This window comes from Luteolibacter flavescens, from assembly GCF_025950085.1.
GTDB classification, from domain to species: domain Bacteria; phylum Verrucomicrobiota; class Verrucomicrobiia; order Verrucomicrobiales; family Akkermansiaceae; genus Haloferula; species Haloferula flavescens.
Genome location: NZ_JAPDDS010000003.1, coordinates 55784 through 171126, shown reverse-complemented (window position 1 = coordinate 171126; position 115343 = coordinate 55784). Strand labels below are relative to the sequence as shown.

Here is a 115343-nt window from a genome sequence, read left to right as displayed (position 1 = left end):
AGATGGCACGACCGCGAAGATCATCTCTTCCACGAGTTCCACCTACGCCTTCAATGCGGCTGTCTCCGGATACGCGAAGAGCGGTTCGAAGGCATTCCGCCTGACCTTCCCCACGCGCTATGATCCTCTGATCAATGGCGTCCCGCGGCAGCTCTTCCGCGTGGATCGCGAGATCCTCCCGGGCAATGGTGCCACGCTGAATTTCCACTATCGCCGCGGCCTCATGACCCCGGCGTCGAAGCTTGCGGTCGAGAGCTCCACGGATGGCGGCCTCACCTGGGTGAGCCTGCTGAGCATCTCCGGCGCAGGCAGCAGCGGGGACTCTGCTTTCCAGTCGTCCTCCGTGCCACTGGCTCACGTCGGCGTGCCGACCATGGTGCGCTTCCGCTACTATCTCTCGGACTCGACGGCCGCGCTCTACGCGCATGAGGACTATCCGAGCCATCCCACGGGCATCTTCATTGATGACATCTCTGTGAGCGGATCCGATTGGCTGGAGTCATCGGGCTCGGTGAAGTCGTCCGGTCTCCAGTCCTTCACCTTCAGCTCCGCGACGGCGGGCACCACGCTCAGCTCCGGCCAGACCTGGTGGCTGCGGGCACGTGCCCATCTCGGCGGCAGGGCATTCCCGTGGGGAGCGGCGAAAGTGGTCAGCCCACGTGGCGTCCTCGAGCTGAGCGGCACAAGTGCGCCGCCCCTCAGCGGTGCGAACTACGACTTCATCCCCGATCCGCAGGCCACCTCCTACCTTCTGGAAGTGTCGGCGCCGGGTGGCGGCGTCTGGACCGAGGGCGCGGAGACTTCTCCCGTGCCGCATGTCTCCTCCCAGATTTCCACGGCTTACTCGCTCTACAGCGATCTCGCCGGCTATCGGAAAAGCGGTGCCCGCTCCTTCCGGCTCGGGATGGCCACGACGACCGATACGGAAGAGCTTTTCACCATCGAGCGGGACACGATCCCGACCTCTGCCAGCACCCTTGAATTTTGGACCCGCCGTGGTCCGATGGCGAAGACCAACCTGCTCCATGCCGAAGTCTCGACCAACGGAGGGGACACCTGGACCTCGCTCTGGAGCCTTCCAGGCACGACGAAGGCCGACTCGGCGGTGACCAAGCAGAGCGTTTCCCTGTCCGCGTATGCGGGCAAGACGGTGAAGGTCCGCTTCGCCCTCCGGAACTCCAGCGGCAGCAACCTCAAGTGGAATGCCAAGACGTCCGGTGTCTGGATCGATGACATCACCGTGACGTCGCCGTCTCCCGTGCTGTGGTCAAAGGAAACGTCCGTGTCTCCGGGTGCCACCACGGTCAGCCTGAGCGAGTTTTCCGCAGGCCATCCGCTGGTCATCGGGCAGATCCTCCATCTGCGGGTTCGCTCGATGAATGGAGCGACTGCCGGAGCGTGGGGGCCGAGCTTCGTGGTCACGCCCACCTCCAGCTCGGCAGCCCTCACCGGCTTCGCCGCCTATCAGGTCTATGAATATCCTTCGGTGACGCTTTCCTTCGAGGGCGATGCCGATGGAGACGGCATGCCGGATGGACTGGAGTACGCCTTCTCCACCGATCCCACCCAGCCGACGGTTTCCGCCGACGAAGTGACCGTGAATGCCGCGCGCTTCGAGATCTCGCGGGATCTGCCCGTGGAGCGCCCGGACGTGGACTATCGCGCCCAATGGTCGGACGATCTCAAGAACTGGTCCGAGGCCGGGGTCGAGATCCGCATCGAAGGCGGGAAGATCATCGCCAGCGCCCCGCGTGTGGGATCCTCGCGCATGATGCGCTGGCTGATCCTCGAGAAGCAGTGAACTCCGGGCGGGCCGGTGTCCCGACCTATCTTTGGCACTTCGGGCACCAGTAGGTCGAGCGCTGGCCCATCACCGCATGGTTGATCGCCGTGCCGCACACGCGGCACGGCTCACCCTTCCGCTCGTAGACGAAGAGCGACTGCCGGAAGTAGCCGGGCTCACCGTCCGAGTTCAGGAAGTCCCGCAAGGTCGTGCCGCCTTGCTCGATGGAGTCCGTGAGCACCTGCCGGATCGCCTCCACGAGCTTGGCCAGTTTCGGTCTCGTGATCTTCGCCGCCTCGGTGGCGGGGCGGATGCCCGCGCGGAAGAGCGCCTCACTGGCGTAGATGTTTCCCACGCCGACCACCACCTTTGGGTCCATGATTGCCAGCTTGATGGCGATCTTCCGACCCGCGCAGGCCTTCGCGAGATGGGCCGCGGTGAAACCGGCGTCGAGCGGTTCCGGCCCCAGGCCTTTCAAGAGAGGGTGCGCCTGTGGATCTCCCGATGGCAGGTGCAGGAAGATCCCGAAGCGCCGCGGATCGTGGAAGCGGAGCTGCTTCCCGGAGCCAAGGGTCAGCGCGACATGGTCGTGCTTCTTGAAATCGGCGGACGGATCGGCGAGGCGGAGGCTGCCGGACATGCCGAGGTGGATCAGCAGGTAGCCACCGCTTTCCATGGTCAGGATGAGATACTTCGCCCGCCGAGTGACGCCGGTGAATCGCTCGCCTGCGATCGAGTCGAGCGTTTCGGACACCGGTTGCCGCAGTCCTCGGTGACGAACGATCACCTCCGTCACCGCTTGTCCGACGAGGTGAGGCTCGATCCCGCGGCGGGTGGTTTCGACTTCGGGCAGCTCAGGCATGCGCCCCATTCTAGCCGCGGAGCAGCGGCGTCCATGGCAAAAGTCGCGCTGCTGTCTTGAAATCCTCCGCGCACTCTCATAGATGCGGGTCTCATGGACCGAGAAGCTTTCGCCCTCCCCGATGGCAGACTGTTTTCCGCATGGGATCTCCGCTTCGGGGACTGGCAGCGGCGTCGGGAGAGCCGGCCATCGTTCGTCCACCTGCCCGATGGCAGTGTCCGCTCCGGCGCGGTGAGCTACACCACGGAGTGGGCGTCGATCCGCTTCTGCGTCTCGGGTGGTAGCCTGGAGACGGGCGCGACCGGACAGCTTTCCTCGGGGGACGACCTTTTCTATCAGGTCACCGTGGTGAGCATCGAGTGGCAGGAGGACCACCTCCGCGTGACCGGCACGGCGATGAGGAATTTTGATTTCTCCGTGCCGCAGTGAGCGCCTAGCTTCCGCGCACCATGATCGCGCCGGAGCACTACGGATCGGAGTCCATGAAATACGTCCTCTTTGGCGAGGACGGGACGAGCACGGAGGAAAAGCTCGCCGGATACACCGGTGTGGTGCCGTGGAGCTACCTGCGTCCGCATTGTGAGAATGGCGTGCTCTTCTACGTGGATGCCTCGCTGGATCTCACCGTGGTAGGGGCAGCGATCTCCCGCAACGAATCCGCCCGCGTGGACGCCTGGCTGAAGTCCGGTGATCTGGTGAAGATGAGCGAGGTCCACGCGTCGCAGTGGGAGAAGGACTCGCCGGAATTCGAGGCGCTGGTCGTCTCGCCCTTCGTGCTCTGCCGACCGGTCTGAGCGAGCGCTACGGCCCCTTCACGAGGAACACGATCTCGCCCTTCGGCGGATGCACCTGGAAGTGCGCGAGCAATTCCGCCGCGGTGCCGCGATGGTAGGTCTCGAATTTCTTCGTCAGTTCGCGGGCCACGCAGCACGGGGCCTGCGGGTGCTTTTCCGCCAGCAGCTCCAGCGTGGAAAGCAGGCGGTGGGGTGATTCGAAGAAGATGCTGGAGCCCTCGGTTTCCAGTGACTCCTCCAGCACGGAGAGACGCTTGCCCTTCTTGATCGGCAGGAAGCCGAGGAAGCGGAAGGCGTGAACGGGGAAGCCCGAGCCGACCAGCGCTGTCAGCACCGCGGACGGTCCGGGCAGCACCTCGAAAGGGATGCCCTGCTCGATGCAGGCCTGCACCACGCGGTAGCCGGGATCGGACACGGCGGGCATTCCTGCGTCCGTCACCACCGCAACCGTCTCGCCGCCGCGGACCGCATCCAGCAACTCCGGCAGGCGTCGTACTTCATTGTGGTCGTGCAGCGAGACCAGCGGCTTGCCGGTGATGCCGAGCTTCGAAAGCAGGGGCGACGAGTGCCTCGTGTCCTCGCAGGCGATGCGGCTGGCTTCCTTCAGCACCTCGATCGCGCGCAGCGTGATATCGCCGAGATTTCCGATGGGGGTGGGGACGAGGACGAAGCGGCCGGGAGTGCTCATGCGTGGGATTACCGGAGAAAAGGGAGAGCGGGTGATGGCACTACTGCTTCTTGAAGCCAAGGATTTCTCCCATGTCCGGATCGCCGAGGGTGAAGATAACGCCATCCACCGCGGACGAGCCGGTGAAGGTCGGCGACTCGAACAACTTGCGGCCATCCGCGAAGCTGAAGTCGATCCCATAGACGGTCTGCGAATCATCCCCGCCGGACGAAACGGTGCCGGAGGCGACGATGGACCAGCGGCCCTCGAAATCCTTCGGGCCCTTGTAGCTGTAGGTGAAGTCGTCCGCGCGGCTGAAGTCCGGGAAGCGGACGAACTTCGCCGATCCATCGTGCCGCAGGATGATGCGAGAAGTCGCCGCGTAGTCCTTGATCTCGGCACTCAGCCCCGTTTTCACGGTGTCCACCAGCGCCTCGGTCAAGACGTAGGTGCCCGCCGCTTCTTCCACGGTCGGCTGGCGTTTCGAGAAACGGTGCGCGTGGGGATTATACTGGCAGGCTGCCAGCAGCAAGGAAGCGCTGGCGAGGCACGGGGCGGTCCAGCGGTTCATGATTTTAGATGGAGGAAGGGCTGGCGGCAGGATGCCGCGGCCACGGTTAGAAGCCGTTCGACAGGCGCGAGACCATGGCCTCGCTGGCGCGCTCGAGCGCGTCAGGCAGGGCATTGGTGCGGGAAGTCTGCAGATTCGAGTCCACGAAGAAGCGGCTCGTGCCGGTGGAACTGCCGGAGGCCAGCACCTTCGTGCGGTCACGCGCGTCGGTGAGCTTCCAGTTCAGGATGACCGTATTCTGGAGTTCTTCCGGGCGCAGGGTGTCCAGGCGGGTGCTGCGCAGCGGCGTGTAGTCGATGCGATGGACCGTTCCTTCCAGCACGGCATCGGCCTTCCCGTCGGAGGTGATGGTGTAGGTGCCGTCGAGGACGATGGCATCGGCCGCCGAGCTGGTGGCCAGCGCCTCCGCCCGCGGGTGCAGGGTATCGTTGTGGAACATCGGGATGCTGATGTTCTTCACGTCGCGGAGGATGGCCGGCTTGGCACCGCCGAGCTGGTAGCCGGCGCAGGAGCTGAAGGCCAGGGTGGCGAGAAGGAGGAGCGGGCGCATGGCGGGAGAGGCGTTAGTTTCCGAGCGCGGCCAGACGTGCCTTCGCCTTGTCGTGGAGATCGCCGGACTTCGTCTTGCGGATCACTTCCTCGTAGTAGAAGCGTGCCGAGCCGGTGTCGCCCTTCCGCTCGTAGAACTGGGCGACATTGAACGACTGCTGGATGTCCTGCCCACCGAGGTTCGAGACAAGCTGGCGGGCCTCGCCATTCTTCGAGTGGCCGGGATACTGGCGTAGGTAGTCTTGGAAGGCCTCGCGGGCCCGCTCCATGTTTGCCTGGTCCTGGTTGCCGCGGCGGGCTTCATCCATGAGGACCTTGCCGATGCTGAACTGAGCCTCGGGAGCCTCCTTGCTGTCGGGGAATTCCAGCACCACCTCGCGGTAAGCCGTGATCGCCTTGGCCGCGCCGGAGGAGTTGCCGCGGCTTTCCCACACCTGGCCAATGGTGAACTGTGCCTTCGATGCCTGCGGCGAGCGCGGCGCATTCTGGCGCACCTTGGAGAGCATCTCGGTGATCTTGTCGTCGGAGATGCTGGACTTCAGGCCGAGGAAGCTGGTCTTCACCTGGCCATCAGCCGCCGATTGGGCCATGCTGGCCTGGCGGTTGAGCGCCTTCTCGTAGAGATTGCTGGAGTTGTAGCGGCTGATGAATTCCTGATAGGCGTCGAAGGCTTCGCGGATCTTGCCTTCCTGCTCCAGCAGTTCGCCTTGGCGGAAACGCGCATCCGGGGCCTTTTCGGCGATGGGCATCGAGTCGGCGAGCTCGTCGTAGATCTTGATCGCCTTGGCGCGCTTGCCGGCATTCTCGGCAGCCTGCGCCTGACCGAACTTGGCCTCGGCCAGCTTATGGTGCGCGGACGTGCTGCCGACCAGCGGCGGGAGATCGGCATTGTCGCCACAGGAGGCGAGCAAGGCGGCGAGGGCGGGCAGAGCGAGGCGAGAAATTCGCATGGCAGGGAAACTAGAAAGATGGGGCAGGGGGCGGAAAGCGAAATTCACGCGGTATTCAGGAGCCGCTGAGCTCCGCCGAGCGTCGTGCAGCGGTGGTCACCGCCTCGATGAATGCGGCCCGGACGCCGTGTTTTTCCAACTCGGCGATGCCTGCGATGGTGGTGCCGCCGGGTGAGGTCACCTGATCCTTCAGCTCTCCGGGGTGGAGGCCGGTATCGAGCACCATCGTGGCCGCACCGAGCACGGTTTGGGCGGCCAGCTTCAGGGCCTCCGCGCGCGGCAGGCCGGCGCGCACGGCACCGTCCGCCATGGCCTCGATGACGATGTAGATGAATGCCGGGCCGCTCCCGGACAGGCCGGTGACGGCGTCCATCAGCACTTCCGGCAGCTCCACGGCGAGGCCCACGGAGCCAAGCAACGATTTCGCCACTTCCGCATCCTCCAAGGTCGCCGCCCGACCGCTGCAAAAGGCTGCGGCACCCTTTCCGACCAGCGCGGGGGTATTTGGCATGCAGCGGATCACCCGCACTCCGGCAGGGACCCGGGCCTCCAGCCAATCCGTGGTGAGGCCCGCCGCGACGGAAATCAGCAGCGCATCGCCCTCGGGCAGCGCGGACAGGGCGGACCCGGCCTGATTCGGCTTCGTGCAGAGCAGATAAACGTCGGCATTCAGCCCCGGGATCGAGTCGGCGACGGTAGCCCCGGTCGCGGCGGCGAAGATATTCGCGGCCTCCGGGTAGGCGTCACAGCCGCTCACGTTTTCCGGATCGATGGCCCCGGAGCGGATCGCTCCCTCCACCAAGGCACTGCCCATTTTCCCGCAGCCGATGACGCCGAGTTTCATGCGGCGGGAAGTTAGGCGCAGGTTTTGCGTGGCGCGAGCGCCATTTCGGGCATGGATATGGGCTGCCGCTCTGGTAGATCTGGAATATCTGCCCGGTGATGACAGTCCGGCGTCCTGCCTGACTCCGGGGCGCTCATGATTTTCCTTGAGGCGTTTTCCTCGCGGCACATCGTCGGCGCATGCGTTATCTGCTGCTGGCTCTTGCGTTTTCGGTCGGGCTTCCCGCTGTGGCGGAGGAGAAGGCTGCCCCTGTCGGGCAGGTTGATGCCGTTCCTGAAGCAGATGCGGTGATCTCCGGGCGGCTGAAGGGCCTGCCCGTGCCAACCCCCCCGCCCATCCCGAAGGGAATCGTGATGGCGGTGACCTCGGCCGATCCGGAGGCGCAGAAGCACGTTCTGGCCGGCCTTACCAATATCCACGGCGGCTGGGACTTCGAGGCCTACCGCCATTTCTGTGCCGCGCTGGCACTGGATCCCGATTGCCTGATGGCGCACTGGGGCGTGGCGGTGGCGCTGATCAATGCCGAGCCGGATCTGGTGGATGAGCGCAATGCCGCCCTCAAGCGCATGATCGCGCTGGTGAAGGCGGACGTCGGCACCGATCTGGAGCAGGCCTACGCCTATTCCATCGCCGTTTTTTACGAAAGGGGTGCTGCTGCGGCGGCGGAGACCATCCGCAAGGCGTCCGTGAAATTTCCCAATGACCTGCAGCTCAAGCTGCTCACGGCCGCATTCGGCCGCTCCGGCTACGATGAGATGGGGAAGGCGAATCCGGATCAGGAGAAGGCGGAGTCTTTGCTCGATGAGCTGTTGACCAGCTTTCCGGACCACCCGCTCATCCTCCACGCCTACCTCACGATCCGCGCCGAGGCACCGGACCTGCGCGGGGATCTGGCGCGGGCCGAGCGGCTCTGCCAATTGGCACCGGACTATGCGCCCTTCCTTCACCTGCTGGGTCACTATCAACTGCGGAATGGCAATGCGACCCAGGCGGCCGATGCTTTCGCCCGATCAGCAAAGCTCTATCAGGAATGGATGGAGGAGACGAAGCTGGGCCGCGTGGATTGCCCCGGCTGGGTGAAGGCCGAGTGCTATCGCGCCGCCGCCCTCGCCGCAAAGGGCGACTATGCGAATGCCCTCGCCACCGCGAAGGCAGTCGCCGCCATCGAGGTGAAGCCCGAGCGTGCAGGCAGCGAAGGCGGCCAGCTCGTGATGTGGGAGGGACGCACGCTGGAGGCCCGCCTGCTGATGCGCCGCGGGCTGAAGGGCGACGCCGCGCTGGCGCTGAAGACGCTGCCGGACCCGGCAAAGCAGAAGCCTTACGAAAAGGTCAGCCACGCCGTGTGGTTTTACCAGGGGCTCGCCATCGTCCTCGAAGCCCGCAAGTCGCTGGAGGAGGGCAAGATTAACGATGCCCGCCAGATCGTCGACGCGCTGACCCTCCATGGCGAGCGGATGGGCCAGACGCGCCAGTCCGCCAGTGTGGCGGGCGAGCGTTCCACCTGGTCGCGCGGCTACAATGCGCTGGAGATCGCAGCCAGTGAGATGCGCGGGGCATTGGCAATGGCCGGGCCGAAGGACGGCATTGTGTCCGCCTTCAACTGGTATCGCGCCGCCCTCGACCGCCAGACCTCGGCCTCGATGCTGATGCCGCCGATCGCGCTGCTGCCGATGGAGACGCGCCTGGCCGAGTACTACATCGCGCGGAATGAGCCGAAGGCCGCCATCGACATCCTCATCGAGGCCCAGGCGAAATACACGCACGACGTGGAAATCCTCGGCCGCCTCCAGAAGGCCCTCGAAAAAGCGGGGGAGAAGGAGCAGGCGAAGCTCATCAAGGAGCAGATCGAAAAGGTGAAGTCGGAGTGACGGCACGGGGCGTGATCACCCCGCCGTAAATCCTGCTTCCCGACATCTCACCCGGGCGATCCAGATCAGGTATCCCAGCGATACCAGCATGCCCACCCCGTAGCAGGTGAGCTGGATCGTCTGCGTGATCATCAGGGGCAGGGTGAATTCCGGATAGACGATCTCCGGATACAGGGGCCGCCCCGACTTCCACACCCACGCCCCGGTCGCGAGCCCCGCGGCCTCGGTCACCAGCAGCAGCCAGGGCACCACCTTGAGCAGCCGTTTCGGCGCCACCTTTGGCCTGCTGCCCGCCCTCGCGACGAAAAGCGCGACGAGGCCCAGTCCCAATCCCGGACCCACCGAGGCGCGGAATGCCCACGCGGCCGCGAGCAGCGTGAGATCCGTGATTCCCCACAGTGGCGCATGATAGACCGTGAAGTGCTCCGGTGCGATCCGGATCAGATACTGGTCATGCAGCAGGCAGTAGAGGAAGACCTGCAACCAGATGCCGACGACGATGGCATAGGTGACGGAGCGCTTTTCTCGGAGCAGGGGCATAAGGATGGGGATGGTGTGCGCAGTTGCTCTGCGATGAATGCCGGAAGCGCTTCCTTTCTCGCCAAGTCGCCCGGGCTTTGCCAGATCATCCGCAGACGATGTCGCGCGTGCTCGTGATCTTTGCTCATCCAGCCTTCGAGCGGTCGAGGGTGAATCGCGCATTGATCGCCGCGGCGCGCTCGGTGAAGGGCGTGACGGTGCATGATCTCTACGAGACGTATCCGGATTTCCTGATCGAGGTGCGCGAGGAGCAACGGCTTCTGGAAAGCCACGATACCATCGTGCTGCAGCATCCCTTCTTCTGGTATAGCAGTCCGGCGCTGGTGAAGGAGTGGCTGGATCTGGTGCTCTCCTACCGCTGGGCATATGGCGAGGGCGGCACCGCCTTGCGCGGGAAGATCCTCGCGCACGCGATCAGTGCCGGTGGCCCGGAGGCGGCGTATTGCCGCGAGGGGGCAAATCACTTTTCGGTCCGCGAGCTTCTTGCGCCCTTCGAGCAGACCGCGCGGCTGTGCGGCATGGGCTATGCCGAGGCCTTCGCCGTCCACGGCGCGCATCATCTGGATGCCGCAGCGCTTGCCGCCGAGTCACTCCGCTACCAGGCATGGCTCGGCAGCCTGCGCGATGGCGACGGTGCGGCACCGCTCTGGCTTTTTCCTCCCTGACATCCATCCATGGCCTTCGAAAGCGCCTTCGCCCAAGCCTTCCTCTACCTCGCCGCGGCGCTGGTCGCCATCCTTGTCGGGAAGCGCCTCGGGCTTGGCGCGGTCCTCGGCTATCTCATCGCGGGTGCCTTGATCGGCCCGTGGGGCTTCGGCTGGATCGGCCGGGAAGGGGAGCAGGTCACGCACTTCGCGGAATTCGGCGTGGTGATGATGCTCTTCCTCGTCGGCCTGGAATTGCAGCCGGTGCATCTCTGGAAAATGCGGCGCGAGATCTTCGGCCTCGGATCGCTGCAAGTCGTCGTATCGGCGCTCGCCATCGCGGGAGTGGTGCTCCTGCTCGGCCCGGGGTGGAAGACGGCGCTCGGCATCGGACTCATCCTTGCGATGTCCAGCACGGCGATCGTGCTGCAGTGCCTCTCCGAGAAGAACCTGCTGCGCACCGAGGCGGGGCAGAATTCCTTCGCGGTGCTTCTTTTCCAGGACCTCGCCGTCATCCCCATCATGGCGGTGCTGCCGCTGCTCGCGGTAGGTCAGGCGGTGACCGGCCATGGCGACCACGGCGGGCATGGCAGTGCCGCGTGGATGGAGCATTGGCCGGCGTGGGCCCAGGCGCTCGCCACCATTGCCGCGGTGGTCATCGTCGTCGCCATCGCCCGCCTCGCGGTGAGGCCGATCTTCCGGGCCATCGCCGCCACGGGACAGCGCGAGGCCTTCACTGCGGCGGCACTGCTGCTGGTCATCGGCATCGCGCTGCTGATGACAAAGGTCGGTCTCTCCTCCGCGCTCGGGGCCTTCGTGGCCGGTGTGGTGCTGGCGAACAGCGAATACCGCCATGAGCTGGAAAGCGACTTGGAGCCCTTCAAGGGCTTGCTGTTAGGCCTCTTCTTCCTCGGGGTCGGGACGGGCATCGACTTCGGACACATCGGTTCGCACTGGGGTGTGGTCTTCGGTGGCGCGCTGGCTTTGCTCGTGGTGAAGGGCGGCGTGATCTTCGCGCTGGCCCGCCTGAATGGATCGAATTGCGCCAGCTCGCTGGTCTTTTCCTCGGCACTCGCGGCGGGTGGTGAGTTCGCCTTCGTGCTCATCGCGCTGGCGGCGAATGCGGGTGTCTTCCCGCTGGAAATCTCGCGCACGCTGGTCGCGGTCGTCGCGCTCACCATGGCGGCGACACCGCTGCTCATCCTCGCCGCACATCGCTTCACCGCGCGCAGCGTCGCGGCGGATGCGGACGAGCGGGAGAGCGACGTGCATGATCAGGGCGCACCGGTGATCATCTGCGGCTTCGGCCGCTTCGGCCACGCCATCGGCAGGCTGCTCCAGACGCAGGGGATCGAGAGCACGGTGCTGGACAACGACTCCGACCAGGTGGAGACGCTGCGGGCGCTCGGCATGCCGGTCTTCTATGGCGATGCCTCGCGTCCCGACCTGCTCTCCACGGCCGGAGCCGCGCGGGCAAGGGTGCTGGTCGTGGCCCTACGCGATGCCGATGTGACCATGAAGATCGTCTCGGCGGCGCGGCAGCACTACCCCCACCTGCGGATCTTCCTGCGCGCCTACAGCCGCAGCTCGGCGTATCAATTCCTCGATGCCGGGGAGCAGGGGATCTACCGCGACACGCTCGACTCCTCGCTGCGCATGGGCACCGACGTCCTCTGCGCGCTGGGCAAGCCTGCCCATGCCGCGCACCGCGCCGCGAAGCGCTACCGCAAGGCTGACGAGGCATTCGTCCGCGAGGTCGCCGCGCATCGTCATGAGCATGACAATTTCGTCAGCGCCGCCCGCGATGCCCGAGTCATCTTCGACGAGGTGATGCGGGCGGATCTCCAGGAGCACCATCCCTCCGAGGATGCCTGGTCACCGCCCGTCCCCGCGCCGGAGAAGGAAGCGAATTGATCGCGGCCGCCCCGCTCACTTCTGCCAGATCGACTTGAGCGGATAGACCGAGATGCTGTGGATCGTGGCGGGTCCACCTTCCGCAGTCACGGAGAGGCCGTCCACATTTGGCAGCACGAAGTTCGTCGAGGAAATCTCGCCGTCATTCACGAAGGCTTCCAGCGATCCGCGGTCCAGCAGGATCTCGATGTTCTTCACCGTGCCGATGGCTTCGCCGCGCGTTTCGCCGACCTGGATCGACTTCCCGGAGATCACCAGGGGCACGCCGCGCAGCAGGAATTTCAGGCGCGAGCCTTCCGGCAGATCCACTTCCGCCTTGATCCGGAACAAATCCCCGGAAGCTGCCAGCTCCTTCGTTTCGCCGCTCGCGAGCTTCACGTCCTTCGCTGTCTTTTCGGAAGCGTGGAGCTTCTCGATCTCGCGGATCGGCTTGCGGAAGACACGCAGGCCGACGGGGGTGTCGTGCAGCGTCAGTTCGCACGGGAAGCTGATTTGCTGGTTGAAGGGCATGCCGGGGAAATTGCTGCCGCGCATCCACGCGGTCTGAATGCGCCGGCCGTCGCTGCGCTCCATGTTGTTCCAGCTCTGCGTGGCGTAGAAGGTATGGTCGTGGATGTCGGCGGCGATCCTGTCGGATTCGGGAGTGAATTTCACGCCGTCGAAGCTGCCGATGGAATACTTGCCGTCCGCCTGCACCAGCACCCACTTCTTCTTGGAGGGGCTGCCCTCGACCGCGAGTTCGAAGAAGTCAGGGCACTCGTAGCTGTGGTCGATCGGGTTCTTCTCGTCCTTCCATTCCAGCAGGTTCTTCGAGGTGAAGACGTGATACTTCCCGTTGCCGTAGAGGAACATCACCCAGTGCTTGCCCGGCTCGTACCAGAAGACCTTCGGGTCGCGCTCGGGGAAGACCAGCACGGGATCCTTGTCGCGGATGGTCCAGGTGCGGCCCTTGTCGAGGCTGTAGGAGATGCACTGGCTGCGGTTGTCCACCGTGGACCAGAAGGCGATCATGGGCGGGTTCTTCGGTTCGTTGGAAAGGCCCGACGTGTTGTCGTGGTCGATCACGCATGAGCCGGATTGCACGCCCTCGTCGAGTTCCGTCGCCCAGAAGGCGGGCTCGAGTTCCTCCCAGTGGATCAGGTCCTTGCTCACGGCGTGAAGCCAGCACTTGTGCCAACGCTGGGCGAAGAGGTGATACTCGCCGTCATGATAGACCAGGCCGTTGAGGTCATTGATCCAGCCCTCCTGGCGCATGCCGGGATTCAGCCGGTCCATCGTCCACTGGCGCGCGGTGAAGTGGAACTGCGGGCGAAGGGCCTCCTGATAGAGCGGCTCGGTCGCCACGGGATAGGCGGCCGGTGCGTCCGTCAGCGAGAGTCCGGCGACATTGATGTGCCCCCATTGGCCGCTCGCCTGATCGACGATCTCGATGCGTGCCTCCTTTCCACGGAATGCCGAGACGTCCCAGCTCGCGGGCGTGAGGCGGTCGTGGTTCCTGCCGGTCGCGCTGCGGACGATCTTCCCGTCCACGATCAGGTTCATGCAGCAGTGCTTCTCATAGTCGCCGCCGCAGATGGAGAAGGCGATGAAATTCCGGTCGATGGTGAATGCAGGCGAGCTGAGGAAGCCGCGCGGGCCATCGCCATCGATCTCGCTGGTCGCCACGGGACCGTCCGGCGCATTGCGGATCTCCAACGTCTCGATCAGGTCGCCTGTCGCAGGGCTTTTCTCAAAGGCCGTGCCGGACTTCTTCCAGTCGGTGAATCCGGCGATGCCGGCCGCGTGGCCGGAAAGGGTGAGGAGCGGGGCGAGGAAATAGCGGGCTTTCATGAGTTTCGATGGGGCGGGGATTTGGTTTCTGTTAGAGCGATTCGATCGTGATCTGGCTGGCCGGTGCCTCCAGCGCGAGCTCCATGCCGTAGTGCATGCCTTCCACAAACGGCAGCAGGAGCTCGAGTACATCAGGTTGTTGGAAATGCGTCGGCTTCGTGTCGGGATGCGGGTAGTAGATGAAGCCCGCGAGCGGCGGTGCGTCAGGCCGCACGAGCCGGACGTCGAAGAAGGAGAAGTCCTCCGCGGGCTCGGTCGGATGCCACTTCACATCGCGGAAGGTGTGGCGGGCTATCCCCGTGCGATAGCGGTGGGGCGCGATGCTGATATTGATGGTGCCGGGATGATAGTCCGCGAGATCGATGCCGAGCTCTCGGAAAAAAGGTGCCTGCATCCGCAGCGTGCCACCCGGGAAGCGAGGGTTGCCATTGAGGCCGGAGGCCACGCGGTGACCTTGGATCACCTGTGCCGTGAATGTCTGCCAGTCGTCCATGATTCAGTTCGATTTGATCTTCCGGCTCATGTCCTCCAGCGAGACGCGCTTCGTTTCCGGGAAGAAGAATCCGACCACGATGATCTGGAGAATCATCATCGCCGCGAAGAAGGCAAAGGGCAGGCCTGCACCCGCTTGTCCCACGTCCTTTGCGACCAGCGGGAAGGTCCACGAGATGAGCATGGCCATGAACCAATGCGTGAAGCTGCCGAGCGTCTGCCCCTTGCTCCGCACCTCGGTGGGAAAGATCTCGCTGATGAAGACCCAGATGACCGCACCCTGGCCGAAGGCATGGCAGACGACGAAGCCGCCGAAGAGCCAGACAAGCCATTCGCGGTGCGCGGTGCCGCTGAAGATCCACGCGACGAGTGCCAGGCTGATGCCACACCCGATGGTGCCCCACATCAGCAGCGGCTTGCGCCCGACCTTGTCGATGATCGCCATGCCGAAGAGCGTCGCGGCGAAATTCATCGCGCCTAGCATCACCGACTGCATCGCGCTGGAGTCCTTGCTGTAGCCCGCCATCGCGAAGATCGTGTCGGCGTAGTACCAGAGCGCATTGATGCCGCCGAGCTGGTTGAACATCGCCACAGCCACGGCGAGAAAGATGGGCTTCGCGAACCCGCCGCCGAAGAGCGGTGCCGAGCCGACCTTGCCATCGGCATGCACGGACTGGCGGATCGAGCCGAGTTCACTGGGCACGTCCTGCACGCCGATTTTCTCCAGGACGTCGGCGGCTTCCTGCGTCTCGCCTTTCATCACCAGCCAGCGCGGGCTGCGCGGGATGAAGAACAGCATCACGAGGAAGAGCAGTGAGGGAAGGGCCTGCACGCCGAGCTTCCATCGCCACTCGGTCGCGCCGAGATCGAGCGACCCGATGAGGTAGTTTGTCAGGTAGGCGACCAGGACGCCGAGCACGATATTCACCTGGAAGCAGGCGACCAAGCGACCGCGCCACGATGCCGGTGCGATCTCCGCCAGATACATCGGGCACAGCACCGAGGTCGCGCCGACGGCGATGCCCCCCAGGATGCGGGCGAGGACGATGAGCCACAGGCCCGATGCGAAGGCGCAACCGATGGCGCACAGCAGGTAGAAGGCGGCGGCGATCTTCAGGCAATCACGGCGTCCGTAGAGGTCACCGGGCTTCGCCGCGGCGAGCGAGCCGATGGCGGCACCGATCAATGCCGACGCGGTCATGAAGCCCTGCTCGTTTGGCGAGAGATCGAAGACGGCCTTCAATTGATCCTGGCATCCCGAGATCACGGCGGTGTCGAAGCCGAAGAGCAGACCGCCCAGCGCGCCGACGAGCGTGGCCCCGAGCAGGGCGGGGGTGAGCTTCGCCGGTGGTCCGGCGTCCTGGGCAGGTGATGCTGCGGATACGTTCATGGGTTGAGTGACACCCTCCCGGATTTCACCGGGGAAGGTAGCAGTTGATTTGACAGCCCGGCGAAAAGCTGACAGGTCTGATTCAAAGGCGGCTAGGTCCGCCTCCCGTGCAATGGACAGCTCTCCCAAGCATCAGGTGATCTCCCGCGAGCTCACCACGGAAATCCTCGCCGGCAAATTCCGGCCCGGCACCCGCCTCCCCAGCGAGACCCAACTGGTGAAGCGCTTCGGCGTTTCGAGGCCTACCATCAGCCACGCGCTGCGTGCCCTGCAGGACGAGGGGCTGATCGAGCGTCGCCCGGGATCCGGTACTTATGTCTCCGCCGGAAAGGAGGGCCATTCGGCCAAGCGGCTCGGTGGATTGCAGATCGGGATGATCGTGCCGAACCTGAGGCAGACGGAGATCTTCGAGTCGATCTGCGGCGAACTTGCCAGCTTGGCGCGGGTGCATGACTTCGGTTTCTGGTGGGGCGCGAAGGCTTCGCCGGTCAGCGAGGCGAAGATGACCGTGCAGGAGGCGGAGGACCTGTGCGACCGTTTCATCGAGCAGGAAGTGGCGGGTGTCTTCTTTGTCCCCTTCGAGCATCAGGCAGACCGCGAGGCGTCGAATCGCCGCATCGCCTCGAAGCTCCGCCAGGCGGGTATCCCGGTGGTGCTGCTCGACCGCGATCTCGGTGCCTTCCCCGCGCGCAGTCCTTTCGACCTCATCGGCGTGGACAATTTCTCCGGGGGCTATCAGCTCGCCGAGCACCTGATCAAGCTCGGGCTGCGGAGGCTGGCGTATGTGGTGAAGCCACTGACCGCATCGACCGTCGAGGCCCGCATCGCTGGCGCGCGGATCGCCATGCAAACGCATGGCCTCGAGGTGCCGCGGAAATTCGTCCACGCGGGTGACCCGGGCGACCTGAAATTCGTCCGCTCCATCACGCAGGGTCGCCAGTACGATGCACTGCTCTGCACCAGCGATCACATCGCGGCGCTGCTGCTACAGTCGCTGAATCGTCTCGGCATGAAAGTCCCGGACGACCTGCGGGTGGTCGGCTTCGATGACGTGCGCTTCGCGAACCTGCTAACGGTGCCACTCACCACGATGGAGCAGCCGTGCCGGGACATCGCGGTCACGGCTTTCCATGCGTTGCGGGATCGGCTGGCGGATCCCACGCTGCCGCCGCGGACGGTGATGCTCACGCCGCGGCTGGTGGTGCGGGAGAGCTGCGGGGCCTACCTGCACCCGCCGGTGAAGTGAGGCGTGTGGCAACCTAGCGCCAAAAATTGGCAAGCGACCGGGAACAAAACGCGCGGGCCGTGCTACGATGTCCGCCACTTCATCATGATCTCCCGCGTCCTTTCCCTGCCGATCCGCGCCGCCATCGTCGCCGTATCATTCCTTTCCTCCGGCATTTCCCACGCGGATGATGCCGCTGCGAAAAACACCAAGTGCCCGATGATGACGGAGGACGACGTGGAGGAAGACAGCCTGGTGGACTTCAAGGGCACGCCAGTCGCCCTCTGCTGCGGCAAGTGCGAGCGCCTCTGGAAAGCCGACGAGAAGGCCGCTGCCTACTATGTGAAGGTGGCCACCGAGCTTGGCCTGCTCCCGCAATTCAAGGGCAAGGAAAAGGAACTCGGCCTCGACACCATCGAGCTGCTGCCACAGCGCTACTGCGCGATCCACACGAAGTCCCTCGTCTCGCCCTCCAGCCCGTTCGTCGAGTATCAGGGCCAGAAGGTGTATTTCTTCAACGACAAGGCGAAGGCGACCTGGGAAAAGGATCCGGAGAAGGCTGCGAAGAAAGCCATCGACGCCGGTGTGCTGCCGCAGCTCAAGAAGGAGGCCTGATTTTTCCAAAAGCGATCCCGGCTGATCCATGAAAAGATCCCTTCGCTCAGGCATCATCGCCTGCCTCGTGCTTGCGTCCTCGGCCCTCGCTCACTCCGTGTGGGTGGAGCCGGGGCCGGATGGGGCGCTGGTCGTTCGCTTCGGCGAATTGGACGGTGAGGTGGAGAAGTCACCGGGTCACCTCGACGCGCTCGAGATTCCTGCCGCCGTCATCCTGCCCGTGGGCGAGGAGGCGAAGCTGCTGGAATCGCAAAAGAAGGCGGATCACTACACGCTGGGAGGCACGAAGCCGGACCAGACGCTGGTGATGGAGACGGCCTTCCCGGTGATGTCCTTCGGTGGCGGAGCTCCGCGTCGTCCGATTTTCTACAGTCGCTGGCTGCCGGAGGGCGGGGACAAGGTCGCCGGTCAACCCTCGCTGACGCTGGATATCGTGCCGACCGGCAAGCCCGGCGAGGCGCGCGTCTATTTCCGCGGCAAGCCGCTGCCGGACACGAAGGCGCGCCTGAATGCGCCGGATGGCAGCCACACGCCGCTCAAGACCGACGCCGAAGGCATCGTGAAATTCACCACGAATGATACCGGTCGCTGGGTGCTCACCGTTCCCGGCTACAGCGAGGAAGTCCCCGGCTTTGCCAATGGCCAGCCTTACTCCGTAGCGAGTCACAATGCCTCGCTGACGTGGGTGGTGGCAAAGCCTTGATCGGCGCTCGTGAAAGTGGCCGCGGCATCGTGTCGTCGGCCTGCCATGGGGGCTGACTCCATGACGGAGGAAAGGTGTAGCGAGATCAGCCCGCGCGCCAGTCGGACGGGCGGACGCCTTTCTCGGCGACGAAGGCTTTCGTGAAATGGCTCAGGCTATTGTAGCCGACCTCGAATGCAGCTTCGGTGACATTGCTGCTGCCGTCGCGGAGCAGGGTGGCGGCGCGGTCGATGCGGATTTCGCGGAGCTTCTGGCTGAGCGTCTTGCCGCTGTGTTGCTTGAAAAGTCGGCTCAGGTAGTGGGGTGCGCAGCCGACGTGTTTCGCCACGGCGAGCAGGTCGAGGTCATCGCGGAAGTTCTCGCGCAGCCACAGGGTTGCCGCATCGATGCGCTGGCGCAGCGGATCGGTCGAGGGATTGCTGTCCTTCGGTGCGCTGCCGAAGAGGCTGAAGCACTCCAGCATCTTGCCGCGGAACCACGCAGGACGCAGCGCGCGCGGGACCGGTGGCTGGAGGAGTGACTCACAGAGATCGCGCTCCGCGAGGGTCATCGAGCGCAAGTAAGCGGCATTCGATGCGCTGGGCAGGGAGGGTTCGCGGAAGACCGGATGCATGGCCACACTGGCATCGCCGAAGTTCGCCATCAGCCATGCTTGGTTCGCTGACAGGATGACGAAGCGGTGGCGGCCATCTCCCGCCAGGCGGCTGGCGTGGATCATCTCGTCCGCCGAGGTCCGAAGCAGGGAGACGGTTCCGGGTACGATGCCGAGGCGGGCTTGGCGGCCGAGGATGACGCCGTGGCCATTGAGATTCAGCACCAAATGCCCCATTCCCGGCTTCAGCAGGCTGCTCCAGTCGGCTGCTTGGACGACTTCGGCGTCCACGCCCTTGATCTCCACGCCGGGTGCTTCGTGAAGGAGAATGGGGTGGAAAATGGCGGCCATCAGTCGGGAAACGCGGCCAACTCAAATCAATTGCGAATGAGTCTCAAGAAGAAGGTTTCGATTTGGCGATTAATCGACCCATCTTGGCGTTAAATTGCTTTTAAACGCCTTCAAGAGCAATTTTCCGCCAGCAAATAGCAAAATGCCGTGAGCACGGAGAGGGGGGAGGGGACGAAGGTCTGCGCGTTCTTCAGCCGACTCGACATGCAAATTTGCCGCCCAGCCTGTAACCTCCATCGCCCTTCTCTTCTCGCGATCTCATCGCTTGCCATCCTTTTGACCGGGGCGACTGCACAAGCGGCCGTCCTGCTCGGAAGCTTCAATCTCGGTGGAACCCAGCAGGTGACCACGACGTGGAACGACCTTTCGGGAGCCAACTTCAGCCTGACGCCGACCTCGGGGGATGGCACGATTGCTCACTCAAACACGGCGTTCCAGGGAAGCTTCGGCTTCTACAGCCTGGCGGCGAACGGTTACAGCGTCACCGGCACCCAGTCAGCGAGCTTCGATATCGAGAGCGTGCTGTGGCAGATCGAAGCCTCGCCCAATCCGGATCTCGCGTGGCCTTATAATGATGGCCCGACGCTGACGGTGATGACCTCTGCCGGCAGCCAGATCCTGCAGCCGGTCGCCTTCAGTTCCGGGTTTTCGGAGGGACGTTACAACTACGGTGCCGAGCCGATCACCTACACGGCCTTCGCGTGGCAGTGGAACCTCTCCTCGATCGACGACACCATCACCTCGATCACGCTGAACGCTCCCATCTCGATCCACACCTCGGTCTCCGCTTCGCAGATCGATGTCGCGAACGCGTTCACCCAGGTGATCCCCGAGCCTTCCTCGCTGCTCCTCGCATTCGCAGCGGTTCCTTTCTTCGCACGCCGTCGCCGCGCCTCCGTCTAAATTCCCCACTTATCCACTCATGAAATCATTGTCATCCCTGCTTGCGGTGCTGCTGATCAGCGGCTCCGCCTTCGCCGCCGACGCGACGTTTGAAAAAGACCGCAAGGCCATCCTCTCGATGGCTGGCGACTTCAAGGTCGGCTTCCACTTCCAGGAAACCTTCTCCATGCACGAAGGCTACAAGGCCGAGGAGAAGGCCTATACCGAAGACGCCTTCGAGACCGTCAAGGTCGTCGAGGATAGCGGCAAGCGCATCGTGCTCCAGCACATCCTTCAGGTCGGCCCGATGGTCGTGAAGCACTGGGCGCAGATCTGGACCTACGAGGACACCGAGATCCTCGAATTCCAAGGCGGTCGCGTGTGGACCACCAAGAAGCTCACCGCCGATGAAGCGAAGGGCAAGTGGAGCCAGCGCGTCACCCAGGTGGACGACTCCCCGCGCTATGAGGGCTTCGCCGCATGGGTCCACAATGCAGGTGGCACCAGCGAGTGGACCGCCGCCGCCAACCGCCCGAAGCCACGCCGCGAGGAAAAGCGCGGTGACTACGACCTGCTGCTGGTGATGAACCGCCACACCATCACGCCGGAAGGCTGGTTCCACGAGCAGGACAACACCAAGTGGGTGAAGCGCGAGGACGCCTCCTACCCGCTCGTCCGCGAGGTCGGCTTCAATCCCTACATCCGCGTGAAGGACCACGACTTCGCCAAGTCGAATGATTACTGGACCAAGACCGAGTCCTTCTGGAAGGACGTCCGCAACGTGTGGGACGAGCTTTCCCCGGCACAGGGCAGCATCAAGGTGCTGACCAAGGCGGACGAAGGTCGTCTCCAGGACCTCGTCTCCGAGATGGTGGACGAAGCCGAAGAAGGCAAGAGCCCGACCGTGGACAAGATCCGCGAGACCCTGAAGCCCTTCGTCGTCGCGCAATAAGCGCACGCCCCTTGCCATCGTCATCGTGTCCCGATCCATTGTTTTCCAGGTAACGTTCGCCATCGGTATGGCGCTGCAATCGGCCCCGGCGGCGGATCCTGAGGAGGTATCCGCCGCCGGAGACGACGGCTCCGTGGTCCATGACCTCGGTGAGCTGATCGTCGTCGGCACCCGCACCGAACAACGATGGATCGATGCATCGGGCACGACCCTGCGAGCCGATTCCGAGGACCTGCTGCGCACCGGCAGCCAGGATCTCTCCGGCTTCGCGAAGTATGACCCGACGGTGTCCTTGCCCTTCGACTTTTCGAGTGGCGACGGTGCCTTTGGCTACGGCCAATCCGGCTATGGCAGTATCAATATCCGTGGTGCGGAAGGTAACCGCATCGCGATCGAGCTCGATGGCATCCGCCAGCCGCCCCAGTACGTGTCCACGTCATTCGACATGGGCAGCGGGGACGGCGCGGGTGGCATTGGCCGGGATTACTTCGATCCGGCAATGTTTGATCTGGTGGAAGTGTTGAAGGGCGGTGCCAGCGCCCTCTACGGCAGCGATGCCCTCGGCGGCGTCGTCGCCTTCAGCACACCCGATCCGGAGACCATGCTCACCGGCCGCAATGCCGGTGGCCTGGTGCGCCTCCAGTATTTCTCCGCGAACGAAAGCATCGCCGGCCAGGTGGGCGGTGCGGTGAAAGCGGGCAATACTTCCGTAATGCTGCTTTATGCAGGTCGCCACGGTGAAGAGACTGCGAACAACGGCGTGGAGCCGCCGAATCCCGCGGACTTCACTTCGAACTCCGCCTTGCTGAAGGCCGAGCACGTGCAGGGCGATCACACCTTCCGTCTTGCCCTTGAGCTTTTCGAACGCGAGGCATTCACCGATGTCCGCAGCGCGGCCACCTCCGACTTCCCGGTCTTCGACCGATACGTTTTGAACAACCAGCTTCTCGATCGCCAGCGTGCGAGCTTGAAGTGGCAGTGGACTCCGCAGTCCGAATCCGCATGGGTCGATCAGCTCGATTCGCATGCCTATTGGCAGCATGCCGGCACCGTCAGCGAGAATGACTCGGCTTCAAGCCCGCTGGTGATCGGCGGGATGCCTATCCCGGGAACGGATCGGACCCGGCAGCAACGCATCAGCTTTGATACCGACATCCTGGGATTCTCGTCCGTCGCCCGGAAGGAATTCGGCAGCGGTCGCGTGATTCACGCGGGAATGGCGGGACTGGATTTCTCCATTGAGTCCGGAGCCAATCGTTTCACGCGCCTCGACTCCGGAGCGCCGCAGGATGTGAACCGCACGTCCTTCGCCCCGACGGATACCACCCGCACGGGATTCTTCCTGCAGGATGAGATCAAGGTGGACGAGAAGTGGTTCATCACTCCGGGGCTCAGAATGGATTGGCAGGAGATCACCCCGGATCCCGACCAAGCCTATCTCGATCGTCTCGCCTCGCTCGGCCGCTTTGGCCAGGAGCCGCCGACCGATTACGACAATTTCTCCGTTTCGCCCCGTCTGAATCTCGCGTGGAAGCCTACCGAGACGATGCAGTGGTACGGCACCTATGCGCACGGTGTGCGGAACCCATCCGCGGAAGAGCTCTCCATGATCTTCGACCACCCTCCCTCGGGTGGTAATCCCGCCGGCTCGCTGACCGTTCCGAATACCTCACTGCAGGAGGAGCAGAGCGATGCCTTCGAGCTCGGCTTCAAATCCGAAGGGGACGCGGGACGCTTCCAAGCTTCGGTCTTCTACACCCGGTATCGCGACTTCATCGAGAACGGTGTCCCGACTGGTGAGCTGGACGACGAGGGACGCGACATCGTTACCACGATGAATCGCGGTGAGGCCGAGATCTACGGCTTCGAACTCGGTGGTATGCTGGAAGCCGGTCATTTCCATGATCGCCTCCGCGGTTGGCAGATCGGGATGAGCACCGGCAAGTCGATCGGCAACAACTTGACCGACGATGTCCCGCTGAACTCCGTCGAGCCATGGAAGACCGCAGGCTTCTTCGGCTATGAAGATCCGGAAGGACGCTTCGGAGCCCGCCTCTCCGGCATCTACAGCGCCGCGGTGACACGCGTGGACGACACCACGAACCAAGGGACATTTTTCCGTCCTCCGTCGTGGTTCACGCTGGACCTTGCCGCGTGGTGGGAGCCGTCCGAGACCGTGGCGATCCACGCCGGATTCAACAACATCCTCGATGAGAAATATTGGTCCTGGGGCTCGGTCAGGCGCGGCAATGGCCACCTCGGTGGCAGTGCCACCACCGACCGATCCACGGCTCCGGGCAGGAACTTCAGCCTATCCGTCACCAAGACCTTCTAACAAAACGTGATGAGAACCGCTTTTTTGATGCTGGCCTGCACTCTCGCGGCCACCGCTGAAACCGTGACGCTGAACTCGACGAAGGCCAGTGACATCTACTCCTACTCCGACAAGCCGACGTCGACGACTGCCACCTTGGGCATCAATTCGAGCGGTCCGGGATCTCCCCACTCACAGCGCACGTTGATCGAGTTCAACCTCACCGGGCTCTCGATTCCTGCCGCGGAGATCGGCTCGGCGAAGCTCCGGCTTTTCGTCATTCCGCCGAATCCAGCTTACGGTGACTTCGTGCCGGGGAATGCCGAGGTGTTCCGCCAGACGGCTGCGTGGACGTGGACCTTGCAGAATCCCAGCTTGCGCTGGAACGATTTCAAAGCGGGCGAGTCCTATGGCTTGCTGGCGGTGCCTGCCGGGTCCGAGGGCTTCTGGCGGGAGATCGATGTCACGCCTCTGGTGGTTTCGTGGGCTTCCGGAGCGCATCCGAATTACGGCTTTGCGCTTCAATCTGAGAGCGAGACGAAGTCCTTCAATGTGAGCTTCGCTTCGACGATTGTTAACGGCTACGCCCCACAGCTCGCCATCACCCGGGCGGTGGCTCCTGCTGTTCCGCCGGTGCTGACTATTGCCACCTCCGGAGCGTCCTCAATGGTTCTCCATTGGCCAGTGGCAGGTAGCACCGGCTGGGTGCTTCAGACCTCGGAGACACTAGCGGGCCCATGGACCGCGGTGACCGGTGCCACCCAGAGCGCAGGAACGTGGCAGGTGACCACACCCCGGAATTCATCCGGCCGCGGCTTCTTCCGCTTGTCGAAGCCGTAAGGCGGATCGATCCCTGATTCTCACTGGCCGCAGCCCGGGCAACATCCCGGCGCTGCGGCCTTTTCGTATCCGCTGTGTGGGCGCAAAAAAGCCGCACTTGCGACCGGAGTCGCGAGTGCGGCTGGATGAGATGCTCGCAAGCCTTTCAGCTTACTTGCGACGGCGGCGGATCACCAGCAGCGCGGCACCGAGGGCACCGAGGACTGCGGAGCCCGGCTCCGGGACCACCTGGATGGCGTCGAGCGAAACGTGCTCGGCTCCGCCGGTGATCTTGAACTGGAAAGAGTTGCCGTTCACCAGATTGGCGTCGGTCCAATACCAGTGATAGATCTGGAAATCATTCGTGCCTTCCAGGGACGTACCCTTGAGGACCTTCACGTCAGCGGCCACACCGTCCAGCAGCACGTTGAAGTAGTTGGCCGCATCCGCGACGCCGGTGGACGGCGGGGTGAACTTGAGCACGATGCCGATGAGAGGGATCGTCGTGTTGGCCGTGCCGCTGACCGTGAGGTCGAACGGGGTGCCCATGGCGTAGATGCGGTCACCGCTGCCGGTGATCATGCCGCCGTTCATTGCTTCGCCGAGCGTAGCGGTGATTTGGCCGGTCGAGCTGTCTGGCGTGTCCGCCGTGAAATTCGGTGCAGCAGGGGGACCCGGGACATACGGGAAGGTATCCCAGGTGGTGGCGAAGGTGCCACCAGGGAGACCGATGGTGGTGGCGAGGGCACTGCCCGTCATCGCGGACAGGGTGAGCGCCACCAAGGGGGCAAACGTGCGTTTCTTCATGCGGCGCGGAGCGTGAATGGCCGCGTGTCATCGTGCTAACGGCCCCTTGCGTAATCTTGGCGCACGATTGCCAAGCTCAGTTTGAAGCTGCTCCCGACGCTGCGAGCACGAGATCGTCCGCGGTGTAGGCGGTCTTGTCCGGGCCGGCGGATCGTAATTCGATTTGCTTCCAGCCTTCCGGATGAACGATCACCGGCGAGCCCCAGCGGTCGATGATCAAGCCGTCGCCCGAGAAGATGGGGTTGCCATCGCGCACGAAGACCTCGCGGTTCGGGTTTTCCCCGCGCAGGGCGGCGGCGAGGTCGGCATTGCCGCCGATGGGGAAGCGGCTGGCATCCTTTACCACGGAGAAGTAGCCGCTCGTGACGCGATGGATCTTTCGCAGGTCATCGATGGGTGGCGTGGCCGGGTCGGCGTATCCTTCAAGGATCTTTTCGGCTGCGGTGGGTTCCTGCGAAGCTTCCGGTGGCTTGGGCTGAGTCGTCGTCTGCGCTGTCTCAGGCTGAGAGGCGAGTGGCTCTTTTCTGACAAAGAACATCCACGCGATCACAGCAATGACGATGCCTGCGGCGAGCAGGAGTGGCATCCGGCCCGGTCTCACGCGAGGAAGCCGACGGGATTTGAACTACTACGTGGATCGTAGAAGTTGCCGATGTTCGGCAGCACCATGTCCATGTCGCCCGCGGTGACGCCGAACCAGCGGAGCAGCTCGCAGAAATATTCGTCTGCCGAGAGCTTCGGGAAGATGCGCCCGCCGCGCCCGATATCGTCCGCACCCTCGATGACGAGCGAGGGGAAGCTGCCGCGGACCTGTCCGCCCGCCACCGGGCCGCCCATCACGATCTGGTTGCTCGACCACGCGTGGTCGGTGCCCTGGCCATTCGAGCGCAGCGTGCGGCCAAAGTCCGAGGCGGTGAAGGTGATCACGTCATTCGCCAGGCCCAGCGTCTCCAGGCAGTACTGGAAGGCGTAGAGCGCGCCATCGAGCACCGCGAGCATGCTGCCGTGGTTTTGCAGAAGCTCCGCATGATGGTCCCAGCCGCCGAAGTCGATGAACATCGTCTGCCGCATCAGCTTGAGCTGCTGGCGGATGGCGATGGTCTTCACCGCGGCGCGGAATTGCGAGGAAATCCAATGGTTCGGGAAGGGTGCGTTTGCCACCACCGTGTTCACGTTCTGCCCATTCAAGGTGCCGGGGCTCGAGAAGTTCTGCTGGAACTCCTGGCCGCGCGCCATCGAGTTCGCGGTGATGCGGCCGTGCGTGCGGTGAAAGAGATTTGAGTAGTGCTCCTCTAGCGGGCCGGAGACCGTTTGCTCGATGATCTGCTTCTTCGCCTTGAGCACGGCTGAGTCGCCGGTCGATCCACTGAAGGCCAGCGCACCGCCGCCGGTGATGACGAATTGCCCCTCGCTCTGGCCGATCTGGAAGGCGGAGTTGCCCGCCACCGAGTAGTTCATCGGCATGTAGAAGCCGCCGGTCTGCTCGGTATTGTAGGTCGAGTGGATCACGTCCGCGGCGCGGCCTCCCCAGCCGGACAGCACCTGCATGCCCTGCGGCACGGAGGTCTGCCACTGCTCGATCTGGTCACGGTGGGAAAAGAGCGCCTTCGGGATGGAGACGCTGCCATTCAGATAGGCTGCCTTGTTCGGGATGGGCTCGATCAGCGAGCCGACATTTGCCAGCATGCTCACACGCTTCTTTCCCGCCATCACGCCGGTGCCGGTGCCGTTAAACATTTCCGCCAGCCGCGTGCAGGATGGATGAAGGCCGAAGTTCGTCCCGTTCAGCGTGCGAAGCTGGGCCTCGGGGATCGCGAGGTTCGAGCGTGCTGCGGCATACTCGCCGTAGCCCGCACCGCGCGGAATGAGCAGGTTGAAGGTGTCGCATCCGCCCGACATGAAGACGCAGACGAGCGTCTTCCGCTGTGTGCCAAAGCCGCCCTGCGCGGCGGCATGGTTTGCCATCGTCAGGTTCAGCAGCGTCGAGAGCACCGAAGTCGAGCCGATCGCGGCACAACTGGCTTCTCCGAGAAATTTGCGGCGGTTCATGGCGGATGTCAGCGTTGGATCGATCCTTCCGGGCAGGTCATGGCGGTCCACACCGCGAGGGCGACTCGTTCCTTCGGCGCGATATTCGGCTGGGAAATCGCGGTGAGCAGCGCGGCGCGCGTGCGTGCCGTCATGCTGCCGGAGCAGACGAGGAGATTCACGTGATCCACCAGCGCGGCAGGATTCTCGGCCAGCAGCAGGGTGGCCGAGTAGTCGAGCGGATACCACCATTCGTAGGAGGAGCGGAAGCCGCGGCGGAGATACTCCCACATCAGGTTCGGGTAGGAGATGGACGAGTAGGTGTCCACGATCTGGAAGCCCGGGCTCAAGAGGCCCGCATTCCGGATCTCGCCCGGTGCCTGATAGACGGGCGTGTAGAAATTGAACACGCTCGGCGAGTTCATCGGCTCCTGTTTACTGTAGCCGTAGTAGGTGTCCGTCCAGTTCCACCAGACGAAGTCGGGATGGGTGTCGGCCAGCTTGAAGAGCCTGCCGAGGTGCATCGTCTTCACGACCGGTTCGCGCACCTTGCCAAAGCCGGGCGAGAGCGGCTGCTCGCGTGCCTCGGGATCGAGCAGGATGGCCTTCACCACGGCGCCGAGATTGCCGCGCTTGCCGCTGCCGTCGTTCACGAAGACGTCCTGCACGCGCCGGATGTAGGCGGGGGTGGGATTGTCAGTGACGAGGAACTGGATGAGCTGCCGCGAGACGAAGGGCGGGGTGTTCGGATGGCGGAAGAGCGAGTCCACGGCATCGCGCACGTCTTGCAGGCCATTGCCCTCGGTCACCTCGCGAGGCGGCACCACGAAGCCGTGGAGCAGCTTCTTCGAGTCGAAGTCATGGCGGTCCGCATGCATCACCATCGGCTTTGTGAAATGGTCGTCCGCCCAGCCGCCGCCACCCCATCCGTAGGGCGAGTCGTAGTAGAGGCCGGTGAAGACGCGGGCGAATTCCGTGATGTGGCCGTTGTCGTAGGTCGGGATCGGCTCGCCCTGGGAGTCGAGCTTGCGGCTGCCATCGGCATTGAGCTCCCACAGGCCGATGGTGAAGAGCTGCATCAGCTCGCGCGCGAAATTCTCATCCGGGTAGCGAGGGATGCTAGGGTCGGCCTTCTGGTTGCCCGCGTGGCTCAGGTAGGCACCCATCGCCGGGTGCATCGCGATCTCTAACAGGAGATCGCCGTAGTCGCCCAGCGCGTGGCGGAGCAGCGTGTCGTAGTAATTGGTGATGGCCTCGGGCTTCTCCTCCAGATTCGCATCGCGGCGCGAGACCACGAGGATCTGCGAGAGGGCGAAGGCGACGCGCTGCCTGAGCTGGTCCTCGCCCGCGATCGCCGCGCGGGCGAAGGGTGTGGTGGCGTTGTTGCCGAAGAGGAACTTGTCGAGTTCGTTGTAGTTGTAGGTGTGGTCGATGTGCGCGCCGGCGGCGTCACGCTTCACCTCGCGGATGTAGGGCGTGTGGTAGGTGGCGGGCAGCGCGAGCTGTTCCTCGATCCAGCCCGCGTAGCCGAGTAGCCGGACCTTCGTGATGTCGTCCGGCGTGGGGCCGAAGGTGGATTGCATCAGAAAGCGCGAGGCATTGACGGGCGACGGCGTGGCGGGAGCGCTCGACCCCGGCATCCTGCCTGTCGGCGAGGCTCCCTGAATTTTGTCGAGAAGTGCGAGTGCATCCCCGGAAAGCGTCTGGCCATTCGCGCGGACGAGTGGCTGCGAGAGCGAGTTGGTGGAGCTGCTCGATGATCCCAGCACCATCGCCTCCACCCAGTCTTCCACACCGTCGCCATCGGAATCCTTCGGTGTGATGGATGCGCGGTAGTAATTCCTATCCGCAGGCAAGGAAGCTGCCGGGATGGTCAACTGACGCCGCCCTCCCACGATGGCGGACGCGGGCAAGCCGGTAGCGCTCTGCCATCCGGCCAATGTCGGGCTGCTCTCAATGTCGTAGGCCTTCAATGGCAAGTCGGTCCACGACAGCACGAGGTCATCGCCATCGCGCCACGATCTCATGTCGAGCTTCGACGATGGATCGTCGGGGTCGGTGCCCGCTTCGCTCTCCTCCAGATTGGTCATGCCGTCGCCGTCGTCATCGGCATGTGGATGGCGCGTGCCGCCGCCGGACCAGAGCACCCATGCATCGGAGAGCCCGTCGCCATCGAGGTCGGCGATGTTGCCGGTGAAATTGAACCAAGCGGGCTTGCTCGCCGCGGAGAGAGGATCGGTGCCGTGCAGCAGTTCCACCGAGTCTGATGCGCCGTCGCCATCGCTGTCGGCGTTGTGCGGATTCGTGCCGACGAGATATTCCTTGAGGTTGCTCAGGCCGTCGTTGTCCGCGTCCTGCGCGGCATCGGCGGCGCTGTTGATGTTGAAGGAATGGGTTGCTTCCCATGCGTCCGGCATCCCGTCGTTGTCGGTATCGGCGATGCCGAGCGGCGTCGGGCTGATGTAGGTTTTCACGCCCGTTTCCGACACGATATTGACCCTCGCGGTCTTCCCTGCCGAATTCGACCACACCGTGGTGCCGCTGAGAATGGTCGGCTCCATGGCCTGCGCGCCGGACCACGTCTGGGTGGCGATCGGCACGGGGCTGGCTGGATTTGTGAGATCCGCGATCAGGAAATTCAGCGTCCAGGCATTCACTGCCGGATCCGGCCGGGTGGCGGTGAATTGCATGCGCAGCGGCTTCGTGTCGTCCATCGTGCCGACGCCGCTGAAGCCGAAGTCCCGCGAACGGTCGGCAGGTGGATTGGCCCAATCACTGCCCCAGAAGCCCGCGTCTGCCTTCGATGGATTGTCCGGGATCTCCGCTACTCGGAAGAGGCCCTCGATGCAGCGGAAGCGATACGTCACGCGGCCATCCCGATAGCGCAGGCCGATGCCGACGGACTTGTTGGAACTGCCCTGATGCACCTGGGCCACCGCTTCGCAGAGCATGGTGTCGCTGCCATCCAGCGCGCCGAGCATCGACTGCGGGTGATTCCAGATCACCCGGAGATTGTCGATGCGCCACGTCCAGGTGCGGGTGTCGGCATTCCAAGTCGGCGCAGGCGCTGGCACGCTGCTGGCCGACATCGGGTCCGATCCCGCGGCCCGTTCGTCGGCATCATCGTAGCCGTCGTTGTCGCTGTCCGCATCGTCGGGCAGGGAAGGGAAGGGTGAGCCGTTCACCTCGTCGCCATCGAGCAAGCCGTCGCCATCGCGGTCGGGATTGAGAGGGGCGGCATCGGCTCCGTCAGGGATGCCGTCGCGGTCGCTGTCCGGGTGATGCAGGTCGGTGCCGGTGGCGAGTTCCGCCGCATTCGAGAGTCCGTCTCCGTCCGCATCCGCGGTGGCATCGGGCACGGCGGGGTTCAGCCGGTGCTCCACCTCGATGGCGTCCTTGATTCCGTCGCCATCGGTGTCCGTCCCGGTGTCGATGATCTGGATGCCGTGGATGCCGGCGTAGGATCCATAGTTGTTCGTCACCACGGCGCCACCGTTGCCCGGGGCGGGCGGGAGGGGGGGCAGCGAGGTCAGCGTGATGGTCTGGTTCGCTCCTCCGAGATTCCGGTAGCGGACGTAGTTCCCGGACTGGGGCGTGGTGGTCGAGGTGACTTCCTTGAATCCGCGAAAAGGTGGCTCCGATGCCGAGATCAGGTAGCGGCTGCTCGCCGCATCACCCTGGCGCGAGACCACCGCGCGCGAGCCGGGATAGATGTATCCCGCGTACACGAGCAGGTCGTAGGTCGCATACGGGATGCCGGTCAGCGTCACGGATGCGGGCGTGTTGATCACCGTGGTGGCGACGTTGTTCGAGTTGATCGTGCCGGTCCGCTGGGTGCGCAGCATTCCGGAGAAAAGCCGCTCGTCGCTGACGCCCTTGTGAAGCCCCGGATTGGCGAAGTGGTAGCTCCAGTTCGCCGCGACCGCCGTTGCCTGACCGCGGTGGTTCTTCAATCCGGTCTGGCTTCCCGTCAAAACGATGCCGTCCGATTGCCACTGGCTCAGCGGCGGCGAGGCATTCCAGTGGGGAAAGCGGAAGTAGCCCGCGGGATCGCCGGATGGCAGCACGGCGGCTTGATGGGACTCGGCGATGAATTGCAGGCCGATCGCCCCGGGGAAATCGAAGGGCTTGGACGCCACCGAGTTTGGATTGGTGCCCTGCTCGATCTCGATGTTGTCCGGGTAGCCATCGCCATCGGTGTCGGCGAGCAGCGGACTCGTGGTCGTTTCGTCGCCGTCGGGAATCCCGTCGCCATCGGTGTCGCGGAGCAGGGGATTCGTGCCGAGCGCGATCTCGGCGGAGTCGGAGATCCCGTCGTTGTCGGTGTCCGCGTTGGTGGGATTCGTTCCGGCGATGAATTCTTGGAGCGTGGTCCGTCCGTCGCCATCGGGATCGGCCGCGGCGTCGGTCGGGTCGCTGTCGCTGAGGCCAAAGGCCTCCTCATACCAGAGCGGCAGCCCGTCACTGTCCGCATCCGCCATCCCGGTCAGATCGTGATCGAGCTGCAAGTAGTCAAAGCTGATGGTCCCGCCCGTGATACCGCCGGTGCGCTCGATCTGGATGACATTCGCTCCCGCGACGGCATTCACCGATGAGGCAGGAAAAGTCACTTCCAGGGTGCGGTTCCACGTGATCGCCGGGTAGCTGCCGACCGGGCGGCCATTCATCGTGATAGCGATGTCATGCGTGCCAAATCCAACCGCCGAGGAGCCGCCCCACAGCAGGTCCACCGTCAGCTTCAGCCGCGACGATGACGATGCCTGGGCCGCGGTGAGCGGGAAGTGGATGCGGGTGCGCGGGTCATTCGACACCACCCCGCGCTGGAGATTTGTCAGCGGCTCGCCCGCCACCTCGCCGAATCCGGGGTAGGTGCCGGGGCGGTAGTAGTCGTCATCGCGCGCGGTCGGCGAGCCGGGGGCCGCATTCGAGTTCCAAGTCGGACTGCCGAATTCATTCGGGTTCCCATTGTTCTCGCCGAGTCGCCAGATCGCCTGGAAGGCGGGAGTCGTCGCTGCTCCTGCGGTCTGGCCGAGTGCCAGGAGGACCGGAAGTGCGGGCAGGCGTAAGGAGAACCGCGACATGATCGCGCGAATCCTTCACAAATCCGGATCAATTGCAAACCTGCGATTTCGTGACGTCCGGAACCATTGCGGTGCCTTGGATTCCGGTCGTCGCTCACCCAAGGGTCAGCGTCACCGGGCAGTGATCCGAGCCGGTGACGTGCGGCATGATGGCGGCGTCCTTCACGCTGCCGAGGATGCCCTGGGTCACGCCGAAGTAGTCGATGCGCCACCCCACGTTGTTCGCGCGGGCACCGCCGCGGAAGCTCCACCACGAGTAGGCTCCCGCCTTGTCCGGGTAGAAATGGCGGAAAGTGTCGTGGAATCCGCTGCCGAGCAGCTTCGTGAAGCCCGCCCGCTCCTCGTCGCTGAAGCCGGCGCTCTTCCGGTTTTCCCTGGGCCGCGCGAGGTCGATCTCGTTGTGCGCGACATTCAGGTCGCCGCAGAAAATCACCGGCTTCCCGGAGGTCTCCAGCGCCAGCAGGTAGAGGCGGAAGGCCTCGTCCCAGAGCATGCGGTAGGGCAGGCGGCGCAGCTCATCCTGTGAATTCGGCGTGTAAACATTCACCAGGTGGAAGTCGGGATACTCCAGCGTGAGCACCCGGCCCTCGCGGTCGTGGTCCTCGATGCCCATGCCGTGCTTCACGGAAATCGGCTGCTCGCGGGTGAAGACCGCCACGCCGGAGTAGCCGGGCTTTTCCGCGGAATTCCAGTAGGCGTGGTAGCCGCCGAACTCCAGCGGCAGCGCCACCTGTGTCTCGCGGGCCTTGGTCTCCTGGAGGCAGAGGATCTCCGGGCGCTCGGTGGCGACGAATTCGGGCAGGCCCTTTCCGAGGGTGGCGCGGATACCGTTGACGTTCCAGGAAACGAGTTTCACGTGGCCAGCAAGCCGGAAGCCGCCCGGGGAGGCAACCCCGGAAACACCTTGAAATTGATTGGCCAAGCCGCCCGGACGCGTTAGGGTCCGCGCCCCGAGCGGGACGATATGGCTGTCGAAGGACTAGAATTGGCAAAGGCGTGCGCGAAAGCCGCGGACGATATCCAAGCGGACAAGATCCGCGTGTGGGACCTCCGCGGTCTGTCGAATCTGACCGACTACATGGTCGTCTGTTCCGGCACCTCGATGCCCCACTTGCGCGCCGTCCTCCGTGACGTCCGCGGCACCGTGGAGGAGATCCATGGCGCGAAACCGGCAAATGCCGAGGGCAACGCGGACACCAAGTGGGTCGTCTTGGATTACATCGACGTGATGGTCCACGTGATGCACGAGGAACTGCGCGAATACTACGGACTGGAAGACCTCTGGGCGGACGCCAAGGAGATCGACTGGAAGTGAAGTGACTCCCGGCCGGGGTGAATGCCACCTTCGGCCTTGCCTCCGGGCAGATCCCGTTTTCTGTCTCGGTGCGTGCGCATCGAGATCCTGACGACCGGTACGGAGTTGCTCCTGGGGAAAGTCCTGAACACCCACGGCAAGTGGTTCGGCGAGGAGCTTTTCAAGCTGGGCATGCGCATCCAGCGCCTGACCACGGTGCCGGATGGCGATGCTATCACCGACGCTCTCCGCGAATGCGTTTCCCGCGCCGACGCGGTCATCGTCACCGGTGGCCTCGGCCCCACGAGCGATGACCTGACGCGCGAGGCGACGTCCGAGGTGCTGGGCATCGAGCTCATCGAGGACGAGGCGGCGATCCGTTCGCTGGAGGCCTTTTTCGCCGCGCGGAACAAGGTGATGGCGGACTCGAACCGCAAGCAGGCACAGGTGCCCGTGGGCGCGGATGTGCTGCCAAATCCCAATGGCACCGCCCCGGGGCTCTACATCCCACCCCGGCTGAATGGCGCGGCGAATTGTGCGGTCTTCCTTTTGCCCGGGCCGCCCCGGGAGCTCTATCCGATGTTCCGCACCGAGGTCGCGCCGCGCTTGATCGGCCTGGCAGGTCTCTCGATGCCGCCCGGGCTTCTCGAAATGAAGATCGCGGGGGTGGGGGAGAGCGACCTGCAGCAGGAGATCGATGCAGAGCTGGCCGTCATCCCCGGGCTGGAGGTCGGCTACTGCGCGCGCGTCGGCGAGGTGGACTTGCGCTTGATCGGGGAGCCTCCGGCGATTGCCGCGGGCCGCGCGATCGCGATGGCGAAGTTCGCGAGAAACATCTTTTCCGAAGACGGCTCGTCGCTGGAGGCCACGGTCGTGCGGCAGGCCATCGAGCGCCGTCTGAAGCTGGCCACGGCGGAGAGCTGCACCGGCGGTCTGGTGGCGAACCGGCTCACGGACGTCCCCGGCAGCAGCGCTGTTTTCACCCATGGCTTCGTCACCTATGCGAATGAGGCGAAGCGCGATGTGCTGGGGGTTCCGCAGGAGCTTCTGGATGTCCACGGTGCGGTGAGCGAGCCTGTCGCGAAGGCGATGGCCGAGGGTGCCCTGCGGGTGAGCGGTGCGGACATCGCGGTCGCCGTCACGGGAATCGCAGGGCCGGATGGCGGCACCCCGGAGAAGCCGGTCGGCACCGTTTTCCTCGCTTGGGCCGCGAAGGGCCGCGAGACGCTGTGTGTCCGCCAGATCCATCCGCGGAATCGCAAGGACTTCAAGCTGGCGGTCAGCCAGGCGGCCCTCGACGGCATCCGCCGGGTGGCCGGTGGTGCTGCGGGTGACTCCAATCCGTGAGCGGATTTATCCTTCCGGGAAAGCGATCTGCCGCTAGATTCCCGGTTGCCATGTCCGAGTCGTCGCCGCCTCCCATCCCCCGCAAGAAGTCCTGTCTCGTCCCCGTGCTGATCGGCATCATCGCCGTCTTGCTCGTGGGCATCGGTCTGGTCTGGTGGACGAATCGCCCGATCAAGCCGGTGCAGCTCAGCGCCGAGGAGAAGGCGGTGGTGCAGCAAAAGGTGGAGGCGATCCAGCAGGTGGAAGGACCCGCCGAGCCGACCTACGAGAAAGGTAAGAAGGAGATCGTGCTCACCGAGCGCGAGCTGAATGGGCTGCTCAACGAGCACACCACGCTCGGCGAGAAGCTGAAGCTGGAGCTCGCCACCGACGCCGTCCACGCGCGCTACGAGGCCGACCTCGATCCCGACATGCCGGTGGTCGGGGGCAAGAAACTCAAGGCCCGCGCCCGCTTCATCGTGAAGACCACCGAAGGCATCCCCAGCCTCGTCCTCGACGACTTCACCCTCTGGGGCGTCTCCCTGCCAAATGACTGGCTCGGTCAGCTCAAGGGCAAGGACATCCTCGGCGAAATCCTCGGTGCGAAAGGCGGCAAGGTCGCCGGGATCGAGGAGATGAAGGTTTCCTCCGGCGAACTGACGATCAAGTTGAAGGAGTAGTAGTCCGGCACGAAGTGTCCGTGGGGAATGCAGGAAGGAAACGAAAAACGGCGGACTGGAAAGCCCGCCGTTTTGTTAGAAGGTGAGTTCTGCGGCAAGATGCCGCAGCCACTATTTCAGCGCTCGTCGATCGGCGTGATCGCCAGCGGGCCCTGCTCGCCGGTGTAGAGGGTCAGCGGGCGATAGAGGCGGTTGTCGCGGAGCTGTTCCAGCACCTGCGCGGTCCAGCCGGAGGCACGGGCGATGGCGAAGATGGGGGTGAAGAGATCCGTCGGGATGCCCAGCGAGTAGTAAACGGTGGCCGAGTAGAAATCGACGTTCGCATTGAGACCCTTGCGCTCGCGCATGATCTCGGCAATGCGCTCGGACATCTGGATCCACTTCGGCTCGCCGAGTTCCTCGGTGAGCTGCACGGCCAGCTTGCGGAGGTGCGGTGCACGGGGGTCGAGCACCTTGTAGACGCGGTGGCCGATGCCCATGATCTTCTCCTTGCGGGTGAGCTTGTCTTCCACCCAGTCGTCCACCTTCGAGAGCTCGCCGATGCCCTGGAGCATGTGGATCACGCCTTCATTCGCACCGCCGTGGAGCGGGCCCTTCAGCGTGCCGATGGCCGAGGTGATGGCGGAGTACATGTCCGACAGCGTGGCGACGGTGACGCGGGCGGAGAAGGTGGACGCATTCATGCCGTGGTCGGCATGAAGGGTCAGCGCGACGTCCAGCGTGCGGGTGGCGACGTCCGTCGGCGTCTCACCGGTGATGAGGTAGAGGAAGTGTCCGGCTTCGCTGAGGTCGGTGCGGATGGCCGGCAGCTCAAGGCCCTGGCGGAAGCGGTGGAAGGCGGCGACGATGATCGGAATCTTCGCACAAATCGAAAGCGCGATGGCCGCGTCCTTCTCAAGGTCCGGCGTGCCGATGGTCGCGCGCTTGTCATACAGGCCGAGCATGGAGACCGCCGTGCGGGTCACATCCATCGGGTTCGCGTCCTTGGGCGCGGCCTTCAGGAAGTCGATCAGGCCGTCCGGCAGGCTGCGCTCGGCGCGCAGGCTGGCCTCCACTTCCGCGAGCTGGGCGCGGGTCGGAAGCGCACCGCGATGAAGCAGGTAAACGACTTCTTCGTAGGAGCAGTTTTCGACCAGATCTTCGATGCTGTAACCGAGGTAGCTCAGGCGGCCTTCGGCGCCCTCCACGTTGCTGAGAGCGGATTCATTGGCGATGACTCCTTCGAGGCCTTTGGCGTAGTCGGTCATGGAAAATCAGGGGTTACGGGTGCGGAATTTGTACGGAAGAAAGCGGTTTGGTTGGGGGGCTGGCAAGGGGAGAATCCACGCTGAGGCAGAATGGCCTGAAGTATCAATGATTCCGGAAGGTTTGCGGGTTGCGGAACTGGTGGATTTCCGGATGCTCGGGCCGTGCCGGAGACCGCCCGACTGTTCATCGAAAGCAGCACCGCCAGAGCTTCGCTTGCCCTGCTGAGGGGCGCGGATATCGTGTTTCAGGAGACTTTCACCGGGGACCGTAGCCACAATGCCCTGCTCTTCGATCCCTTGGAGCGGGCGCTTGCCTGTTTGAATCAGGGTGAAGCCCTCGCCGAGATCGTCATCGGCACCGGCCCCGGCAGCTACAGCGGCACCCGTGTGGGGATCGCCGCGGGCCAGGGTGTGGCCTTGGTCCACGGCTGCCCGGCCATCGGGCTCAGTTCGCTGCTCGCGGTGCCATCCGCGCGGGCGGGGGCGCTGGCCGTCGGGGATGCCCGGCGCGGCAGCGCATGGCGGGCGGGCTACGGCCAGGAGCCGGTGCTCTGCGACGTGGACACCTTGGCCAATGAGATTCGCGGGGTGCTGGGTGCCGGGCTGCCAGTGTATTCCCTGGAGTCCGTGGCAAAGGTCGGCCTGCCCGAGGATCTGGCCTCGCAGGTGACCACCGAGCAACCGACCGCCGCGCAACTCGCGAAGGCGTGGCTCGCTCTTCCCGCGGAAGATCGCGCGAGACTGGCCGCCCAGCCCGTGCAGCCGGCCTACCTGCGCCCGCCGCACGTCACGGAGGCAAAGGGCGGGCACCCGCTGCTACGCCGATAGCCGCTTCCACGCCGTTACCATCGAGGCCGTCCACTGGAACTTCCTCGCGGTCTCGCGGATCAGGAATGGCTCGTCAGCCACCGAGATCAGCTCGAAGGCACCGCCGAGCCTTTCCCGCAGCCAATCCAGCGTGCTGCCCTGCGGCCAATTTTCCGGCGGAGTGTATTCGCCGAGCCAGGTGCACGGCGTCGCGATGACCAATTCGCCCCCCGGGCGCACCAGCGCGGGCAGGCGTTCCAGAAGACGGTCCGGCTCGGTCAGACGGCAGAGCAGGTTGGCCGCATGCACCCGGTCGAAGCTTCCGAGATCCGCCCGCAGGTCCATCGCGTCGCCGGTCTCAAAGCTCACCTCGTTTGCTGGCAGTCCGTCCGGCAGTTTGGCGATGAGCTGGGTCCGCTGATGCCCCTCGTCGAGCCTTTGGTAGGATAGGGGGGCATCGATCATCGCCGCGGCTGCACGGATGAAATTCTGCGAGAAATCGATTCCCACCGTTAGGGCTGAACTACGGGACAGCTCATAGGTCGAGCGGCCCACCGCGCAGCCCAGGTCCAGCGTGCTTTCCACGCTACCGGGGGAGAAATGGCGCGTCGTCCGCACGGCGAAGTCCAGCGCCTCCCGCATTCCGTCCGGAGCCGATGCGGGGAGGATATCCTCCGCGCTGCCGTAGTGGAAAAGCAGGTATTCCCCGAGCAAACGCTCGGTTTCGTAGGGATTCGGATTTGTGCTCAAGTGACCGGGGCGTGATGGAGGCGTGGGCAATCCATCGCCTCTCCCCGGGATTAGCCAAGTGATAAAGCGGGAATGCAGCGGCTAGCGGCTTTCCACCGGTCGCGTGAAGACCCAGCCGCGCGCCGCGAGGAAGGTCCCGCAGGCGACCGCCAGCAGGACGATGGCGAGCGCCACCCGGTAGTCGAGCGGCGTGAATGCCAGCAGGCCGGCGTAGAGCACTTCATTCATGGCAAAGCCGGCCAGAGAGACGCCGAGCATTCGCCCATACTCCCGCGATCCGCCGCGCCTGCGGAAGGTCCATCCACGATGACCGTAGTAGCTCACGTGGAATGCCGCAGCGAATCCCGCGACATTTGCCACCAGCGGGAGTATCCCGGCGGGAACGAGTGCGGACACCACCACGAGATGCACCGCCGAGGCGGCCACTCCCACGCAGCCGAAGCGGACCAACTGACCCGGCAGGCTCATGATCCGTGTCCGGTGTCGCTGCCGAATCCATGGCGCTCCGCCACGACGTAGTTCGGCCGGCCCTTCACCTCGGTGAAGATGCGCGCGACATACTCGCCGAGGATGCCGATCGACAGGAGTTGCACGCCGCCGAGGAATGAGACCGCCACGGCCAGCGTCGCCCAGCCCGGGACATCCGTGCCACGCAGCAGCGTGCGGGTGATGATGAATCCGGCGTAAAGCAGCGAGCACCCTGAGATCAGCGCGCCCATCGCCACCCACAGCCGCAGCGGGAAGGCGGAGAAGGATGTGAGCCCGGTCATGGCCAGGTCGAAGAGACGGGAGAAGTTGAACTTTGACGTGCCCGCGTGTCTCTCGCCGTAGGTGAAGGGCACGGCCTTCGAGCGGAAGCCGACCCAGTGGTAGAGGCCCTTCATGAAGCGGCTGCGCTCCGGCATTTCCTTCAGCGCCGTGACCACGCGGCGGTCCAGCAGCCGGAAGTCGCCCGCGTCCGCGGGGATGTCCACGGACGACCAGCGGCTGAGCAACCGGTAGAAGCTGCGGCTGAGAAAGCGCCGCACCGGCGGGTCGGTATCGCGATTCGTCCGCAGGCCATAGACCATGTCGTAGCCTTGCTGCCACTGGCGGATGAATTCGTCGATGACGTGGAAGGGTTGCTGGAAGTCCGCATCGATGATCACCACCACCTCGCCGGATGCCTCCTCCAGCCCGGCGCTGATGGCGGCTTCCTTTCCAAAGTTCCGCGACAGGGAAAGCAGGCGGATCGGCAGGCCACCGGATGCCGCGATGACTTCCAGCCCGGTGCCATCCCGGCTGCCGTCGTCCACCACGATGACATCGTAGCGCGAGGTGAGGCCCGCGAGGTGATCGCAGAGGCCGTTGAGGAATCCCGCGATGCCCTCGGCTTCGTTGAAGGCGGGGACGATGCAGGTGATGGAGGGTCGCACGGTGCCGGTGGCGGGTGCGGCGGGGACCGGGAAAGCGATGGTCTTCATGTCAGTGACGTCAGTTGCCGATGGGCGAGGTTCGGGATGGATCGATGCCGGCCATGTCCGGCAGGTCGGTGCGTTCGACGTAGAGGGATGGTCCGGGGCCCCATGAGGCCACGGGCACGAGCCGTCGCCGGACCCGTGGTGGCACGAGCGGCATCCAGTAGGACGGCAGGGCGACGAAGGTACGCCCGGGGGTATCGAGGTGCTTCGCGATGTTCTCGGCCGAGGTGGTGTGGTCGATCCCGCCCTCGGTGTAGAATTCCGCGGAGTATTTACGAGGTCCGTAGTAGATCAGCCGGTCGCCGGGCTCGCGTTCCTTTTCAAAGCGGCGGATTAGCGTCCGCTCGGATCGCTTCGGCGAGAACTCCGGGAAGAAGATCGACATCACCATCACCGTTCCCACGATGGCGAGGGTGATGCTTGCCGAGACCGGGGCGAATGGCGGGGTGTCCTCCTCTTTCGCTACCGCGTTTCTCCTCTGCGCATGCATTCCGGCCAGCAGGATCGCCAGCGCGGGCAAGGCGGGCAGCGGATAGGTTGCGATGATGTTCCGCGCGGGCGTGAAGAAGGCGACCGGCCAGATCATCCACAGCAGCCAGTAGAGGCCGCGGCCATTGTGGGCCATCGCCCACCGGCGGGATGCGCGCCAGCCGGCGGGCCTGGCACGGAGCAGCCCGAGGCACCACGGGAAGGCTCCGAGAAGCAGGAATATCCAGATGGTGCCTGGCATCACCGGATGGGCATTTCCATAGAGATCCCCCTGCCAGCCGCGCACCGTGAAGCGCATCCAGTGTTCGCCGATCAGGAAGTAGTTCAGGAATCCCGGGGTCTTTTGCTCCGCGGCGACATACCACGGCAGGGCCAGCGCGAGCATCAGGATCGTGCCGGTGACCCATGGCAGGGCTTCCCGCGTTGCCCGCCATCGACCTGTTAGAACGATCCACCCCACGATAGGTGGCAGCGCGATCACCAACACCAGCGGCCCTTTCGCCAATAGCCCGATGGCCAGCCCCACGAAGACGCCATAGCCGCGCCACCTTGGTCCGCCGCGCGTCGCACTGCGGAAGCAGACCATCGTCAGCGTCGTTCCCATCAGCAGCGCGAGGTCCGTCATGACCGCTGCGGAGCAGTAGAAGAAGAGCGGCATGCCGGTGAGGACTGCGGCCGCGGTCCAGCCCGCTCCCTTGCCAAACTCCCGCCGCGCTGCATCCGCCACCAGCGCCAGCACTCCGAGCGCCCCGATGAAGATGAAGATCCGCGAGCCGAATTCATTCACGCCGAAAAGCTCGATGCCCAGCGCCGACATCCACGTGGAAAGCGGCGGCTTGGCCCAGAAGGGCACGCCGTAGTCGAACTGTGGTGTGATCCAGTCGCCGGTCTCCACCATCTTGCGGGCGATCTCCGCATAGCGCGCCTCGGAGGGATCGGTGTGAGGGGCGACGATCAGCAGGACAAAACGGCAGGCGAGCAACACCGCCAGCAGCACGGGCGGTGAGAACAATCTACGGGCAAACGCGGGCATCTGCCCGTGGTGGTAGCAGTCCCATCATGAGAATCCGGTGAGAGCCGCGAGATTCCCTTTCACTCCATCGCGCGCGGGAGCACGAGGGTGAAGCGGATCCAGTCGCTCCCTGCGTCGGCGACCAGCATGCCGCCCATGGCATGCGCGGCATCCCGGCTGAGCGTGAGCCCGATGCCGAGGTGGGAGGCAGCGTCGTGTCTTGATGATTCCTCGCGGAAAAGCGGCTCGAACAAGCGCTCGGGCTCGTCCTTCAAGTCGCACGAGGGATTGGTCATGGAGACCTCTACCCCGCGTGTGGTGAGATTCGCCGATAGCAGGATCACGCCGCCGCTCGCGTAGGAGACCGCGTTGTCGAGGAGGTTGTTGAAGATGATCTTCACCAGTGCGGGATCTGCCGTGGCGAGCAGGGGCGCATTGTTGATGTCGTCTTTCAGTTCCAGTTTCCGCTCGCGGATTCTTTCGATGAATGTTGCGGCACGTTCACGCAGCAGCTTGGCCAGGTCCACGGTTTCACGGGATGCAGGCGCGGCCGGTTGGCCGATGCGGGCGAGTGCCGAGAGGCGCTTCACGAGTTCGCTGAGTTCGGCAGCAGTGGTCTGGCATGTCACCAGATGGGCGGCGTAGGCGGCTGCGTCGCGTGGCTGGGAGAGTGCCAGATCCGTGGTGGCCCGCAGCCCGGCGATGGGCGTGCGAAGCTCGTGCGCGGCGTGACGGATGAAGTCCCGCTCGCGTCGTCGGATGGCGGCCACGCGTTCCAGCAGGAGATTGAAATGAGTGGCCAGCCCGGTGAGTTCCGAGGGTAGTGCCTCTGGCAGTTCGAGCGCTTCATCGAGCTGATGCTCGGCCCGTTCCTGCACCTGAGAGGCAAGCTGGTGGATCGGCAGCAGCGACGAGCGGATCGCCCGCTCGATCAGCACGAAGCCCAGCCCTAGGGTCAGCAGGCATCCCGCGCCGAGGATCCAGCGGAGCCTGCCCAGCGACCGGTGGACGGATTCCGCATCGCGGGCCACGACCAGGATCTGTGGAAGCGTTTGCGGATCGATGATATTCCCTCGCTCGGCCATCGCCTGCTTCTCATCATCCAGAACGAAGGGATAGATCCTCAGCCCGATCGCCCGGGCGTGGTGGCCGTCGGACAATTGGATGCCGCGCAGCAGCGGTGCTCCGTCCACCCCGCTGAACCTGGGCAGGTCCCTGCGACGCAGCGCCGGCGAGCGGGTGGTGGTTCCGTTCGTTTCGTCCCAGAATTGGAAAAGCGCACCCTCGATCAAGGACTGGTTGGTGCCCAGCCCCTCCTGCCATTCGTAGGTGATCGCCTCGTCTTCAAGTTCGACCTGGTTCGCGAGGATGGATGCGGTCTCGCGGATCGAGTCGTCGAGTTCGCTGTAGAGGCTTTCCCTCACCAGCAGATAGACCCCGGCGGCGAGGACGGCGGAGAGCACGCCGATACCGAGGCCGCAGCGGATCAGAAGCGCTCGCCGGATGGACGGGGAAGTCATGGTGGGGGCGATTCGATCACGTAACCTTGGCCTCGTCGCGTCTGGATGAGGTCCGGCAGATCACCTGCATTGAGCTTCTTCCTCAGGTAGCCGACATAGACGTCCACCGCATTGCTGCTGCCGCCGCTGCCGTCCTCGAAGACATGCTCCCAGATGTCCGCGCGCGCGACGACTTCCCCATGCCGATAGGCGAGGTATTCCAGGAGGCGATACTCAAGCGCGGTTAGTTCCACCGCGCGATCTGCCCGCTTCACGGCACGTCGTGCGGGGTCGATCTCCAGATCGCCGATCGTGATCAGCGGGGATTTCCTGCCAAAGCTCCGGCGCAGCAGCGCACGCGTCCTCGCCAATGCCTCGGCAAGTGCGAAGGGCTTTACCAGATAGTCGTCGGCACCGGCGTCGAGCGCTTCCAGGCGATCCTCCAAGCCATCGCGAGCGCTGATGACGAGGATGTGGATGGGATTCGCCTGCGCACGCAGCCGCCGGAGGATGGTCATGCCGTCCACGCCGGGCAGCATCAGGTCCAGGATCACCAGGTCATACTCGCTGCCCTCGGCGGCCCACAGGCCCTCCTCGCCCTTCGCCTCGCTGTCCACGAGGTAGCCTGCCTCGCGGAGGAACTGGCAAAGTCCCTCGCGCAGGGCGGGGTGATCCTCGATGACTAACAGGCGCATGCAATCGTCATGAAAGCAGGTGGCGGGGCCTCCGGGCAATGGCGGATTTTCTCATGAATCTCTCATGGTCGGTCTGATAGGCCACAGGCGGGTGGGACTTCTTCCACGATAAAAATCCGCCAACTGAACCTCTCTCATCAATTTCTAATGATCCTGCTGCTAGCTTGGGGGCGGAACAGTGAATGTCCCTGAAGATGGCGGATTGAAAGCACCCGCCATCGGTCAGCGACCGGCATCCTCCCCGGGGGGGGAGGATGCCCCCTCCTTTTCCTTTCCCCGGTCCACGAGCTGGCGCAGCAGCTCGGTTTGGATCGTCTGGATCTCCAGCAAGCGTTCGCCGTGGTGGTGCAGCAGGTGATCCAGTTTTTCGTGCAGGTGGCGGATCTCCAGTTCGGCCTTCAGATTGATCTGGTAGTCCTGCTCGGCACGCTTGCGGTCGCGGGCCTCGCCGCGGTTTTGGCTCATCATGATCACCGGCGCTTGGAAGGCGGCGAGGCAGGAGAGCAGCAGATTCAGCAGGATGAAGGGGTAGGGGTCCGGCTGCTTGGTCGTGAGGATGACCACGTTTAGCAGGATCCATCCGAAGATGAACGTCGCGAAGATGATGATGAATTTCCAACTGCCGCCGAAGCTCGCGATGCGGTCCGCGAGCCTGTCGCCAAAGCTCCGCGTGGACAGCTCCTCGGTATCGTCCGGGTGCTCCGAGATCACCTCGTGCTCGCGGATGCTTTCGATGACATTTCGCTCGAGGTCGGTGATCTCGCCGATCTCCTCGCTCAGTGCTTCTTCAACAAATGCGGCTTTCAGCTCCGGCAGGATGTCCCGCGAGATGCATTCATCATCGGAGAGTTCGGGATGCTTTTTCCGGATGAAGGCAAGCAGCGACGGACGGAGGGACGCACACGGGATGCAGTCGCTGGCGGCCACCGTCTTTCCGGAGATGGCACAGGTGCGGTTGTCGCTGGGATCGGTCATGGGAGAGGGTGAGGGTCAGCTTTTCGAGAGGGTCTTGCGGATGCCTCCGCCGATGAGCGCCGTGGCGTCCAGCAGGGCGGGCGGCAGCGACCACGCGCTCGGCACCGCGATATAGCGCGGCTGCCATTCCGGGTCGAACTTGTCCTTGAAGGCGCGCAGGCCTTGGAAGTTGTAGAAGCTCTCCCCGCGATGGAAGATCCGCGCTGCCAGCCGGTGCCACAGCGGCGCGAGCGCGTGTGTGGAGAGGCCGGAGAGGGGAGCCATGCCAAGATTGAACCACGCATATCCCTGCTCGCGGCCCCACAGCATCAGCTCGATGAAGACGGCCTCCATCACGCCGTGGCCCTCCGGCAGCGAGCGCATGAGATCGACGGAGAGCTCGCTCTTGTCCACGGTCTCCCAGAGATTCGTGAAAGCGATCACCTTGCCCGCGGCATCGCGCACCACCGCGCAGGAGAAGCGCTTCATGTAGTCATCGTCGAAGCGTCCGAGCGAGAAGCCCTTCTCGCCCGCCTTGTGCTCGCCAAGCCATGCATCGGAGACCGCTCGCAGCGTGCCGAGTTCTGCGGCGACCTTTTCCACGGGCCAGATCTCGAAGGTGAGGCCGTCGCGCTGGAAGCGCCCGCGTGCCTTGCGGAGCTTCTTGGCATCGCCGCCTTCCATCGTGAATCCGGCGAGCGGCACGCGCGCTTCTTCGCCGAGCTTGAAGAGCTTGAAGCCCATGTCAACGAGCCGCGGCATCTCCGCCACGGAGACCTGGTAGAAGACCGGCCGACGCCCCTCGTCCTGCGCCTGCTCGACGAAGCGCCACAGCAGGTCGTCCGCCTCCTCGGTATCGCCGATGGGGTCGCCCATGACGATGCGGCTGCGGCCCTGGTCCGCATGCATCAGGCCGCTGCGTCCATCGGTGGAGACGGAGAATTCCTTGTCGCCGAGGAAGGCGAGCGCCGCATAGGTGTGGCTGCTCTCGTGGACGAGGCGCTCGATCACCTGCGGATCGGTGCGGACCAGTTCGCGTGGTCTTCCCGGTCGCAGCGCCTGAGCGAGCGCGATGAGAATGAAGACGCAGCCTGCACCTACCGCTGCACGCATGAAGCGCGGGACATCGCCATCCAGCGTGAAGTCCCACCACAGCCCGCGCTCGTAGGGGACATGGCGCGCGGAAAAGAATCCCAGCCACAGCGCCACTCCCGCCAGCGACAGCAGCATGAGCCACCAGCCAAAGGTGAAGCGCTGCGTCCACAGCGGTGCATGCCGATGGAAGTAGCCGCGGAAGGGCAGCAGGAATCCAAGCATCACCGAGAGCACCACCGCCTCCTCCCAGTCGAAACCCTTCACCAGTGAGAACGGAATCGCTGCGGCCATCAGCACGACGGTCAGCCACCACGCCGCCTGCACCCGCCTCTGGAGTCCGCGGGCCAGCAGGATGAGCAGGGCGCCAGCGAGGCTGGACATGAAGTGCGAGCCTTCCACGAAGGGCAGCGGCACCCAGTCCGCCATGCCGTCGCGGCGCGCCGGTTCCATCGGCGTGTTTGCCGAAAGCAGCAGCATGAAGCCACCGCCGAGCGCGAGCAGCGAGGCGAGCCGCGGCGCGACCATGCTCCAGCCGCGCATCACCAGCGTGCCGCCTTTTTTCAGCACGGTCCTCCTCAGCCGCATCTCGCGGATGCCGAGCAGCAGGATCGCGGAGAAGAATGGCAGCAGATAGTAGAGGATGCGGTACGTCACCAGCGCTCCGGCCAGCACCGGTGCGGCGATGGCAGTGCCGACCGCCTTCGTGATGGTCAGCTCCAGCACACCCACACCGCCCGGCACGTGGGTGAATGCAGCCACCGCTTGGGCGATCACGACCACCGCGACGAAGGACGCCGCATCGATCGGCATGCCATCGGGGAAGAGCGCCCACATCGCGAGGCCCGCCCCCAGCCAGTCGATGATCGAGACTGCCAACGTGAGCAGTGCGAGGGCAGGTGAGGGCCATCCCTTCCGCCAGAGCTTCCCGACGAAGATGCCAATGAGCGGCACGATCATCAGCACGATGCCGATGCCCCTGGCCGCTCCCGTCGGCAGCCACTCCACCGGCGGCGCTGCGAAGGTCAGCAGCGCGCCGCACAGGAAGAGATGCCCGGCCCATCCGGCCAGTCCGCCGAACATCATGATCTTCCCCACCTCCGGCACGCTCAGGCCCTGCGACGCGGCGAAGCGCATGCGGATGCTGCCACCCCCGAGGACTGTGCCCCCGGCATTCATGCTGAAGGCACTCGAGATGAATGCCACTGCCAGATCCCGCCACGGCCTTCGCAGCGGGTGGCCCAGCCAGCGCTCCGCGAGCAGCGAGAGGGCCGCATTCGCAGCGTAGCTGAGCACGGTGAATCCCAGCGCCATGGCCAGATGACTCGGGCCGATGCGTGCCAGCGCATCATCCAGATCCGAGAGGTGAAAGCCTGACCACTCCTTGTGCAGTCCATAGAGCGCCCACGCGCAGAGCAGCACCCATAGCATCGCGCCGATCCGCGCCAGGCGTGCGCGCCAGAGCGGTGGCGGTGCGGCTTCGATCTCGTCCGGCTCGGGAGTTAGCGTCGGGTCTCGAGGGTCCATGCGATGGCTTCGTCCAGCTTGGCTTGGAATTCCGGTCCGGCGCCACCCATGTCGTGCGGCTTGCCGGGCAGGTCAAAGATACGGTGCGGCACGGAGATGGTCTTGATCCAGTCCGTGTCATCCATCGGGTCGAGCCCGGCGGCGATTTGCGCCACGGCCACGCCGGAGAGCTTCTTCGCCATGTCCTCAAGCGCGAAGGTATCCGGGCCGGTGGGTGTCGCGCCCAGCAGGTCTCCCGTGGTGATGCCGTAGCGCGCGCGCGTGCCGGGCGCGGCGAGCAGCAGGCCCACCAGATGCTCCGGGCGGTCCGGCGCCGTGGCTGCTGCCAGCGATTGCTCCGCGCCGGTGGACCATCCGCCATACCAGATGGGCACGTCCTTGGCGGCATGCGTGCGCTTCTTCACCGCATCCACCGCGGCCAGATATCCGGCGGCGAGCTCAGTCTGCCCGTAGGTGCGGGTGTCGGCAAATTTCCGGCAGTCCCAGCCACCGACCGCATAGCCCTGCGCCATCAGGTGCTTCGCCGTATTCTCTTCCCAGTAAGACCATCCGCCATCGCCCGTGCCGAGGATGACGATGCCCTTCGGCCTCTCCTCGCCCGTGAAACACGGCACGTCGAATGGTCCGCCGGCCAGCTCCAGCCGCAGCATCTCGCCGCTCGCAGGGACATTGCGCGGCAGCAGCAGGTGCAGGATGAATTTCACCAGCAAGGCGACGACGATGGCCAGCAGCAGCCACATCACCCGCCGCCAGATCGACTTTCGCTTTCCGCTCATGAAAGGAGGCTCAAAGGATGGTCCACACGAACAACCCGCAGGCGACGGCGAGCAGAGTCAAACCTAGCAGAAAAACCCCGTCTGCCAAGGACTCGACCCGGTGCATCCGCCGCAAATGTCGGGACCGCAGCACCGCGTAGCTGAGGAAGCACGCCAGTAGGAAGACCAGCGCTGCGATCGCGATGAGGTCGTCCACCGCCGTCTCAAGCTGGCCCGGCCGGGGCAGCGAGCGAACCACGCTGATGATGGTGAGGCAGAGCCCGACCATGACCGAGGAGGTGGTGAAGATATGGGCGGCGATGTCCCGGTCCTTGCGCCTGTCGCTTTCCTGCGAACGATCTTCGGTCATGGTTTCAGACGGAGCCCGGTGATTAAGCGATGCCTGATGCCGGATTTTTCCACCGATGACAAGAACACACGATTTCCGGTCCGGCCACAATTCGCATGACAGACCCGCGACGCACGCTCACACCTAGCCCGTGTCCTCGCTTCTCCGCCGCACCGGGCCCTTTGCCCATCGGAATGCGCGGCTCTATGTGCTCTTCACCGTGCTCTACAATGCACGGGCCTACTACCCGGTGCTGGCGGTCTTTTTCACCGACCTCGGGCTGACGCTGGAGCGCTTTGTCCTGCTGAATCTGGTGTGGGCGCTGGCGATCTTCGTCTTGGAGGTGCCGTCCGGTGCGCTGGCCGATACGCTGGGGCGCAAGAAACTGGTGGTCTTCGCCTCGATGCTGATGGTCGTGGAGATGGCCATCCTGCTGCTGGCTCCGAAGGACGGTGGCACGCTGCTCTTCGCGCTCTGCATCCTGAATCGCCTGCTCTCCGGCACCTCGGAGGCGGCAGCCAGCGGCGCGGACGAGGCGCTTGCTTACGACTCGCTGCCGGAGGAGGGGAGGGAAAGCGCCTGGGACGAGGTGATGGGAGCGGCAATGCGTTGGCGGGCCGTCGGCCTCCTCCTCGCCATGGCACTCGGCGGCCTGCTCTACGATCCCTCGTGGCTGGCGAAGATCGGCATCGTGATCCCTCTCGATATCGCCCACCGGCTTCCCGTCGCCGTGGTCTTTTGCCAGGCGCTCGCATGCGTGGTGATCGCGCTGCGGATGGAGGAGACACCCCACCACGCGATCGGCACCGCCGCGGCTCGATGCGCCTCCGCCTTCCGCCTGACATTGCGCACGGCGAAGATGGCATTCACCACCCGCTCCATCGCGGTCATCATCTTCGGTGGCCTGCTCATCGATTCCGTGGCGCGGAATTTCGCGACGGTGAACAGCGAGTATCTGCGGCTGATCTCCATCCCCGAGTGGGCATTCGGCCTGATCGGCGCGGCCACCGGCATGCTGAGTTTCTTCGTCCCGGAGATCGCGCGAAAGTTGAATGCCCGCTTCTCGCCGCTCGGCGTGCTCGGCATTGCAGGGGCCCTGGCGGTCGTGGCGCTGGGTCTGCTGGCCCCGGCTTGGCCGTGGTTCGGCGTCCTTCCCTCGATGCTCCTGATGACCTTGTTAGGCCTCGTCGGCTTTACCGTCAGCCGCCATCTGCATGCCTCGGCGACATCTTCCCAGCGGGCAACGCTGCTCAGCGTCCGTGGGCTGGCATTCAATCTCGGCTACGGCAGCGTCTCGCTCGGGTTCTCCATCCTGCTGGCCCGCATGAAGGAAACGCACGGTGACGATGCCTTCCGCGCGGCCTTGCTGTGGCAGATGCCGGCGGTGGCTGTGATGATCGCCCTCTTCTTCGCGTGGGCGTGGCGCGGCCGCCTAGGACTTGCTGGTCGGAATCATCCGGATCACTAGCCCTGCTGCGACCCCGGCGGCGATCACCAGCCAGAAGCCGGGCATAGTCATTACCTCGCTCGGCGGATTGATCCCGAAAACTGCCACCAGCGTAGCCAGAGGGAAGAAGAAGGCGGCCAGCCGGTTCAGCTTCCTCGCCTCAAGCGCCGCAGCGTGGGCAAAGCGGGACTGCTCCTCGGTATTCTCCGCCAGCGCGAATTCCATGCCGTCCTTCGCGTCGGAGGCGACCAGGTCGATGGCCCGCTCTAGGTCCACCGCACGGTCGCGGAAGTTGATCAGTCGTCGCTCGTCCTGTCGCGCCTCGCGGGCCTCCTGCATCACCGCCAGCAGGTTCCGCGTGGCGCGCAGCAGGGGATTCACCTTCTTCATGATGTCGAAGAATTGCCGCGGGCTCTTCGCGGCCTCCACGGCCTCGTCGAGCGCGTGAATATTCTTCCGGTAGCTTTCCATGTGAGCGTCCAGCGCGGCGAGGCCGCCACCCTCAGGCGAGCTCTTCCACTCGCCGCTCGGCTGGCCCCAGATCAGGACCGGCTTTCGCACCTCATCGTCCTCCGGCTGCGGAGGTTGGTGGAGGATGAAGAGCAGATGGCCGTCCTCGTCCATCAGGCGCTGGCGGCCGGCGGCGTCACCCAGACGCTTGCGAATCGATTCAGGGAGGTCCCAGGACTTGGGAATGAATGCGGGCTTCTTTGGTTCCACGTGTCCCTGTCTAACGGGTCCGCTTTCATCCGGCAAGCGCTTGCCCCGTGGGAGAATCGGCCCCGTTTCCCATCGCCGCGACCGGTCCGGCCTGCTTGCATCTCATCCTCGCGGCAAAGTGGCCCCGGCATCCTGCCCGGAGCAGGACACCTCGCTCATCGCTTCAGCCGTTCCAATGCCCGCGTCTTTCCGGGGCTTTCGGCCAGTCCCCCCACCCACTGACGTGCAGCAGCGGGATCAATGCAGTCCCAAGTCGCTGCTGCATTGGAAATCGCCGCCTCACGAAGTTCTCCCTGTGGCAGGTCCTCGACCCGTGCCACCGCAGTCAGCGGATCCTCGTGGGTCCATATCTGGAGCCCGATCTGGAATGCCGCGTCGCGGTTTGCTTCCTTTGGCAGGGCCTCCGCCCAGGCAAGCGCTGCCCGAGGGTCAACTTGCACCCATCTTTCAACAAAGGATAGTGCCCAGGCCCGACGTAGTGCCAGCGGTTGCCGGTCTATCCATTGTCCCGCGGCCTCTCCGTATAGGATCGGTCCCATTTCGAAGTGGCTTGGGGGACCGCTAGGAATCACTCCGAGTTGTTGCATCGGAGCTTCCAGGCTTTCCAGGGCTTCGGGCCATTTTTCCGGATCGGATGGGAATCTTCCCATGATCGAACTCATCGCCAACCCCCGGGCCGCTTCATTTCCGTTGGCTGCGATCAGATTGACGGTCTCTTCACTATTGGTTCTGAGCTCGTCGAAAAGCTGTGACCGTTGGTGATAGTCGTTCTTGTCATAGGTCGCGGGATTCCACGTGTGAGGATCGGGAGGAGATGTCTGCCTTCCGGGAGTTGTCGGTTCGTCATCCTCGTTGCGCTCCCAGCGGGCCTTTGCCTTCTCGCGCAAGTAGTCGCTGGCGAGACAATCCAACAAATCAGCTCCGAAACGGACCTCGGTCCATTGGCCATCATCGAAGAATGGATCATCCGACTCTTGCTCAGGAGGAGCACCGGATTTCCTCACCCGAAAAGTCTCGCCGAAAAGTTCATTGAGATATCGCTCCTGCCACTGTGCGGATTTCGAGCGTAGTACCTCTGCCACCAGCTTTGGTCGGGAGAGGTAGATGACCGGCAGGGCCTTTGCAAGGCAGTCATCCGCCAGGTAGCTGGACTTCGTGCGCAGGTAGGCGATGGCCCGATCCGGGTCACGGCGGGCCCATGCTTCGGTCACCATCACGGCGTAGTTTGATGGCGCGACTGGATTGGTGAGCAGGAAGTCCATCGCTCCCGCGGGATTCATCGTGACCAGGCGGACAATGTCCTCCTCGTTGAATTGGCATTCATGTCCCGTCGCCAGAAGCTCGGCCAAAGATGCTGTGCTCTTGTGGAGTGTCATCCGTTCCTGCTCGTCCAGCAGTTGCTCGGATAGATCCCGCTTCCGCTGCTCCCGTCCGGTGGTCTCCACCGCATTCGATGCGACAGCCGCGCTGTCGGACGGCTCTGGCCCATCCGGCAGGGACCAACCCGCGGCAAAGCCCGCCATGGCGATCATGGGGAGAAGGAGGCGCTTCATCGGGCTTCCGGGAATTCAAGATCGATGCGATCCAGCCAAAGTTGGCGTTCTGTATCGGACAGGCCTGCGGCGTCTTCCACCTGCTGGCGCAATTCTTCCGCAGTTGCGGGATCGTGTGCGGCGCGCAGGTCCATGGTGAGCTTTTCGATCATGGAACCGAACCTGGCTTTCCGCGAATTTTCGTCGGTGATGAACAGTGCCCACGCCCCCGACGACAGGGGATCACTGTCTTCAAGCAGTGTCAGCACCGATGAAATCGCGGAATCACGGGCGTCGCCGCTTGGAAGGGCGCTGATCACCAGTGCTGTCCTTTCGGGAGCCTCTTTGAAGGACTGCCGTACCACGCTTTTCCATGCCTCAAGGGGGGCCGCATCGTCGTCCTTGAGGTATTCCAGAGCCTCGAGGGGATTGTGATCCGCCCAAGTGGCATAAGCCCGGGACACTCCTACATCCGCGGTGGTCGCCTCGCGTGCGAATGCGATGGCAGAGAGTGGATCAGATTCGGCGAGATCCTCGGCATGCAGGGCGACCAACGCACTCCGGACGGTGCCGGGTTGCAGGCTTTCGATGAGTGCGGGAACTTCTTGCCTCATGGCATCGACCTGCACCAGATCCAGGATATCCCCGATGTCTCCTCCTGTTCCTGTGCTTCGCTTTTCCGCAAGCCAGAGCACCGCGTCTCGATAGTCCCGTGCAGCCCACGTGGCGAAGGCCGAGGATCCCACGTAATGGAAATCCTTTGCAGGTATCTTCTCCATCAGTCGGATGGCCTCATCCTTGTCGGTATATATGAGGCTCTCCAAAAGATTGCTTCTCACGTTGCCCGGTGATTCGAGCCCGCGCATGCTGGTGAGGTGAAATCCGTATTGAAATGCGCGCACCGTGTTCCCGGTCGCCAGCTCCGGCTGGGTTTCAATCTTTGGTAGCGACACCCTCCGGAGGCCTTGGATCGATGGATCCAAGGTGTCGAGCAGAGACCATGCTTTGTCGAAGTCGGTGTCAGCCACCAAGCTTGCGATCTTTCCGATGGCTTCCGCTCTCAGCCCGTCGTCAGGTATAACTCGGCTCGCTTCGCTGGCGGCGAATTCGGGATCCTTGTAGGCGATCTGTTCAAGCATCCTTTGGATTGCTTCCATTCGCCTGTTCCCGGCAGGAAAGTTTCCGGCCACGAAATCCATCAAGGCCGGACTGTAGTCATCGTAGTAGGTGAAGGATGCGAGCTCGCCCAGCAGATCTGCGGGATGCTCCTGTCTGCCCAGCCACTCCGTCGCGGCGGCGGGATCGTTCTTCCAACGTCCCAATAGGAGAGCTCCCTCGGCGTACCGTAAGTCCAGGCGATCCACCCAGAAGCTTGCGAACTCGGGGTCCCGGCTCGCGAGGTCAGCGATGCGAACTCGCTCCAATTGGGAAGCGATGGTGGACAAATCCAGCAATGACGCATCTCCCGCGGATGCTTCATCAAGCAGGCGGAAGGCTGTGAGCACGTCTTTCTCCACAGCACCGCGGAATAGCGCCAGGAGGTCGTCCGGCGATAGTGGTCCAAGGGATTCCCTGGCATTTCCGGGATCGAGTTTCGCCCATTCCTCCAGGGCGATCCCGCGCAGGTCACTTCGTCCAGCGGCGAAGGCCCATGCGGCACGCGGGGCCTTCTCAAACCAGCAGGAAAAGAGGCCGATCCACGCCCTGTCATCCAGATCCGGCACGTTGAGCAGACTGGCAGCGATTTCCTCCAGTCGCTCGCTGCTCGCAGTCGGAAGATTATCCGCAAGCCAGATTCGTGTCGCGAGGTCGTCCAAGCCACGCGGCATGGGAGCGATGACCGGTGCCGCCCCCTCAGTAACACCCAGGGATCTATCATCCGGCAGGGATTTCACCCCGCGAATTGCCCGGCCTGCGAACATCGCAAGGAGAAAGCAGGCGGAGAATACGAGAGGACGGGGGAGCATGACGTGACAAATCCGAGATGTCAGAATCCAGAGTGATGAACAAGACGGCTTCCGTGCGCCCGGTATTCAAAGGGAATTCCGGAGTGGTGGCTCAGGTATCTTTCTCCACCCGGCCCCGCTCCCGGCAGGATGTCGGTAGGCACTTTCGGCTGCCTACTCGAAGTAGGTGTCTTCGTGTCGGTAGGGTGGGGCGCAGCAGCAGAGGAAGCGCAGGCGCTCGGTGGCGGTGATCTGGTGCCAGGCACCGGCGGGGATGAGGATGGCATCGCCGGGGCCGACTTCGCGGGTCTCGCCGTCGATTTCCATGGTGCCGTGGCCCTCCAGCAGGAAGTAGAATTCCTCACTTTCGCGATGCCAGTGACGCTGGGTCGAGCCGCCTGCGGGAATGGTCGCTTCGGCGAGGCTCTGGTTTTTCACCGGGGCATTCGCCGAGTCGAGAATGCTGCGGATGGTCGAGCCGTCCTTCGTAGTGAACGGCGGTTGCTGGTCGAGCGCGCGGATTTCCATGCGGCAATCCCAGCTTCAATCGCCGAGGAAGACGAACTCTTCCGCCATCTTGTTCAGCGAAAGCCGCGCGTGGGGCAAGACTTCGGAGAGTTCGCCGAGCATCCGCCGGGGCGCGTCCTGCGGAGCGCTGCGGTTGTCCGCTGCATCCCGATAGGCCCGGCGGGCGAAGTCTTCGTAAAAGGGCACTCCCGGCGCGCCCCGGCGTTGGCAGCGGCGCGTGATGAAGCCGGGGAAAAGCCCGGTGAGAACCAGAAACTGATTCCCGGCCTCAAGCTGCAGGTGAAATCGCATGCGGCCCTGTGCCGACTCCAGGATCGCGACGAAGTCCGCGGCGTGGGTGAGCCCGGTGGGCAGGCTGCGTAGGGGATCGCCCGTGTCGCTGGCCAGCCTCTGGACCATCACCCCGGCCACGTAGTCCGCCATGCCCGGGTCGGTGATGCCTGCCTCCAGGAAGGAGTGGCGGACCAGCACGTAGAAATAAAACCCGGGGGAAACGCCCAGCGCCGCGGTCGAGTCGATCAGCGCACGGAGGACTTCCTTCAGGTCCAGCATCTCCCGCAGCGCCTCCGGATCCTCCCATAGCATCCAGAGATGCTGTCGCTCTCCGCCGGGGGAAAGGACGCTGCTGAGGAAGGTAAAATCCGACAGGGTGAACCGGTCGCGGCAGGAAGGAATCCACGAGTTCATTTCACCCTGACGCGTAGCAAAAGCGGGGCCGAAGTGGAGAATAAAAGTTAAGCGATCTTAAGTAAATTTAAATAAATCATTGATTTTTATTGAATTGTGGCATTTCGGTAAGTGTCAGATTGGGCTTGCGGCACGGTTTTCCAGTCCCTAAACCCCGCGGCCTCGCGTTCAGCGCGAGGTAAACACCGACACGAAACCATGACCCGGAACCTAAAGTCCGTGGCCCTGGCCATCGCCGGAGCCCTAATGCTACCGTCCTGCACCACGCAGGCTACCGCGTCGAACCAGCCCTCTGGTGCGACGGAGTGGAAAGTCTCGTCCGTCCAGCACGGCAAGGCTTCCTGGTATGGTGTCCGCTGCAATGGCGGCACCCGCACCGCGAGCGGAGAGCGTCTCAGCGACCATGCTGCGACCGCCGCTCACAAGACCCTGCCCATGGGAACGAAGGTCCGCGTGACCAATCTTTCCAACGGCAAGTCCGAGGTGGTGCGTATCAACGACCGTGGGCCCTATACCAAGGGTCGCGTGATCGACGTCACAGAAGGAGTCGCCCAGCGGCTTGGCTTTCGCGCACGAGGCATCGTGCCGGTGAAAGTCGAGGTGCTGAAGGTGTCGGACAACTGACCGTTCCGACACGCCCTTCCTCGCCCTTTATCAATCCGCCCTCTTCCGGACATCCGGAGGGGGGCCTTTTTTTTGCCGGTTGGCAGATCTGGCAGCCGGAGGTCGCGGTGGAAAGAGATAGGTGGTGGAGAGGCGATCCCCCCTTGAAGCAATCAATCCAATCCCCCGCTGGAGGGACCTCATGAGAGATCGCGCAGCCAGCGGGAGATTGGATTGGATAGCGGGCTGGGAAGCCCAAGTTCTCCCCCCAGAGAACGCCTACGTATTGGCAGGCAGCGTGCCAAATGAATCGGCGGTGTTGTAACTCGCTTTTGTTGAGTTGATTGAAATTTTCAGGTGGATTCGGGAAGCTGGATCAGATTGCTTCACGGTGCAATAATTTCAGAACCGGAAGAAATCATTTCATAAGTAATCCATGTATATCAGGATGCTTGTTGCCGTGATAATTGGAAAATAACGAAGCGTCAGAACGCACGGAATTACAGGCGTCTTCAGTCGCAGGTTGCGATGGCTGCGGGGCTCTACCCCTCACCGCCGGGGGGGCCTCCGGAGAGACCTTCCACCCGACGGTTTGGTATGTTGCATAGCGGAGCCTTCCGACTCCAGTTCTCCCCCCAGAGAACAAGAGTCATATGGCATCCGCCATGCCAATCATACTGACATTACATCATTGCCTCATGTTCAATGAAATGGGCAAGTTGCCGCGAATTCGCAACGCGGCGGGTTGATCAAAAAGAATGTATGATTTTCAACTTCCGCTGAAAATCATGCAGCGGAGATCCGCTGCCCGTCCATGGATCACTTCAGTCCGTGGCGCTCCAGCAGGTTGTAAACGGTGCGCTCGGAAACGCCCAGCTCCCGGGCGGTCTTCGCCTTGTTGCCGCCGGTCCGGCGGTAGGCTTCGAGGAAGGTTTCGCGCTCCAGTTCGTGGAGGGTGCGCACCTTGGCACCGCCGCCGCTGGCAGGGCCTTCGCGACGGCTTTCCAGCAGCGGGACGAGGTCCTGCTCGCCGAGCTCATCGCGATCCGTGAAGGCGGTGGCGCGCTCGAGCACGTTCTCGAGCTGGCGGATATTACCCGGCCAGTCGAAGGCGGCGAGGGCAGCGCTGGCCCCGGAGGTCAGCGTCCAGCCGTCATTGCCGCGCCGCGCCGCGATCCGGCCCAGGATGGCCGCAGTCAGGCCGGGAAGGTCGTCCTTGCGCTCCCGCAGCGGCGGGATGGGGAGCTCGATGATATTGAGCCGGTAATAGAGGTCCTCCCGGAAGCTGCCATCGGCGACCTTGGCGTGGAGGTCCACGTTCGTGGCGGCGATCACCCGGGCATTGGTCCTCAGGATCTTGTTTCCACCCACGCGGAAGAATTCCCGGTCCTGCAGCACATTCAGCAGCTTCGGCTGGAGTTCCGCGGGCAGGTCGCCGATCTCGTCGAGGAAGATGGTGCCCTTCGATGCCTGCTCGAAGCGGCCTGCACGGCTGGCAGTGGCACCGGTGAAGGAGCCCTTCTCATGGCCGAAAAGCTCCGACTCCAGCAGTTCCCGCGGCAGGGCGGGGCAGCTCACCGGGATGAATTCCTCCGCGGCGCGCGGGCTCAGGCGGTGGATCTCTTTGGCGAAGTAGGTCTTGCCGGTGCCGCTCTCGCCGGTCAGCAGGATCGTGGTGTCCAGCGATGCGGCCTTCTCCAGCCGGCGGAGCAGCTCGCGCACGCGCTGATTCGCGCTGCGTAGGCCATCGGCTGCCGCGGGCTTGAGGGTGCTTCCCGCCGAGGTCGGAGCGGGCTCGGACCGGTCGAGGCGGATCTGCCGAAGCAGGTCGAAAAGTCGCTTCAGCTCGAAGGGTTTCGTGAGGTAATCGGCCGCTCCGGCTCGCAATGCCCTTACTGCCGTTTCGGCATCGTTGAGCCCGGTGAGCATGATCACCGGCAAGTTCGATTTCGCCTGGCGCAGCCGTTCCAAGGTCTGGAGTCCGTCGATGTCCGGGAGTCCGTGATCGAGCACCACCGCCTCGATGGAGTCGTCCAGCCCGTCAAGCGCTGCCATGCCGCTGCCGGCCGTCCTTGGCCTCCAGCCGTGATCCTTCGCGGCGATCACCAGCAGGCGCTGGATCGTCTCGTCGTCATCGACAATCAATAGATTGGGTTGCTCTTCTAAGCTGGGCGGCATCGAGTCGGGTAAGTTGGGTGAGCTTTCGGAGATGTCCAGAGCCTGTATGACAAAGCGCCGGATGGGTAGTAATAGGTGAAGAAACGTTGCAAATCGCTACGCGTCGGAGACGACACGTTTTAGCACTTTTAGTAAAGTTTCAGCGCTGCAGGGCTTGGGAAGAAAATGTCGGACACAATCGCTGGCTTCGCGGGCGCGGGCGTCATGGGCGGTCACGCCGCTGGAGGCGATGATTTTGACCTCCGGATCGAGGGCTGCAAGCGCCCGGATGACCGATGCGCCGTCCATGCCGGGCATCATCATGTCCGTGATGACGGCGGAGATCTCCGCGCCGTGCTCGCGATACAAATCCACCGCCTCACTGCCACCGGCCGCGAGTAGGACCTGATAGCCGAAGGACTCCAGGGTGCGGCCGGTGATGCTGCGGACGAATTCCTCATCGTCCGCGATCAGGATGGTCTCGCCGTGGCCACGGGGCAGGGGGCTGTCGCTCTGGTCGAGCGCGGATTCCCCGGTGCCGGGCAGTCCGGGCAGGAAGACGTCGAAGCGAGCCCCGCGCCCGGGAGGGCTGGCGGCGCGGATGAAGCCACCATGGCTCTTGATGATGGCCAGCGACGTGGGCAGGCCGAGTCCGGTGCCCTTGCCGAATTCCTTGGTGGTGAAAAACGGCTCGAAGATCTTCTCCAGATGCTGTGTCGGGATACCGGAACCCGAGTCTTCCACGCTAATCCGGACGTAGGGGCCGGGCTTCACCCCCGGTTCGGAGGCCGCCCCCTTGGGGTCGAGATCCATATTCTCCGCACTGATGCAGATGGACCCGCCCCGCGGCATCGCGTCGCGGGCGTTCACGCAGAGATTGATCAGCACCTGGTGGAGCTGGGTGGGGTCGCCCTGAAGTGTCCACACATTGCGCGGCACGCGGATGTCGAGCGTGATGTCCTTCGGAAAGGTATCGCGGACGATGTTCTCCACATCGCTCACGAGGCGGCGCGCGTGGACTTCCAGTCGTCGGCCCTCCATCCCGCGGGCAAAGGACAGCACCTGCCGCACCATGTCCGCCCCGCGCCGTGCGCTTCCCGCCAGTGTGGCGAGCAGCTCCCGCCCGCGGTCCGAGGTCACCTCGGAATTCAGCAGCTCGATCGACATGCTGATCGGCGCGAGCACGTTGTTCAGGTCATGGGCGATGCCGCCGGCGAGCGTGCCGATGCTTTCCAGCCGCTGCGCGCGGAGGAACTGCTGCTGGAGCTGGCGGTGCTCGGTGATGTCCGTGTTGATCGTGAGGATATTCCGCGGTTTACCGTTCTCGTCGTAGAGCAGCGTCCAGCGGCCTTCCACGGTGAGTTGGCGACCATCCCGGGCGAAGTGCTGGAGTTCGCCCAGCCATTCACCAGTCTCGATGACGGTTTGGCAGGCAGCGCGGAAATCCTTCGTGTCCCGGTAGAGCAGCGTTTCCACCGAGCTCCCGATGACTTCTTCCGCGGTCCAGCCGTAGAGCCGCTCGGCGCTCTTGTTCCAGTAGCTGATGCGGTGGTCGAGGTTTCGCACCAGGATGGCATCGCGTGCCCGGTCGAGCAGCGATGCCTGATCGCGGATGCGGGCGTCGGCCATCTGCCGGTCGAGTTCCGCCGAGGCCCGCGCGGCGAAGATCTGTAGCGTCGATTGCACCAGCCCTGTCTCTTCCAGCGGCTTGTCAAAGATGACCACCATGATGCCCGCCACCGACCCATCGCGATGGAGCAGAGGGATGCCCGCATAGGCGTGGATGCCGTGGACGACCAGGAAATGGTCGTCGGGAAAGGTCTCTTGCACCCCGCGCTCGAAGATACACATCCGGCCCTCGCGGACATTCGCACACGGCGTCCCGAGGAGGCTGTAGGTGACGTTTTCCTCCCGCTTTCCACCCATCACCAGGGACAGGGTGGTGACGGATAGTTCTTCCGGGTTGAGCCGGGCGATGTGACCGCCATGGGCACCCAGCGCCTCGATCATGTTCGACGTCAGCAGGTCGAAGAACTCGGTGCCCGTGCCGGAGGAAACCGCTTGGGCCACCTTCAGAACCACGTCTTCCGTACGGCGCATCTCCTGACGGGAGCGCAGCGTGCTGATGCCGAATGCGAGGTCGTCCGCCAACTGGCGCAGCAGGGAGATCTCGTCGCTCGCCGCCTGCTGGATCTCCGAGGAATAGAGCGCGAGCAGGCCGAAGACCCGGTCCCCATCGCGCAGCGGCAGGCAGATGACGCTGCGGTAGCCGCGGGCGTGCGCCTCATCCAGCCAGTGGAAGAAAGCGCTCTCCATGGCGATGTCGCGGCATACCACGGTCTCGCCGGTACGGATGGTGCGCCCGGCCGGTCCCTTGCCGGTGGGGCAGTCCTCGCTCCAGGAGAGCCGGATGGTATCGAGGTAGCCCTCCTCCGCGCCGGCCCTCGCCATCGGCTCGATGGTCCGGTCCGCGTCGTCGCGCGCGTAGCCGACCCACGCCATGCGGTAGCCGCCGGTATTCACGGCGAGGCGGCAGATTTCCTCCAGCAGGTGCTGCTCGTCGGTCGCGCGGGTCACCGCCTCATTGCTGGCGCTCAGCATGTGGAGGGCACGGTTGAGGCGTGCCAGATCCTGCTCCCACTGCTTCCGCGAGGTCAGGTCGGTCATGCCGCCCACCATGCGGATCGCGCGACCGGTCTCGTCCCGGATCACGAATCCCCGGTCGAGCACGTAGGCATAGCTGCCGTCGGCACATTGGAAACGATACTCGTCCGACCAATGGTCCCCGCCCTGGGTGATGGTGTGGCGGAGGCCCGGGAGCACGCGCCGTGCATCCGCGGGATGAATGCGGTGATACCAGGACTCGGCGGACGGTTCGACCTCGCTGCGCTTGAAGCCGAACATCGTCTCGAAGCCCTCGTTCCACCAGATCTCGTTGGTCGAGAAATCCCAGTCCCACACCGCATCATTGGTCGCGCGCGCCACCACCTCGAAGCGCTTGCGCGTCTCCCGCACGGAGTCTTCCGCCCGCTGACGCTCGGAGCCCTCCAAGGTCAGCGACACGATATTCGCGACGGCGGCGGCGAAGGTCTTTTCATCACCGGTCCATGTCCGGGGCGGTCCCACATGCTCGCTGCTGAGGATGCCGTCAATGCCGCCCACCAGATGGATCGGGGCGCCGAGCACGGAGGTGATGCCCAGCGGATCAAGATAGCTTTCCGCGAAGTCACAAGTCCTCGGATCGCTCTGCGCCTGGTCCGCGGCGATCACGTCCGCCTCCTCCATCGCCTGGAAGTAGGCGGGGCAGGTCTCTGCCGTCAGCAGCATGCCGCTGATGTGTCGGTGGGCATCCTGGTCGTAGAGATCGACACAGTGAATGGCCGAGCGGTCGGCATTGTATCGCCAGATGCCGACCCTCGACACGCCCAGCGCCCGTGCATGGGTCTCGGTGATGCGTTGGAAAGCGCTCTCGTCGCTGTCGGCTGTCTCTGGCGAGAGGTCGGTCAGCGTGATCAGGGCATTGCGCTGGCGGACGTAGCGTTCCTCTGTGATTCGCGCTTCTTCCTCCGCCCGCTTTCGCTCGGTGGCGTCGCGCATCACTCCCACCTGATAGGCGGCGCGGCCATTGGCTCCGGCCACGGGCACGATGTCTACTTCCAGCCAGAGCTCGTCACCGTTCTTCTTGTAGTTGAGCAATTCCGCACGGACCGGTTCGCAGCGCTTCAGCGCCAGGCGGATGCGGTCGAGTTCGGAACGCGGGCTTTTCGGCCCCTGGAGAAACCGCGGCGACCGCCCGATCGCCTCCTCGCGGGAGTAGCCCGTGATGCGGGTGAAGGCGTCGTTGACGAAGAGGATGCGCGGCCCCGGCTCATCCACCTCGCCGGCATTCGTGATGATGACCAGATCGTTGATCCGGGCGACGCAGGCTTCCAGCAGCCGCAGTTGTTCGCGCGGCTGCCGCTGGGCGGTCACGTCGCGGAAATAGACCGCCAGCCCGCCATCCGCAGGGAGCACGCGGATCTCGAACCATTGGCCGAGCGGAGGGTGAAAGAACTCATCCAGCACGCCCGGCTTTCCGTGCTCCATCACACTGCGGTAGGTGTGCTCCACCGCGGTGCCGCAGACGCTCGGGAAGGTTTCCCAGATCACCCGGTCGAGAATCTCTCCGCGGCTCTTCCTCAGCATCGATTCCGCCGCCTGGTTCACATAGGTGAATCGCCAGTCGCGGTTCAGGGTAAAAAAGGCCTCCGGGATCGTTTCCAAGGTCCCGGTCAGGTCCATCCCGCCGCCGCCGACTCGGGGCGGGCGCGCGGTGGATTTCGAATGAGCGTTCTTCTCCGGTGCGCGGCCGCGTTCGATCACCAGCCCCACCAGCTTCGCGGCGGATTCCGCTTGGGCGAGATCCTCCGCCTGAGGCATGAGATGATCCCGGCGATGATAAGCCATGCTCCCCAGCCATGCGCCATCCGCCGAGATGACCGGCACAGACCAGCATGACTTCAGCCCGTGGCTGATCGCCTGTTCGCGAGCGACGGGCCAGGTAGTGGTGGGGTTGGCTTCACTCAGCACCGGTTCGCCACAGGCCAGCCAATTGCCCAGCGAATCGACCCCGTCTTTGACCGGCAAACGCCGTACCGCGCTGATGAAATCTGCGGGAAGCCGTAGTGCCGCCGCCAAGGTCAGGTGGGTGCCTTCATCATTCGCCAGGAAGATGGAGCAAAGGGTTCCCTCGTCCGACATCTCCTCGATCCAGCGCGAGATGTGCTCCAGCACGCTTTCCACCGGCAAGCCGGAGAGGATCAGTTTCAGCGCTTCCGCTTGACCGGCCCAAAACGCCTCCAGCCAAGGACGCGGTGTGCGCTTTGGAAGCTGCTCGATCGGAAGTTGGCTCATGATTCACGGGACGCTCTCTGGGGGAAGTTCCCGCCGGGTTTCCCCGGGCATTTTCATGAATGTCGATCTGTCCGTGGCCGCCGGTCTTTTTTGCGCGAACCGGCGAATCACTTGGGATCGGGGCGGGAATGCCACGCTCGCCGACAAGTTGCAAGGCCTCCACTGAAATGTGTGGAACTAAAGGAAGTAAACACGTCCTAAATTCTCCCGGAGGGCTCAGAATGCACTTCCGGAAGCGCGGGATCGGCTCACCCGTTCGGGGTTTCCAACGGCCCCATTTCAGGAGTCGATCAGGTCGAAATGGCCAGCCAGCACGAGATCCAGACGTCCGGTGCGGAAGCCCCGTCGGCGGTCGCGCACGAGCGGGGTCGGGCGCTCCTGATAACGGCGAACGACTTCCGTGCTTCGGGCCGCTTCAAGCGCATGTGCCGCCAGCGTCGCGATGGGCGCGGAAAGCATGGAGGCCGGTTCAGGCGGCTGCGCGGTGGTGGTGATTTCCACGCGCGCAGTTTCTCCGAGCCCGCCTTCTTCCCCGACATGCAGGCCGCACTCGGCCTCCAGGATGCGGAGCGCTGCAAAGCCCTCGATGCTCCATGCCCGGCTCCATCCGGCCAGCTTCAGCGTCTCCACCTGCATGCCGCGAGCCTCGGCCCACTGGTCGATCATCCCGGCCAGCACCTTGGCAAATGCGAGCGACTTCGGGCTGTCGTCCACGGGGCGCAGGGCGACCCACGCGGCGGAGGGCTTGCCTTCGGTCGCATCCGGCCATGCCTGCTCCAGCAGGTGGATGCGCAGCGCCATCTTGGAAATCAGCGCGCGCAGCGGGACGGGGGCGGGCAGGTTTGACGATACCCGCTGCAGGGTCTTCCTCGCCGCGGCCACGGCGGACTCGATGCGGTCGATGTACTCGGCCTCGCCCAGGACGGCGAAGCGCCCGGCGCTCGTCCAGAAGCCATCCGCCGACATCGCCTCGAAGATCGCGGCGCGACGCTCGTGAAAGGCATCCAGCTCGATCAGGCTGGCGAGGTCGGTGAGGCGGAGCATCAGGGACTGGATCTCCTCGCGATTGCCAGCCGGACTGAGGACCAGCCTCCGTGGCGAAAGGGGCGGCAGCTCTTCCTCCGTGACCGGTATTTCCTCGGCAGGGCTGTCCGACGCGAGGTCCCAGCGCAGCCGGCCGTCCTTTTCATAGATGAAGACGAGGTCTTCGCCTCCCGCGAACTCTCCGCGCACGATGGCCTCCGCAAGCGGGCCCAGCAGGTGCCGGTCGATCGCCCGGTGCAGCGGTCTCGCGCCGAGGGTGGGGGAGAAGCCCTGCTCCAGCAGGAACTCGGTCGCGCTGGTATCGAAGTCGATCACCCACGGGCGCAGGCGCAGGCCGCGACGCGAGGTGGCGCGTTTGAGCTGTGCGGACAGGATCGCTCGCATCGTCTCCCGAGACAGCGGACGGAAGCACAGCACGCGGTCGATGCGGTTGACGAATTCCGGGCGGAAAGCCTGCGCGACCGCTTTCTCGATCTCATCCGGGCGGAAATCGTCGTTCGCTCCCGCGCCGAAGCCGAGCGGCACGCCTTGCGCGACCTTGGCACCGAGATTCGACGTGAGGATGATGATGGCGTGGCGGAAGTCGGCGGTATTGCCCGCCGAGTCGGTCAGCCGCCCGTCATCGAAGACCTGGAGGAAGAGGTCCCATGCGGAGATGTCCGCCTTTTCGAATTCATCGAGCAGTACCACCGAGAACGGCTGCTGGCGGATCTGGCTGGCGAGCGAATTCTGCGGGCCGGTGAGCCGCTGGTGATTGCCGCTCTGGAGCTCGCTCATGTCGATCCGCAGCATGCGGTCCGGCGCTCCGAAGAGATACTGCGCCAGCGTCTTCGCCAGCTCCGTCTTGCCCGTGCCGGTGGGGCCCGCGAAGAGGAAGACACCTTGTGGTCGCGTTGGGTCGGTGAGGCCCGCCTTCATCATCGCGAGGCGCGAGACGAGAGTATCCACCGCCTCGGGCTGACCCATCACGCCGCGCGAGAAAAGCTCGCGGACCTTTTCGAGGTCGAGCGGACGCGCGTCATCGAGCATCTCGATCGGCATGCCAGTGGTCGCGGCAATGCTCTCCAACAGAAGCTCGCGATCCAGCACGCGGACTCCACCGCCGGTCTCGGCTGCTTGATGCAGCGCCGCTTTCAGCAGCAGGAAAAGACGGCCGGGCAATGCGGGGCCGGGGAAAAACTGGGCCGCGAGCTGGGATGCTTCCTGGAGTTGGATGCGATCCGTCTTCAGCGTGGTTCCGCGCTGGCCGGTGTGCTTGGCCACCCACTCGGCGGCGAGGTCGAGCGACTCCTTTTCGCCCGGTGGCTGGAGGCGGACGAGCGACATCGCGGTCGGCAGGCGCGGGGCCTCTCCCGCCAGCTTGTCGAGCACGCCGGGGCGGATCTCGCTCAGCACGCGGATCTTCCCTGCGAGCAGTCGAGGCAGCACCAGATCGAAGACGCCGGTCTCGCTGTTCCGGGTGCGGCCCGCGGGGATGAGCTCGCCCATCGACGGCACCAGCCAGACGAATTTCTCACTCTCCAGAATGCGCAGCATGCCGCGGACGCGCTTCTCCAGATCCCCGAGATAGCACTGGCCGGAGACGAGGTCCGGGCCGGATGCCTCGAAGACGGTGAAGCCTGCTTCCTGCAAGCGACGCGCCGCGAGCCGGAGCAACGCGGACTTTCCGCTGCCCTTCTCGCCGACCAGCAGCGGGCAGCGAATGGCAGCGCCGTCCTCGCCCAGCAGCATTTCCGCGAGGCGCGTGGCGTTCTTCTCAAGCTCCGGTGTAGCGACCAGCGGGCTGCCATCGTCGAAGGTATCGCCCACGGGATCGAGCACGCGTGCGAAGTCCGCGAGGAAGCCACGCGATGCCGAGTTGTCCGAGGTGGTATGGTTCATCTCGTCCCGTAGCGGATTCACGAGATCGTCGGCGATGCGTCGGAAGATATCTTCGAGGTTGCTCTTGTCGCTGCCGTCGAGCTTCGGCATTGGCGAGCCAAAGGACGGGCTCTCCCCGGCATCGCGGCGCAGTGTGAGGAAGCCGCCGAAGTGACCGGCTTCCTCCGCGTCATCCCATTTCCAGAGGTTCGCGCGGAGCACCTTCATCGCCACCGGCACCACCGGGCCGCGTGCAGTGTGATGGAGCAGTGCGAAGGCATGCTCGCGATCCGTGCCGTCCTCGGTATCGATGCGGCCGGTGATCACCTGCTCGAAGGCGGCGTGCTCGCGATCGTCCTTGTCCGCCAGGATCTCCAGCGCGAGCACGGCGACGAGGCTGCTGCCGCGTCGTGCGTAGCCGAGCAGGTCCGCCTCCGGTATGTCCCGGGCCGTGGCTTCCTCAATGGCCTCGCGCAGGGTCTCCGATGCGCGGAATGAATCGAGGGTAGGGGACTTGTTCCAGGCGTCGTCGAGGTCCGAGGCGAGATCGTGGAAGCTCTTCACTTCCTTCTCGGTCTCCTCGGCGGGGGCTTCCGGCTTCTCCTCCGGCGCTGGAGCGGGAGGCTCCGGCTTCGCGGGAGATGGCATGCTGGCACGACCTGCACGCCATGCGAGGACGGCGGCAGCAAACACGGCGGCCAGGCTGACCGTAACGGTGAGAAACAAATCCATGAGGGGGCCGCGGACTCTAGCAGCACTCCCGGCCCGCGCCGCAAGCCGTGAATGCCTGCCGTCAATAGGCGACGGCGGGGCGCGTGACCTTCACTCGGAAGAATCGCCTCGAAGGCGCTGCGGGGATGGTCTCGTTGTACATCACCGTGAACGTCTTCACCTGATCCGGGAATGTCCCGGTGGAGCTGTGCTCTACGAAGAAGAGCGGGCTACCCGAGCCGAGCGTGGTCCAGTTGATCGCGTTCGTGGAAGTCTGCACGCTGTAGATCAGGTTCTTCGTGCTCTGGATGCCACCCGTGCCATTCACGAATGCGGACCCGATGGTGGGGATGCGGAACTTGAACTTGTTCTCCGAGAGCGGTAGCCCGGGTGCGGCAGGGCCGGGTGGCAGGACGTCGATGCCTGCTTTCGTCGAGTTGAAGGCGAAGTCGAGCAGGTCCGCGCGGCCATTGCCGTCCGAATCGAAATTCTCGTCCGGGTAGGCGATGAAGCCCTGCGAGCTATTGTTGCGGTAGAGCAGGTAGGGAGTGTCGCTGGGATCGAAGTGAAGCCCGCGCACTTCGGCGGAGCCGGTCGTGCCCGTCACCGGGTGGAGGACATCGAATACCTTCTGCGGATCGGTCGATGGCTTCAGGTAGTGGATCTTCTTGCCGAGGCCATCGAGCCACACCACCCGCTGTTTGTTGTCCGGGCCGGGCTTGCAGATGATGCTCGTGGGCAGTGCGAGGCCGATCGTCTGGATGGGATCGGGGTCATTCACCTGCCTCATGTTCCAGGCACTCTGCTGGCCATTGGAGAGGAAGTAATACACCCGGTCAGCACCGCCGAGGCGGTTGCCTGCGATCGGCTCGGCGATGTTGTTGCCGAGGTTCGCGGGATTGGAGAAGCGGGGGAGAGTCCCGGTGATGCTGATGCTCAGACGGAGCAGGGAGACCACGGTGCCTGTCTTCATCGAGGCGTAGACGGTCGCCGATGTCGGCGAGGACGGCAGGATCACCGTGTTTCTGATGAAGGGGCTCGTCGTCGTGCTCAGGTCCAGGTTCGTCTTGATCCAGCTACCGGATGTCGTGCGGCGTGCGTAGCGGATGGTCTCAGTCGAGGTTCCCGACCTGCCAATGTAGATCACGTGGAGGTTTCCATCCGGATCCAAGGCGGCGCTGAGTCCGGTGGACGTGACCGGCACCGTGCTGTCGATGAGCTCGGAAGCCGTGGCGGCTCCGGAGGCATTGAGGAAGGTCATTCGCAGCGCGTTGTTGTGCGCGGCGATGAGGAACATGCCGTTCAGGAAAGGCACGGAGATGCCTTGCTTGTTCAAGCTCGGCGTTGCTGTGGCTGGCTCGGCCGTCCAGACCGGCGGGCCGCCGGTGAGGAGGCGGCGGTTCACGTTGTTCCCCGTGCCGGTGGCCTTCACCAGCACCCGCGGGGTCTTCGCGATGTCGGGGAAGAAGTACCAGTTGTTGTCGCCGGCCGAAGCGACGGGCAACTGCGAGACCCGCCAGTCGTCCAGATCCGCATGGGCAACTGCCGAGAAAAGGACCGGGAGGACCAGTAAACGGAAAAATGGCGAACTCACGCGGCACGGCCTCGCAGGAAGACCGCCCGCGTGCAAGACCGCAGACCGGAATTTGCTAACTGTCACGCAACTGCTAAGGTTGTGCGTGACGCGGGCTGGTGCCGATCGCGTGCAGGCTTGCGGCAGGATGCCGCGGCCACGGGCTCAGCGGTCCACTCGCGCGGAGCCGCCGCCGACGAGCTTCTTCACTTCATCCACGGTGGCCATGGTGGTGTCGCCGGGGGTGGTCATGGCGAGGGCACCGTGGGCGGCACCATACTCGACCGCCAGCTTGGCGTCATTGAACTCCATGAAGCCGTAGGCGAGGCCGGAGGCGAAGGAGTCGCCGCCGCCGACGCGGTCGTAAATCTCGAGCTTCGGACGGTGCGTAGCCTCGTGGAATTCGCCTGCGTGCCAGCAGACAGCGCCCCAGTCGTTGATGGTGGCGCTGTGGACGTCGCGCAGCGTGGTGGCGACCACCTGGAAGTTCGGGAAATCCTTCACCGCCCGCTCGATCATGTTCTTGAAGTTGTCCACCTCGATGCCGGTGATGTGCTCGCTCACGCCTTCCACCTCGAAGCCGAGGGAGGCCGTGAAGTCTTCCTCGTTGCCGATCATCACATCGACATACTTGGCGATCTCGCGGTTCACTTCCTGCGCCTTCGCCTGGCCGCCGATCGACTTCCAGAGGGAGGGGCGGTAGTTGAGGTCATAGGCGACGATGGTGCCGTATTCCTTCGCCTTCTTGCAGGCCTCGATGGTGAGTTCGGCGGTGGTTTCGGAGAGCGCGGCGAAGATGCCACCGGTGTGGAACCAGCGGGCTCCGTGCTTGCCGAAAACGTCGTCCCAATCGACATCGCCCGGCTTCATCTGGCTGGCGGCGGTGATGCCGCGGTCCGGAGTGCCCTTTGCTCCGCGGATGCCAAAGCCACGCTCGGTGAAATTCAGGCCGTTGCGGATGGTGCGGCCGATGCCGTCGAAGGGCTTCCACTGGACGAAGCGGGTATCCACGCCGCCCTGCAGGATGAAGTCCTCGATCAGGCGGCCCACATCGTTCTCCGCGAAGGCGGTGACCACCGCGGCACGCTTGCCGAAGCAGCGGCGCAGACCGCGGGCGACATTGTATTCGCCGCCGCCTTCCCAAGCGGTGAACTGGCGCGTGGTGCGGACCCGGCCGTCGCCGGGATCGAGGCGGAGCATGATTTCACCCAGCGAGATGATATCGAACTGGCAGGAGGCAGCGGTGCGAAGGGTCAGGGACATGGCTTTGAAAGGGATGGATGGGATTTTTGGAAAGCGATGCTTGGTACGTCTGCGTTAATCGGGCTGTCAGATTTCAACCGCAGATGAACGGGATAGACGCAGATGAGTAGCCGGATTTGAGGCAGGCAGATGGATGGAGCTGGAAGAAGCAGATCAGGATGGCCTTCAGGATGACGTGGGCATTCTCATCCCATCCATCCTATCCATCCCGGTCCGGAAATCATTCAACGGAAGGAATCACGCCGTTCGCGCAAGCGATCGGGCCGGTGCCGGAGAGGAAGTTCAGCAGGTTGTCGAGCGCCATGCCGGCTTGGCGTGGCACGCTTTCGAAGGTGCGCGAGCCGATGTGCGAGGTGACGATCGCCTTCGGGTGCGAAAGCAGCGGGTGATCGGCTGGCGGGGGCTCCACCTCCATCACGTCGGTGCCGTAGCCGGCGAGTCGTCCGGAATCGAGGGCCTCGATGATCGCATCGGAGTCGGCGAGTTCGCCGCGGCCGGTGTTCACGATGTAGGAGCCTTCCTTCATGAGGGCTAGGCGCTCGCGGTTGATCAGGTGGTGGGTGTCCTTCGTCAGCTTCGTGTGCGGGCTGATGATGTCCACGGCGGCGAAAAGCGACTCCACGGTATCGTGGCGGATCACGCCGTATTGGGCAGCGATATCTTCCGGCCAGAAATTCCCGAAGCCATGGATCTCCATGTCGAAGCCGTGGGCGCGGCGGGCCACTTCCTGGCCGATGCGGCCCATGCCGATGAGGCCGATGCGCTTGCGCCACAACTCGTGGCCGGTCAGGCGCAGCCAGTTGCCCTGGCGGGTGGCATTCACGGTCTCCACGAGGTGCTTCTGCATGGCGAGCAGCAGACAAAAGGTGTGCTCGGCCACGGTCGTGTGATTCACACCGGGAGTGAAAAGCACGGGGATGCCGAGCTCCTTCGTCGCGGCGATGTCGATCTTGTCGAGGCCGATGCCGTATTTCGAGATCACGCGCAGGCGCGGCAGGCTCTTGTCGATCACCGCGCGGGTGATGGCATCGTCACCGCAGAGGAAGGCGTCGAATTCACCGGCCAGCTCCAGCATCCGGGCCTCGCTCAGCGGGCCCCGCTCGCGGACGATTTCGAAGCCTTGGCCCTCCAGTTGGGCATGATGGGGTCCGGGAGTATCCTGGAAGCTGCAGGTGGTCAGAAGTACACGGGTCGGCATGGCGGTCGTGGAGGGTTCTGGCTGGCTTCAATCTGTCATACAAGTCGGAATTCAGGCATCGCTGCGAAAGGAATCCCGCCGTTTTGAAGAGCCGCCATGTGAAAATCGCGTGAAGTGGTCACCAACGCTTGGCAGGTGCTATATCAGGTGAAAGATTCCGCCTTGTAGATCGTTCCTCCATTCGCTCAACTTTTCCCAGATGACGGCGCTAACTCCTCCCCGCCTGATGATCGCTGCTGCAGCGGTCTCATTGTTCATGCCCTCCTGCCGGGAATCCCGTCAGGCGCAGGCAAATTCCGAATGGTGGGGGCTCGAGACGAAGCGTATCGAACTCGTTCATCAGGTGAAGGTTCTCGAGATGCGTCTTGAGAAGCTGGAGACAGCTCGTCTTGAAGAAAAGGAACTGACGGACCTGCACGCACAGACCGAGAAGCATCGCGCCGATCTTCTGGTGATCGCCGATCAATTGCGTCAGGATCTGGCGGATCAGGAAGACAGCATGGCCGAGCTGAGAAGCGAGTGGGTGAAGAAGACCCGCTTGGCTGCTGTGGGGCGCACGCTCGATTCGCTCGCCGGGTCCAATGGCAAGATTTTCAACGAGGTGGTCATCACGCGGGTGACGGACGTGGGTGTGGAATTCCGCCACTCCACCGGCACTGCCCGCCTGTCCGCCGATCAACTGAGCCCGACCAACCGGGACGCGTTTGCCCTGGACACCGCGGTGGCTCGGGAGGCGATCCAGGAAGAATCCGAGATCGCTTCTGCCTACGATGCCTGGGTGGAGCAGGGAGTGGCAGCCAGTGAAAAGCGCGAGGCTGCCCGCCAGGAAGTGCTGCTGGCCGAGCGCCAGGAGCAGCGTCAGATCGCCGCCTCGAATGCCGCCGCTGCGGCCAGCCGGTCGAGCGCGCGGAATTCCGGTTCCACATCGGCATTGCGCGAAGAGGCCAGACCCTTCAGCAATGGCCGCTCCATCTGGTATCCCTACTACCGCGGCTACCGGAGCTACCGCACCCGCTACTACTACGTGCCCACACGGACCTACTGCGCGCCAGCGCCCTACCGTGCGCCAGCGACGCCTTCATTCCGGTCGGTTTCGCGGAATTGGACTTACACCCCGCAGCGCTGACCGGCGCTCCCGGACGAGCCAGTGATCGCTGTCATCACCCCCCCTTTACCTCCTCATGAAATCGAGATTGTTTCAGATGTCCCGCCCGCTCGTCGTGCTTGGATGTGCATTGTTTTTGGGCTCCTGCGGCGAAGATCCGGAATTGGTCCGCAAGCGTGACGAGCAGCGCGCGGAAATCACCAAGCTGGATGGCGAGCTTTCCCTGCTCCGCGAGCGTCTCGGCAACTTGCCACCGGACCAGACCAAGGACCTTGAAAAGCTGAAAGCGGAGTCCGCGGCCAATGTGGAGGAAATCGCCCGCCTTGAAGCGGAGGTCGAGGGGCTTGAGGATGAGAAGGCGAAGCTTGAAAAGGACTTCGCCGCCTACCAGCGCAAGTACGCCGTCCGCTGAATCCAAAGGAGATATCTCCCATGTCATTTTCAGATCTACTTTCCAGCAGTCGAGGTCCCGGCGTGATCGGGACCTTCATTGCGTTGATCGTCCTAGGCGGTTTCGCGTTGCTCTATTTCCTCGTGTTCGACGAGAGCATGCAGGGTGGCAAGCCCCTCATCTCCTCGGTGATCCGCGAGCAGGAATCGATCATCACCAGCCGCAAGGGCGAGATCGAGTCCTTCCGGAAGAAGGAAGAAGATGCAGGCACCCGTGCTGACATCGCCCGCGAGGTGAAGACCGCAGAGCGGAAGGTCGAGAACGAGGGAAGTATCAAGACCGAGCTCGCCCAGAAGATCGAGGCGACGAAGGCCGAACTCGTGGCCATCGACGAGAAGTGGGAAGCCTACAAGGATCAGTACCGCGCGCAGGTCTGGCCGGAAGCCCAAGGCAAGGAACTCAAGGAATTCAAGACCGTCTCCGGCAGGGTCTATGAAGATGTGAAGGTGCTCGGAGTCGATCACACCGGCATGCGCCTCATGGCTCACTCCGGCCCCGTCACCGTGCCTGCCGAGGAGCTTCCGGATGACCTCCGGGATCTCTATCAGCTCAGCGACGAGAAGAAGAAGGCCATCCTCCTCGCGGCGAGCCAAGGCACCGCGGTGCACGAGGACAATGTCGAGGTCGCCAAGCTGCAACAGCGCATCGGCGAACTGAACACCGCGATCCGCGAAAAGAGCGATGCGAGGAAAGGTGCGGAGGACCGTCTGAAGATGGCTGTCGATGCCGGCCCGCGGTTCCAGATCGAGATCTCCAATCAGGAAGGAAAGATCAACGCCGAGAGGAGAAAGGCTGTCAGCCGTGCTCCCCAGATGGAGCAGCAGCTCAAGCAGATGAGGAAGAAGGCGGAGGATACCCGCAATTCCATCCCCAAGCTGCAGGCCGATATCCGCAAGTTTGACGAGGACATCGCGAAACTGAATGCCGAGGTGAAAACCGCGACCCAAGACATTCAAAAGGTCCGCGACGCCGCGAAAGAAAAGGCCGCTCCGGCCAATCCCTGACAGGATGTCATTCTTCACTTCTGAATCAGGCACCCCGGTTCTCATCGGGGGCCTCTTTGCCCTCATCGCTGTCGGGGTCGGCGGCGGTGCCCTGCTTCAGGGGCGCTTCAAGGCGACCAGCAGTCGCGCCGAGGTCTCGAAGGACGTGGCCATGGAAGAAAAGGCCAAGGAGAGCACCCTGAACCAAATCGCGATTCTCCGCCAAGACTGGGAAAAGGGCCAAGGCCTCATTGCCACCCACAACGAGTGGAAGCAGGTTGGCGAGTCCCTGCGAAAGGCCAGGCCGAAGGCGGAGGCACTCGCGAGACAGCGGCAGGGTCTGGCAGACGATGTCGTCCGCCTCCGCGCCGAGTTTGAGGACTACCGGGGCAGGTATTGCCGACAGATCCGCGGGGCGGCCGCTGGCGAAAAGCTCGCCGAGCTATCGACCCGCCAGGGGAAGATCTTCCGAGATGTCACGATCCGCCGCGTCACCGAGGCCGGGCTGGAGATCACCCATGCCGACGGACTGGCCAGCCTCGCGGCTAGCGAGCTGGCGGACTCGTGGCGGGAACGGTTCCAGTGGTGACCCCGTTCCCGCTTGATCGGGGTCGTCAGGCGAGCACCAGACGCGAGTCGCTCGCGAGCTTGGCAGTCAGCGTGTCCCAGCCACCGGCGCGCTGGAGATTGAAAACGTAGAGGTAAAGCGTCACGAGCTTCGGGTCGTGGGCAGCCACGAGGGTGTCCACGGCTCCGTCGAGCTTGGCCGCGTCGAGTTCGGCAGGGAGGTCACCGGTCACGGAGCCCTTGCCGTCATGCTCGATGCCCATGGCGTCGCAGAATTGGGCCAGCAGATCCTGGTTTCCGGCCATGAACCATGCCTGGAGCAGGTGCTCGCCGATGGTGTCGGACTGCTTGCTGCGCAGGGTCTTCAGGATCCAGGCATACTGCTCGGGCAGCGGCTTCTTCTGGACGAAGACGAGGCGGAGTTTCTTGCTCTGGGCGAGCGTGGCCACAGCGGACTTGTAGATGTTCCGGTCGTGTTCGCGGAACCAGTCGAGCATCTGGGTGGCGAGGGCGGGATCGGCGGCGGTGAAGAGTTCGTATGCTTTCACGATGGGAAAATCGGCTGGCACGGACTCCATGCGATGCCGCTGGAAATGCCAAACACGGATTTGCGCAAAATCCTCATTCCAAGAGCAGTAAGAATCCCCACTTGCCCGGGCGCGGGCCGCGCGCCCTAGTGTCATCAATCATGTCTGCCCATCATCCCGAACTCTGGAAAACGCTGCGCTGGATCGCCTTGCTGGCGACCGTGGTCGTCCTCGCGTGGTTCGGCATCCGGACCTTCGAGCGAGGGGTAGGGGGCACCGTGTCGGGACTGGAGAAGGTACTCGGTGCGATCACGAATTCCGACACCCGGGTGGTCGAGGGCAGGGCCGAGATCGTCTCGCAGTCCGAGATCACCGAGCTCGCGCTGGTGGAGCTGAAGATGAGCGCCACCCGCAGCTTTGAGAACGAGACCTTCATCCTGAAGTATTTCTCCGGTGGGAAGAAGCGCCTCATCGTGCGCGGCGAGTATCGAGTGACTGCCGGCTACAAGCTGCAGCCCGGTGTTTCGCTCAGGATGGACGGGAATACGCCAGTGGCCCAGTTCCCCGCGCCGCAGATCCTCTCGGTGGAGCTGATCGACTTCCAGCCGCTGAATGAAGAGAGCGGCTGGTGGAACAGCATCACGCCCGACGACCGTGCGCAGCTCCTCCGCGACCTGCGCCTCCAGATGCGCTCCGAGGCGCAACGGAGCGGGGTGCTGGAGATTGTGGAGAGCACGATGCGCACGCGGCTGAAGGATCTGCTGGGCACCGGTGATGTGAAGGTCGAGCGGGCGGAGAAGAAGTAGCTCCCCGCTGGACCGGAGGGGTGGGGGTAGCCCTCCGGAAACCCGCTTGGGCCTTGTCAGTCCGTGGCTGCGCGGCTTTGCTTCGCCCCGTGCGATGGCTTGATAAGATTGAACGGCGCTTTGACTGGCTTCATTTTCCGGGGCTGTTCAAGTATCTGACGTTTCTCGGCGTCATCGCTTACGCGTGCCAATGGACGCGCCCGGACTTCGCCGCGATGCTGGATTTCGACCGCGCGAAGATTCTTTCCGGTGAGGTGTGGCGGGTGTTCACGTTCCTTTTCGCTCCGATGGGCATGCAGAGGTTCACACCCATTGGCGTGCTGTTCCTGTTCTTCGCGGTCCGGATTTCCTTCCTGATCAGCGATTCGTTGGAGGAAGCCTGGGGTTCCACCAGGCTGACCTTGTATATCCTGACTGCATGGGTCGGGCTGGCGGTCTCCCAGTTCATCTTTGATCCCGGTTTGTTGGCGAGCGGGAGCATGCTCTACATCTCGCTCTTCCTCGCGTTCGCGACCTTGTTTCCCCGGGTGGAGTTCGCGCTCTTTTTCCTGATTCCGGTCCAGGTGCGGATACTTGGTTGGATCACCGGCATCCTGATGCTCCTCAATGTCTTCAGGGATCCTTCCAACCTTGCCATCACCGTGCCGACCCTGCTGCCGTACCTCCTCTGGGTGCTTCCGGACGTCATCCATGGCCGCAAGTCGCTCGTGAAGGCCGCCGAGCGCCGCCGGAAATTCCAAGTGGCGAGCCGCGTGGATTCGCAGGCATTCCACCGCTGTGAGACCTGCGGTCGCACTGAGCGGGATTCAGGCGATCTGGAATTCTACACGCTCCCGGACGGGAAGGAATACTGCAGCGAGCACCTGCCGCCGCAGCCCTGAGTTTGTTTTTTCCCGTGCAATTGGCCCGGGCCTCGTTTCCCTTGCCCGCACATGGCTCTCGACTCCCTCACGATCCGCGCTGAGTTCCCGATCCTCGCCCAGGAGGTGAATGGCCGCCCGCTGGTCTATCTGGACAATGCGGCCACCTCCCAGAAGCCGCGCGCGGTGCTGGAGGCCTCGCGCCGCTACTACGAGGAGATCAATGCCAATATCCATCGCGGCACCCACCATCTGGCCCGCGCCGCGACCTCCGCGCACGAGGCGGCCCGCGAGACCGTGGCCCGCCACCTGAATGCCGCCGAGGCTGCCGAGGTGATCTTCACCGCAGGCACGACGGACGGGATCAATCTGGTCGCCTCCATCCTGACGCTGTCGCCCGGCGACGAGGTGTTGATTTCCACCCTTGAGCACCACTCGAATATCGTCCCATGGCAGATGCTCTGCGAGCGCAGCGGCGCGACGCTGAAGGTGATCCCGTGCCATGACGACGGCACGCTCGACCAAGAGTCCTTTCGCGGGTTGCTCACCGAGCGGACGAAGATGACGGCTTTCAACTGGATCTCGAATGCCTTTGGCACGGTGAATCCGGTCCTCGAGATGATCGCGGCCGCGAAGGCTGCGGGATCGCTGGTGCTGATCGATGCCGCCCAGTCCACGCCGCATCTGGCAATGGACGTGCAGGCGCTCGGAGCCGACTTCGTCGCGATTTCCGGTCACAAGGTCTATGCTCCCACCGGCATCGGCGTGCTGTGGGGGAAGCGCGAGGTGCTGGATGCCCTGCCGCCGTGGCGCGGTGGTGGCGAGATGATCAAGGAAGTCACCTTCGCGAAGACGACCTACAATGACCTGCCGTTCAAATACGAGGCCGGTACGCCGAATATCGAGGGCGCGATCTCTCTGGCAGCGGCGCTAGACTTCGTCCACGGCATCGGGTTCGACGCCATCGCGGAGCACGAGGGCAAGCTGATCCGTGCCGCTGCGGACGGGCTGTCGAGCCTGCCCGGCGCGAAGCTCTACGGCCCTGACGATCGGGCGGGCGCGCTTTCCTTCGCGCTCGAGGGCGTGCATCACTACGACCTCGGCACGCTGATCGACCAGATGGGCGTGGCGGTCCGCACCGGGCATCATTGCTGCCAGCCGCTGATGGCGCGCTTTGGCATCACCGGCACCACCCGGGCGTCCTTTGCAATTTACAACACGCTGGAGGAAGTGGACGCGCTGGTGAAGGCGGTGGATCGCGCCAGCAGCATGTTACGCTGAAGTTAGGCTTTGCCTTTGGCGGGGGAGCGTTGAAGCTCCGCGGCATGAAACCCGTGCTACCCCTCTTGGTCGGACTTCTCTGCTCGCTGCCGGTGCTTGCCCACGAGGAGGTGACTCCGTTCCCAAAGGTGGTGCAGGGCGGCGTGCCCATGGCGGGCCTGACGACGACCGATCCCCACGGGCTGACGGTCTATCGTCTGGTCGTTCCGGAAGGCACCACCCGCCTGACCGTCACGACGAATGGCGGCACGGGAAATCTGCAGCTCTTCGTGCGCAGGGCGGTCCATCCGGGCTACAATGGTGCGGGTGCGCCCTACAGCTCGCGTTTTCCCGGCACGCGCCAGCGGCTCGTCGTGGAGGCCCCGGAGCCGGGTATCTGGTACATCGGAACCCAGGGGGCAAACGGCGGCTACAATGGAGTGAGGATCCTCGCGGCGCTGAAGCAGGAGAAGGGTGCCGCGCCCGCGGTCACGATGAATCCTCCGCCTGGCATCTACACGGGCAGTGCGACTTTCACCCTGAAGGCGAAAGGTTCCACCGTCCGCTACACCACGGATGGCAGCGAGCCCGATGCCACGTCTCCCGTGGTGCCCGCCAGCCTGACGCTCACCGCCGACACCACGGTGAAGGCCCGCGCATTCACATCGAAGGGTGCCGTGGGCCCGGTGACGGAGGGCTTCTATCAAGTTCATCCCGCCGGTGATGTCCGCGATCTGGACAGCCTCGGCACCGTGCACCACCTCGCCAGTGCGAAGGGTGGCAGGCATATCTTCCGCATCTCCGTCCCCGCGAATCAGAAGCTCGTGGTGGTCGCCGAAGGCGGGAAGGGGAAATCGACCGTGTCCGTCGGCCACGGCACCATTCCTCCGGTGGGCAAGCCCGCAAAGGGCGACACGTCCTTCGTCCGCAGCAATAACCGCGTGGTGATCCCGGAGACGACCGCGGGTGATTACTACATCGCCGTGGACGCAGCCTCCATCTACTCCGGCCGCACGGTGATGGCCTACGTCGCGGGTGATGGCGCTGATCTCATGCCGTGGGGTATCGTGCTGCAGCCCTATGTCAGCACGGAGACCTTTGACCCCGTATCCTGCGAGGTGCAGGAGGGGATGATCGACGCCGGCGAGCGCCGCCTGCTGCGCTACACCACCGAGATCCGGAACGTGGGCGGACAGGACATGGTGATGCCGGATCCGGAGGGAAATCCCTTCTTCGAATTCCAGGAGTGCCACAATCATTACCACTTCAAGGGCTTCGCCTCCTCCCGCTTGCTGGACATGGAAGGGAATGAGCTGCGCGTCGGTCGCAAGGTGAGCTTTTGCCTGCTCGACACGAACCGCTGGGACCGCGGCGCGAATGTCCGGAAGAAATTCACCTGCAGCAGCCAGGGCATCCAGGCGGGCTGGGGCGATGTTTATGACAGCGGCCTGCCCGGCCAGTGGATCGAGATCGATACGCTCCCCGCGGGCACCTACCAGCTCGAGGTGACGGTGAATCCGGACCACATCCTGCCGGAGACGAACTACGACAACAACCGGGTCGTCATTCCCGTGACGATCAACTGATCCGGAGGCCCGGCCTTCACCGGTGATACGGCTCGCCGCGCCGCAAGGTCGCGACGCGGTAGAGCTGCTCCAGCAGGACGACGAGTGCCAGCTCGTGCTGCATCGTCAGGCGCGAGAGCGACCAGACGGCGTCGCAGGTGCGGCGCAGTTCTTCCGTATGGCCATCGGATGCTCCGATGAGGAAGCTGACTGCCTTGATCTCGCCGCGCAGTTCCAGCGAGGCGAATTTATCCGCCCATGCCTGCGTGGCCAGCACCTCGCCGCGCTCGTCCATGGCGATGCGGAAGTTCCCCGCGGACCGCTCTAACAACGTCGCGGAGACTGTCGTCGAATCGCCCGCCTTCAGATACTCCAGCTCGTAGCTGCCGTATCGGCCCAGGCGCTTGAGATACTCGTCCACCCCGCTCTTGGCATAGGCCAGGGCGGGCTTTCCGGCAGCGAGGATGCGGACGCGCATGGCGGCAGGATTCCCTTGTCATGCTGACCCGGTCAACCTGCTTTCCCGCTTGTCCCCGCGCGGGCTTTGGGAAAGAACATCGGGTAATGAAACGCCTCGTCCTCCTGCCGTTCCTGTTCTCCGCCTGTGCGACCATCGATGAGCACACCGAGGCTGCCCACGGTCGCAAGATGATGTCGCTGCTGGAGAAATTCGACCGCTTCGACTACAACGGCGACGGAGTCCTGACGCGGAAGGAGATCGAGCAGGGGATCACCGAGGCAGGAGCGGGCACCACCAAGCCCGATCCCGAGGAGCTGGATGCCATGATGAAGCACTACGACACGAACAAGGACGGCAAGATCACCCGCTGGGAAGCTGAGCGCGTGATCGACCTGCCGGTGCCGGACGTTCATTGAGTGGGGGCCATCTGAGGAGGGTGGACGTTCCGTCCACCCGTGTCGACGGAACGCCGACACTCCTCACGGACCGACGAAAAAAGGGCGCGGAAAACCGCGCCCTTTCTGGTGTCTGTAAACTTGTCTCTGGCTTCTCTCTCAGCGCACGCGCTCGAGCAGCCAGGTCAGCAGGGAATCGACCGGCAGGCGCTCCTGCTCCATCGAGTCGCGGTGACGGATGGTGACGGTGTTCTTCAGTTCCTCGCCGTTTTCGCCGAGGGTGTCGAAGTCGACGGTGATGCAGAAGGGCGTGCCGCACTCGTCCTGGCGACGATAGCGCTTACCGACGGATCCGCCGTCGTCGTAGAAGACGGTCATCCACGGCTGAAGCTTCTTCTGGATCTCCTTGCAGATGCGGACCTGCTCCTCGTTCTTCTTCAGAAGCGGGAAGATGCCGACCTTCACGGGAGCCATGCGCGGGACGAAGCGGAGGACCTCACGGGAGTCGTCCTTGCCCTTTTCATCGGTGAGCTTCTCGAAGTCGTAGGCCTCGCAGATCAGTGCGAGGACGGTGCGGTCGCAACCGGCCGACGGCTCGACGACGTGAGGAAGAAAGCGCTCCTTCGTTTCCTCGTCGAAGTATTCGAGAGGTTTGCCGGAGCCCTTCTGGTGCACGCCGAGGTCGTAGTCGGTGCGGTAGGCCACGCCTTCCAGCTCCTGCACGCCGAAGGGGAACTCGTACTCGATGTCGTAGGTTTTCTGAGAGTAGAAGGCTCGCTCGCCATCGGGGATGTCGAGGATGTGCAGCTTCTCGCGTGGGATGCCGATCTCGGCGTAGAAGTTCAGGCGGGCTTCCAGCCACTCGTCGGTGAGGCGCAGGCCATCTTCAGGGCGGCAGAAGTACTCGATCTCCATTTGCTCGAACTCGCGGCTACGGAAAGTGTAGTTGCGCGGGTTGATCTCGTTGCGGAAGGACTTGCCGATCTGAGCGATGCCGAAGGGCAGCTTGATGCGGTTCGAATCCAGCACGTTCTTGTATTGCACGAAGATCGACTGCGCGGTCTCCGGGCGAAGGTAGGCGTCCGACGATGGATCGTTGTCGTCTGCGGACGCACCCATCTTCGTCTTGAACATGAGGTTGAACTCACGCGGATCGGTGAGAAGGCTGCCATTGTCCGGATTGAAGGACGTGGTGCCGGTGACTTCCTCGCGGCGGTCTTCGATGAGCTCGAGTTCCTTCGGGGAGATCTTCTTGTCCGGCATCAGCTCGCCGTAGAACTTGCGGGCGGTCTTGTGCGACTCGATCGGGTCCTTGCCCGGGGCCACGAGAACCGCGAAGACGCGCTCGACGCTCCAGCCGGTGGCTTCGTGCTTCGCGCCCTTGAAATACACGGCAGTGCCATCCTGCGCTGGCACCTGGTCGGCGCGGAGGCGGGCCTTGGAAAGAAGGCAGTCGCACATCGGGTCGCTGAAGCTGTCGAGGTGGCCGGAGGACTTCAGGACCTGCGGCATGGTCAGGATCGCGCCGTCCATGCCGAGCACGTCATCGCGCTCCTGGACGGTCTTGCGCCACCAGTAGTCCTTCAGGTTTCGCTTCAGCTCGGCACCGAGCGGACCGTAGTCCCAGCATCCATTGAGACCGCCGTAGAGCTCGCCTGCTTGGAAAATGAAGCCGCGGCGTTTGCAAAGGGAGACGATTTTCTCCATGCGGGCGGGGTCGGTGCTGTCCTTGTTGGCCATGGTCTTATGCGGGTTGGGGCGCGGATGGAATCAGGCGCGCCGCCGGGCGGCAAGGCGGGATTGTGCCCCTGATCCCGGTCTTCGGGTTGCGCGGGCACCGCTCCCGGCTAGCGTCGCAGGCTGATGAAACGGACATTGAACGGAGGCAGGGGAATTCTCGCGGTTCTCATGGCGGCGACGGCGATCTCACGGGCGGAACCCGCCAAGCTCGAGGAAGTGGCCTCTTTTGGCAAAAACCAGCCCATCGGCATGGCCGTGGCATCGGAGCCGAACCGCGTCTTCGTGTCGTTTCCCTACAAGGAGCCCTTCCTCTACGGCCTCACGGAAATCGTCGGAGGAGAACGCAAGCCCTTCCCCGATGACGAGTGGAACCGCCGTGTGACGGAAAAGCCCGACACGCATTTCGTGAACGTGCAGGACCTCTTCGTGGACAAGGCGAACCACCTCTGGGTGCTGGACTCGGCACCCGGAGCGGCGGCGTCGATCTTCGGCAAGGAGGGCGGACGTGAAGGCGGGTACTTCAAGCTGGTGAGGATCGACCTCGCCAAGAACGAGGTAGCGAAGGTCTATGACTTTCCCGACCTGCCGAAGGACAAGAGCGCGATCAATGACGTTTGCGTGGACCTCGGCCACGGGCTTGCCTATTTGTCTGACCCGGGCCTAAAGGCGATCGTCGTGCTGGATCTGGAGAGCGGCAAGTCCCGCATCGCGCTCAAAGAGCATCCGTCCACGTTGGCCGATCCGGATTTCAAGCTGCACCTCGACGGCAAGGACGTGGTGGATGGCGATGGAAAGCCCTTCTCCTCCAATGTGAACGGGATCGCGCTGACGAAGGACGAGAAGTACTTCTACTACCGAGCGATCAACCAGACGAAGCTCTACCGCATCCCGACGCAGCATCTCGCGGACGCTTCGCTGTCGGATGTGGAACTGGGCAAGCACGTCGAGATGGTCGCGGAGACCGGCGTCTGCCACGGGATGGTCGCGGATGCGAAGGGGAATGTCTTCGTCACGGCCTCGGCTGACAAGGCGATCAAGTATGTGACCCCGGAAGGCAAGGTCCACACGCTGGTCACGGACGATCGCCTGATCTGGCCGGACTCGATGGGAGTCGGTTCCGATGGCTACCTCTATCTCACCTGCGCGCAGATCAACCGCGCGCCGAAGTATCACGGTGGCGAGGACAAGGTGGAGTATCCCTTCCGTGCCTTCCGCGTGAAGCTGCCGTAAGGGTCAGCGGTTTCTCCACTGTGCCAACTGCTCCGGAAAGGGGCAGTTGGCGCAATCGCTCGAGTCTTCCAGGCAGAAGTCGTGGTAGATCTGGAGCATCGCCTGATGGTGGGCGGCCTTCTTCAGCCACGTGCCCGCCGCATCCTCGCTACCGAAGAGGCGAATGGCGCAGCGGCGCACCTTTTCATTCCGCGCGCCCGCCGCGAGCTTCGCATAGCGCTCGTAGGACTCGCCCTCATGGAGGGCGAGGGGGAAGAGGTGATTCGCGAGCAACTCGATGGCCTGCGCTTTTCCGAAGAGCGCGAGCGGACGGGCTGCGGCCGCGGAGGAGAGCGTGTAGCGCCTTGTCCAGAAAGGGTCGTCGAGCTTCGACAGCATCTTCACCAGCGCGTCCGCATCGAGTGGCAGGGATGTGGCGAGCTTCCTGAATTTCGGCCACTCCCGCACGATGGCGGCGAGTGCGGCCACGCGGCGGTGCGGGTGATTCGCGGGTCGTTGCCCGCCGGCTTTCCACGGGATGGCGTGGGCGGATTCCCATTGGCCGCGGACCTTCCACCACGTCTCCCATAGCCCGCGCAGATGCTCGCGGGTGTCGGGCGGCGCCTTCTCATGGAGATCCGGCGAAAGGAATCCCGCAGCTCCGAAAAGCAGCGCCTCGGTGTGGGCGGGTTCTTCTCGCAGGGCGGCCAGCGGCATCCGTTGGGAGAGCAGGCGCATCGCCAACGCATTTGAGCGGTAGCCGAGCGTCTCCGCCACGGCCTGATAGAGTGCGGCATCCCGGCCATGCGCGTCCGTGGTGCGCAGCAGGCGTGCGGCCTTCCTCGCAGCGCGATGTTCCGCGGCCTCGCGAAGCAGCGCCGCCACGGAGACCGGTGGCATGTTTGCCAGCGGCAGCACGCAGCGACCGGGCGTGGCGATGGCCGTCTCGCGCCGCGGTTGCTGCAGGGCTTGCTCCAGCAGATCCCGTGGAATCACCACCCGCGGTACTTCGCGATGATCGTGGGTGCGCGTGAAGCTCTCCGGTCCGCCATGGCTGAAGACGACGTGCAGCACGGTGTCTCCGAAAGCAGGATCGGCCCCGTGGCCGTGCGCCTCCCAATCGGACGGCCGCATGTCGAGCTCGATGGGGCCGCGATGGACCTCGCTGCCGGTCTCGATGGCCGCATGCAGGAAATCAGGACCGGCCGAGCGGTTCCATTCTCCGAATTGTACGACGCGTATCGTAGTTCCGGCGGTGTCACGGAAATCCCTGCCGAAGGCTCCCGCGAACCACAGCGCCTGCAACTCCAGCTCCGGAGGCAGGGAAAGCGGCGGCGACTCCGCCACGGCGGGCCGTTCCCACACGGCGGCCAGCAGCCGGGCGTAGTCGGTCATTTCTTCGGCGGTTGAGGCTGGGCCGGCGGTGGCTCAAGGATGGCGGCCCACGTGGCAGGGGCGATCACTTCCGGGATGTCTGCATACAGGGTGCGGGCCCCGCGCAGCAGGTCGATGGCCTCGGACTTCTTGCCCGCCTCCCGCGCCATGGTGGCGAGGTGCAGGTCCATGCGCAGGCGATCCGGCTTGTCCGCGAAGTAGAGCTTCGCTTTTCGGAAGTCAGCGGTGGCCAAGGCTTCCTCCTTGCGGGCGGCGCGCGAAAGGCCGACCGCTTCCACGAGGGTGCCGCTTTTCAGTCGGTCCGCAGCATCCAGCAGCATGGCGTCGAGTTGCTTCGGGTCTTCCTTCCAGCGGAGATTCGCCAGTCGCAGCGCGCGGTAGTCGCGATCCTCGTCGGCTTTTTCACCGCCACCGTCGAGGTGGAGGAAGGGGCGGTAGAGCGGGTCGCCCAGCACCACGTTTTGCCACGAGAGCACAGGCACCGACATGTAGGCCGCCTCCACGAGCGTGTAGCCGGCCATGAGGCGGTCGTTGAAGATGTCGAAATTGTGGGTCAGCGGGAGGTAGGGTTCATAGACATTCCCGAGCGTGGCCGCGGCACCCTTCGACAGCAGTCCCGCGCACCAGTTCTTCGTGGTGTCGCGGAGCTGACCGGCGCTGAAGGAGTGCAGATGGGCCGCCACCGCGCCCTTCTTGAACTTGAAGGGTTGGTTCACGAAGGGGCCGTTGATGTTCCAATCATACCAGCCGAAATACAGGGCGGTATCGCGGAGCGGGTAGTTGAGCGGCAGGGTCTCCTTGTTCCGGTCGATGATCACCGGAATCCCGGCGTCGCGATGTGCCTTCGCGACCTTTTCCATCGCCGGATCGCCTTCGACATGCTCCGGATACATCTGGGAGAGATCGATCACGGACATGCCCCAGAGGCCGGTGTTTTCTGCCTCCACGGCGTCCTTGATCATCCGCGCGCAGACTTCCTTCGTCGGCCCGTCGATGCGGCCCACCAAGGTCATCGGCAGCTTCGCCTCGGCGATGGTCTTCTCCTGCTTGAAGTAGGGATTGTTCACCACGGCCTCCACTTGCACGCCCTCGACTCCCAGCAGCGCCAGCTCGGAATCCACGGACGCCTGGGTGGTGCGGGTGAAAGGCTGCTCGCCCGCGGGTGGCGGCAGGGCTGGGCCGGTGCCCGTGACGCGGCTCGGCACCCCGCGCATGCAGACGAGGATGCGGATCTTCAGCTCGGTCGGTACAAGCTTGCCATCCGCTCCCCGGCCGCGGACCCACCACTCCCGGCGGTCATATTCGCGGATCAGGCGGTTGCGCAGCTTGTCGTCGAAGTCCTTGCGCGAGATTTCCTCGGAGTCCGGCAATTCCAACCCGACCAGATGATCGGCAGGAATGTTCCGCGCCTTCGCGTAGAATTCGGCCAGAGCCTTCGAGTCCGCGGAGGAGGAATTGTAGAGCACCGCCACGGACGCCGGGTCCGGCGGGGTAGGCACTGCCAGCGCCGCCCCGCAAAAACATATCATCAAGCCCAAGATCCGGATCACGCGGCTACAATGCCTCGCGATGCCATCGAGGCAAGCCCGGGAAGGCACCCGATGGCGGCAGAAATTTCGGATTTCCGAAATGCTTTCACTCAGATTGAATGCCGCCACCTTGATCGAGATTTTCCCATCCTTGGCCCACCCGGTCTGGTTCGTGCCTGCCTTCCTCATCGGTGCCTGCATCGGGTCGTTCCTGAACGTGGTCATCTACCGCGTGCCGATTGGCCTTTCGGTGAATGAGCCGAAGCGCTCCTTCTGCCCCAAGTGCAAGTCCGAGATTCCGATGCGGCTGAATATCCCGCTGGTGAGCTGGCTGTGGCTGCGCGGGAAGTGCTCGAACTGCAGGTCGCCGATCGCCTTCCGCTATTTCGGCGTCGAGTTGCTCACCGCACTGCTCTTTACCGCCATCTGGTGGTTCCTCCAGACGTCGGTGCCGCTCGGATCGTTCCTGAGGCCGGAGCTCGGAGCCGTCCTTCCGCTGTGGATTATGGCTTCATTGTTCATGGCGATCGTCTTCATCGACATCGAGCACATGATCATCCCGATCTCCTTCAGCGTGGCGATCATGGTGGCGGGTGTCGCCGCCGCGGCGCTGTGGCCGCAGCTCTCGGATCTCTCCGGCTGGTCCACGCAGGCAGCGCTGCTGAAGGACGGCTTGAAGCAGTCCGTGCTCGGCGGCATCATCGGCGGCTGCGGCCTCTGGTGCATGGTGCTGTTAGGCAAGCTCGCCTTCGGAAAAAAGAAGATGGATTACAAGGATCCGGTCGCTTGGAAGCTGATCGAGCCGGACAACGAGGAGGATCCGATCTTCTTCGAGATGGATGGCGAGAAGACCGCCTGGTGGGACATCTTCTACCGCAAGTCCGACCGTCTGATCCTGACCACCACCGAGGTCTCGGCGAATGGCGAAAGCCACGGGGCAGGGGAGGTGATCATCCGCGAGCACCAGATCGAGCTGCCCGGCGGAAAAGTGATCGCGCTGGATGACCTGAAGTCGCTGGAGGGCATGGGAACGAAGGTCGTGATCCCGCGCGAAGCGATGGGCATGGGCGACGTTTATCTGATGGGTGGCATCGGTGCCTTCTTCGGCTGGGTCGGCGTGCTCTTCAGCCTTTTTGCCGCGTCGCTGTATGCCATCGTGGCCGCGGTGCTCGGGCGCATCGGTTTTGGCAGGCCGCTTCCATTCGGACCCTTTCTGATCCTCGGTGCGCTGACTTGGATGTTCGGCGGATGGAAGATCGCGCAGTGGTATTTCGATAGCCTGGTCTTCCTACGCTGAGCGGGCTCAGTGGCAGCAGGAGGGAAGTTGTTCCTGGGTTTGGTCTTGGACCACTTCCGGCCTTCCGAGTGGGATCGTGTCGTGCAGCCGCCACGCGAGGATCAGCGCGGTGATCAGGGCGAGGCCGCGCTGGATGCGCAGCATGCCCGCGGGCTTCAGCTTGGTCCTCAGCCGCTGGAACTGATGCTGCGCCACCCATAGCAGCGGGACCGTGCCGAGGCCGAAGGCGAGTGCGACCTCCGCCCCGCGCGCCGCGGAGCCCGAGGCCAGCAGCGCGATGAAGACGGCATAGAGAGGTCCGCAGGGAAGGAAGGGCGTGAAGAGCCCGGTCAATCCCGCACCGGCGGTGACCGGCAGCCGCTGCGCCCTGAAGCGCTGCCTGGCGATGAAGCGCATCAGGAATGCGGGTCTCGGGATCTTCTTCTCCAGCCCCGTGGCCAGCATCAGCAGCGCCGCCACGAGTGCCCATGGCAGGAGCACCGCGGGCGAGTGGAAGAACCATCCCAGCGGCTCCTTCCCCAAGGCCCCGCACAGCGTGCCGATGGCAGTGTAGGAGGTGAGGCGACCGGCGTGGTAGGCCGTGGCAGCAGCCATGCGTTCGCCCTCGCTCTTCGCCAGCATGCCGACCCCGCAGGCCAGCGGGCCGCACATGCCGGCGCAGTGCAGGCTGGTGGCGAGTCCGGCCACGAGGGCCCCGGCGAGGGTCAGGTCCATGGCGGCATTTTCACTTGGTATTCACCTCGATCTGCTGCGGAGCGTGCTTTACGGCGACGGTGATCAGCGCGCCCCATGCGGTGATGAGCAGGAGGAAGGCGAAGCAGACGAAGATCCACGGATGACGGATGAAGAAGGCGGGGCGTTCGGTATTCATGGCGGGTCAGTTTTGAGGATTCTGGAGATCGGGACCGAGGAAGCGCATCTCGTGGCGGAGCACCACGTCGCCGGGCTGGGCCCGGACCTCGATGCGGAGATCGGTGGCTCCGCGGTATTCGGAAACGGGAGCGACTACGATGGCCGGGCGCGTGATCTCTCCGCGCGGCGGCACTTCCACCTCGGCGTCCGCACCGCTGAGCGTGTAGCCGGTTGGCGCATCCGCGAGGTGCAGTGTGAAGCGCGCGGGCTGGTTGCGCTTGTTGTGAAAGCGGACCTGGTAGTGGTTCCTTATCGCGGTGGCGTCGGCGTAGAAGGGCTGCCCGCGCATGCGGGTGAAGTCCGCGGTGAAGGGCCGCGCCTGACGCCACCCGGCGATGGAAAAAGCCAGCAAGCCCATCGCGCCGAGCACCGTATAGGCGATCACACGCGGCCGGATGAAGCGGCGCTTCTTGCCCGTCAGGCCATTCAGGGAATCATAGCGCACCAGACCTTTCGGCCGGCCGACCTTCGTCATGATGTCGTCGCAGGCGTCGATGCAGGCGGCGCATCCGATGCACTCGAGCTGGAGGCCGTTGCGGATGTCGATGCCGGTCGGGCAGACATTCACGCAGCGCCGGCAGTCGATGCAGTCGCCGGTTGCCTTGCCCTTCGCGCCACGGGGTTCGCCACGCTTTTCGTCGTAGCCGACATTGATCGTGTCGTCGTCCGTGAGCGCGCTCTGCAGGCGGCCGTAGGGGCACATGATCACGCAGAATTGCTCGCGGAACCACCCGAAGCAGAACCACAGCGCGAGCGTGAGGAAAACGACGATGCCGAATGACGTGGCGTGTGCCAGCGGGCCCTCGTGCATGTGCTCGTAGAGCCGTGGGATCGAGACGAAGTAAGAGAGGAAAATGTGCGCGATGAGGGTGGCGCAGATCGCGTAGAGCAGGTGCTTCACCCCGCGGCGGGTGATCTTCCCGGCAGCCCACGGCGCAGCATCGAGCTTGCGGCGTGCGACTGCATCACCCTCGGCCAGCCGTTCGATGCGGCGGAAGACGTGATCGAGGAAGACCGTGTAGGGACACGCCCAGCCACACCACAGGCGACCCAGCAGCGCGGTGACAAAGAACAGCGTGAAGCCGAGCCCGGTGACGCCGAAGAACATCACCCACAGGTCCTGCGGCACCAGCGTGAGGCCGAAGACATGGAAACGCCGCTGCTCCACGTCGAAGAACAGCGCCGGGCTGCCATTGACCGGGATCCAGGGCAGGGCGATGTAGACCGCGATCAGCGCGGCCCCGAAGACCCGCCTCGCCGTGGTCCATTTCCCCGAGACGTCCGCGGTATGGAGAAAGAAGCGCGACCCGTCCTGATTGATCGTGGTGACGGAGTCGAGATTCGGACGCTTCTGCTTCTGGACCTGGACGGGCATGAATGGGACGCCCGGAAAATGCCACGGGTGCCGCCTCCAAGCTGCGCATCCCTTCTCAGAGGATGCGCGTTTTCCCTCAGCCGCTGGATGACCAGAGTAGAGAGTAGCTGAACGACTGCGTCGTTCAGGCTGGGTGCGGTCCGCGTTGAAAGTCGGGGCGGCGATCTTGTGAGATGCCTCGCCCCGCCGAAAGGGCGCAGCCCTTTCGCTACGAAAGTTTTCGCAGCAGGCGTAGCTGAACGACTTCGTCGTTCAGGCTTCTCGTGCCCCGCCTGAAATCGCCGCTCGCGAGTTGTCTCCAAGGCCCTCCCTCCCGCTGGAGAATCGTTCCCGGAGGCGATCTACAAGCCGCACCCAGCCTGAGCGACGCAGTCGCCCAGCTACATAGCCCGCACGTTCCTGCTCGCCAGAGTCCAACCGCAAGATTTGTCACCAAGCTCGTGTTGGACGAATCACATCCTTCGGCTAGCTTGCCGAGATATGGCGACGGAGCGAAGAAACGTGATCGGCGGGGTCCTGCAATCCTGCTCGACCAATCCGATGACTGGCTTTTTCCGCGATGGCTGCTGCCGCACGGGCCGCGGGGATGTCGGCGTTCATGTAGTCTGTGCCTCGGTGACGGAAGAATTTCTCGCCTGGTCAAGGTCCCGAGGGAACGACCTCAGCACGCCGCGCCCGGAGTATGATTTCCCCGGGCTAAATCCCGGCGACCGTTGGTGCCTCTGTGCTGCGCGTTGGAAGGAGGCGCTGGATGCCGGGCACGCGCCCGCGGTGGTGCTGGAGTCCACCCATGAATCTGCGCTCGAGTTTGTCGATCTCGCGGATTTGGAGGCACACGCGATGCGCTGAGTCACTTCGGTCCTTACGTCCTAGTCCGGCAGGAGCAGGACAAGTGATGAGAAAGTCCGATTATCGCGCTTCTCGCGATGGTAACACGTGCTTGTCCTTGTCCCGGTCGCCTTATTTTTCGCGGCGATAGAGGAGGTGAGGGGATATCGCTATTTTAATGACACGGTAATCCGGGGTCTATTCCGTGATTTTTCCGTCCGGGGAATGGGGTTTTCAAAGGTCTTGTTGTTGTATGACAACGAGTAGCGAAAGCTCCGTGTGGGGCCGATTCCGGCGGTGCGAATTTTCCGCCAGGGAGCATGCAAAAATTTTGTCGGGTTTTGTCGGGAATACTCGCGCTCCAGATACGGACGAATCCCAAGCGTCCGTTTTCAAACTCTCCCAACCCATCAAGAGACCCATGAAGCCCAAGGATATGTACAAAACCCGCATTACCAGTCGCTCTGCTCTTCTCGCCTCAGCGCTCGTCCTCGCCACTGCCGCACCCAGTGCCATGGCGATCACTTCGAACTGGCTGAACAACGGCACCACCCCCAACGGAAACTGGGGCGATGCCGTCAACTGGTCCGCCGGCATCCCGACCTCCGCCGGGGACGTCGCGAACTTCAATCTCAACTACAGCACCAACAACAAGGTCGTCTCGCTCGCCGGGACTTCCCGCACGGTGGGCGCACTCACTTTCGGCGACCCGGGTTCGGCTTATTGGACCGTCACGATCAATGGCACGGGTGGCGGCAGCCTCATCTTCGACAATCTTGGCAGCCCGGCCACGATAACGAAGGCGGCGGCAAACAATAACGTTCTCGACCAGATCACCGCGCCGGTAGTCCTCAATAGCAGCCTCGTCATTGACACGGCAGCCGTGGGCGATGTCGCGAACCAAGGAGGGAACAGCATTCAGGTGACGGGCGTGGTCAGCGGCTCCGGCGGCGTCACGAAGAACGGCACGGGCGCGATCTATTTCACCGTCGCGAATACCTACACCGGCGGCACCACGCTTAATGCAGGCAAGTTCCACGTGAGCAACAACGCGGGCTTCGGCACCGGCCCGATCACGATGAATGGCGGCGAGATCGTCCCGCGCGCCGCGAACCGCAACCTGGGCAATGCGCTCGTGGTGCAGGCGGACTTCACCGCCGGCGTGGTGGGCATCAACAACCAGCTCAATTTCTCCGGTGCGACGAACCTGAACGGAGGCACACGCACCATCACCGTCAACGACACCACCGTCGCGAATGACGTGGTGCTCTCCGGTGTCGTCTCGAATGGCGGCCTGACGAAGGCTGGCGCGGGCACCCTGCTGGTGAGCAATGCGAACACCTACACCGGCCCCACGACGGTGACTGCGGGCACGTTGACGGTGAGCAATGCGCAGCCCTTTGACACCAGCAGCGGCGTCACGGTCAATGGCAGCGGAGCCCGCTTCCTAATCGCGGCGAATTCCCTCTCCACCAACATCCTTCCGCCGGTCACGCTGACACAGGGCACGGTCGAAGGCCCGGGCATCATTAACAGCCTCACCGTCGCCGACGCGGTGGCGAATACGGTCATCCCGGGCAATGGCCTCGGTGCGTTCACCACGGTGAACTCGCTCACCTTCCAGGGAGCAGCCACCCTGAATATCCGGGCCAATGGTCCCTATGCGGAGCAATTCATCCTCTCCCAGTCCCTCACGACGACAACCCCGGCCAGCGTGGTCGTGAACATGACGAATACCGCAGGTTCCTGGACCTCGGGTTCGGATTACACGGTGATCGACTACGAGACCTACACCTCGGTGGGGAATGCATCGCACTTCGTGCTCGGCACGATGCCGGGACTGAATCCGACGCAGACCGCGACACTGGTGAATACCGGCAGCGAGATCGTCGTGCGCGTGACGGGCGAGACCTTGAAGTGGACTGGCAACCAGAGCTCCGATTGGACCACCGCGGCCGTTGGCGGTTCGCGGAACTGGAGCCAGCAAAGCAACCCGGCCGAATTCACGAATGGCAGCGCGGTCAGCTTCGACGATGGCGCGACACGGACCGACGTGAATCTCGCGTCGAACGTAACGCCCTCGATCACGATCATCGAGGCGGCCTTCACCGATTACGTCATTGGTAGCACGAATGGCTCTGGCATCCAGGGCGGGTCCCTGACGAAGAGCCTCGCAGGGAAGCTCACGCTTTCCACCCCGAATACCTACACGGGTGCCACCACCATCAATGGCGGTATCCTCGAGGTGACGGGAGCAGGCTCGATCGCCTCTTCCTCCACGATCACGAACGACGCCCAGCTCATCCTGAATTTGGATGGTGCCAGCAATGTCTATGCAAACCCCATCGCGGGTGCGAATGCAGGCACCATCACGAAGTCGGGCACGGGCAATCTGACCCTGAGCGGCGCGAATACCTTCACCGGTGGACTCGTCCTCGACGCGGGCAGCCTGAACCTGAACAGCGCCGGAGCACTCGGCGGCGGCACCACCGGTATCTTCACCATCCACGGCGGCACCACCTTGGACAACACGAGCGCGGCGGACGTCGTGCTCACGTCGTCGAAGCGTCAGACCTGGGGCGGAGACTTCACTTTCACCGGCACGCACAGCCTGGACATGGGCTCCGGCGAAGTGACGGCGAATGGCCTGGGCACCGATCGCATCGTGGCGGTGAATGGCAGCACGCTCACCGTGGGTGAGCTCAAGAGCCCCGCTCACGGCATCACGAAGACGGGCAGCGGGACGCTCGTCCTCACCAGCGTGGGCTCCTTCGGTGCGGCAAGCGTCGTGAACGGAACCCTCGCGGTCAACGGCGGGACCGTGCAGATGAATCGCCCGGGCGCGACCGAAGCCGAGAGTGGCGATCTCACGGTGGGCGGGCTTACAGGTACGGGAACCATCGTGAACGGAGCATCTCACGCTCGCACGCTGGTCGTGAATACGGCAGGGACCAATACCAACACCTTCAGCGGCACTCTTGCCAATGGAGGATCGGCTTCGCTGTGGCTGGCCAAGCAGGGGACCGGCACATTGATCCTTAACTCGGCGAATACCCACAATGGCACGACACGGGTCGAAACCGGGATCATGGTCCTGCAAAACGGTGGAGCGCTCGGTGGCAGCACCTACACCAACCGGACCCGCACCGGTGCCCTTCACATTGAGGGGGGCATCACCATTCCGAACAACCTCATCCTCAGCAATGATGGAACGGGCACCGGCGCCATCGGCTATGCGGTCTCGAATGTCAGCGGGAACAACGTCATCTCCGGCAACATCTCGCTGCTGGACGGCGGCGGTCACACGATCATCCGCTCCATGGCGGACTCGCTGTCCATCACGGGCAATGTGACGAACGGCTTCAACGTGCTCCGCAACCTCATCCTCGGAGGCACCTCCACCGCTGCGAACTCGGTGAGCGGCGTGATCTCGAACGGCGTGGGCGCAAATACCATCACCGCGGTGGAAAAGATCGATGCCGGCACCTGGACGCTCTCCGGGGACAATACCTACACCGGCAGCACCACCGTGACTGCGGGCACGCTGTCGATCACCAAGCCGGTGCTTTCCGACACCTCCGCAGTGGTCATCGGAGCGACGGGAGCCGTGCTGAATCTGACGCACACGTCCACCGACCAGGTGGGCTCGCTGACGATCAATGGCCAGGTGAAGGCCAACGGCGTGTATGACTCGAGCACCGATCCCGGCTTCATCACCGGTACCGGCAAGATTCGCGTGGGTCCTCCTCCGGCTGGAAACGGCTACACCGCCTGGGCTTCTTCCTATCCCTTCACCGTCGGCGTGAATGACGGGCCGGAGCAGGATGCGGACGGCGACGGCATCAGCAACGTGCTGGAGTACGTGCTCGGCGGCATCCCGGTCGGACCGGGATCGAATGACCTGTCGATCCTGCCGAAGCAGACCCTGGATGCGAATGACCTGATTCTCACCTTCCGTCGCTCGGATGCCTCCGAAGCTGATGCGGTGGTGAAGGTGCAGTTCTCCACGACCCTCGGCTCGTGGACCGACTTCGCCACCCTCGGTCCTGTGTCCGCGGGCGGAGTGACGATTACGGAGGATTCCCCATCCGCGGACTTCGATACCGTGGTGGTCCGCATTCCCCGCACGAATGCCGTCGGCCAGAAGCTCTTCGGCCGCGTCGTCGCGACGAAGCCCTGAGACCGGCTGGTGTTGTTAGATTGATTCCAAGCGCGGGTCGTCCATCGGGCGGCCCGCGTTTTGCGTTAGGAGGAGCGTGACCCGCTCCTCACGCCATCACCTCGGTATCCAGCATCTGCTCGTAGCGCTTGATATAGGCTGCGGCGGTGGCCTCGTGGTTGAAGGTGGCCACGGCTTCATTCATGATGCGGGCGCGGTGGTGCACCCGGTGCTCCTCTCCGGCGTGGTAAAAGCGCAGGGCCTCGTTCACCGCCCAGCGCAGGCCGTCGCCATTGAAGTGCTGGAAGAGGAAGCCATTGCCCTTGTCCGCATCGGCGTCAAAGGGCTCCACGGTATCGTGCAGGCCGCCTGTATCGTGGGCGATGGTCAGGCTGCCATACTTCGGTGCGATCATCTGCGGCAGTCCGCAGGGCTCGAAGGAGGATGGCATGAAGATGAAGTCGCTGGCCGCGTAGCCGAGGTGCGAGAGCCCTTCATCGAAATCCCGCACCGCCACCTGACCGTGGAAGCGATGGCGGTTCACGATGTCGTGGAAGTGGTTCTTGTAGGCGCCGCTCGCGATGATCGCGATCTGGATGCGGTTCTGCGTGACGAGCGAGTGAAGGATCTCGCCGAGGAGCTGACATCCCTTCTGCACGGGATCGAGGCGCGAGGGCCAGAAGAAGAGCGGCACGTCCGGATCTCCCATCAGGCCGAGCCGTTCCTGCAGCTCCAGCTTGTTCTTCAGCTTGCCCTCGGCGTGCGTCGCGGCGGTGAAGTGGTTCTTCAGATAGGGGTCCGTCGCGGGATCGAAGACCGGGTCCGGCGCGTTCAGGATGCCGGTGGCCCGGCCTTCGCGATGCTTCTCGCGGAGCTGGTTCCGGATCGCATCCGGGATGAAGTGATGGTGCCCGTGGACGATCTCCTCGAGGAAGGTCGGGCTGACCGTATTCACGTGGTCGGCGGAGAGGATGCCCGTGGTGAGCAGGTCCACCGGGTTGTTCGCACGGCTTTCCTCGTAGTTCCACGGCGCACGGCGGAAGTAGCACTGCTGCCAGAAGTCCGCGGCGTCGATTCCCCGGTCCTCGATCTGCGCCAGCGTGAGGTGCTCGGAGTGGATATTGTGGACGGTGAAGAGCGACTTGATGCCGTAGCGCTTCGCCACTGCCGGGATGAGGCCGGTCATCCAGTCATTGCAGTGGATCAGGTCCGGCCGCACCTGCGGGATGGTGTGATTGATCACCTCGCGCTGGAAGGCCAGGGCGATGAGGTGATTCTCCGCGCCATAGACGCTGGAGCGGTGGTAGAAGACGCGGTCCTGCGCGAGGTGGATGCGCTGCTCGGGCAGCGCCCGGCTGACCTTCTCGAATTCATTGTCGAAGACGCTCGCCACATCGAGGTGGAACATCCGGCGGTAGTTCGGCAGCGCCACATGGACGTCCGCGCCCTGGTCATAGAGTGCCTTCACCAGCGAGGCCGAGACGTCTGCCAGTCCACCGGCCTTCGCGCACATCCGCTGGGCGAGGTTGCCCATTCCCTCCGGCAAATAGGTGATTTCCGGCGTGACGACGAGGATGCGGGGGCGGCGGGAAGGGTTTTCTGACATGGCTATTCCGGGTTTCCCGTATTTTTAGGGGGTCGGCCTGTACCAAAGCAAGGATGCGTGGCGACACCACCGAAGAATTTGCCGATCCTCCGCGGATCCGGCTTTTCCGCCGCTTTCGCTCGCGCTTTGACAGCCGGGAATCGCCCGCTATTTTCGCGGCCCCTAGCCACTCAACTCCCTATGAGCGAAGCCACTCTCGAAACGCACTCCTTCCAGGCCGAAATCAAGCAGCTCCTCGACCTCGTCGTCCACTCCCTCTACACCGACCGTGAGATCTTCCTCCGCGAACTGGTGTCGAATGCCTCGGACTCGATGGAGAAGCTGCGCCACCTGCAGGGCACGGAAAAGGACATCCACGACGCCGCGCTGCCTCTGGAGATCCACATCACCACGGACAAGGAAGCCCGCACCGTGACCATCGCAGACCGCGGCATCGGCATGACTCGCGGCGAGCTGGTGGAGAATCTCGGCACCATCGCGCACTCGGGCACGAAGGCCTTCCTCACGGCGATGAAGGAGAGCGGCAACTCTCCCGCGAACATGATCGGCCAGTTCGGCGTCGGCTTCTACTCGGCCTTCATGGTGGCGGAGAAGGTGGAGGTCTTCACCCGCTCCTGGCGCGTGGAGGGCGAGGACCTGCTGTGGACCAGCGATGGCGTGAGCGGCTACTCGATCGAGGAGGCCAGCGGCCTGGAGCGCGGCGTGAAGATCGTGCTGCACCTGAAGGAGGAGCACGCGGAATTCGCCGAAGACACGCGGGTGAAGCACCTCATCGAGCGCTATAGCAATTTCGTCGGCTTCCCGATCCACCTGAATGGCGAGCGCATCAACAAGGTCGAGGCGCTGTGGCTGAAGAACAAGGCCGACATCACCGAGGAGGAGTACAAGGAATTCTACCAGTTCGCCTGCCACGGCTACAGCGATCCGTCCTACCGCCTGCACTTCAGCGCCGATGCACCGATCGCGATCAACGCGCTGATCTTCGTCCCGGACGAAAACATGGAGCGCTGGGGCATGCAGAAGACCGAGCCTGCCGTCGCGCTGTATTGCAAGAAGGTGCTCATCGATTCCTCGCCGAAGGGCCTGCTGCCGGAGTGGATGCGCTTCCTCAAGGGCGTGATCGATAGCGCTGACCTGCCGCTGAACATTTCCCGCGAGACGATGCAGGACAGCGCGCTGGTGCGGAAGCTCGGCAGCGTGATCTCGAAGCGCGTGGTGAAGATGTTCGAGAAGGAAGCCGAGGCGGACCCGGAGAAGTTCCAGGCGTTCTACAAGAAATTCGACCGTTTCTTCAAGGAAGGCGTCGCCACCGACTACGCGAGCAAGGACGGCATCGCGAAGCTGCTGCGCTTCGAGTCCTCGATGACGGAGGAGGGCAAGCTCTCCAGCTTCGCCGACTACGCCGCGCGTGCGAAGGACGGCCAGGACAAGATCTACTACATCGTCGGAGCCAGCCGCGCGCAGCTCGAGACGAGCCCGTACATCGAGGCCTTCAAGGCCCGCGGGCTGGAGGTCGTGTATTTCACCGATCCGGTGGACGAATACGTCGTCGAGTCGCTCGGTGAATTCGACGGCAAGAAGCTGGTCTCCATCAGCCACGCGGGCGTGGAGCTGGAAGACAGCGCGAACGAGGGCGACGCACTCAGCGAAGAGGCGACGGGCAAGCTGTGCTCCTTCCTCCAGGAAGAGCTGGGCGACAAGGTCACCAGCGTCGCGAGCGGCAAGCGTCTCGTGGACAGCCCGGTCATCGCGCTGGTCCCGCAGGACGGCATGACGCCGCAGATGCGCCGCATGATGAAGGCGATGGATGAGAACTTCAAAGACGAGGTGAAGGTGGAGCTGGAGATCAACCCGCGCCACCCGCTCGTGAAAAAGCTCGCAGAGACCAGCGAGTCGAATCCGGAACTCGCGAAACTGGTGGCCGGCCAGCTCTTCGACAATGCCCTCATCGCCGCAGGCCTCCTCGACGATGCCCGCGAAACAGTGAAGCGCATGAACGCGCTGATGGAAAAGGCGATGGGTTGACCCTGTGATCGTGATCAATCGTGGCTGCGGCATCTTGCCGCAAGCCTCCTCCAGTGCAGGCTTGCGGCAGGATGCCGCAGCCACTTTTGGTCACGCCACCTCTGCGGCGATGCGCTTCCGCATCGCCTCGTCCGGCATGGTGCCGTGACCGGCCTGCATGTTGTCGCGGAGGTGCTTCACCTTCGATGTCGCCGGGATCGCACAGGTCATCGCGGGGTGTGACACCACGAATTTCAGCATCACCTGCGCCCAGCTCTCGCAGCCGATTTCCTTCGCCCATCCCGGCAGTGGTTTCTCACGCAGCTTCGCGAAAAGCCCGCCGCCCGCGAAGGGCCGGTTTGCGATGACCGCCACGCCCTTGTCCTTGGCCAGCGGCAGCAGCCTCTCCTCCGCCTCTCGCTCGCCGACGGAGTAGTTGATCTGTAGGAAATCGAGCGCCTCGGATTCCAGCAGCTTCGCCACCGCTCCGTGCTGGCTCGCGGTGTAATGGGTGATGCCGAGGTAGCGGACCGTGCCGTCCTTCTTCCACCCGCGCAGGGTATCGAGCTGCGTGCCCACATCCACGAGGTTGTGCACCTGCATCAGGTCGATGGGTTTCGCGCGGAGCTTCTTCATCGAGGACTCCATCTGCGCGATGCCCTCGGCCTTGCCCTTGATCCACACCTTCGTGGCGACGAAGAGCTTGTCGCGAAGAGCCAGCTTCCCCAGCAGGTCACCGGCGACTTGCTCGGACTTCCCATACATCGGCGAGGAATCCAGCAGCTTGCCGCCGAGTTCCGAGAAGACCTTCAGCACCTCTTCCATCGGTGCGGGGTCCTCCACGTCGAAGGTCTGCCAGGTGCCCATGCCGATCACCGGGAGCTTCTCGCCGGTCGAGGGGATCGCGCGCGTGAGCATGGCAGGGGAGGTGGATTCCGCGCCGGAGACCTGGCTCATCGCCAGGCCACCGGCCATCAGCCGGAAGGTGTCGCGTCGGGTCATGCCGGGCACCATGACATCGATCCGCCGCGTGTCGATGAGGCGTTCATCGTCACTTTGCCGTCACGGTGATCACGTGCTCGGCCGGCTGCTTCGCATCGGCGATCGCCTTGGCGAATTTCGCACGCGCCTTCTCCGTCACGGCGAAGGTGCCATCGAGGTCCGCAGCGCCTTCCGGGCCGTGGACCAGTGCCTTGATCTGGCGCGTCTCGTAGTCCTGCTTCGCCGCGACCGCGTCCCACACGCGCTTGAAAGCGGGGACCAGCGGGCTGTTAGGGAAGTCCTTCGCGAGATTCACCCCCTTCCTCAGGGCGTCCGCGGTGTAGCTCTTCGTCGTGTCGCCCCAAGTCACATCGTAGTTTTCCGCTTCTGGGAAATCGATCTTCAGCGTGAAGCGGTTCAGCTCGTCATCGAAGGGCACCAGCGCGAGTCCGGCGGCGATCGAGTCGTGGTTCTTCACGTCGCCCGGGCCGGGGCTGAAGGGCAGCTTCGCGCTCTGGATCGTGATCTTGCCGCCATCGGACGAGACGACCTTGTGGCCCTCGCTGGCGGTCGCCTTGCCCGAGCGGCCGATGGTGATGGTGCCGATGTTGCCATCGATGCCCATGCCCTTCAGGAAGGCATAGGCCATCACCACCTGCCCGGCCCACTCCGGGTGTACGCCGTCCTTCCCCGCCACGAGGAATTCCGGGCCATGCAGTTTTTCCGCCTCGTGGTCCGCCAGCAGCATCGGGCGGAAGACATCGGCGAAGGCGACCTTCTCCGCTGCCGCGACCTGAATGCCGATGTTGCGGAACTTCGAAAGCGCCACGTTCAGCTCTTCCTTCGTGCCCTTCGCCGAGTGGACCCAGTGCGGCACGGTATCGATGATCCCGGGCGAGCCTAACAGCACGCGCGCGCCCGCCTTCTTGAATGCCTGCACCATCGTGGTCTCGTTCTTCCGATACTCCGCGGCGATGCCCTCGTCATACGGCACGTAGCGGAAGTCATTCATGCCGTAGCACGAGGTCGCGAAAGTCGGCTTGAAGCGGAGCACGTCGCTCTCCAGCCGTCCGAGGAAGCCGCCCACCTGCTCGCCACCCCATCCGTACTGCCGGCAGGTGATGTCCAGCTCCGGCAGGCAGGCGGTGAGATAGCTTTCCATGATCACCGAGTACTGCTTCTGCTCCGTGATGGAGTCGCCGCAGATGGCGATGCGGTCGCCCTTCTTCAGCAACAGTCCAGCGGGCACCGGTGCGGGATCGAGTTGGTAGGCGGAGAGCTCGGCGGGCAGGGGCGCGAGGTCCTTGGCACAAATTGGGAATGCAAGAGTCGTGACGGCGAGGATCAGGAAGCGATTCATGGACTATCCCCAGACGATACGGGCGGGCCGGGACTTTCAAGTCCCTGCCGCGGCACGAAAGTCCCGGGCGTTTTCGCGCGTTTCCAATCAAGCAAGCCATCCATGAAATCCCACGCCCTTCTCCTGCCCGCCGGTGTCCTGCTGGCAGCCGTTTCCTTTTCCCTCGCGAATACCCCCGGCCGCTCCGCATGGAAAAAGCACGTGGTGACCCGCGAATTCCTCACCGAGGGGCTCTCCGCCGGTGACGTGGACGGGGATGGCGTGAAGGACCTCGTCGCCGGTGCCTTCTGGATCAAGGGCCCGGACTTCAAGGAGGCAAAGCCCTACCGCGAAGGGAAGGCCATGCCCATCGGCTCCTACATGGAAGACTCCTTCCTGAGCTGGGTGGAGGATCTGGATGGCGACGGCAAGAATGACATCCTCATGGCCAGCCACCCCGGCAAGGACCTTACGCTCTACATCAATCCCGGGAAGGAAGGCGGCGAATGGGTGGCCCACCGCGTGATGACCGAGGCCGCGCACGAGAGCCCCATGTGGGTGGACATCGATGGCGACGGGAAGAAGGAATTTGTCTGCATGCAGGGCGGCAAGTTCGGCTACGCGGAGGCGGATTGGTCGGACGTCACGAAGCCATGGACCTTCATCGCCATCTCGGACAAGCGCACCGACACGCCCTACCTCCACGGCATCGGCGTGGGCGACCTGAATGGCGACGGCCGCATGGACATCGTCGAGAAGGACGGGTGGTTCGAGCAGCCGAAGGAGAAGGACGGCAAGTGGACCTGGCACCAGTATCGCTTCTCCGGCCCGGGCGGCGCGCAGATGCTCGTCTTCGATGTCGATCAGGACGGCGACAACGACGTCGTGACAGCGCTGAATGGCCACGGCTACGGCCTCTTCTGGTATGAGAATGAAACGAAGGACGGCAAGGTGAACTTCACCCCGCACGAGATCCTTCCCGAGGATGGCTCGAAGACCGGCCCCGGCGGCCTGCAATTCAGCCAACTCCACGCGCTGGATGCCGGTGACTTCGACAAGGACGGTCGCATGGACTTCATCACCGGCAAGCGCTTCTGGGCGCACATGGGCAATGACCCGGGCGAGCGCGACCCGGCCCTCGCCGTGGTCTTCTACAACCGCAAGGATGGCGACGGCGTGCGCTGGGAGCCCGAGGTGATCGACAATGACTCCGGAGTCGGCTGCCAAGTCCTCGCCGTGGACATCGATGGCGATGGAAAGCTGGAATTCGTCGCCGGCAGCAAGAAGGGCGTCCACATCATCCACCGCTGATCCACGACCAGCGGTAAGAGCATCTCAAGCCGCTTCCGACAGCGTCGTCCCAGCCATCTGGACGCGAGACGCTGCGGGAGCGGTTTTTTTAATACCGGAGATGGGATGGGTTACGACCTCGTCGGGGGTGACGAGCTATTCCCATGCACATTCGTCGAGCCGACGCGGATCTGGAAGAACTCCCGCTGAAATGAAGCGGGCAGGGGATCACTCCCGTTCGTTCCAATAGACGACGAGGTTTTTCGTCGAGCGGCCCGCGGCGATGATGTCCGGCTTTCCGTCGCCATTCAGGTCGGCCACCTTGAAGTCCTCGCAGGCCATCGTGTTGTCATCGATGGTCGCGTGGAGCTTCCAGGTGCTGCCATCGGCGGCGGTCGGGACGTAGAGGCGGATGCCGACTTTCTTGTCCGTATTCGGCTTCCGCCACCCGGCGATGACCTGGTCGTGGCCCAGCCCGAGGAAGTCGGCGGCGGCGAGCGCGTGACCCTCTGCGAGCGATTCATCGAGCACGATGCGCTTGTCGGACCACAGGCCGTCCTTGTTCTCTGGATTGATGACCACGGCATTGCCGTGGAAGGGCTCGATGGTCGCGATCATGCGCTTGCCATCGGGCAGCTTGCCGAGGCGCACTTCGCCGCTGCCCTTTCCCGTCATGCGGGTCGGCTTCCAAGAGTCGCCGCTTTTTTCGAGCAAGTGGACGCCTTCCTTGCACGCCACGAGCATCGCCTCGCCGGTCACGCCGGGCCACGGCACGGGGTCGAAGTTGTGGGCGAGGTGGAATTGGTCGTTGATGAGAAAGGTCGGCCACTCCTTGTCGGGCACCGGCCGGTAGCCCAGGAAGCGGATGCCGTCGCCCTCGGTGTTCACGTTGTTGCAGCCGTGGAGCGGCAGGACGGCCAGGAAGTGTTTTTGCTCGTCGTCCTTCACCCAATACATCCGGTGCACGGTCGGCTCATGGTGTTGCTTTTGCGCGGACCATACCTGCGTCCGGTCCTCCGGGGCGGTGAGGGTGAAGACGGCACCGCTGTTCTTCGTATCGCCGGGATTCCACTCCGCACCGATCGCAACCTCGGCTTTCTTGTCGTGGTCGATGTCACAGGCGGCGACGCACACGTGATCCAGCTTCGTCAGCGCGCCGGTCATCCGGTGCTTCGTCCAGTCCGGATTCCGGTACCACACGGTCTGTTTCGCATCCACCAGCACGATGTCGTCCTTCCCGTCGCCATCGATGTCCGCGATCGAGAGCCCGTAGCCAATGCCCAGTTCCGCATCGAGCGTCTGAGCGCGGAAAGCGGCGGGCGGCGCTTCCGGCAAGGCATGAAGCGGCAAGCACGAGGACAGGAGCAGGAGACGATGAAGGCGGGCCATGATGAAAAGGGGATACGGAGGCGGGGAAGGGGAATCTTCCCTGGATTCAATCCATGGCGGGTAAGCGCGGAGCCACGACCGCGCCAGAGGAAATGCAGTGGTCAGCCCTCGGCTTCGCTCCCGGCAGGTCGTCGGGGAAACAGCAGCTCCAGCAGGTAGGCCAGCAAGACGGACAGGATGATCCCAATCCCGGCTCCCCACCCGCCGTGGCGGAGGATGGAGAGGAGGGTGTCCCGATCCATCGGGGAAGGGGGCATGCTTGGCATTTCCAGAGGGTATACCAGCAGGTATAGGACATTCGTTTCCCCTGAGAGCAAACGTAATCTTGCAGCGACGAGGGCTTCCTGAGCCGCATCCAATTTGCTCTGGAGAGCGTCGATACGCTCTTCGCGTTCCTGCTGGTCTGGTGAGTCGACTCCTTTGCCCCCCGACGATATCATCCGTGCCTGAGCCAGTTCCTTTTTCAAGTCGCGTACATCCACGGTTGCCGATTCGATTTCCGCTTGGGCGGCTGCGGAATACTGAGCATAAAAATGGTGTGCCGTGCGGTTGAGCAGTTCTTCCCAGATCTCGATGGATTCTCTCCTGTCTTGCCCGGTCACACGAACTTCAACGGACGGCGAGCCGGACCTATGCTCGCTACGGACCATCCCGCGCAGCTTGATGACGCATTCATCGGGGGGGAGCTGCCAACGCTCTTGGAGATTGAGGGAGTCCACAGTCTCGGCGAGAGTGTCCGTGTATTTCCACACCAGTGCCGCCTCCGCGGGGTCGGGGTAGAAGCTGCGAGTTGAGTTTGGCAGAGGTTGAATCACTCCGACGGCCACAGGGCAGTAGAGGGCCCATAGCCGCATCCCGAGACCGCCAAGCAATCCGAGCAGCGGTAGGACCCAGAAGAGGTGCCGCCATCGCATCACGACAAAGCCAAGTCCCCATCGATAGGTGGGGGCGGCTTGCATGGAGGCAGCTTGGGAGGTAGGCCCGGCGGTGTCGAGGACGTTCCTCCATCATGCGACCGCAGCCGGTCCTTGAGGATAGATCGTCGCAGCCAAGGATAAGTCACGGACCACTTGTCTTGGGATTTTGAAATCCGAGTTAGTATAAATCCGACGATTAAGACGGATTTCTAAAAAGTTCGGAAGATTTAAGCTTGCGGTGTTAAGAAACTTCCGGCTTTCTGAATCGCGTGATCGGAAGCCCTCAACTCACTAAACAGGAATCCGAAGCGGGATCCAATCGTCCGGCATGGCTGGGCAGTGGATGCGGTTGGTCGGGCACGATGTTTGTCCTGAGTGCGGCTTTTCTGTTCGGTGGTGCTGCCGGTCCTTGGTTCGCCGTGGCTGATGGAACGTCCACGCTGATGCATGGAACACATCTCGCCGCCGGAACGATTCTCATGGGGATCTTGGTCGCAGTCGCCGGATCCCTTCTGTTTGGAAGGAATCCCATCCGATGGGGCATGGGCGTCCCGTTCGCGGTCTATCTCGGTGGGATGCTGGTGGCGCTCGTGAGCGGGCATGCCGACAGCGTCGGGCTTCTCTACGGCGCTCCGCTTTTCCTCGGAGTGGCAATTGCCGCGGGAACGACGGCTTCTTTCCTGATCGACGGGGTTTTCTCCCGTCCGGAGACTGCTTGAAGGGCGCTTTTTAGCCCGGATAAGGAATATCGCCTGAGAGCGACTATCTCTCTGTGCCGAGCTTCTCCGACCTCGGAGTTTCCCCGAATCGGGATAATTCATATTTTTTGAAAATCTCGGACCGGGGTTTGCGATTGTGAGGGTATGACCACGAACCTCCCCCTTCCGCCCTATCCGCCGGTCTCTGAAGAGCGCCGTCTGGCCGATGACCAACTCGCACAATCCGCAAAGCTGGAGCGGTGCCGCCAGCGTCACGAAGGCGGCGAGCGCCAGGCGGGCTTGTGGACCGGGTCGCGCGAGGGGATCATCAATACCGTCATCGCCGTGGTCGCATCCCTGGTATTTGGCGGGGCGGCGGGCGTGTGGTTCGGGCAGGACGACTGGTTCATCCGCTCGCTCATCATCGCGGGTGGCACCATGCTCATGGCCTCGCTGGTCTGCTTCATCGGGTCCATGTGCAGCGGGCGGAATCCCATTTTCTGGGGCATCGGCATGCCGCTGCTGGTTTACGTCGCGGGTTCGTTCTGTGCGCTACTTTCAGCAGGCGCTGTCGCGACGACCTTCCTGCTGGGTGCACCGGCTTTCTGTGGCCTGGCCATCGTCGCAGGCGTGATGACGGCCTACGCCATGGAGCGGAACGAGGATTGATTCGGGCTCCGAAGGGTATTGCAGGAATAACTGCAATTATTTCACGATGATACGTCATGGCGTAATGGCAACCCCGGGAAAACCGGACATGATGTCCCACGTAAGCAACGCCGACCACCCCACCGGCTGAGATTTACGACCAGTCTCTCCCCACGACGACTTTTACACACACACACCACCGGGGGAAACCCGCTGACTATGTCCCCCCAGACTCGGTCAGCGGGTTTTTCATTTTCCGGGACTGAGGGCACCCAAAAGCGTCTGAAAGCACGCAATCCTACGGATACGTCATGGCGTTATTGTGACATGGGGAAAATCGGACATGATGTCCCACGTAAGCGACGCCGATCCCCCGAAGCCGAAACTTGCAAAACAGTCTCTCCCCCAAGACGACCGAGGCTTTCCCCCCGAAGGCTCAGCAGAACACACGACACACCCCCGCGGGAAAGCCCGCTGACCAGGATCCCCCCGATCTGGTCAGCGGGTTTCTCATTTCAAGAGGGGCGGTAGATCCTGCAAAAATCTGCAAGTTTTTCCTGCAAATACGCGATGGCGTAATGGCAAGAGGGGGGAAATCGGACATGATCTCCCACGTAAGCAACGCCGACTTCCCCGCCGGCCGACACTTGCAAAACCAGTCTCTCCCCGCAGACAGGCAGCCTCTCCCCAGGCAAACCAACAGTCTCTCCCCAAAAGACACCCCGGTCTCTCCCCACAGACTCACACACACGCACACCCCGGGAAAACCCGCTGACCATGTCCCCCCAGACTCGGTCAGCGGGTTTTCCTTTTCCGGGAAGTAGGAGCGTGAGCGGCGGCCCCGGAGACTCGCAATCCTACTGATACGTCATGGCGTTATTGTGACATGGGAAAAATCGGACATGATGTCCCACGTAAGCGACGCCGATCCCCCCAAGGCCGAAACTTGCAAACAGTCTCTCCCCAAAGACACCTGCTCTCTCCCCCCGAAGACGCGGGAAAATACACCCCACGGGAAAGCCCGCTGCCGATGATCCCCCCGACATCGTCAGCGGGTTTCTCATTTTCATGCCGGTCCTTTCCGTGTCCGCCGCCGACCAATCCCTTCGCAATCCTACGGATACGTCATGGCGTTATTGTGACACGGGGAAAATCGGACATGATGTCCCACGTAAGCAACGCCGATCCTCCAAGGCCGAAACTTGCAAAACAGTCTCTCCCCCAAGACGACCGAGGCTTTCCCCCCGAAGGCTCAGCAGAACACACGACACACCCCCGCGGGAAAGCCCGCTGACCAGGATCCCCCCGATCTGGTCAGCGGGTTTCTCATTTCAAGAGGGGCGGTAGATCCTGCAAAAATCTGCAAGTTTTTCCTGCAAATACGCGATGGCGTAATGGCAAGAGGGGAAAAATCGGACATGATCTCCCACGTAAGCAACGCCGACTTCCCCGCCGGCCGACACTTGCAAAACCAGCCTCTCCCCACAGGCAAGCAGCCTCTCCCCAGGCAAACCAGCAGTCTCTCCCCAAAAGACACCCCGGTCTCTCCCCACAGACTCTGACACACACGCACACCCCGGGAAAACCCGCTGACCATGTCCCCCCAGACTCGGTCAGCGGGTTTTCCTTTTCCGGGATGCCAGGCCCGCCGTCCGGAGGGCCTGGCTGTGAAATGGAACGGGATCAGATGACCCCGCGCTCCTGCAGGAAGGGCACCAGCTCCTCCACGCCGAAGTCCGCGAGCACGTCGCCGTGCCAGTCCATGGTCGGGGCCTTTGATTGGCCGGAGAGATCGATCATCTCCTGCATCGCCTCTCGATTGCCGGTGACGACCATCACCTTCACAGGGATCTTTTTCTTGGACAGGTAGTTCACGACGTCATCGCACCACGGGCAGCCGGGCTTGATGTAGAGGATGGGCAGTTCAGGCATGGCCGGAGGAATTACGGTCGCTCGGGCACCAAGGGAAGCGAAGTTTGCGAATGCCTCCGCGCGAGCGGGCCCCTGACGAGCCGGTAGGGCAGGTCCAGCAGCAGCTTGATCGCCACCAGCAGCACGGTGATCACCGGCGGGGTGTGGATCACCTGCTCGTCCATTTCGCGCGTATTGTAGTCGTCGTCCATATACTGGAGCGTCGAAGCGGGAGAGAGCTGGATCTTCATCCATCGGCGGAAGGAGCCGACCTTCCGCAGCGAGGGAAAGCTGCCCATCAGCCGGGCGAGCTCGTCGCAGTAGGGAAACATCTCCACCGGGTGGATCGTCTCGGTATTCAGCGTGGGGAAGTCCCGCAGCAGCCGCGCGCGGCTCTCCGCCTGCTTTGACGCCAGATCCGCCGGGCGCTCGTACCAGCCCGCCATGATGCCGGTCACCAGCTTCGCCTGCATCTCGCTCATTGTCGGGATATTCCCGATGATGGGGCGGGCGAAGCCGACGAGGAAAAGATCGTCGTGGCGCGCATGCAGGCAGGCGAGGTGGAAGTCCGTGATCAGGATCTCCCCGCCGGAGAGCGCCGCCAGGCCGGAGCGGAAGCCGATCATCGGGCACAGCATGTCCGGCTCCACCTCCACCGTCGTCGTGCGGTCGAAGTCATGATAGCGCCGGTGGCTTTCGTCGGTCGGCGGGCCGATGATCTGGATGCGGCCGTCCGCCACATCGTCGAGGAAGCCGTCGCTCTTCGTGTGGAAGACATTGAAGAGATCGTCCTTTGCCCGGGCGGTCAGCTTCGCGTCCCAGTGCTTGCGCCTTTCCTGAAAGCTCGGGGTTTGCTCCGGGCCGGGAGGCGAGGACTTGAAGACGCGCTCGAACCACTCCTGATGCCGGATGCGCGCTTCCACGAATTTCTGGCCGATAGCATTCCGCAGGTCGGGGTGGATCGAGAGCAGCAGGCGATTCCGCAGGAAGTCGGACGGCACGCCGCGGATCGGGTGATAGCGCGGGCTCACGCGGATGCCATCCTTCAGGGAAAGATACACCTTGTTGCCCAGCTTCGGATCCGCGAGGCGATGGGCGAAGTCCGCTGCCGATTCACCGCCGCCGAAGACGACGACGGTCTTGCCGGAAGGGACCGGATCGTAAGGCGTCACCGTGGGGATCGGCGCATTGATCGCGTTCACGTTTTCCGCCAGGCCGGTGCATATCACCAGTCGGTCAAAGACTTCCTCGCGGGTCTCGCCGTCGTCGATGGTGAGCCGCCATCCCTGCGGATCGCGGGAGATGCGGCTGATCCTGGTGTGCAGGTGGATGTGGGGCGCGAGGTTGTTCTTCGCCACGAAATCCATCAGGTAGCGTCCGTATTCATCGCCCTTGAAGAAGTCGCCCTTCGCCTCTCTCTGGGCAGGGTCCGCGCTGGAGTCCCACTTCTTGTGGCAGGCGAATTGCGTCGTGTACTTCGTCGAGGTCGAGAAAAAGCCGGGATAGGGATTCCCCCAGCGTCCCACCGTGGTACCGCCTTTTTCAAAGCAGGTGATCTCCCAGCCGGGCAGGCGCTCCAGCGCGTGCTTCAGCGTGACCAGGCCGCTGCTGCCGGCCCCTATGATGGCGAGTCGTTTGGTGCTCATGACGGATGGATGGTGGTGAGGCTGACGACGACGAAGTTGAATTGCCCGGACTCCGGGATGAAGAGCAGCAGCTTCTCGCCATGGGCCGGGGCGTGGCTGCGCGTGTATTCGTCCAGCATGATGTAGATGCTGGCGGCACCGGTGTTTCCGGCGGTTTCGAGATTGGTCCAGTGGTCGATCTCGGCGCCATCGCCCAGCTCCTTCAGCACATCGAGCATGTAGCTCTTGAAGTAGAAGGACGAAAGATGCGGCAGCACCACGCGGTAGTCCGCGAGCCTTGCCCCATGACGCTCCATCGCACCGCGCATGAGCTGGTCCACGCAGGGCTTCATGTGCCGCGCGAGGATTGCCACGTCCTGGCTGAGCAGCAGGCTGCGGCTCTCCAGGCTCATGCAGAGAGGGGTCTCATGGGCGAAGGAGCGCGAGTAGGTCCAGTCCACCTGATAAGAGATCCGGTCCCTCGCCGGCTCGCCGCACAACAGTGCGGCACCCGCTCCGTCGGAGAGCATGGAGCGGAGGAAGACGGACATGAACCACTTCGAGCCGGTCGGATGCTCCGCATGCTCGTCGCGATCGTCGGGTGGCCGGATCACGCTTGATTTCAGGATGTCCGACGGTTGCTCCACGCCGATGCAGAGCGCCTCGCGATGATCGCCCGAGGCCACCGCGCGGCACGCATTGACGAATGCCTGCGCGGACGACGTGCAGATCCCGGCGTTCGAGTTGATCTCCAGCGCATCGGTAGCCAGCCCGTGGTCGGCGAGGCGCGAGTGCAGGATGCTGGAGAGGCCGGGGCCGACCAGCGGGGCATTCGTCGAGCCGGCGGAGAGATAGGTGATGCCGCGCGGCTTTCCATCGAGGCATGCCTTCGCCGCGAGCGCCGCCATTTCGTAAACGTCGTGCGTCGCCCGCTGCTCGCGATCGAGCGCGTAGTGGCGGGACTTGATCCCGTTCATGCGGAGGATCTTCCGGCGGACCAGCGCCTCGTCCGGCAGCTCTCCCATGTAGTCCGGGATGGCCGCATTCGCGACGGGCTCGCCCGGCAGGAAGGATCCGGTTCCGGTGATGTAGCAGTTCATGACAAGGCGGGCTTCGGGCCGGGGATCGGCGGGCGCTCCCTCAGCACCTGATAGGCGTATTCATCGAAGGCGATGTGGTTGTGGAGGTAGAGGCTGGGGCTGGAGAAGAAGACGTTGCTGTTGTAGTGGCCGCGGTTCGTCTCGCCCTGCAGGTAGAAGTCGAGGTCCGTCAGCACCGTCTGGTCATGGGCGTAGAGATGCTTCATCGCCCACAGCAGCACGGCATCCGAGTCGAAGGAATTCAACGCCTTCACCGTGGTCCGCAGGTCGCCGAAGATCGTGATGACGATGACGATCATGATGACCACGTTCGTCACGCCGATCAGCTCCATCGAGTGCTCCCGCGTCGCGTCCATCGCGCGCTTGCTGTAGAGCATGTGGTCCTCGGGCATGCGGCTGCGGATGCGGTCGAGGTCGGCCAGGAAGGCCTCCTTGTCGAAGCGGTCCACCAACTCGTACGACAGCTCGTCGTGGCCGATGGTCAGGTTGTTCCGCACCATCTCGCGCAGGCTGTCCACGTTGTAGTCGCCGTCGATGCCGTTGAATTTCCGCTTCGTGCCCTCGACGTGAGAGTCCTCCGCCAGCAGGTGCCGGTAGAGCAGCGGCTCGATCTGCACGTGGCGCACCACCATCTCCACCGCCTCCACCGTGGCGAAGTATTTCATGCCGAAGGCGAGCACGCCATCGATGCACCGCGCCTCGAAGCCATAGGGCCGCCGGTGGATCAGGTACTTCATCGGGAAGAGGAAGATCCTCATGAAGAAGTAGAAGACCTGGAGAATGGGCCGCAGGAAGACGTAGTCCCAGCGCTGCTTCTCATTCGCGAAGGTCTGGTTGACGTAGTCGGTGAGGAATGGGAAGGCCTTCATGCGGGGAGGAAATCGGTGCGGGTTTCGAGGCGGACTTTCAGCCCGTGCTTCGGCACCATGGTCATGCGTGCCGCCATCTCATGGCGATCGCTGGCGTCCACGATCACGCGGTAGCGCTGCAGGATGGTGACGAGGATGACGACCAGCTCCATCATCGCGAAGTGCCTGCCGATGCACACGCGCGGGCCGCTGCCGAAGGGGATGAAGGCGCGAGATCCTTCGCCATTCTCCGGGCTTTCCGGATCGAAGCGTTCCGGGCGGAACTCATCCGGGCACTCCCAGAAGTCGGGATGCCGCTGCACGGAGTAACGGCTGAAGACGATCATCGAGCCACGGGGAATGATCACGCCGCCAAGCTCGACGTCGGAGATCGTGTTGCGGTTCTCGAACCAAAAGGGCGGGTGGAGCCGCAGCGTCTCCTGGATCACCATGGTCGTGAGCCGCAGGTGGGGAAGCTGGTCGAGGGTGACGGGAGCATTGCCGCATACCGCTTCGATTTCTTCCACCAGCCGCTGCTCGATCCGAGGATGGTGGTGAAGCTCGTGCCAGATCCAGGTCATCGCTGTGGAGCTGGTCTCATGGCCGCCGATGATCATGCCCAGCACTTCTTCCGCGATGTCTTCCTCGCCCATCGGTTCGCCGGTGTCCTCGTCCTTGGACGTGAGCAGCACTCCTAACAGATCATCCTTCATTCCGCCGGCCATGCGATCACGGATCACATCGCGGACGAAGTCACGATACTCCGAAAGCACGCGCCGGAGTTTCAGATTGAGCGGCGTGGGAAAGCGCAGGTCGGAAATGACGGGCAGGGGAGGGATCGCGCAGTAGCGGTTGATCGCATGCGTCCATCCGCTGATGCGGTCGGCCGTGCGGTCAAATGCCTGGCTGAAGAACGCGCGTCCTGCGATCTCCAGCATCAGGTGATCCATCTCGGCGGCCATGTTGAAGACCTCGCCGCTCCTCGCACGGACCGACCATCGCTCCGCGGTGGCATTTGCGGACTCCAGCATCAGGTCGAAGAACCGCCTGATCGATGCCGAGCTGAAGATGGGGTGCAGCATCTTGCGCTGGCGCTTCCACCGCTCTCCCTCGGCCGTCACCAGTCCGTCGCCAAAGGCATTCCTGAAGCGGTTGTAAACGCGGCTGTTCTTGTCGAATTGCCGGTGGGTCGCCTTCAGCACCTGATGCACCAGCTCCGGGTGATTGATCAGGTGGAAGCTGATGATGCCGCGGTAGCGGACGAAGTCGCCATGGTCACGGATGAGGCGCTCGAAGAATCGCGCCGGATTTCCCGCCAGCATCCACTGCCGGTGAAAGGGAGGCGTCACCGCGAGACGGCCCGTGAACGGTCGTTCCGGGGCGATCGCGCTGCGCGGGGTTGTGGATTGATGCGTCATCCGGGCCTTGGGTTCCCGGGTTATGGGAACGGAACAAGGTGACCGGCAAAGGCGGCTTTTCAACAATCCATAATCTCGTGCGGAACATCGGCTGGACCGATGTTCCGCATGTGTCCCGTCACGGGTCAGATGAAGCGCACCGCGTGCTTTTTCGAGAGCTTCAGCACGTCGCCCGGCTGCGGCGCGACCGTGGCGGAGGGCTCGGTGAGCTTCTCGCCATTGAGCTGCACGGAACCGGTGGTGATGAATTGCTTCCGCAGCTCGCCATTCGACTTCTCCAGCCCGAAGGCGGCCTTGAAGCCATGCGCGGTGAGCGTCAGGACATTCAACTCGGCAGGCAGGTCGGCGATGGCCAGCTCCGGCAGATCTGCACTAATGAGGTCCTTTTTCGAGAAGCGCGTGTCCCAGTCCGCGCGCGCGCCTGCTCCGGCCTCGTCGCCGTGGAAGCGTCGCGTGATCTTCTCCGCGAGCGACTTCTTCGCCTCCATCGGATGGATGGCGGGATCGAGCGTCTCGCCGAGCAGCAGCAGGTAGTAGCGCAACATCAGCTCGTCGGACACGCTCATCAGCTTGCCAAACATGTCCTGCGGGGCATCGCTGACGCCGACGTAGTTGCCGTAGGACTTCGACATCTTCTTCACGCCGTCGAGGCCTTCCAGCAGCGGCATGGTGATCACCACCTGCTGTGGCTGGCCTTCCTCCTTCTGGAGGTCCCGGCCCACGAGGAGATTGAAAAGCTGGTCGGTGCCTCCCAGCTCGACATCGGCGCGGACTTCCACGGAGTCCCAGCCCTGAACGATGGGGTACTGGATCTCGTGGAGCCGGACTTCCTGGCCCTTGTCGATGCGGTTGCGGAAATCCTCACGCTGGAGCATCTGCTGCATGGTGACGCGGGCATTCAGGCGCAGCACGTCCTCGAAGGTCATCTTCCGGAACCAGTCGCCATTGTAGACGATCTCGGTCTTCTCCTTGTCGAGCAGCTTGAAGAGCTGGGTGGTGTAGGTCTCGGCATTGACCAGCACGTCCTCGCGGGAGAGCGGCGGGCGGGTCGCGGAGCGGCCGGAGGGGTCGCCGATCGTCGCAGTGAAGTCACCGATGATGATCACGATCTGGTGGCCGAGCTGCTGGAACTGCCGCATTTTCTCGAAGACCACGGTATGGCCGAGGTGGATGTCCGGCGACGTCGGATCGAGCCCGAGCTTGATGCGCAGGGGCCGGCCGAGGCGGAGTTTTTCGAGAAGTTCCTTTTCGGAGAGCACCTTCACGGTGCCGGCGGTCAGGATTTTGAGCTGTTCTTCCGGAGTCACGGGGCGCGCACCCTAGGGGGCGGCGGCACGGGTGGCAAGCGGTGAGGCTGCGGGCATTCCGGCGATGTACTGGCTCATTTCCCGGGGCAGCGGGTTCCAATAGCGGCCTGCATGCTTCTCCTTGATGTGGCAGAGGAAATCCTCGTAGAGCGCCGCGTCGAATTCGCTGATGGTCGGCTTCCGTCCGTCGAAGGCGACGTAGTCCGGGTGGACATTTGCCAGCACCATGCCTCCGCGTTCGGCGAGCCAGTCGGTCTTCTCGCACCAGATCTCGTTCGTCTGCTGGCGCAGGATCAGGTAGAGCGTCACATCCTGCGGCAGCGTGTAGGGCAGCTCGACGTAGCTTTCTTCCGGGGTGCTGCCTTTCACGACGAAGGGGAAGATGGTGCCCGCGCCGTCGGGTTGCGGCTCGAAGGGATCGGTGTCGAAGGTCGAGGCGTCGTAGTCGATGTCCAGGTTCTTCAGCCACTCCAGATTGTGGAACATGAAGCCCGCCCGGAAGCCGACCGCACGCCACTCGCGGAGGTGCCCGTTGATGGCCACTGAGCATTCGTCGAAGGACTTCTTCGAGCGATACAGCGAGCCATCGTGGCGGAGATCATGGACGCCGATTTCAAAGCCCAGATCGGTGAGCGACTTGCGGAATTCCGGGGTGACCTCGTAGCCGCCTTCCGGGATGAGATTGAAGGAGGAGCGAAAGCCGTGCTTCAGCTCGAGCGCGGCGAGCTGGTGGCAACGCTCCAAGCCGACGGGGCCCTCGACATCGTGGGTCAGCACCACGGCGAATTGCTTGCCATCCGGCCACCCCGGCCATCCGGCGGGAGCCTCGCCCGCGGAGAGCATGATTGGCCAGTCCTTCGCGGTCTGCAGCTTGTAGTTCGCGCGCAGCCTCCTCATCGTGTAGCGCACCGTCTGGGGCAGGAAGGGCTTGAAGAGGTAGTACATGGCATTGAGCACGCTCATGCCGCGGCCACCGGCGGTGTCGTAGGCGGCGATTCCCCGGGGAGATTCGTCGGCGAGGTCCATGGTGAGGGAGGGATAAGGTGGGAAGGGGGGATTCAGCGGCGGACCACGATGGGGTTCCGTGACAGCCGCTCCATCACGGCGGTCAGCGGGACGAAGAAGCCGTAGATGAAAAAGAACACCAGCAGCAGCGCCTGCACGCCGAGGAGCACGTGGCAGAGCCGGATGATCTCCGCGCCACCGGCACGCGCCTCAGCGGCATTGTGCTCCACCAGATTTCCCAGCGCCTGCGCGTAGGCGTGGAATTTCGGCACGCACTCGGATTCGAAAAGCGCGTCGGCTTCCTGCATCTGCCCGGCGGTGATGAGGTCCACGACGGCCTTTCGCGTGGCGCGGTAGTCGTCCTTCGTCGCGGTCAGCCGGTCAAATGCGGCGCGCTCGGAGTCGGTCTGGAGCGTCTCGCGGTGGGCGGTGTATTGCGCATCAGTGGCACGGCTGCGTTCGCCGAGGCTCGCGGCCAGTTCCGGGCCTGCCATGCCACGGCCGCTTACGGCGCGCGTGGTATCGAGAAAGCCCTCGGACATCTGCATGGTCGCCAGGCTGCTGGTCGCGAGGCCCTGCAGGGAGTCCGAGACGATGCGGTTCGCGTCCCGGCGGATGGTCCACACGGTGAGCACGGGGCTGATGACGATGGTCAGGAGAATGAGAACGGCGAGGATGAGGAAGAAGCTCCTCAGGGGACCGGGTTTCATGGAGGAGGGCGGGGGAGGCAGGGGCATGGGGGAGGGGGAGATGCGGGGCAAACCCGGAGATCCGACCCGATGCGGGCCTAGCAGGAGACGCCGCCTGCCGCCAGAAAATCGTGGCAAGTGACACATATCAGGGCCTTTCCGGTCGCCGAATGGGCACTGAAAAAACCTCGCTTGCGGCTTGGCACGGCCCGCGCGAGTCGTTCAAGGTCGCAGGACATGACCCCGATGCTGAGGAAACTGGACGGGCTGAGCGTCAAGGTGGATGACGTGATCTACATGCCCAGTCTGGACGCTCCCGACGAGCGCCCGCATCCCTTCGTGTACTTCATTTCCATCAAGAACGAGTCCGAGGAAAGGGTGACCATCCGCGGCCGCAAGTGGGTCGTGCGCGAGGACGATGGCGAGGTGACCGTCGTCGAGGGCGATGGCGTGGTCGGCCAGAGCCCGGTGCTGGGGCCGGGCGAAAATTTCTCCTACAACAGCTACCACGTCACCCGCGGCGACGGGACGGCGGAGGGAGCCTTTTTCGGCGAAACTGAAGAGGGCGAGTGGGTTTTCACCCGCATCCCGGAGTTCCGGCTCACGGTCCCGGGCTGGGCCTGATGCTCATCGCCCGGAGGCGCGGATGACCCATGCCTTCACGGCCGGGCGGCTGAGGAAGTAGAGGGCCAGCGCCGGGTAGATGCAGGCGATGATCGGCGTGAGAATCGAGGAGATGGTCGTGAATGACTTCGTCACGTTCATGATGGTCTGGGACGAGCCAGCAGGCAGCCCGCGGGTGTCTCCCAAGACTTCTCCCATCAAGCGGTTCGTCAGCGGGAGCACATAGGCCACGGTGACCACCAGCGAGATCACCTTCGTGACGATGGACGTCCAGGCGTACCGGTGCGACCACATCACGCCGTCCGCCTTTTCCCGGACGAGCTTCAGCCCGGCCACCAGCAGGAGCGCAGCAAGGC

At 63.7% G+C, this 115343-nt stretch carries 97 protein-coding genes (2 of these 97 running past the window's edge); 37 read left to right on the top strand and 60 right to left on the bottom strand.

All coding sequences use genetic code 11. From position 1 onward, the window contains the following. Window positions 1-1801, top strand: partial view of a thrombospondin type 3 repeat-containing protein gene (locus tag OKA04_RS06515; RefSeq protein ID WP_264500336.1) — the 3' portion only. The gene continues 1160 nt to the left of window position 1, outside the view; the window shows 1801 of its 2961 coding nt (coding positions 1161-2961); its start codon lies beyond the left edge, outside the window; the stop codon is at window positions 1799-1801. A gap of 25 nt (window positions 1802-1826) precedes the next feature. Here the strand turns inward: OKA04_RS06515 and mutM are convergent, their stop codons facing one another. After that, the gene (mutM, locus tag OKA04_RS06510) at window positions 1827-2645 is read right to left on the bottom strand and encodes a bifunctional DNA-formamidopyrimidine glycosylase/DNA-(apurinic or apyrimidinic site) lyase (RefSeq protein ID WP_264500335.1); all 819 of its coding nucleotides are present in this window, start codon (window positions 2643-2645) and stop codon (window positions 1827-1829) included. 93 nt (window positions 2646-2738) lie between these two features. On the opposite strand from mutM, the gene OKA04_RS06505 reads away from it, so the two are divergent. Next, window positions 2739-3074, top strand: a complete 336-nt coding sequence (locus OKA04_RS06505; protein WP_264500334.1) for a hypothetical protein — start codon at window positions 2739-2741, stop codon at window positions 3072-3074. Between the two features lie 20 nt (window positions 3075-3094). After that, window positions 3095-3439: a DUF2288 domain-containing protein gene (locus OKA04_RS06500; protein ID WP_264500333.1), complete on the top strand. Its 345-nt coding sequence runs from the start codon at window positions 3095-3097 to the stop codon at window positions 3437-3439. Between the two features lie 7 nt (window positions 3440-3446). On the opposite strand, the gene rsmI is transcribed toward OKA04_RS06500, so the two are convergent. From rsmI to proC, 5 genes are read right to left on the bottom strand one after another with little or no spacing between them, the layout of a single operon-like run. Continuing rightward, the gene (rsmI, locus tag OKA04_RS06495) at window positions 3447-4127 is read right to left on the bottom strand and encodes a 16S rRNA (cytidine(1402)-2'-O)-methyltransferase (protein ID WP_264500332.1); all 681 of its coding nucleotides are present in this window, start codon (window positions 4125-4127) and stop codon (window positions 3447-3449) included. 40 nt (window positions 4128-4167) lie between these two features. Beyond that, window positions 4168-4677, bottom strand: a complete 510-nt coding sequence (locus OKA04_RS06490) for a hypothetical protein (RefSeq protein WP_264500331.1) — start codon at window positions 4675-4677, stop codon at window positions 4168-4170. Between the two features lie 46 nt (window positions 4678-4723). Beyond that, window positions 4724-5227 (bottom strand): LPS assembly lipoprotein LptE, encoded by a 504-nt coding sequence (lptE, locus tag OKA04_RS06485; RefSeq protein WP_264500330.1) that lies wholly within the window; start codon window positions 5225-5227, stop codon window positions 4724-4726. 13 nt (window positions 5228-5240) lie between these two features. Further along, entirely contained in the window at window positions 5241-6176 is a 936-nt protein-coding gene (locus OKA04_RS06480; RefSeq protein ID WP_264500329.1) for a tetratricopeptide repeat protein, read from the bottom strand. Window positions 6177-6231: 55 nt separating this feature from the next. Continuing rightward, window positions 6232-7020: a pyrroline-5-carboxylate reductase gene (proC, locus tag OKA04_RS06475; RefSeq protein ID WP_264500328.1), complete on the bottom strand. Its 789-nt coding sequence runs from the start codon at window positions 7018-7020 to the stop codon at window positions 6232-6234. 179 nt (window positions 7021-7199) lie between these two features. Here proC and OKA04_RS06470 point away from each other — a divergent pair, with 179 nt between their 5' ends. Continuing rightward, window positions 7200-8888 carry a tetratricopeptide repeat protein gene (locus OKA04_RS06470; RefSeq protein ID WP_264500327.1) on the top strand — a complete coding sequence of 563 codons (1689 nt, stop codon included), beginning with the start codon at window positions 7200-7202 and terminating at the stop codon, window positions 8886-8888. Between the two features lie 15 nt (window positions 8889-8903). On the opposite strand, the gene OKA04_RS06465 is transcribed toward OKA04_RS06470, so the two are convergent. Continuing rightward, window positions 8904-9428 carry a hypothetical protein gene (locus OKA04_RS06465; RefSeq protein ID WP_264500326.1) on the bottom strand — a complete coding sequence of 175 codons (525 nt, stop codon included), beginning with the start codon at window positions 9426-9428 and terminating at the stop codon, window positions 8904-8906. Between the two features lie 98 nt (window positions 9429-9526). Here OKA04_RS06465 and kefF point away from each other — a divergent pair, with 98 nt between their 5' ends. Continuing rightward, the gene (kefF, locus tag OKA04_RS06460; protein WP_264500325.1) at window positions 9527-10093 is read left to right on the top strand and encodes a glutathione-regulated potassium-efflux system oxidoreductase KefF; all 567 of its coding nucleotides are present in this window, start codon (window positions 9527-9529) and stop codon (window positions 10091-10093) included. A 9-nt stretch (window positions 10094-10102) separates the two neighbouring features. Then, on the top strand, window positions 10103-11986 hold the full coding sequence (locus OKA04_RS06455) for a monovalent cation:proton antiporter-2 (CPA2) family protein (protein WP_264500324.1): 1884 nt from the start codon (window positions 10103-10105) through the stop codon (window positions 11984-11986). A gap of 15 nt (window positions 11987-12001) precedes the next feature. On the opposite strand, the gene OKA04_RS06450 is transcribed toward OKA04_RS06455, so the two are convergent. From OKA04_RS06450 to OKA04_RS06440, 3 genes are read right to left on the bottom strand one after another with little or no spacing between them, the layout of a single operon-like run. Beyond that, on the bottom strand, window positions 12002-13816 hold the full coding sequence (locus tag OKA04_RS06450) for a glycoside hydrolase family 32 protein (protein ID WP_264500323.1): 1815 nt from the start codon (window positions 13814-13816) through the stop codon (window positions 12002-12004). 31 nt (window positions 13817-13847) lie between these two features. Next, the gene (locus OKA04_RS06445) at window positions 13848-14309 is read right to left on the bottom strand and encodes a hypothetical protein (protein WP_264500322.1); all 462 of its coding nucleotides are present in this window, start codon (window positions 14307-14309) and stop codon (window positions 13848-13850) included. Window positions 14310-14312: 3 nt separating this feature from the next. Next, on the bottom strand, window positions 14313-15698 hold the full coding sequence (locus OKA04_RS06440; protein ID WP_264500321.1) for a sugar porter family MFS transporter: 1386 nt from the start codon (window positions 15696-15698) through the stop codon (window positions 14313-14315). A 112-nt stretch (window positions 15699-15810) separates the two neighbouring features. On the opposite strand from OKA04_RS06440, the gene OKA04_RS06435 reads away from it, so the two are divergent. The 3 genes from OKA04_RS06435 (at window position 15811) to OKA04_RS06425 (ending at window position 18241) form a co-directional block, all read left to right on the top strand. Beyond that, window positions 15811-16944: a GntR family transcriptional regulator gene (locus OKA04_RS06435; protein ID WP_264500320.1), complete on the top strand. Its 1134-nt coding sequence runs from the start codon at window positions 15811-15813 to the stop codon at window positions 16942-16944. An 84-nt stretch (window positions 16945-17028) separates the two neighbouring features. Next, window positions 17029-17538, top strand: coding sequence for a hypothetical protein (locus tag OKA04_RS06430; protein WP_264500319.1), 510 nt, complete (start codon window positions 17029-17031; stop codon window positions 17536-17538). Window positions 17539-17566: 28 nt separating this feature from the next. Next, window positions 17567-18241: a DUF4198 domain-containing protein gene (locus OKA04_RS06425; RefSeq protein WP_264500318.1), complete on the top strand. Its 675-nt coding sequence runs from the start codon at window positions 17567-17569 to the stop codon at window positions 18239-18241. 85 nt (window positions 18242-18326) lie between these two features. Here OKA04_RS06425 and OKA04_RS06420 read toward each other — a convergent pair whose 3' ends face one another. Beyond that, window positions 18327-19184, bottom strand: a complete 858-nt coding sequence (locus OKA04_RS06420; protein ID WP_264500317.1) for a helix-turn-helix transcriptional regulator — start codon at window positions 19182-19184, stop codon at window positions 18327-18329. Window positions 19185-19460: 276 nt separating this feature from the next. On the opposite strand from OKA04_RS06420, the gene OKA04_RS06415 reads away from it, so the two are divergent. The 4 genes from OKA04_RS06415 to OKA04_RS06400 are packed head-to-tail and all read left to right on the top strand — an operon-like array spanning window position 19461 to window position 24172. Continuing rightward, on the top strand, window positions 19461-20087 hold the full coding sequence (locus tag OKA04_RS06415; RefSeq protein ID WP_264500316.1) for a PEP-CTERM sorting domain-containing protein: 627 nt from the start codon (window positions 19461-19463) through the stop codon (window positions 20085-20087). 19 nt (window positions 20088-20106) lie between these two features. After that, a complete protein-coding gene (locus OKA04_RS06410) occupies window positions 20107-21018 on the top strand; it encodes a DUF6607 family protein (protein ID WP_264500315.1) in 912 nt (303 codons plus the stop codon). Between the two features lie 25 nt (window positions 21019-21043). After that, window positions 21044-23353 carry a TonB-dependent hemoglobin/transferrin/lactoferrin family receptor gene (locus OKA04_RS06405; RefSeq protein ID WP_264500314.1) on the top strand — a complete coding sequence of 770 codons (2310 nt, stop codon included), beginning with the start codon at window positions 21044-21046 and terminating at the stop codon, window positions 23351-23353. 27 nt (window positions 23354-23380) lie between these two features. After that, on the top strand, window positions 23381-24172 hold the full coding sequence (locus OKA04_RS06400; RefSeq protein ID WP_264500313.1) for a DNRLRE domain-containing protein: 792 nt from the start codon (window positions 23381-23383) through the stop codon (window positions 24170-24172). 150 nt (window positions 24173-24322) lie between these two features. Here OKA04_RS06400 and OKA04_RS06395 read toward each other — a convergent pair whose 3' ends face one another. The 5 genes from OKA04_RS06395 to OKA04_RS06375 all read right to left on the bottom strand — a co-directional run bounded on the left by OKA04_RS06395 (window position 24323) and on the right by OKA04_RS06375 (window position 32923). Beyond that, the gene (locus OKA04_RS06395; RefSeq protein ID WP_264500312.1) at window positions 24323-24958 is read right to left on the bottom strand and encodes a PEP-CTERM sorting domain-containing protein; all 636 of its coding nucleotides are present in this window, start codon (window positions 24956-24958) and stop codon (window positions 24323-24325) included. A gap of 76 nt (window positions 24959-25034) precedes the next feature. After that, the gene (locus OKA04_RS06390; RefSeq protein ID WP_264500311.1) at window positions 25035-25544 is read right to left on the bottom strand and encodes a hypothetical protein; all 510 of its coding nucleotides are present in this window, start codon (window positions 25542-25544) and stop codon (window positions 25035-25037) included. An 11-nt stretch (window positions 25545-25555) separates the two neighbouring features. Continuing rightward, the gene (locus OKA04_RS06385; RefSeq protein WP_264500310.1) at window positions 25556-27007 is read right to left on the bottom strand and encodes a DUF1501 domain-containing protein; all 1452 of its coding nucleotides are present in this window, start codon (window positions 27005-27007) and stop codon (window positions 25556-25558) included. An 8-nt stretch (window positions 27008-27015) separates the two neighbouring features. Beyond that, window positions 27016-32067: a DUF1800 domain-containing protein gene (locus OKA04_RS06380; protein WP_264500309.1), complete on the bottom strand. Its 5052-nt coding sequence runs from the start codon at window positions 32065-32067 to the stop codon at window positions 27016-27018. Window positions 32068-32161: 94 nt separating this feature from the next. Then, window positions 32162-32923, bottom strand: a complete 762-nt coding sequence (locus OKA04_RS06375; protein WP_264500308.1) for an exodeoxyribonuclease III — start codon at window positions 32921-32923, stop codon at window positions 32162-32164. Window positions 32924-33031: 108 nt separating this feature from the next. On the opposite strand from OKA04_RS06375, the gene rsfS reads away from it, so the two are divergent. From rsfS to OKA04_RS06360, 3 genes are all read left to right on the top strand, one after another. After that, window positions 33032-33382 (top strand): ribosome silencing factor, encoded by a 351-nt coding sequence (gene rsfS, locus OKA04_RS06370; RefSeq protein ID WP_264500307.1) that lies wholly within the window; start codon window positions 33032-33034, stop codon window positions 33380-33382. A 72-nt stretch (window positions 33383-33454) separates the two neighbouring features. Further along, entirely contained in the window at window positions 33455-34708 is a 1254-nt protein-coding gene (locus OKA04_RS06365; protein WP_264500306.1) for a competence/damage-inducible protein A, read from the top strand. Window positions 34709-34758: 50 nt separating this feature from the next. Then, entirely contained in the window at window positions 34759-35367 is a 609-nt protein-coding gene (locus tag OKA04_RS06360) for a hypothetical protein (protein ID WP_264500305.1), read from the top strand. Window positions 35368-35483: 116 nt separating this feature from the next. Here OKA04_RS06360 and OKA04_RS06355 read toward each other — a convergent pair whose 3' ends face one another. Then, complete coding sequence (locus OKA04_RS06355; RefSeq protein WP_264500304.1) at window positions 35484-36614, bottom strand: citrate/2-methylcitrate synthase; 1131 nt, start codon at window positions 36612-36614, stop codon at window positions 35484-35486. Between the two features lie 162 nt (window positions 36615-36776). Between OKA04_RS06355 and tsaB the strand changes: the two genes are divergently transcribed. Then, window positions 36777-37442 (top strand): tRNA (adenosine(37)-N6)-threonylcarbamoyltransferase complex dimerization subunit type 1 TsaB, encoded by a 666-nt coding sequence (gene tsaB / locus OKA04_RS06350; protein WP_264500303.1) that lies wholly within the window; start codon window positions 36777-36779, stop codon window positions 37440-37442. Here the strand turns inward: tsaB and OKA04_RS06345 are convergent. From OKA04_RS06345 to OKA04_RS06300, 10 genes are all read right to left on the bottom strand, one after another. Further along, on the bottom strand, window positions 37431-38171 hold the full coding sequence (locus tag OKA04_RS06345; protein ID WP_264500302.1) for a methyltransferase domain-containing protein: 741 nt from the start codon (window positions 38169-38171) through the stop codon (window positions 37431-37433). The two genes, tsaB and OKA04_RS06345, sit on opposite strands and share 12 nt — an antisense overlap. An 81-nt stretch (window positions 38172-38252) precedes the next feature. Then, the gene (locus OKA04_RS06340; RefSeq protein WP_264500301.1) at window positions 38253-38639 is read right to left on the bottom strand and encodes a GtrA family protein; all 387 of its coding nucleotides are present in this window, start codon (window positions 38637-38639) and stop codon (window positions 38253-38255) included. Then, window positions 38636-39634, bottom strand: coding sequence for a glycosyltransferase family 2 protein (locus OKA04_RS06335; RefSeq protein ID WP_264500300.1), 999 nt, complete (start codon window positions 39632-39634; stop codon window positions 38636-38638). Before OKA04_RS06335 ends, OKA04_RS06340 begins: the two co-directional genes overlap by 4 nt. Window positions 39635-39644: 10 nt before the next feature. Beyond that, complete coding sequence (locus OKA04_RS06330) at window positions 39645-41153, bottom strand: ArnT family glycosyltransferase (protein WP_264500299.1); 1509 nt, start codon at window positions 41151-41153, stop codon at window positions 39645-39647. Window positions 41154-41212: 59 nt separating this feature from the next. Then, window positions 41213-42652, bottom strand: a complete 1440-nt coding sequence (locus OKA04_RS06325; protein ID WP_264500298.1) for an ATP-binding protein — start codon at window positions 42650-42652, stop codon at window positions 41213-41215. Further along, window positions 42649-43326 carry a response regulator transcription factor gene (locus OKA04_RS06320; RefSeq protein WP_264500297.1) on the bottom strand — a complete coding sequence of 226 codons (678 nt, stop codon included), beginning with the start codon at window positions 43324-43326 and terminating at the stop codon, window positions 42649-42651. Before OKA04_RS06320 ends, OKA04_RS06325 begins: the two co-directional genes overlap by 4 nt. Window positions 43327-43548: 222 nt before the next feature. Then, a complete protein-coding gene (locus OKA04_RS06315) occupies window positions 43549-44301 on the bottom strand; it encodes a DUF1003 domain-containing protein (RefSeq protein ID WP_264500296.1) in 753 nt (250 codons plus the stop codon). Between the two features lie 15 nt (window positions 44302-44316). Then, on the bottom strand, window positions 44317-46899 hold the full coding sequence (gene mprF, locus OKA04_RS06310) for a bifunctional lysylphosphatidylglycerol flippase/synthetase MprF (protein WP_264500295.1): 2583 nt from the start codon (window positions 46897-46899) through the stop codon (window positions 44317-44319). Then, complete coding sequence (locus tag OKA04_RS06305) at window positions 46875-47675, bottom strand: alpha/beta hydrolase (protein WP_264500294.1); 801 nt, start codon at window positions 47673-47675, stop codon at window positions 46875-46877. Before OKA04_RS06305 ends, mprF begins: the two co-directional genes overlap by 25 nt. Before the next feature lie 10 nt (window positions 47676-47685). Continuing rightward, window positions 47686-48024, bottom strand: coding sequence for a hypothetical protein (locus OKA04_RS06300; protein ID WP_264500293.1), 339 nt, complete (start codon window positions 48022-48024; stop codon window positions 47686-47688). A 130-nt stretch (window positions 48025-48154) separates the two neighbouring features. Here OKA04_RS06300 and OKA04_RS06295 point away from each other — a divergent pair, with 130 nt between their 5' ends. Then, window positions 48155-49471, top strand: coding sequence for an MFS transporter (locus tag OKA04_RS06295; RefSeq protein ID WP_264500292.1), 1317 nt, complete (start codon window positions 48155-48157; stop codon window positions 49469-49471). Here OKA04_RS06295 and OKA04_RS06290 read toward each other — a convergent pair. From OKA04_RS06290 to OKA04_RS06270, 5 genes are all read right to left on the bottom strand, one after another. Next, a complete protein-coding gene (locus tag OKA04_RS06290) occupies window positions 49436-50170 on the bottom strand; it encodes a magnesium transporter CorA family protein (RefSeq protein WP_264500291.1) in 735 nt (244 codons plus the stop codon). The genes OKA04_RS06295 and OKA04_RS06290 overlap by 36 nt on opposite strands. Window positions 50171-50325: 155 nt before the next feature. Beyond that, window positions 50326-51702, bottom strand: coding sequence for a hypothetical protein (locus OKA04_RS06285; protein WP_264500290.1), 1377 nt, complete (start codon window positions 51700-51702; stop codon window positions 50326-50328). Between the two features lie 17 nt (window positions 51703-51719). After that, complete coding sequence (locus tag OKA04_RS06280) at window positions 51720-53519, bottom strand: hypothetical protein (RefSeq protein WP_264500289.1); 1800 nt, start codon at window positions 53517-53519, stop codon at window positions 51720-51722. Between the two features lie 303 nt (window positions 53520-53822). After that, complete coding sequence (locus OKA04_RS06275) at window positions 53823-54176, bottom strand: cupin domain-containing protein (protein WP_264500288.1); 354 nt, start codon at window positions 54174-54176, stop codon at window positions 53823-53825. Between the two features lie 15 nt (window positions 54177-54191). Beyond that, on the bottom strand, window positions 54192-54863 hold the full coding sequence (locus OKA04_RS06270; RefSeq protein ID WP_264500287.1) for a hypothetical protein: 672 nt from the start codon (window positions 54861-54863) through the stop codon (window positions 54192-54194). Window positions 54864-55061: 198 nt separating this feature from the next. On the opposite strand from OKA04_RS06270, the gene OKA04_RS06265 reads away from it, so the two are divergent. Then, on the top strand, window positions 55062-55487 hold the full coding sequence (locus OKA04_RS06265; protein WP_264500286.1) for a septal ring lytic transglycosylase RlpA family protein: 426 nt from the start codon (window positions 55062-55064) through the stop codon (window positions 55485-55487). Between the two features lie 798 nt (window positions 55488-56285). On the opposite strand, the gene OKA04_RS06260 is transcribed toward OKA04_RS06265, so the two are convergent. From OKA04_RS06260 to OKA04_RS06235, 6 genes are all read right to left on the bottom strand, one after another. Continuing rightward, a complete protein-coding gene (locus OKA04_RS06260; RefSeq protein WP_264500285.1) occupies window positions 56286-57644 on the bottom strand; it encodes a sigma-54-dependent transcriptional regulator in 1359 nt (452 codons plus the stop codon). 96 nt (window positions 57645-57740) lie between these two features. Then, window positions 57741-62516 (bottom strand): PAS domain S-box protein, encoded by a 4776-nt coding sequence (locus OKA04_RS06255; protein ID WP_264500284.1) that lies wholly within the window; start codon window positions 62514-62516, stop codon window positions 57741-57743. 279 nt (window positions 62517-62795) lie between these two features. Next, window positions 62796-66152 (bottom strand): AAA family ATPase, encoded by a 3357-nt coding sequence (locus tag OKA04_RS06250; protein ID WP_264500283.1) that lies wholly within the window; start codon window positions 66150-66152, stop codon window positions 62796-62798. A 61-nt stretch (window positions 66153-66213) separates the two neighbouring features. Continuing rightward, window positions 66214-67725, bottom strand: a complete 1512-nt coding sequence (locus tag OKA04_RS06245; RefSeq protein ID WP_264500282.1) for a hypothetical protein — start codon at window positions 67723-67725, stop codon at window positions 66214-66216. A 144-nt stretch (window positions 67726-67869) separates the two neighbouring features. Further along, on the bottom strand, window positions 67870-68967 hold the full coding sequence (locus OKA04_RS06240; RefSeq protein WP_264500281.1) for a sugar kinase: 1098 nt from the start codon (window positions 68965-68967) through the stop codon (window positions 67870-67872). A gap of 220 nt (window positions 68968-69187) precedes the next feature. Next, on the bottom strand, window positions 69188-70165 hold the full coding sequence (locus OKA04_RS06235) for a phosphoglycerate dehydrogenase (protein WP_264500280.1): 978 nt from the start codon (window positions 70163-70165) through the stop codon (window positions 69188-69190). Window positions 70166-70421: 256 nt separating this feature from the next. Here OKA04_RS06235 and OKA04_RS06230 point away from each other — a divergent pair, with 256 nt between their 5' ends. The 4 genes from OKA04_RS06230 (at window position 70422) to OKA04_RS06215 (ending at window position 73293) form a co-directional block, all read left to right on the top strand. Next, window positions 70422-71291, top strand: a complete 870-nt coding sequence (locus tag OKA04_RS06230) for a hypothetical protein (protein ID WP_264500279.1) — start codon at window positions 70422-70424, stop codon at window positions 71289-71291. Between the two features lie 55 nt (window positions 71292-71346). Continuing rightward, window positions 71347-71682 carry a hypothetical protein gene (locus OKA04_RS06225; protein WP_264500278.1) on the top strand — a complete coding sequence of 112 codons (336 nt, stop codon included), beginning with the start codon at window positions 71347-71349 and terminating at the stop codon, window positions 71680-71682. 83 nt (window positions 71683-71765) lie between these two features. After that, a complete protein-coding gene (locus OKA04_RS06220) occupies window positions 71766-72725 on the top strand; it encodes a hypothetical protein (protein WP_264500277.1) in 960 nt (319 codons plus the stop codon). Window positions 72726-72729: 4 nt separating this feature from the next. After that, a complete protein-coding gene (locus tag OKA04_RS06215; RefSeq protein ID WP_264500276.1) occupies window positions 72730-73293 on the top strand; it encodes a hypothetical protein in 564 nt (187 codons plus the stop codon). 25 nt (window positions 73294-73318) lie between these two features. Here OKA04_RS06215 and OKA04_RS06210 read toward each other — a convergent pair whose 3' ends face one another. Further along, window positions 73319-73819: a hypothetical protein gene (locus tag OKA04_RS06210; protein WP_264500275.1), complete on the bottom strand. Its 501-nt coding sequence runs from the start codon at window positions 73817-73819 to the stop codon at window positions 73319-73321. A 140-nt stretch (window positions 73820-73959) separates the two neighbouring features. On the opposite strand from OKA04_RS06210, the gene OKA04_RS06205 reads away from it, so the two are divergent. The 4 genes from OKA04_RS06205 (at window position 73960) to OKA04_RS06190 (ending at window position 78310) form a co-directional block, all read left to right on the top strand. Further along, window positions 73960-74604, top strand: a complete 645-nt coding sequence (locus tag OKA04_RS06205) for a DUF4230 domain-containing protein (protein WP_264500274.1) — start codon at window positions 73960-73962, stop codon at window positions 74602-74604. 89 nt (window positions 74605-74693) lie between these two features. Further along, window positions 74694-75485 carry a hypothetical protein gene (locus OKA04_RS06200; RefSeq protein ID WP_264500273.1) on the top strand — a complete coding sequence of 264 codons (792 nt, stop codon included), beginning with the start codon at window positions 74694-74696 and terminating at the stop codon, window positions 75483-75485. Between the two features lie 51 nt (window positions 75486-75536). Then, a complete protein-coding gene (locus OKA04_RS06195) occupies window positions 75537-76745 on the top strand; it encodes an aminotransferase class V-fold PLP-dependent enzyme (RefSeq protein WP_264500272.1) in 1209 nt (402 codons plus the stop codon). 44 nt (window positions 76746-76789) lie between these two features. After that, window positions 76790-78310, top strand: a complete 1521-nt coding sequence (locus tag OKA04_RS06190) for a lysyl oxidase family protein (protein WP_264500271.1) — start codon at window positions 76790-76792, stop codon at window positions 78308-78310. A gap of 16 nt (window positions 78311-78326) precedes the next feature. Here the strand turns inward: OKA04_RS06190 and OKA04_RS06185 are convergent, their stop codons facing one another. After that, on the bottom strand, window positions 78327-78767 hold the full coding sequence (locus tag OKA04_RS06185) for a 23S rRNA (pseudouridine(1915)-N(3))-methyltransferase RlmH (protein WP_264500270.1): 441 nt from the start codon (window positions 78765-78767) through the stop codon (window positions 78327-78329). Between the two features lie 86 nt (window positions 78768-78853). Here OKA04_RS06185 and OKA04_RS06180 point away from each other — a divergent pair, with 86 nt between their 5' ends. Continuing rightward, entirely contained in the window at window positions 78854-79165 is a 312-nt protein-coding gene (locus OKA04_RS06180) for an EF-hand domain-containing protein (protein WP_264500269.1), read from the top strand. Window positions 79166-79303: 138 nt separating this feature from the next. On the opposite strand, the gene OKA04_RS06175 is transcribed toward OKA04_RS06180, so the two are convergent. Continuing rightward, entirely contained in the window at window positions 79304-80884 is a 1581-nt protein-coding gene (locus OKA04_RS06175; protein ID WP_264500268.1) for a glycine--tRNA ligase, read from the bottom strand. Window positions 80885-81007: 123 nt separating this feature from the next. On the opposite strand from OKA04_RS06175, the gene OKA04_RS06170 reads away from it, so the two are divergent. After that, on the top strand, window positions 81008-82114 hold the full coding sequence (locus OKA04_RS06170; protein WP_264500267.1) for an L-dopachrome tautomerase-related protein: 1107 nt from the start codon (window positions 81008-81010) through the stop codon (window positions 82112-82114). A 3-nt stretch (window positions 82115-82117) separates the two neighbouring features. On the opposite strand, the gene OKA04_RS06165 is transcribed toward OKA04_RS06170, so the two are convergent. Together OKA04_RS06165 and OKA04_RS06160 are read right to left on the bottom strand one after the other, a co-directional pair. Continuing rightward, window positions 82118-83488 (bottom strand): DUF2851 family protein, encoded by a 1371-nt coding sequence (locus OKA04_RS06165; RefSeq protein ID WP_264500266.1) that lies wholly within the window; start codon window positions 83486-83488, stop codon window positions 82118-82120. After that, window positions 83485-85017 (bottom strand): TIGR03790 family protein, encoded by a 1533-nt coding sequence (locus tag OKA04_RS06160; RefSeq protein WP_264500265.1) that lies wholly within the window; start codon window positions 85015-85017, stop codon window positions 83485-83487. Before OKA04_RS06160 ends, OKA04_RS06165 begins: the two co-directional genes overlap by 4 nt. Before the next feature lie 100 nt (window positions 85018-85117). On the opposite strand from OKA04_RS06160, the gene OKA04_RS06150 reads away from it, so the two are divergent. After that, entirely contained in the window at window positions 85118-86314 is a 1197-nt protein-coding gene (locus tag OKA04_RS06150; protein WP_319800600.1) for a prepilin peptidase, read from the top strand. Between the two features lie 6 nt (window positions 86315-86320). Here OKA04_RS06150 and OKA04_RS06145 read toward each other — a convergent pair whose 3' ends face one another. The 3 genes from OKA04_RS06145 to ccoG are packed head-to-tail and all read right to left on the bottom strand — an operon-like array spanning window position 86321 to window position 88601. Beyond that, on the bottom strand, window positions 86321-87028 hold the full coding sequence (locus tag OKA04_RS06145; protein ID WP_264500264.1) for a sulfite exporter TauE/SafE family protein: 708 nt from the start codon (window positions 87026-87028) through the stop codon (window positions 86321-86323). Between the two features lie 10 nt (window positions 87029-87038). After that, window positions 87039-87185: a hypothetical protein gene (locus OKA04_RS06140; protein ID WP_264500263.1), complete on the bottom strand. Its 147-nt coding sequence runs from the start codon at window positions 87183-87185 to the stop codon at window positions 87039-87041. A gap of 6 nt (window positions 87186-87191) precedes the next feature. Next, entirely contained in the window at window positions 87192-88601 is a 1410-nt protein-coding gene (gene ccoG, locus OKA04_RS06135) for a cytochrome c oxidase accessory protein CcoG (protein ID WP_264500262.1), read from the bottom strand. A gap of 480 nt (window positions 88602-89081) precedes the next feature. On the opposite strand from ccoG, the gene OKA04_RS06130 reads away from it, so the two are divergent. Together OKA04_RS06130 and OKA04_RS06125 are read left to right on the top strand one after the other, a co-directional pair. Continuing rightward, entirely contained in the window at window positions 89082-89450 is a 369-nt protein-coding gene (locus OKA04_RS06130; RefSeq protein WP_264500261.1) for a DUF2237 family protein, read from the top strand. Window positions 89451-89850: 400 nt separating this feature from the next. Continuing rightward, window positions 89851-93609: a beta strand repeat-containing protein gene (locus tag OKA04_RS06125; protein WP_264500260.1), complete on the top strand. Its 3759-nt coding sequence runs from the start codon at window positions 89851-89853 to the stop codon at window positions 93607-93609. A gap of 88 nt (window positions 93610-93697) precedes the next feature. On the opposite strand, the gene OKA04_RS06120 is transcribed toward OKA04_RS06125, so the two are convergent. After that, complete coding sequence (locus OKA04_RS06120; RefSeq protein WP_264500259.1) at window positions 93698-95194, bottom strand: glycogen synthase; 1497 nt, start codon at window positions 95192-95194, stop codon at window positions 93698-93700. Window positions 95195-95374: 180 nt separating this feature from the next. Here OKA04_RS06120 and htpG point away from each other — a divergent pair, with 180 nt between their 5' ends. Beyond that, a complete protein-coding gene (htpG, locus tag OKA04_RS06115) occupies window positions 95375-97219 on the top strand; it encodes a molecular chaperone HtpG (RefSeq protein ID WP_264500258.1) in 1845 nt (614 codons plus the stop codon). Between the two features lie 90 nt (window positions 97220-97309). Here the strand turns inward: htpG and OKA04_RS06110 are convergent, their stop codons facing one another. Continuing rightward, window positions 97310-98200: an aldo/keto reductase gene (locus tag OKA04_RS06110; protein WP_264500257.1), complete on the bottom strand. Its 891-nt coding sequence runs from the start codon at window positions 98198-98200 to the stop codon at window positions 97310-97312. A gap of 49 nt (window positions 98201-98249) precedes the next feature. After that, window positions 98250-99539, bottom strand: coding sequence for an SGNH/GDSL hydrolase family protein (locus tag OKA04_RS06105; protein ID WP_264500256.1), 1290 nt, complete (start codon window positions 99537-99539; stop codon window positions 98250-98252). Between the two features lie 102 nt (window positions 99540-99641). Between OKA04_RS06105 and OKA04_RS06100 the strand changes: the two genes are divergently transcribed. Next, complete coding sequence (locus OKA04_RS06100; RefSeq protein ID WP_264500255.1) at window positions 99642-100829, top strand: FG-GAP repeat domain-containing protein; 1188 nt, start codon at window positions 99642-99644, stop codon at window positions 100827-100829. A gap of 207 nt (window positions 100830-101036) precedes the next feature. On the opposite strand, the gene OKA04_RS06095 is transcribed toward OKA04_RS06100, so the two are convergent. Together OKA04_RS06095 and OKA04_RS06090 are read right to left on the bottom strand one after the other, a co-directional pair. Next, a complete protein-coding gene (locus OKA04_RS06095) occupies window positions 101037-102197 on the bottom strand; it encodes an FG-GAP-like repeat-containing protein (protein ID WP_264500254.1) in 1161 nt (386 codons plus the stop codon). A gap of 101 nt (window positions 102198-102298) precedes the next feature. After that, a complete protein-coding gene (locus OKA04_RS06090) occupies window positions 102299-103156 on the bottom strand; it encodes a hypothetical protein (RefSeq protein ID WP_264500253.1) in 858 nt (285 codons plus the stop codon). A 227-nt stretch (window positions 103157-103383) separates the two neighbouring features. On the opposite strand from OKA04_RS06090, the gene OKA04_RS06085 reads away from it, so the two are divergent. Together OKA04_RS06085 and OKA04_RS06080 are read left to right on the top strand one after the other, a co-directional pair. Beyond that, window positions 103384-103833 carry a hypothetical protein gene (locus tag OKA04_RS06085; protein ID WP_264500252.1) on the top strand — a complete coding sequence of 150 codons (450 nt, stop codon included), beginning with the start codon at window positions 103384-103386 and terminating at the stop codon, window positions 103831-103833. A 144-nt stretch (window positions 103834-103977) separates the two neighbouring features. Continuing rightward, entirely contained in the window at window positions 103978-104481 is a 504-nt protein-coding gene (locus OKA04_RS06080; protein WP_264500251.1) for a hypothetical protein, read from the top strand. 1662 nt (window positions 104482-106143) lie between these two features. On the opposite strand, the gene OKA04_RS06075 is transcribed toward OKA04_RS06080, so the two are convergent. The 8 genes from OKA04_RS06075 to OKA04_RS06040 form a co-directional block, all read right to left on the bottom strand. After that, the gene (locus OKA04_RS06075; RefSeq protein WP_264500250.1) at window positions 106144-106392 is read right to left on the bottom strand and encodes a glutaredoxin family protein; all 249 of its coding nucleotides are present in this window, start codon (window positions 106390-106392) and stop codon (window positions 106144-106146) included. Window positions 106393-106403: 11 nt separating this feature from the next. Beyond that, a complete protein-coding gene (locus tag OKA04_RS06070) occupies window positions 106404-108017 on the bottom strand; it encodes an FAD/NAD(P)-binding protein (protein WP_264500249.1) in 1614 nt (537 codons plus the stop codon). Beyond that, window positions 108014-109096: a hypothetical protein gene (locus tag OKA04_RS06065; protein WP_264500248.1), complete on the bottom strand. Its 1083-nt coding sequence runs from the start codon at window positions 109094-109096 to the stop codon at window positions 108014-108016. Before OKA04_RS06065 ends, OKA04_RS06070 begins: the two co-directional genes overlap by 4 nt. Then, window positions 109093-109965 carry a DUF6999 family protein gene (locus OKA04_RS06060; protein ID WP_264500247.1) on the bottom strand — a complete coding sequence of 291 codons (873 nt, stop codon included), beginning with the start codon at window positions 109963-109965 and terminating at the stop codon, window positions 109093-109095. The genes OKA04_RS06065 and OKA04_RS06060 overlap by 4 nt, the downstream gene beginning before the upstream one ends. Further along, window positions 109962-111362 (bottom strand): cytochrome P450, encoded by a 1401-nt coding sequence (locus tag OKA04_RS06055; RefSeq protein ID WP_264500246.1) that lies wholly within the window; start codon window positions 111360-111362, stop codon window positions 109962-109964. The genes OKA04_RS06060 and OKA04_RS06055 overlap by 4 nt, the downstream gene beginning before the upstream one ends. Before the next feature lie 125 nt (window positions 111363-111487). Further along, window positions 111488-112669, bottom strand: a complete 1182-nt coding sequence (tyrS, locus tag OKA04_RS06050) for a tyrosine--tRNA ligase (protein WP_264500245.1) — start codon at window positions 112667-112669, stop codon at window positions 111488-111490. Between the two features lie 12 nt (window positions 112670-112681). After that, a complete protein-coding gene (locus OKA04_RS06045) occupies window positions 112682-113695 on the bottom strand; it encodes a polysaccharide deacetylase family protein (protein ID WP_264500244.1) in 1014 nt (337 codons plus the stop codon). A gap of 32 nt (window positions 113696-113727) precedes the next feature. Beyond that, complete coding sequence (locus tag OKA04_RS06040; protein WP_264500243.1) at window positions 113728-114384, bottom strand: MCP four helix bundle domain-containing protein; 657 nt, start codon at window positions 114382-114384, stop codon at window positions 113728-113730. Window positions 114385-114600: 216 nt separating this feature from the next. On the opposite strand from OKA04_RS06040, the gene OKA04_RS06035 reads away from it, so the two are divergent. Beyond that, on the top strand, window positions 114601-114987 hold the full coding sequence (locus OKA04_RS06035) for a Co(2+)/Mg(2+) efflux protein ApaG (protein WP_264500242.1): 387 nt from the start codon (window positions 114601-114603) through the stop codon (window positions 114985-114987). A gap of 3 nt (window positions 114988-114990) precedes the next feature. Here the strand turns inward: OKA04_RS06035 and OKA04_RS06030 are convergent, their stop codons facing one another. Further along, window positions 114991-115343 carry the 3' portion of a hypothetical protein gene (locus OKA04_RS06030; RefSeq protein ID WP_264500241.1) on the bottom strand. The gene runs 271 nt beyond the window's last position, so the window shows 353 of its 624 coding nt (coding positions 272-624); the start codon falls outside the window, past its right edge; the stop codon is at window positions 114991-114993.

Bases quoted from the DNA above. Each gene is read 5' to 3' on its own strand.
- OKA04_RS06275 (WP_264500288.1), bottom strand. From the start codon at position 54,176: ATGGAAATCCGCGCGCTCGACCAGCAACCGCCGTTCACTACGAAGGAC.
- OKA04_RS06225 (WP_264500278.1), top strand. From the start codon at position 71,347: ATGAAATCGAGATTGTTTCAGATGTCCCGCCCGCTCGTCGTGCTTGGA.
- OKA04_RS06435 (WP_264500320.1), top strand. From the start codon at position 15,811: ATGGACAGCTCTCCCAAGCATCAGGTGATCTCCCGCGAGCTCACCACG.
- OKA04_RS06360 (WP_264500305.1), top strand. From the start codon at position 34,759: ATGTCCGAGTCGTCGCCGCCTCCCATCCCCCGCAAGAAGTCCTGTCTC.
- OKA04_RS06235 (WP_264500280.1), bottom strand. From the start codon at position 70,165: ATGCCGACCCGTGTACTTCTGACCACCTGCAGCTTCCAGGATACTCCC.
- OKA04_RS06230 (WP_264500279.1), top strand. From the start codon at position 70,422: ATGCCCTCCTGCCGGGAATCCCGTCAGGCGCAGGCAAATTCCGAATGG.
- OKA04_RS06390 (WP_264500311.1), bottom strand. From the start codon at position 25,544: ATGCCACTCCTGCTCGCCGCAGGCATCGTCATTGCTGTGATCGCGTGG.
- OKA04_RS06140 (WP_264500263.1), bottom strand. From the start codon at position 87,185: ATGAATACCGAACGCCCCGCCTTCTTCATCCGTCATCCGTGGATCTTC.
- OKA04_RS06055 (WP_264500246.1), bottom strand. From the start codon at position 111,362: ATGACGCATCAATCCACAACCCCGCGCAGCGCGATCGCCCCGGAACGA.
- OKA04_RS06465 (WP_264500326.1), bottom strand. From the start codon at position 9,428: ATGCCCCTGCTCCGAGAAAAGCGCTCCGTCACCTATGCCATCGTCGTC.
- OKA04_RS06125 (WP_264500260.1), top strand. From the start codon at position 89,851: ATGAAGCCCAAGGATATGTACAAAACCCGCATTACCAGTCGCTCTGCT.
- OKA04_RS06105 (WP_264500256.1), bottom strand. From the start codon at position 99,539: ATGAATCGCTTCCTGATCCTCGCCGTCACGACTCTTGCATTCCCAATT.
- OKA04_RS06100 (WP_264500255.1), top strand. From the start codon at position 99,642: ATGAAATCCCACGCCCTTCTCCTGCCCGCCGGTGTCCTGCTGGCAGCC.
- OKA04_RS06270 (WP_264500287.1), bottom strand. From the start codon at position 54,863: ATGAACTCGTGGATTCCTTCCTGCCGCGACCGGTTCACCCTGTCGGAT.
- OKA04_RS06450 (WP_264500323.1), bottom strand. From the start codon at position 13,816: ATGAAAGCCCGCTATTTCCTCGCCCCGCTCCTCACCCTTTCCGGCCAC.
- OKA04_RS06150 (WP_319800600.1), top strand. From the start codon at position 85,118: ATGCTTTCACTCAGATTGAATGCCGCCACCTTGATCGAGATTTTCCCA.
- OKA04_RS06490 (WP_264500331.1), bottom strand. From the start codon at position 4,677: ATGAACCGCTGGACCGCCCCGTGCCTCGCCAGCGCTTCCTTGCTGCTG.
- OKA04_RS06315 (WP_264500296.1), bottom strand. From the start codon at position 44,301: ATGACCGATCCCAGCGACAACCGCACCTGTGCCATCTCCGGAAAGACG.
- OKA04_RS06425 (WP_264500318.1), top strand. From the start codon at position 17,567: ATGAAAAGATCCCTTCGCTCAGGCATCATCGCCTGCCTCGTGCTTGCG.
- OKA04_RS06090 (WP_264500253.1), bottom strand. From the start codon at position 103,156: ATGCAAGCCGCCCCCACCTATCGATGGGGACTTGGCTTTGTCGTGATG.
- OKA04_RS06355 (WP_264500304.1), bottom strand. From the start codon at position 36,614: ATGACCGACTACGCCAAAGGCCTCGAAGGAGTCATCGCCAATGAATCC.
- rsmI (WP_264500332.1), bottom strand. From the start codon at position 4,127: ATGAGCACTCCCGGCCGCTTCGTCCTCGTCCCCACCCCCATCGGAAAT.
- OKA04_RS06320 (WP_264500297.1), bottom strand. From the start codon at position 43,326: ATGCGCCTGTTAGTCATCGAGGATCACCCCGCCCTGCGCGAGGGACTT.
- mutM (WP_264500335.1), bottom strand. From the start codon at position 2,645: ATGCCTGAGCTGCCCGAAGTCGAAACCACCCGCCGCGGGATCGAGCCT.
- OKA04_RS06265 (WP_264500286.1), top strand. From the start codon at position 55,062: ATGACCCGGAACCTAAAGTCCGTGGCCCTGGCCATCGCCGGAGCCCTA.
- OKA04_RS06180 (WP_264500269.1), top strand. From the start codon at position 78,854: ATGAAACGCCTCGTCCTCCTGCCGTTCCTGTTCTCCGCCTGTGCGACC.
- OKA04_RS06430 (WP_264500319.1), top strand. From the start codon at position 17,029: ATGATCTCCCGCGTCCTTTCCCTGCCGATCCGCGCCGCCATCGTCGCC.
- OKA04_RS06500 (WP_264500333.1), top strand. From the start codon at position 3,095: ATGATCGCGCCGGAGCACTACGGATCGGAGTCCATGAAATACGTCCTC.
- OKA04_RS06215 (WP_264500276.1), top strand. From the start codon at position 72,730: ATGTCATTCTTCACTTCTGAATCAGGCACCCCGGTTCTCATCGGGGGC.
- OKA04_RS06145 (WP_264500264.1), bottom strand. From the start codon at position 87,028: ATGGACCTGACCCTCGCCGGGGCCCTCGTGGCCGGACTCGCCACCAGC.
- OKA04_RS06445 (WP_264500322.1), bottom strand. From the start codon at position 14,309: ATGGACGACTGGCAGACATTCACGGCACAGGTGATCCAAGGTCACCGC.
- OKA04_RS06385 (WP_264500310.1), bottom strand. From the start codon at position 27,007: ATGAACCGCCGCAAATTTCTCGGAGAAGCCAGTTGTGCCGCGATCGGC.
- OKA04_RS06060 (WP_264500247.1), bottom strand. From the start codon at position 109,965: ATGAAGGCCTTCCCATTCCTCACCGACTACGTCAACCAGACCTTCGCG.
- OKA04_RS06190 (WP_264500271.1), top strand. From the start codon at position 76,790: ATGAAACCCGTGCTACCCCTCTTGGTCGGACTTCTCTGCTCGCTGCCG.
- OKA04_RS06080 (WP_264500251.1), top strand. From the start codon at position 103,978: ATGACCACGAACCTCCCCCTTCCGCCCTATCCGCCGGTCTCTGAAGAG.
- OKA04_RS06400 (WP_264500313.1), top strand. From the start codon at position 23,381: ATGCTGGCCTGCACTCTCGCGGCCACCGCTGAAACCGTGACGCTGAAC.
- OKA04_RS06250 (WP_264500283.1), bottom strand. From the start codon at position 66,152: ATGGATTTGTTTCTCACCGTTACGGTCAGCCTGGCCGCCGTGTTTGCT.
- OKA04_RS06095 (WP_264500254.1), bottom strand. From the start codon at position 102,197: ATGGCCCGCCTTCATCGTCTCCTGCTCCTGTCCTCGTGCTTGCCGCTT.
- OKA04_RS06505 (WP_264500334.1), top strand. From the start codon at position 2,739: ATGGACCGAGAAGCTTTCGCCCTCCCCGATGGCAGACTGTTTTCCGCA.
- OKA04_RS06040 (WP_264500243.1), bottom strand. From the start codon at position 114,384: ATGAAACCCGGTCCCCTGAGGAGCTTCTTCCTCATCCTCGCCGTTCTC.
- OKA04_RS06160 (WP_264500265.1), bottom strand. From the start codon at position 85,017: ATGATATGTTTTTGCGGGGCGGCGCTGGCAGTGCCTACCCCGCCGGAC.
- OKA04_RS06380 (WP_264500309.1), bottom strand. From the start codon at position 32,067: ATGTCGCGGTTCTCCTTACGCCTGCCCGCACTTCCGGTCCTCCTGGCA.
- OKA04_RS06205 (WP_264500274.1), top strand. From the start codon at position 73,960: ATGTCTGCCCATCATCCCGAACTCTGGAAAACGCTGCGCTGGATCGCC.
- OKA04_RS06470 (WP_264500327.1), top strand. From the start codon at position 7,200: ATGCGTTATCTGCTGCTGGCTCTTGCGTTTTCGGTCGGGCTTCCCGCT.
- OKA04_RS06070 (WP_264500249.1), bottom strand. From the start codon at position 108,017: ATGAGCACCAAACGACTCGCCATCATAGGGGCCGGCAGCAGCGGCCTG.
- OKA04_RS06285 (WP_264500290.1), bottom strand. From the start codon at position 51,702: ATGATCGCCATGGCGGGCTTTGCCGCGGGTTGGTCCCTGCCGGATGGG.
- OKA04_RS06185 (WP_264500270.1), bottom strand. From the start codon at position 78,767: ATGCGCGTCCGCATCCTCGCTGCCGGAAAGCCCGCCCTGGCCTATGCC.
- OKA04_RS06035 (WP_264500242.1), top strand. From the start codon at position 114,601: ATGACCCCGATGCTGAGGAAACTGGACGGGCTGAGCGTCAAGGTGGAT.
- OKA04_RS06110 (WP_264500257.1), bottom strand. From the start codon at position 98,200: ATGACCCGACGCGACACCTTCCGGCTGATGGCCGGTGGCCTGGCGATG.
- OKA04_RS06335 (WP_264500300.1), bottom strand. From the start codon at position 39,634: ATGAAGACCATCGCTTTCCCGGTCCCCGCCGCACCCGCCACCGGCACC.
- OKA04_RS06255 (WP_264500284.1), bottom strand. From the start codon at position 62,516: ATGAGCCAACTTCCGATCGAGCAGCTTCCAAAGCGCACACCGCGTCCT.
- OKA04_RS06240 (WP_264500281.1), bottom strand. From the start codon at position 68,967: ATGTCCCTGACCCTTCGCACCGCTGCCTCCTGCCAGTTCGATATCATC.
- OKA04_RS06410 (WP_264500315.1), top strand. From the start codon at position 20,107: ATGAAATCATTGTCATCCCTGCTTGCGGTGCTGCTGATCAGCGGCTCC.
- lptE (WP_264500330.1), bottom strand. From the start codon at position 5,227: ATGCGCCCGCTCCTCCTTCTCGCCACCCTGGCCTTCAGCTCCTGCGCC.
- OKA04_RS06340 (WP_264500301.1), bottom strand. From the start codon at position 38,639: ATGAGCCTGCCGGGTCAGTTGGTCCGCTTCGGCTGCGTGGGAGTGGCC.
- OKA04_RS06395 (WP_264500312.1), bottom strand. From the start codon at position 24,958: ATGAAGAAACGCACGTTTGCCCCCTTGGTGGCGCTCACCCTGTCCGCG.
- OKA04_RS06175 (WP_264500268.1), bottom strand. From the start codon at position 80,884: ATGGCCAACAAGGACAGCACCGACCCCGCCCGCATGGAGAAAATCGTC.
- OKA04_RS06325 (WP_264500298.1), bottom strand. From the start codon at position 42,652: ATGACTTCCCCGTCCATCCGGCGAGCGCTTCTGATCCGCTGCGGCCTC.
- rsfS (WP_264500307.1), top strand. From the start codon at position 33,032: ATGGCTGTCGAAGGACTAGAATTGGCAAAGGCGTGCGCGAAAGCCGCG.
- OKA04_RS06305 (WP_264500294.1), bottom strand. From the start codon at position 47,675: ATGAGCGGAAAGCGAAAGTCGATCTGGCGGCGGGTGATGTGGCTGCTG.
- htpG (WP_264500258.1), top strand. From the start codon at position 95,375: ATGAGCGAAGCCACTCTCGAAACGCACTCCTTCCAGGCCGAAATCAAG.
- OKA04_RS06330 (WP_264500299.1), bottom strand. From the start codon at position 41,153: ATGCCCGCGTTTGCCCGTAGATTGTTCTCACCGCCCGTGCTGCTGGCG.
- OKA04_RS06045 (WP_264500244.1), bottom strand. From the start codon at position 113,695: ATGGACCTCGCCGACGAATCTCCCCGGGGAATCGCCGCCTACGACACC.
- ccoG (WP_264500262.1), bottom strand. From the start codon at position 88,601: ATGCCCGTCCAGGTCCAGAAGCAGAAGCGTCCGAATCTCGACTCCGTC.
- OKA04_RS06455 (WP_264500324.1), top strand. From the start codon at position 10,103: ATGGCCTTCGAAAGCGCCTTCGCCCAAGCCTTCCTCTACCTCGCCGCG.
- kefF (WP_264500325.1), top strand. From the start codon at position 9,527: ATGTCGCGCGTGCTCGTGATCTTTGCTCATCCAGCCTTCGAGCGGTCG.
- OKA04_RS06170 (WP_264500267.1), top strand. From the start codon at position 81,008: ATGAAACGGACATTGAACGGAGGCAGGGGAATTCTCGCGGTTCTCATG.
- OKA04_RS06065 (WP_264500248.1), bottom strand. From the start codon at position 109,096: ATGAACTGCTACATCACCGGAACCGGATCCTTCCTGCCGGGCGAGCCC.
- OKA04_RS06195 (WP_264500272.1), top strand. From the start codon at position 75,537: ATGGCTCTCGACTCCCTCACGATCCGCGCTGAGTTCCCGATCCTCGCC.
- OKA04_RS06130 (WP_264500261.1), top strand. From the start codon at position 89,082: ATGGCGACGGAGCGAAGAAACGTGATCGGCGGGGTCCTGCAATCCTGC.
- OKA04_RS06120 (WP_264500259.1), bottom strand. From the start codon at position 95,194: ATGTCAGAAAACCCTTCCCGCCGCCCCCGCATCCTCGTCGTCACGCCG.
- OKA04_RS06420 (WP_264500317.1), bottom strand. From the start codon at position 19,184: ATGGCCGCCATTTTCCACCCCATTCTCCTTCACGAAGCACCCGGCGTG.
- OKA04_RS06440 (WP_264500321.1), bottom strand. From the start codon at position 15,698: ATGAACGTATCCGCAGCATCACCTGCCCAGGACGCCGGACCACCGGCG.
- OKA04_RS06075 (WP_264500250.1), bottom strand. From the start codon at position 106,392: ATGCCTGAACTGCCCATCCTCTACATCAAGCCCGGCTGCCCGTGGTGC.
- OKA04_RS06260 (WP_264500285.1), bottom strand. From the start codon at position 57,644: ATGCCGCCCAGCTTAGAAGAGCAACCCAATCTATTGATTGTCGATGAC.
- OKA04_RS06165 (WP_264500266.1), bottom strand. From the start codon at position 83,488: ATGACCGACTACGCCCGGCTGCTGGCCGCCGTGTGGGAACGGCCCGCC.
- OKA04_RS06300 (WP_264500293.1), bottom strand. From the start codon at position 48,024: ATGACCGAAGATCGTTCGCAGGAAAGCGACAGGCGCAAGGACCGGGAC.
- proC (WP_264500328.1), bottom strand. From the start codon at position 7,020: ATGAAACTCGGCGTCATCGGCTGCGGGAAAATGGGCAGTGCCTTGGTG.
- mprF (WP_264500295.1), bottom strand. From the start codon at position 46,899: ATGGACCCTCGAGACCCGACGCTAACTCCCGAGCCGGACGAGATCGAA.
- OKA04_RS06480 (WP_264500329.1), bottom strand. From the start codon at position 6,176: ATGCGAATTTCTCGCCTCGCTCTGCCCGCCCTCGCCGCCTTGCTCGCC.